Below are 115,343 nucleotides of genomic sequence, written 5' to 3'. Positions count from 1 at the left end.
GATTATCGCTGCCAATATGGATACCGTCGGTACCTTTGAGATGGCAACGGCCCTGGCACAGTTCGATATTCTCACCGCGGTCCACAAACACTACACCACCGAAGAGTGGAATGCGTTTGTCGCTTCTGCATCCGCGGATGTGGTGAAGCATGTGATGGTCTCCACCGGCACCTCAGACGCGGATTTCGAAAAAACCAAACAGATCCTGAACGCTAACCCGGCGCTCAACTTCGTTTGTATTGATGTGGCGAACGGTTACTCCGAGCACTTCGTCCAGTTTGTCAGCAAAGCGCGTGAAGCCTGGCCGACAAAGACTATCATTGCGGGCAACGTGGTGACCGGTGAGATGTGTGAAGAGCTGATCCTCTCCGGTGCAGATATTGTAAAGGTAGGCATTGGTCCGGGTTCCGTATGTACTACGCGCGTGAAAACCGGTGTCGGTTATCCGCAGCTGTCTGCCGTTATTGAATGTGCTGACGCCGCGCACGGCCTGGGCGGTCAGATCATCAGCGACGGTGGTTGCACCATGCCGGGTGATGTTGCGAAGGCCTTCGGCGGCGGCGCGGATTTCGTGATGCTCGGCGGTATGCTGGCAGGGCACGAAGAGAGTGGCGGTACCGTCGTTGAAGAAGATGGTGAGAAATTCATGCTGTTTTACGGTATGAGCTCTGAGTCTGCGATGACCCGTCATGTCGGTGGCGTGGCAAAATACCGCGCGGCAGAAGGCAAAACCGTGAAGCTGCCACTGCGTGGTCCGGTAGAAAATACGGCGCGCGATATCCTCGGTGGCCTGCGCTCTGCCTGCACCTACGTGGGAGCATCCCGCCTGAAAGAGCTGACGAAACGCACAACGTTTATTCGCGTTCAGGAACAGGAAAACCGCGTTTTCAATAGCCTGTAATACCGCTGGCTGGCGCATGTCCGTGCGCCAGCACTGTTATATACTATCCCGCACTCATGGCATCCCCCAGATGGAATATCGGCAGATACATTGCCACCACCAGCGTGCCGATAATCAACCCTGTCACAATCAACAGCAGTGGCTCCAGAAGCGCAGCCAGATTGTCTGCTTGTTGAAATGTCTGTTCCGTATGATGACGAGCAAGATTCGCCAGCATCACATCAAGCGCACCCGCGGCTTCACCGGTTCGAATCAGCTGTATGCATAGCGGTGTAAAGACAGACGCCTGCTGAAAGGCTGACCACACGGGCATTCCATGCTCGACATGTTCGCGTATCTCCCGAAGTTTGCCTTGCCAGTATCCGCTTTCAACCGTCACTTCCACACTTTCCAGCCCCTGCAAAAAAGCGATCCCGGCTTGCTGGGTTAATGACAGTACGGTAAATATCTGCCCTAATTTTTGCCCACGCACCAGTACGCCCATCACGGGCAGATGCAGCAACATGTGCTGCCAGCGCGGGTGTCGTCGTAGCTTACAGGCGACAACAACCAAAATAAGAAGCAGGGCAAAAAGCGTGACAATGTGCCCCTGAATAGCGGCAGCTAACCCCATGACAGCCTGCGTGAGCCAGGGCAGGGGAGTATTAAACGTTTTATAGATCGCGGCGAACTCGGGCAGCACCAGAGTCACCATCGCCAGCACCACCAGCGCTGCAAGGGTCAGAATGATCGTGGGGTAGCGCAGCGCCTTTTTGACTTTTGTACCAAGCTGCTGCTGGACCTTTTGTTGCTGTGCGAGCTGGCGACAGCACTCCTCCAGCTTCCCCGTCAGCTCGCCTGTCTTTACCATTGAGACATAAAGCGGGCTAAACACCTCCGGCCATTTATTCATTGACGCTGAGAAGGCACAGCCTTGACTGAGATCGTCAGCAAGGCTGTGAAGCAGAGCCTGCCAATGCTTTAACGGATGCTGTTCCGCCAGCATTTGCAGGCTGTGAGACAACGTCAGGCCAGCCTGCAGCAGCGTCGCGAGCTGGCGAAAGATATCGTAGCAGTGATGACGCTGCCATCGAGGACGCTGCAACGACCGATTAAGCGCCAGCGGATGCAGATGGCGTTGTTCTAAGGTATTGCACGCGGCTTCACGACTGACAGCCCAAAGCGTGCCCGTGCGTATTTCACCCTCCGCAGTAAGCGCGCGCCAGCGCCAGAGTTGATTAACAGCCATCGGGCATTCCCATGACGCGAACTACCTCTTCGATCGTGGTGAGCCCTTCTTCAACGGCCATACAGCCATGCTCAAACAGCGATGTCATTCCAGCCTGACGGGCGCTGTCTTCTATCACCTCTATGGTTGCCCCGCTGGCAATCGCCTGCCGAAGCGTGCTGTCGATGGACAGCACTTCAAAAATCGCCACGCGGCCATAAAAGCCGTGATAACAGCGATCGCAGCCTGTCGGTTGCCAGCGCGGAAGCGGCCTGGGCCAAAGGGCGCGAGGTAATTCTTCACGGCCGCTGGCTTCATGGCGACAGTGGGGACACAGGCGGCGAACCAGCCGCTGGGCAATCACCAGCGAAAGCGCTGAGGAGATCATCCACCGGGCGACGCCCATTTGTTGAAGACGAATAAGCGTCTCCGCTGTTGAATTGGTATGTAGCGTAGACAGCACCAGATGCCCGGTCTGCGCGGCCTTGATGGCGATCTCTGCGGTGTCGCCGTCCCGGATTTCGCCCACCATGATGATGTCGGGATCCTGACGAAGCAGCGCCCGCAGCACACTCTGGAAGGTTAATCCCGCTCGCGGATTAATCTGCGTCTGGTTCAACCCGGCAAGCGGGATCTCAATGGGATCTTCCACGCTGCAGATGTTGACGTCCGGGGTGTTACGCGCCTGCAACGCGCTGTAAAGCGTGACGGTTTTCCCGCTGCCGGTGGGGCCCGTCACCAGGATCAAGCCTTGCGGGCGATGAAGGGCCTCGTTAAAGCAGGCCAGCTGTTCGGCATTCATTCCCAGCCTGGCGGGTTCCAGCGCCTGTTGAACCTGATGCAGCAGGCGCAGCACAATTTTCTCACCACCGCTACAGGGGAGCGTAGAGATGCGAAAGGAGACCGGCTCGTTGGCTACCTCAACCGTAAACTGACCATCCTGAGGCAAACGGCGCTCCGCAATATCCAGATTGCCTAACACCTTTAAGCGCGCGATGAGCATGGTCGCCAGCGCCGCGGAGAGCGGCGGCTGCGGGCAAAGCACGCCGTCGATGCGTAAACGAATCTGGCAGGCGTGCTCCATCGGCTCAATATGAATGTCGGATGCGCGTTGGTTTATCGCCTGCTGCAGCGTGTGGTTGAGAATATCTACCGCGGAGTGCGCTGCTGAGACGACGGGGAGATGAGATTGTGATGCCATCTGCCGGTGCTTCTCCATGCGTTCAACGCTCCAGCATTCGATATCAATCCGTTTTTGCGTCGCGAAACGCAATGCTTCCATCAGTTCATTGCCGGGATTTCCCGCTACGGCAATGCTGATCGTCTCGGTATCGCTGGTCAGTAGCACGGCGTGATGACGCAGGCAGAGTGCGACGAGTTGCTCGGTATTCATCATCCGCTCCCGTTAGTGAGTGTCGAAGCGGAAAACGTCTTCGCAGGCCTGCTTGAGTGCGCTGTCAGAGTCGATCTTGCAGGCACGCGTCCAGCCCGTCATGCCATTGCCCTCGCTCCAGAGCGGCGTCATGAGAACCTCCAGCCCGTTCAGGCTCTCCTGCCCCGTTAACGACACGACGCCTTTTGCCACGCTCATCGCTGAAACATAACGTGTCGTCGTCGGAGAGGGGATGCCGTTCGTCCCCGCATCACAGCGCTCCACGCCGCCGTGGTCGAGTGCGCAAAGCTCGATAGCAGTGCGATAAGGGACAAACGTTTGCAGCATATCGGTGAGTGCGGCTTTACGCAGGTAGTTCTGGTATGCGGGTATGCCGATGGCGTTCAGGATGGCAATAATGCCAATCACCACCATTAGCTCAATGAGCGTGAATCCTTTTTGTCTGTTCATGTCTGCTCCTTAGGTTAAGTGCCGCTACTCTGGCAGGGGGAGAGAGCAGAAACGAGGGGCAAAAAAGGAAATGTGAAGGGGCTTTCAGGGATTTAACGTAGCGTTTCAGGGGAGGGCAAAAGATTTGCGATGAAGGCTGTGATTCCCCCTTCGCGTGAAGGGGGAGAATGGGATTACTTAAAGCGCATGGAGAGATCGAGAGCCCGCACATGCTTGGTGAGGGCACCTACTGAGATAAAATCAACGCCGGTTTCCGCGAATTCACGAATGGTATCGAACGTCACGTTGCCGGATACCTCCAGCTGCGCCTGTCCGTTCGTCAGTTTTACCGCCTCACGCATCTGCTCGGTTTCAAAGTTATCCAGCATGATGATGTCTGCCCCGGCCTTAATCGCCTGCTCAAGCTCTTCCAGATTTTCCACTTCCACTTCAACCGGCACGTCCGGGTGCAGCCAGAAGGCTTTTTCCACCGCCTGGCGCACGGAGCCAGAGGCAATAATGTGGTTCTCTTTAATCAGGAAGGCATCGGACAGCCCCAGACGATGGTTTGCGCCGCCGCCGCACAGCACCGCGTATTTCAGTGCGGTACGCAGGCCCGGCAGGGTTTTGCGGGTGTCCAGCAGCTGCGTGCGGGTACCGGCCAGCAGGTCAACGTAGCGACGTACTTCGCTTGCTACCCCGGACAGGGTCTGGACGAAGTTTAGCGCGGTGCGTTCACCGGTCAGCAAGACGCGGGACGGGCCGTCCAGTTCGAAAAGTGGCTGATTCGCCGTGACCGCATCACCGTCTTCAACGTGCCATGTCACCTGCACCTCGTCGCCTGCCAGCTGGGTAAAGACCTCTTCAACCCAACGCTTGCCGCAAAAAACGCCGTCTTCACGCGTGATGATGACCGCGTGGGAGCGTGTCTCTTTTGGCAACAACTGTGCGGTAATATCGTTGTCGGCGCTGACGTCACCGCCCAGGTCTTCTTTCAGCGCATGGGCAACGCTTGCCGGGATATCCATGTTAATACGTTCCAGAAGCGCTTCACGTCGGTGGTCGGGGTTGTAGCGGCGAGGCGGCATGATAAAACTCCAAATTGGTAACGAATCATAATATTGAAACATGCTACTCTGAACCGAGTCATTGCACCATACAGAAGGAGTTCCAGCATGTTGTTAGAAGACGGATGGCTGGTCGATGCGCGGCACGTGCCCTCGCCGCACCACGATTGCCGCCCGGAGGATGAAAAGCCCACACTGCTGGTGGTTCATAATATTAGTCTCCCGCCGGGTGAATTTGGCGGCCCGTGGATCGATGCGTTATTCACGGGAACGATTGATCCCGATGCTCATCCCTTTTTTGCTGAAATTGCGCATCTGCGCGTGTCGGCTCACTGTCTGATTCGTCGCGATGGTGAAGTGGTTCAGTATGTTCCCTTTGATAAGCGTGCCTGGCATGCCGGGGTGTCGATGTATCACGGGCGCGAACGGTGCAACGATTTTTCTATCGGGATTGAACTGGAAGGCACGGATACCACGCCCTACACCGATTCACAGTATCAACAGCTAGCGGCCGTGACCCGAACGCTTATCGGGCTCTATCCAGCAATCGCTGAAAATATTACCGGACACAGTGATATCGCCCCGGTGAGAAAAACCGATCCCGGTCCGGCCTTTGAGTGGTCCCGGTTTCGCGCCATGCTCGCCGCGTCGTCAGAATAAGGAGATACCATGACGTTATTTACCATGCTGCTGGTAATGATTGCCGAACGCCTGTTCAAGCTCGGCGAGCACTGGCATCTGGATCACCGGCTGGAGGTGCTTTTCCGCCGGATCAAACATTTTTCCATGCTGCGTACGCTGTTGATGATGGCGGGCGTCATGCTTATTACCTTCCTGCTCCTGCGCTCGCTGTACGGGCTGTTTTTCAACGTGCCGCTGCTGGTGGTGTGGATCCTGCTCGGCGTGCTGTGCATTGGTGCGGGCAAAGTGCGTATGCACTATCACGCTTATCTTAAAGCCGCCTCCCGTGACGATGCCCATGCGCGCGGAGCCATGGCGAGCGAGCTGACGATGATCCACGGCGTGCCGCCGGACTGCGACGAGCGCGAGTTTCTGCGCGAGCTGCAGAACGCGCTGCTGTGGATTAACTTTCGCTACTATCTGGCACCGCTGTTCTGGTTCGTGGTGGGCGGCCCGTGGGGGCCGGTCTTGCTGATGGGGTATGCGTTCCTGCGCGCCTGGCAGACCTGGCTGGCCCGTTACCTGACGCCGCATGAACGCTTGCTGTCAGGCATTGATGCCATCCTGCACGTGCTCGACTGGCTCCCGGTTCGTCTGGTGGGCGTGGTGTACGCGTTAATCGGTCACGGCGAAAAAGCGCTGCCCGCGTGGTTCGCCTCGCTTGCCGATCGCCATACGTCGCAGTACCAGGTGTTAACGCGTCTGGCGCAGTTCTCCCTGGCGCGCGAGCCGCATACCGACAAGATTGAAACACCGAAAGCCGCCGTCTCCATGGCGAAGAAAACGTCGTTCGTGGTGGTGGTGATCGTGGCGCTGCTGACTATCTACGGCACGCTGGTGTAGGCCAGCGCGCCGCAAAGACTACAGCGTATCCGCAGGCGGGATGCCGAAATCAGGCATCCCGTTTTTATTCCAGCGGACAAGCTTCAGGCGGGTATGGCGGTTCGGATCGTACAGCGGGTCGCCCTCAATTTCGGTGTAGTTACGCGCGTGATACACCAGCACATCTTCCCCTTCGGGCGTTTGCGTAAAGCTGTTGTGTCCCGGGCCGTACTGGCGGTTTTCGTAGCTAGTAACGAATACGGGATGCGGGGATTTGTGCCAGTTTGCCGGGTTTTGCGGATCGGCATTCAGGTCTATCCACAGCAGCCCCATGCAGTAGTTCTCGTCGGTGGCGCTGGCGGAATAGCTGATAAACAGCTTATCGCCGTGAACCAACACCGCCGGGCCTTCGTTAACCCAAAATCCGCGACACTCCCAGTTATACTCCGGCTTGCTGAGCATCACCGGCTCGCCTTTTAGCGTCCACGGGTTCGCCATTTCGCACAGATAAAGATTGGAGTTCCCGGTGATATCCGGTGCCTTTTGCGCCCACAGATACCAGCGTTTCCCCTGATGCACAAAGGTGGTGGCGTCCAGGGCGAAGGTGTCGAACTGTGTTTTTATCTGCCCTTTTTCCGTCCACGTACCGGTGAGCGGATCGTCGTCGGCACACTCCAGCGCAAACATCCGGTGCTGGAACATCCCGAGCGCGTCGAGCGCCTGCGTGTGCGTCGCGGCAAAATAGATGTACCACTTTCCGTCGATATGATGCAGTTCCGGCGCCCAGATCAGCTGGCTCATGGGGCCAGCGTCGGGTTTACGCCAGACCACCACTTCATCGGCATGACGTAAGCCTTCCAGCGACGCTGCGCGGCGGATCGCCAGCCTGTCGTACTGCGGCACGGAGGCGATAAAATAGTACTGCCCCTCATGGCGTAAAATGTACGGGTCGGCGCGTTGTTCGATAAACGGGTTTGGCCATTGATGCATTTGGCTCTCCTTATTTTGTCTCTGCGGCTTTCAGTTCCTGATAGTCGCTCAGTTCACGGTAATTGGTGCGACGTTTTTCCAGGTCTTCCTGAATGCGTTTCATCGTTTCACGGTCTACCTTCAGCAGGCGCACTACGCCCGCGGTGATTAAGTATCCGATGCCGGGAATGACGGTAAACAGCAGGACGATCCCGTTGATGGCGTCCGCGCTCTGCGCTTTTGCGCCCGCGTCATAGCCGTACCAGGAGAGCAGGAAGCCGACCATCGCACCGGCAATCGCCAGCCCTAATTTCAGGAAGAAGATGTTGCCGGAGAAGCTGATGCCCGTGATGCGCTTCCCGGTCTTCCACTCGCCGTAGTCGTCCACGTCGGCCATCAGCGACCAGTGCAGCGGTGACGGGATCTGGTGGAGAATGTTCAGCAGGAAGTAGAGCACTACGATGGTGACGGTGGCTTTCGGGTCGAAGAAGTAGAAGGCGCAGGAGAAAATCGCCAGCACGATGTTGGTCCAGAAGAAGACCTTCAGCTTACACCAGCGGTCGGTCAGCACTTTAGCCAGCACGCTGCCGAGCATCATGCCGACCACGCCCAGGCTGATGAACAGCGTGGCGAAGTGGGTGCTCTGGCCCATCACCCAGGTGACGTAATACATGGTGGCCGCCATACGGATGAAGCCCGGGCAGACGTTGCAGAGCGTTAGCAGCAGAATGCGTACCCACTGGTCGTTCTTCCACACGTCTTTCAGATCGTTTTTCAGCTCGTCGTTGGTTTGCACCGCCGGGCGCACGCGCTCGCGCACGGTGGCGAAGCAGAACAGGAACATGCAGGTGCCAATCAGCGCCAGCACGGTCATCGCCATCTGGTAGCCTTTGGCCTTGTTGTCCCCGCCAAACCAGTCGGCCATCGGCAGCAGCGTTAATGAGAGCAGCAGCGTGGCGATGCCGACCAGCACGAAGCGATACGACTGGCAGGCCACGCGTTCTTTTGGATCGTTGGTGATCACCCCTCCTAACGAGCAGTAAGGGATGTTGATTGCCGTATAGGTCAAAGAGAGCAGGAAGTAGGTGACAAACGCATAGATAACTTTGCTGTTATAGCTCCACTCCGGCGTGGTGAACATCAGGATGCTGAACAGCGCGTAGGGGAAGGCGATCCACAGTAGCCATGGACGAAATCGGCCATATTTACTGCGGGTACGGTCGGCAATCGCGCCCATGATCGGGTCCGTTACGGCGTCAATCACGCGGACGGACAGCAGCAGCACGCCGACCAGCGCAGGCGCCAGGCCAAAAATATCCGTATAAAAATAGTTAACAAACAGCATGATGGCGCCGAAGATGATGTTGCATCCCGCGTCGCCCATCCCATAGCCGATCTTTTCTTTTACTGACAGTTTATTGTTATCCATCGACAGCTCTCCGGTTTACGGTATGGAGAGAATTATTCGCTGGCTCATGAATATATGCGTTGCAGGATAAAGGCGGTGATATGGATGAAACGGCTGAAGGCCTGAATTTGTGAGGAAGGTAACAACACGCTGTACCCGCAAAAAACGGGTACAGCGCTGAGAGGCTTAGTGCGCTTTCACGGCTTTCTGGTTCTTCTGTTTCACCATGTAGCCCACGCCGAGGATCGCAATCCAGACCGGGATCAGGTAAACGGAAATCGCCATGCCCGGGGTGATCAGCATGATCACCAGCACGGCCGCCATGAACAGCAGGCAGATCCAGTTACCCAGCGGATAGAACAGGGCAGGGAAGCGCGTGGTGACGCCCTGCTGCTGTTTCGCGCGGCGGAACTTGATGTGCGCCAGGCTGATCATCGCCCAGTTAATCACCAGAGCAGAGACCACCAGCGCCATCAGCAGGCCGAAGGCTGATTCCGGCGCCAGGTAGTTAATGAGCACGCACAGGGCGGTCACGATGGCAGAAACAATGATGGTATTCACCGGCACGCCGCGCTTATCAACGTTGAGCAGCGCTTTCGGGGCGTTGCCCTGCTGAGCCAGACCGAACAGCATGCGGCTGTTGCAGTATACGCAGCTGTTATAAACGGACAGCGCAGCGGTCAGAACAACCACGTTGAGTGCGTTTGCTACAAAGGTATCGCCCAACTCGTGGAAGATCAGCACAAACGGGCTGGTGTCAGCGGTTACGCGGGTCCACGGCAGCAGGGAAAGCAGCACGGCCAGTGAGCCCACATAGAAGATCAGGATGCGGTAGATAACCTGGTTGGTGGCTTTTGGAATGCTCTGCTCCGGGTTGTCGGCTTCCGCGGCGGTGATGCCCACCAGCTCGAGGCCGCCGAAGGAGAACATAATGATAGCCATCATCATTACCAGGCCGGTCATGCCGTGAGGCAGGAAGCCGCCCTGTTCCCAGAGGTTGCGCACGGTCGCCTGCGGGCCGCCGTTGCCGCTGAACAGCAGCCAGCCGCCGAAGATGATCATCGCCACGACGGCAATCACCTTAATAATGGCAAACCAAAACTCCATTTCACCGAACACTTTTACGTTGGTCAGGTTAATGGCGTTAATCAGAACGAAAAAGGCCGCAGCAGAAGCCCAGGTTGGAATTTCAGGATACCAGAACTGAATGTACTTCCCGACGGCGGTGAGTTCGGCCATGGCAACCAGAACGTACAGCACCCAGTAGTTCCAGCCAGAGGCGAAACCGGCAAAGCTGCCCCAGTATTTATAGGCAAAGTGGCTGAAGGAGCCTGCGACCGGCTCTTCAACGACCATTTCACCGAGCTGGCGCATGATCAGAAAAGCAATGAAACCCGCAATCGCGTAACCCAAAATAATACCTGGACCGGCAGACTGGATAACGGACGCGCTGCCCAGAAACAGGCCGGTACCAATCGCACCGCCCAGTGCGATGAGCTGTATGTGGCGGTTCTTAAGCCCGCGCTTTAGCTGATCGCCGTGCTGTTGAGCTTCCATTTGAAACCTCGTGTGTGGTTGTTATGTTCACGCTGTGCGTGTGTAATTATGAAAATCCATATTCTGTATTTATTTCTTTACGGTTAACGAGACCGAAAAAAGCGGAGATGACTTCCGTAAGCGCAAGAATAGTGGTAAGCGCCTGTGAATGCACCTGCTTTATGAAGGGCTGATGACGACTTGAATAAAAAGAAAGCATTTGTAAATCGGCCCGCTTATTCGTCCTAACCCAACCTATAGAATAGAAATGCGCCAGAAGTGGGCGAATTTTCGTTATTTGCCTTGTTGAATCGCTTCAGATTGCAAAAACCCTCGTTTCACTAAGGTTAAAACTGCCTCTTTGGGAGTAATCAACTCATTTGTGCAAAGTTACATTTCTGAAACGTTATTTCTGTAAGGTTGTTAAAATGTGCAGGGTTTACTGATTTCAATCAAAACCAATATGGACAGAAGGTGAATACTTTGTTACTTTAGCGATACGAACTTGAAATTGGTAAGACCAATTGACTCCGGGCAAAAAGGCGTAAGACAGGGAATATGGCCTACAGCAAAATTCGCCAACCAAAACTATCTGATGTGATTGAGCAGCAGCTGGAGTTTTTAATCCTCGAAGGGACTCTGCGCCCGGGTGAGAAACTTCCGCCAGAACGCGAGCTGGCAAAACAGTTCGACGTTTCACGTCCCTCTCTGCGTGAGGCGATTCAACGTCTCGAAGCAAAGGGCTTGCTGCTTCGTCGCCAGGGCGGCGGAACCTTTGTGCAAAACAGCCTGTGGCAGAGCTTCAGCGATCCGCTGGTAGAACTTCTCTCTGACCACCCAGAATCCCAGTTTGACCTGCTTGAGACCCGTCACGCGCTTGAAGGTATCGCGGCCTATTACGCCGCCCTTCGCAGCACTGATGAAGATCGCGTGCGTATCCGCGAGCTGCATCAGGCCATTGAACGGGCACAGCAGTCCGGCGATTTAGACGCCGAGTCCAGCGCCGTCGTCCAGTATCAAATCGCCGTCACCGAAGCGGCCCACAACGTGGTGCTCCTCCATCTGCTACGCTGCATGGAGCCGATGCTGGCCCAGAACGTTCGTCAGAATTTTGAATTGTTGTACGCCCGTCGGGAGATGCTCCCACTGGTAAGCAACCATCGCACCCGAGTATTCGAGGCGATAATGGCCGGGGAACCGGAGCAGGCGCGTGAAGCGTCGCACCGCCATCTGGCTTTCATTGAGGAAATCTTGCTGGACCGCAGCCGTGAACAATCGCGTCGCGAACGTTCATTACGCCGCATACAGCAACGAAAGGATTAAGCGCCAGGTACTTTTAGAGCGCGGCAACTAAACGCAGAACCTGTCTTATTGTGTTCTTGTCCAAGAGCACAATGGGACAGGTTCCAGACAAATCAACGTATTAGATAGATAAGGAATACCCCCATGTCAGAACGTCTCCAAAATGACGTGGATCCGATCGAAACTCGCGACTGGCTACAGGCGATCGAATCGGTCATCCGTGAAGAAGGTGTTGAGCGCGCTCAGTATCTGATTGATCAGCTGCTTTCTGAAGCCCGCAAAGGCGGCGTGAAGGTTGCTTCAGGTGCAGGGGCTAGCAACTACGTAAACACGATTGCCGTCGAAGACGAACCGGAATACCCGGGCAATCTGGATCTGGAACGTCGTATCCGTTCTGCAATCCGCTGGAACGCCATCATGACCGTTCTGCGCGCATCCAAGAAAGACCTGGAGCTGGGTGGCCACATGGCGTCCTTCCAGTCTTCCGCGACCGTTTACGAAGTGTGCTTCAACCACTTCTTCCGTGCAGCGAACGAGAAAGACGGCGGCGACCTGGTGTACTTCCAGGGCCACATCTCTCCGGGCATCTATGCACGTGCATTCCTGGAAGGTCGTCTGACTGAAGAGCAGATGAACAACTTCCGTCAGGAAGTTCACGGTAAAGGTCTGTCTTCTTACCCGCACCCTAAACTGATGCCTGAATTCTGGCAGTTCCCGACCGTATCTATGGGTCTGGGCCCAATCGGTGCGATCTACCAGGCGAAATTCCTGAAGTATCTGGAACACCGTGGTCTGAAAGACACCTCTGAGCAGACCGTATACGCCTTCCTGGGCGACGGCGAAATGGATGAGCCAGAATCTAAAGGCGCGATCACCATCGCAACCCGTGAGAAGCTGGACAACCTGTGCTTCATCATCAACTGTAACCTGCAGCGTCTGGATGGTCCGGTAACCGGCAACGGCAAGATCATCAACGAACTGGAAGGCATCTTCGCAGGTGCTGGCTGGAACGTGATCAAAGTCATGTGGGGCGGTCGTTGGGATGAGCTGCTGCGTAAAGACACCAGCGGTAAACTGATCCAACTGATGAACGAAACCGTTGACGGTGACTACCAGACCTTCAAATCCAAAGACGGTGCCTACGTTCGTGAGCACTTCTTCGGCAAATATCCTGAGACCGCAGCCCTGGTTGCAGACTGGACTGATGAGCAGATCTGGGCCCTGAACCGCGGTGGTCACGATCCGAAGAAAGTCTACGCTGCACTGAAAAAAGCGCAGGAAACCAAAGGTAAAGCGACTGTAATCCTGGCCCATACCATCAAAGGTTACGGCATGGGTGATACCGCAGAAGGTAAAAACATCGCTCACCAGGTTAAGAAAATGAATATGGACGGCGTGCGTTATATCCGCGACCGTTTCAACGTTCCAGTGACCGATGAGCAGGTCGAAAACCTGTCTTACATCACCTTCCCGGAAGGGTCTGAAGAGCACAAGTACCTGCACGAACGTCGTCAGGCGCTGAAAGGCTACCTGCCAGCTCGTCAGCCTAACTTCACCGAGAAGCTGGAACTGCCGGCGCTGGAAGACTTCTCTCAGCTGCTGGAAGAGCAGAACAAAGAGATCTCTACCACTATCGCTTTCGTTCGTGCCCTGAACGTGATGCTGAAGAACAAGTCGATCAAAGATCGTCTGGTTCCAATCATCGCCGACGAAGCGCGTACTTTCGGTATGGAAGGTCTGTTCCGTCAGATCGGTATCTACAGCCCGAACGGCCAGCAGTACACCCCGCAGGACCGTGAGCAGGTTGCCTACTACAAAGAAGACGAGAAAGGTCAGATCCTGCAGGAAGGTATCAACGAGCTGGGCGCAGGCGCATCCTGGCTGGCTGCTGCGACTTCTTATAGCACCAACAACCTGCCGATGATCCCGTTCTACATTTACTACTCCATGTTCGGGTTCCAGCGTATCGGTGACCTGTGCTGGCAGGCAGGCGACCAGCAGGCTCGCGGCTTCCTGATCGGTGGTACTTCCGGTCGTACGACCCTGAACGGTGAAGGTCTGCAGCACGAAGATGGCCACAGCCACATTCAGTCTCTGACTATCCCTAACTGTATCTCTTACGACCCGTCTTACGCGTACGAAGTGGCAGTCATCATGCATGACGGTCTGCAGCGCATGTACGGTGAAGCGCAAGAGAACATTTACTACTACATCACCACCCTGAACGAAAACTACCACATGCCGGCAATGCCAGCAGGTGCCGAGGAAGGTATCCGTAAAGGTATCTACAAACTCGAAACCATTGAAGGTAGCAAAGGTAAAGTTCAGCTGCTGGGCTCCGGTTCTATCCTGCGTCACGTACGTGAAGCAGCGCAGATCCTGGCGAAAGACTACGGTGTCGGTTCCGATGTGTACTCTGTGACCTCCTTCACTGAGCTGGCGCGTGATGGCCAGGATTGTGAGCGCTGGAACATGCTGCACCCAATGGAAACCCCACGCGTTCCGTACATCGCTCAGGTGATGAACGATGCACCAGCGGTGGCGTCTACTGACTATATGAAACTGTTCGCTGAGCAGGTTCGTACTTACGTTCCAGCTGATGATTATCGCGTTCTGGGTACTGACGGCTTCGGTCGTTCTGACAGCCGCGAAAACCTGCGTCACCACTTCGAAGTTGATGCTTCTTACGTGGTTGTAGCAGCACTGGGCGAACTGGCTAAACGTGGCGAAATCGATAAGAAAGTGGTTGCAGACGCAATCACCAAATTCAACATCGATGCAGAAAAAGTTAACCCGCGTCTGGCGTAAGAGGTAAAAGAATAATGGCTATCGAAATCAATGTACCGGACATCGGGGCTGATGAAGTTGAAATCACCGAGATCCTGGTCAAAGTAGGCGACAAAGTTGAAGCTGAACAGTCGCTGATCACCGTAGAAGGCGACAAAGCCTCTATGGAAGTCCCGTCTCCTCAGGCTGGCATCGTTAAAGAGATCAAAGTCTCTGTTGGCGATAAAACCGAGACTGGCAAACTGATCATGATTTTCGATTCCGCCGACGGTGCAGCAGCAGCTGCACCTGCGCAGGAAGAGAAGAAAGAAGCCGCTCCGGCCGCCGCTGCTCCAGCCGCTGCCGCGAGCGCGAAAGAAGTGAACGTGCCTGACATCGGCGGTGACGAAGTTGAAGTCACTGAAATCCTGGTGAAAGTGGGCGACACCGTTGCAGCTGAGCAGTCACTGATCACCGTAGAAGGCGACAAAGCCTCTATGGAAGTGCCAGCTCCGTTCGCCGGTACCGTTAAAGAGATCAAGATCAACACCGGTGACAAAGTGTCTACCGGCTCCCTGATCATGGTCTTCGAAGTGGCGGGTGCTGCACCTGCTGCCGCGCCAGCACAGGCCGCTGCTCCGGCTCCGGCCGCTGCACCAGCAGCTGCTGGCGGCGCGAAAGACGTTAACGTACCGGACATCGGCGGTGACGAAGTTGAAGTCACCGAAGTGATGGTGAAAGTGGGCGACAAAGTTGCCGCTGAACAGTCACTGATCACCGTTGAAGGCGACAAGGCTTCTATGGAAGTCCCTGCGCCGTTCGCGGGTACCGTTAAAGAGATCAAAATCAGCACCGGCGACAAAGTGTCTACCGGCTCTCTGATCATGGTCTTCGAAGTGGAAGGCGCTGCGCCTGCCGCAGCTCCGGCTGCTGCGGCTGCTCCGGCACCGGCTGCTGCACCGGCTCAGGCGTCTAAACCTGCTGCGGCTCCTGCTGCAAAAGCAGAAAAATCTGAGTTCGCTGAAAACGACGCTTACGTCCACGCTACCCCGCTGATTCGTCGCCTGGCGCGCGAATTCGGTGTGAACCTGGCGAAAGTGAAAGGGACCGGCCGTAAGGGTCGTATCCTGCGCGAAGACGTTCAGACCTACGTGAAAGACGCGGTGAAACGCGCCGAAGCTGCACCAGCTGCAGCCGCTGGCGGCGGTATCCCGGGCATGCTGCCATGGCCGAAAGTGGACTTCAGCAAGTTCGGCGAAATCGAAGAAGTGGAGCTGGGCCGTATCCAGAAAATCTCTGGTGCTAACCTGAGCCGTAACTGGGTAATGATCCCGCACGTTACGCACTTTGATAAGACCGATATCACCGATCTGGAAGCGTTCCGTAAACAGCAGAACGCCGAAGCCGAGAAGCGCAAACTGGACGTGAAATTCACCCCAGTGGTCTTCATTATGAAAGCGGTTGCTGCGGCTCTGGAACAGATGCCACGCTTCAACAGCTCCCTGTCCGAAGACGGTCAGAAGCTGACGCTGAAGAAATACATCAACATCGGTGTTGCGGTTGATACGCCAAATGGTCTGGTTGTTCCGGTCTTCAAAGACGTGAACAAGAAGAGCATTACCGAGCTGTCCCGTGAACTGACCGTGATCTCCAAGAAAGCGCGTGATGGTAAGCTGACTGCCGGCGAAATGCAGGGCGGCTGCTTCACTATCTCCAGCATCGGCGGCCTGGGTACCACCCACTTCGCGCCGATTGTGAACGCGCCGGAAGTGGCTATCCTCGGTGTGTCCAAGTCCGCGATGGAGCCGGTGTGGAATGGCAAAGAGTTCGTACCGCGTCTGATGATGCCAATCTCTCTGTCCTTCGACCACCGCGTAATCGACGGTGCTGATGGTGCGCGTTTCATCACTATCATCAACAACATGCTGAGCGACATTCGCCGCCTGGTGATGTAATCGAAAAGCCGGCCAGTCGGCCGGCTTTTTTCTGATAATCTCATGGGGTTTGTGAGGTTATTGGCGAAAGCGACAATTCGTGAGCCGTTTGTTGTTTCAAAATTGTTAACAATTTTGTAAACTGCGGGCGGATAGAACGACCCGGTGGACGACGGGTATAAATTAAGAGGTCATGATGAGCACAGAAATCAAAACTCAGGTCGTAGTACTTGGGGCAGGCCCGGCAGGTTACTCCGCAGCATTTCGCGCAGCGGATTTAGGTCTGGAAACCGTCATCGTAGAGCGTTACAGCACCCTCGGCGGTGTTTGTCTGAACGTCGGCTGTATCCCTTCTAAAGCGCTGCTGCACGTAGCGAAAGTTATCGAAGAAGCCAAAGCGCTGGCTGAACACGGTATCGTCTTCGGTGAGCCGAAAACCGATATCGACAAAATTCGTACCTGGAAAGAGAAAGTTATCACTCAGCTGACCGGCGGTCTGGCGGGTATGGCCAAAGGCCGTAAAGTGAAAGTGGTAAACGGTCTGGGTAAATTCACCGGTGCGAACACCCTGGAAGTGGAAGGCGAAAACGGCAAAACCGTGATCAACTTCGACAACGCGATCATCGCGGCAGGCTCTCGCCCAATCGAACTGCCATTCATTCCGCATGAAGATCCACGCGTGTGGGATTCCACCGATGCGCTGGAGCTGAAAACCGTTCCTAAGCGTCTGCTGGTTATGGGCGGCGGTATCATCGGTCTGGAAATGGGTACCGTGTACCATGCGCTGGGTTCAGAGATCGACGTGGTTGAAATGTTCGACCAGGTTATCCCGGCTGCCGACAAAGACATCGTTAAGGTCTTCACCAAGCGCATCAGCAAGAAATTCAACCTGATGCTGGAAACCAAAGTGACTGCCGTTGAAGCGAAAGAAGACGGTATTTACGTTTCCATGGAAGGCAAAAAAGCCCCATCCGAACCACAGCGTTACGACGCCGTGCTGGTGGCTATCGGTCGTGTACCGAACGGTAAAAATCTCGACGCGGGCAAAGCCGGTGTGGAAGTGGACGACCGTGGCTTCATCCGCGTTGACAAACAGCTGCGTACCAACGTGCCGCACATCTTTGCTATCGGCGACATCGTCGGTCAGCCAATGCTGGCGCACAAAGGTGTTCACGAAGGTCACGTTGCCGCTGAAGTTATCGCCGGCATGAAGCACTACTTCGATCCGAAAGTGATCCCATCTATCGCGTACACCGAGCCAGAAGTGGCATGGGTAGGTCTGACCGAGAAAGAAGCGAAAGAGAAAGGCATCAGCTACGAAACCGCCACCTTCCCGTGGGCTGCTTCTGGCCGTGCTATCGCTTCCGACTGCGCAGACGGTATGACCAAACTGATCTTCGACAAAGAGACTCACCGCGTGATCGGTGGTGCGATTGTCGGTACCAACGGCGGCGAGCTGCTGGGTGAAATCGGTCTGGCTATCGAAATGGGCTGTGACGCGGAAGACATCGCGCTGACCATCCACGCTCACCCGACTCTGCACGAGTCTGTGGGCCTGGCGGCAGAAGTGTTCGAAGGTAGCATCACCGACCTGCCAAACGCGAAAGCGAAGAAGAAATAAGTTTCTCTGCGCTTGATAAACGCCTCTCCGGAGGCGTTTTTTTTGCCTGGCACTACCGGATTTAGTAGTCATCCTGTTGATATTTCCGCTAAAAATTTCCCTTCATCTGCCGATACTTTTTTCACCATTGTGTGGCTACTGGCCACGCGGTTTAGGGGTTCTGGACTCTTTTATTACACGAAAAAAGGAAAATACATGTCTTTGAAGAAAGTGGCGGTAATTGGCTTAGTGGCGGCAGCGCTGACGCTGACAGGGTGCGGTGCGGTAACGACGGCGGTGAAGAAACGCAACCTGGAAGTGAAAACCCAGATGAGTGAAACCGTCTGGCTTGAGCCATCCAACGAGAAAACGGTTTACATTCAGGTTAAAAACACCTCCGATAAAGACATGAGCAACCTGCAGACCCTGCTGGCGAACGACCTGATTGCCAAGGGCTATAAAGTGACCAGCTCCCCTGACGGCGCATATTACTGGGTGCAGGCAAACGTCCTGAAAGCCGACAAAATGGATCTGCGTGAAGCTCAGGGCTACCTGAAAACCGGGTACGAAGGTGCTGCTGTGGGCGCTGCACTGGGTGCAGGGATCACCGCTTATAACAGCAACTCTTCCGGCGCAGCGCTGGGAGTGGGTCTGGCGGCGGGCCTGATCGGCATGGCGGCAGACGCGATGGTGGAGGATGTAAACTACACCATGGTGACTGACCTGCAGATCTCTGAGCGCAGCAAAGCAAAAGTCACAACCGATAATATCGCTGCCCTGCGTCAGGGTACCTCTGGCGTGAAACTGCAGACCAGCACCGAGCAGGGCGATCGTGCGAAGTATCAGACCCGCGTGGTGTCTAACGCCAACAAGGTGAACCTGAAGTTCGAAGAAGCGAAACCGGTTCTGGAAGCGCAGCTGGCGAAATCCGTCGCGAATATTTTGTAGCAAAACAGCCGGGTGGCGACGTCGCCTTACCCGGCCTGTCTGTATTACGGGGCGACGGGCTGCCAGGTCTTATCCAGAGGATATGCGGTCAGGGCATTTGCTTTCTGTGCGGAATCACTGCCGAGATCGCTTTGGTACACTTTGTCGTCCTGATTGATCGTGAAGCTCATCACCCCCGTCTGACCGTAAGTGACTGGCCAGGCGATCATGGCGAAACCGTTATTATCCGGCAAAATGCGAAAACGATAGCCGTGATAGCCTGCTCCTGGCTCTTTCGGACTGAACGCCGGACCCAGCGGGCTTGGCGCTTCGCCTGGCGAGACGGGCCAGTACAGCCCGTCCTTTTTCCCCTCAGAACTGACAATTTTCTGCGCATACTTCTGGTTCAACGCAAAATAGCTCTGCTGAGCATCGACATAGGCATGCAGCGCCTCGATGGCACCCAGTTCGTTACGCCCAATCTCGCGCGTGAGGATCGCTTCGGCGCCTGCTTTAATGTCAAATTGCCAGCCGGTAGCGGTTTTTATCACCGGGATCGGCAACTGCCAGTCGCTCTCTCCGACAACCAGATGCGCCACATCGCCCTCAATGGCGGTATCATGACGAACTTTCCAGTCCCTCAGGAAACGATCGACGGCATCCGGGTCGACCCCTTCAGGCGGCAGGAAGTCGCGCCAGTTCTCCCCAAGCAGGTTGCTCATTGCACGTTCATCGTGCTTGCTGATGGCGCTCACCAGCGCGTCGGTTGCCTGGCCTGGCGTGCTGAACGATTGCTGTGCCATCGCGGTGGCCGAAAGCATGAATAACGCCATTCCACAGAGTAGTTTACTTTTCATGTCGGCTCCCTTAACGGTGACGGAATTCACGGTGTTCTGCGCGTCCGGCTGAAGCCTGACGGGGCTGCTGATGGCGGGCAGCGACTTGTCTGCTCTGCTCGCCCCGACGCTGCTGGGCTTGCCAGTTGCCGGACCGGCTGTCGTTGCCGCTCAGCGCATTAGCGCGATGCTGGCTGGTTCGCTGCTGAACATTTCTCTGCTGGGCCGCGCGCTGCTGTGAGGGTTGCGAAACCCGTTTTTCCTGTCGTTGCGTGGCCGCACGGTTGTTCTCAGTTCGCTTCGCGATTTGCGGTTTGGTGTCGTAGCCGCGGTAGTTATTGCGCTGTGAAATCTGCTTCAGCTGTTGGCTGGAAGCCTGACGCTGTGCATCTCGGGTTGTCGGGCGCGTTGCCTGAGGGAACTTTTTTCCTGTCGATTTTTCCATTTGACTTAATGCGGCCTGACGCTGGCTGTCCCGATTGACCGGTTTTTGCTGCGTCGCACTAAGCCCTGTCGCCGCTTTCGTGGCGTGGTAACGGGTATTGAGCTGGTTGGTCGGGTACGGCACGCCTTCACGATAGGCCGGGTTGTGCTGCCAGGTGCGGTTGGCATCCGTCAGACGCTGCCCGCTGATTTTATTGAAGTTATCAACGTTAATATTGATATTGTTATCGCCGTTGCGGTTATAGCCGCCATGATTATCCCAGTCATCATCGTGATGGTGGTGGTCCCAGTCATCGTCGTCATCCCAGTCGATGTTGCTGAAGATTGCATAGGTTGTCGCTACCCCCAGACTGAAGCCGAGACCCTTGACCAGACTGTCGGTAAATTGCTCTCCGGGTGAGGGCGGTAAATAGGTTGGCGGGTAGGCCGCGTTTGGCCAGGTACCGTAAACCGTATTGGGGTTATAGGTCGGAACGTAAACCACCTGCGGATCGGCGGATTCAATTTTGATCACCGTCGGGCTTGCGGTAGTGGTGTTTGTTGACTCGCTGGTGGTGGTTTTCGCAGGGGCAGGTTTCGTCACGGTCGTGACCGTTTGCTGTGGCGTTGATTGCAATGCACCGGTTTGTTGCGCCAGCAAGCGCAGGCGTTGAACGGAGTCCATCACGTCTTTCGGTTGGGCGAGGAAGGCATCGCCCAAATTTTGGACCCATGGCGGATTTTCACCCATCAGCGACATCAACTGAGGAAACGCCACCAGCGACTTCACGCTCGGATCCCAGGGCTGACCCGCAACGGCCTGAATGGCGGCATCGCCCTGCATTTTGGGATTATCTTTTGACCACTGTGCCGCCTGGATAACGTTGGACGGGTAGGTCGAGGCCATTAAAATTTGCGACAGCAGGGCATCCGGGTAGAGCGCAACTGGGGCAACCCACTGATCGATTTGCGCGGCCGTGTACGTGGGTGCGACGACAGGGGCGGGCTGGGCTGCGGCAGGTGCCGCCGGTTGTTGCGTGACAGGAGCAGGGACGACCGACTCCGTTGCCCGGCTTTTGACAAACATAACGCCTGAGGCGGCAAACAGCCCGGCACTGCAGAGAAGGACAAGCAGGTGTGGCTTAAAGGGCAACTTCATAAAATGACTCCAACGAGACAAGCGCTGTGCCGTGAGGCGTTACGGTTGGCGTGAGTATTGTTCACCCGTCTTTTACTGTTTTGACTTTTATTGGGAAGCGTCCGGTTCGTCCGGATAAAGAGTGTGAGTATTTATTACACAATTATATGCGATGCGGGAAATACAGCTGGTAATTCAGAAGGCCTCCCCTGAGAGCGGCCAGCAGCATCGTGCTGTTGCAACGGCAACATAAGTCGCTACCTGGCGGTTTTTTTGTACCCAAAATTCGTCTCGTCTCCCCGCTACACCATGCTTAACGATTCAGCAAATTTTTTAATGTTGCTTTTTTGTAAACGGATTAACACTGTGCAGAAATCCTGCTATGCTGCCCGACGCGGTATCGGGCATTTACCCTACAAACTGCTGTCTCACAGGAGCGTGAAGAGAACGCCCGCCGCATATGACAATGAGAGCGAGGAGAACCGTCGTGCTAGAAGAATACCGTAAGCACGTAGCAGAACGTGCCGCCGAGGGAATTGTACCCAAACCTTTAGATGCAACCCAAATGGCCGCGCTCGTCGAGCTGCTGAAGAACCCGCCTAAGGGCGAAGAAGAATTCCTGTTAGATCTGCTGATCAACCGCGTACCGCCTGGCGTAGATGAAGCTGCCTACGTAAAAGCCGGATTCCTTGCTGCTATCGCCAAAGGCGAAGCCACCTCCCCACTGGTTACTCCTGAAAAAGCCATTGAACTGCTCGGCACCATGCAGGGTGGTTACAACATTCATCCGCTGATTGACGCGCTGGATAACGACAAGCTGGCACCGATTGCCGCTAAAGCGCTCTCTTCCACGCTGCTGATGTTCGATAACTTCTATGACGTAGAAGAAAAAGCCAAAGCGGGCAACGTCTATGCGAAGCAGGTGATGCAGTCCTGGGCGGATGCCGAATGGTTCCTGAACCGTCCAGCGTTGGCTGAAAAAATTACCGTTACCGTCTTTAAAGTGACCGGTGAAACCAACACCGATGACCTCTCTCCGGCACCGGACGCGTGGTCTCGCCCGGATATCCCTCTGCACGCCCTGGCGATGCTGAAAAACGCCCGTGAAGGCATTGAGCCGGATCAGCCAGGCGTGGTTGGCCCGATCAAACAGATCGAAGCCCTGCAGAAGAAAGGTTTCCCGCTGGCTTACGTCGGTGATGTGGTGGGTACCGGTTCTTCCCGTAAATCCGCCACCAACTCCGTGCTGTGGTTCATGGGCGACGACATTCCGCACGTGCCGAACAAGCGCGGCGGCGGCCTGTGCCTCGGCGGTAAAATTGCGCCGATCTTCTTCAACACCATGGAAGATGCGGGCGCGCTGCCGATTGAAGTGGATGTGTCCAACCTGAACATGGGCGACGTGATTGACGTTTATCCGTTCAAGGGCGAAGTGCGCAACCATGAAACCAACGCGCTGCTGGCAAGCTTCGAGCTGAAAACCGACGTGCTGATCGACGAAGTGCGCGCCGGTGGCCGTATCCCGCTGATCATCGGTCGTGGCCTGACCACCAAAGCGCGTGAAGCGCTGGGTCTGCCGCACAGTGACGTGTTCCGTCAGGCGAAAGACGTGGCGGAAAGCAATCGCGGTTACTCTCTGGCACAGAAAATGGTGGGTCGCGCCTGCGGCGTCGCTGGTGTTCGTCCTGGCGCATACTGCGAGCCGAAGATGACCTCCGTAGGCTCTCAGGACACCACTGGCCCAATGACCCGTGACGAACTGAAAGACCTGGCGTGCCTGGGCTTCTCGTCTGACCTGGTAATGCAGTCCTTCTGCCACACGGCGGCCTATCCGAAGCCGGTTGACGTGACCACGCACCACACGCTGCCAGACTTCATCATGAACCGCGGCGGCGTTTCCCTGCGTCCGGGCGACGGCGTAATCCACTCCTGGCTGAACCGCATGCTGCTGCCGGATACCGTCGGTACCGGCGGTGACTCCCATACCCGTTTCCCAATCGGTATCTCCTTCCCGGCGGGCTCTGGTCTGGTGGCGTTTGCTGCTGCGACCGGCGTGATGCCTCTGGATATGCCGGAATCGGTGCTGGTGCGCTTCAAAGGTAAAATGCAGCCGGGTATCACCCTGCGCGATCTGGTTCACGCGATCCCGCTGTATGCCATCAAACAGGGTCTGCTGACCGTTGAGAAGAAAGGGAAGAAAAACATCTTCTCTGGCCGCATTCTGGAAATTGAAGGCCTGCCGGATCTGAAAGTGGAGCAGGCGTTCGAGCTGACCGATGCCTCCGCCGAGCGTTCTGCGGCGGGCTGTACCATCAAGCTGAACCAGGCGCCAATCGAAGAGTACCTGACCTCCAACATCGTGCTGCTGAAGTGGATGATTGCGGAAGGCTACGGCGACCGTCGTACGCTGGAACGTCGTATTCAGGGCATGGAAAAATGGCTGGCGGATCCGCAGCTGCTGGAAGCCGATGCTGACGCAGAGTACGCGGCGGTGATCGACATCGATCTGGCGGATATCAAAGAGCCGATCCTCTGTGCACCGAACGATCCGGACGATGCGCGTCCGCTCTCTGAAGTTCAGGGCGAGAAGATCGACGAAGTGTTCATCGGTTCCTGCATGACCAACATCGGTCACTTCCGCGCTGCCGGCAAGCTGCTGGATACCCATAAAGGCCAGCTTCCGACCCGTCTGTGGGTGGCACCGCCAACCCGTATGGATGCGGCGCAGCTGACCGAAGAGGGCTACTACAGCGTGTTTGGTAAGAGCGGTGCGCGTATTGAAATCCCTGGCTGTTCCCTCTGTATGGGTAACCAGGCGCGCGTGGCTGACGGTGCGACGGTGGTGTCCACCTCTACCCGTAACTTCCCGAACCGTTTAGGTACCGGTGCGAACGTCTACCTGGCCTCTGCGGAGCTGGCGGCGGTTGCGGCGCTGATTGGCAAACTGCCAACGCCGGAAGAGTACCAGACCTTTGTGGCTCAGGTGGATAAGACAGCGGTGGATACCTATCGCTATCTGAACTTCGATCAGCTCGCTCAGTACACCGAGAAGGCCGACGGGGTTATCTTCCAGACGGCGGTATAAAAACCAACCCCTCACCCCCAGCCCCTCTCCCCAAAGGGGCGAGGGGAGTCCAGTTCCCTCTCCCCTTTGGGGAGAGGGTTAGGGTGAGGGGCTTTTTTATTTTCATTCCTCCCACCTCTCACGCTTTTTTTCTTCCTCGCTGCTGCGATAATTACCCTAATGGCTTTGCAGAGGAAAACACTATGGATTACGAATTTCTGCGCGACATCACCGGAGTGGTGAAAGTGCGTATGTCGATGGGCCACGAAGCCGTAGGACACTGGTTTAACGAAGAGGTGAAGGAGAATCTCGCGCTTCTTGATGAAGTGGAACAGGCGGCAGATACGGTAAAAGGCAGCGAGCGCTCCTGGCAGCGCGCCGGGCATGAATATACCCTGTGGATGGATGGCGAAGAGGTGATGGTGCGCGCCAACCAGCTCGAGTTTTCCGGTGACGAGATGGAAGAGGGGATGAGCTACTACGACGAAGAGAGCCTGTCGATGTGCGGCGTAGAGGATTTCCTTCAGGTGGTAAATGCGTATCGCGACTTTATGAAACAGAAATAACAGACCGGAGCATCCCTGCTCCGGTTGACTTTTATACGGCCGGAATATTGCGGCCGTAGTAGATCTCGCGCATCTCTTTCCAGAGCAGGTCAGTAATCGACTTACGCTCCTCTTCGCTCAAATCTTCCGGTTTGGTATGGAACATATAGTGCTTAAGGTCGAACTCCTTAAGTAACATCTTGGTATGGAAGATGTTCTCCTGATACACGTTCACGTCCATCATGTCGTACAGCGATTTCATGTCTTCAGACATAAAGTTCTGAATAGAGTTGATCTCGTGGTCGATGAAGTGCTTCATGCCGTTGACATCACGGGTAAAACCACGCACGCGATAATCAATGGTGACGATATCCGATTCCAACTGGTGGATGAGATAGTTCAGCGCGTTGAGCGGGGAAATCACGCCGCAGGTTGACACTTCAATATCGGCGCGGAACGTACACAGCCCACCTTCCGGGTGACTCTCCGGGTAGGTGTGTACGCAGATGTGGCTCTTATCGAGGTGCGCGACGACCACTTCCGGCAGCGGGCCAGGATGCTCGGTTTTGTCGATAAGCTTCGGGTCTACCGGCTCTTCGCTCACCAGAATGGTGACGCTGGCGCCCTGAGGTTCATAATCCTGACGCGCGATGTTCAGGATGTTGGCGCCAATGATTGAGCAGGTTTCTGACAGGATCTCCGTCAGGCGGTTAGCGTTGTAGAGTTCATCGATATAGGCGATGTAGCCATCGCGCTCTTCCGCTGTTTTGGCGTAGCAGATATCGTAAATACAAAAACTCAGGCTTTTGGTCAGGTTGTTAAAGCCATGCAGTTTCAGCTTTTTCAATTAGCTCACCCCCTTTGAGGACAGTGCGTCTTGCAGATATTGTGGCAAGGCAAACGCCGCGGTATGGACGGCCGGGTTGTAATAGCGACATTTAAGACCCGCCTGGTGGAAGCGTGCCTGAATGATTTCGGTAGAGAGATGACGCAGCACCTCGTTGTCGGTCGCCCACGCAAAGGTCATGATCCCGCCGTAGTAGGTCGGGATCGCGGCCTGGTAGAAGCTGACGTCACTAAAGTAGGTGCTCAGCTTGCGGTGGCTGTCGAGGGCTTCATCCTGCTGAAGGAAGCAGACGCCGTTTTGCGCGACGAAGATCCCGCCGGGATTCAGGCAGCGCTTGCAGCCTTCGTAGAACGAGGAGGTAAACAGCGACGCGCCCGGACCGATAGGGTCGGTGCAGTCAGAGATAATCACATCAAACGTTTGCGTGGTCTGGTTAACAAAATTGACGCCGTCGTCGATAACCAGATTAAAGCGCGGATCGTCGTAGCTACCGGCATTATGGTTGGGCAGGTACTGACGGCAGAACGAAACCACACCCGCGTCGATTTCCACCATTGTGATGGTTTCGACGGACTGATGGCGGGACACTTCACGCAGCATCGCGCCGTCGCCGCCGCCGATAATCAGAACGTGCTTTGCGTGGCCGTGGGCCAGCAGCGGAACGTGGGTCATCATCTCATGATAAATAAACTCATCGCGCTCGGTGGTTTGCACCACGCCGTCCAGCGCCATAACGCGGCCAAAGGCGGCGTTCTCGAAGATGATCAGATCCTGATGATCGGTCTTCTCGCGATAAAGCACGTTATCAACGGCAAAGTACTGACCAAACTGATCGTGCAGCGTTTCTTGCCATACCGTTTTCTCGGTCATGGGCTGTCCTCTCCATCGTTTACATCCTGACATTCAGCAGATGGGGCGCAACACATCACCGCCGTGAAGCGGTTAGCGAGTCAACAAGGGGCGTCGGGAAGGTTACTTCACGTAGGCGAGCAGGCTGAGTGAATCACGAGCCAGCGCTTTGCATTTTTTAGCAGTGGGAATACCGATACCGCTCAAATCGCGGTAGCTGTCTTCACCGAGCGCCTTCATGTCGAAGCTGTCGTAGTTGCTGAGATCCCATTGGTTCTGCTGGGCAAAAAAGACCAGTGCGCGACGAATCTGCCCGTTGGGTAAATTCTGGTAACCACAATCGTTTTTCAGAAACACAAACACCGCCGTGAGATCGGCCATATCTTCTGCTTCGTTTTCACTCAGCGCGTAACTGTTTGCACACATCGCCATCAGGCCACTGAACAAAATTGTTCTGAAAAACGTCTTCATTGCTTCTACCACTGCATCACGGAAAATTAACGTTAGCATACTTGATGCCAGGCCGACGACCTTTATTATTGCCGCTTGACTTGACCTTCCGGTAAGGGGAGGGTTTATGCTCAAAAGATCGCCGGCTGGAAATAAGGAAATGAACATGCAACGTCGTGATTTTTTAAAATATTCCGCTGCGCTGGGGGCTGCCAGCGCATTACCTCTCTGGAGTCGCGCCGTTTTCGCGGCCGACAGACCCGCCTTACCCATTCCTGAATTACTGACTGCTGATGCCCGCAGTCGTATCCAGCTTGTGGTGCAATCGGGCGAAACGACCTTTGGTGCGAATAGCGCCACAACCTGGGGCTATAACGGAAATCTCCTCGGTCCGGCGCTCCAGTTACGCAAGGGAAAAACCGTCACCGTTGATATCCATAACGCGCTGTCGGAAGAGACCACGCTGCACTGGCACGGGCTGGAAGTACCGGGCGAAGTGGACGGTGGACCGCAGGGCGTTATCAAGGCTGGTGGCAAGCGCAGCGTGACCTTTACCCCTGACCAACGTGCGGCGACCTGCTGGTTCCACCCGCATCAGCACGGCAAAACGGGCCATCAGGTGGCGATGGGGCTGGCGGGGCTGGTGCTGATTGAAGACGACGAAAGCCGCCTGCTGCGCCTGCCGAAACAGTGGGGCATCGACGACGTTCCGGTGATTGTGCAGGACAAGAAATTCAACGCTGACGGGCAAATTGACTACCAGCTGGACGTGATGAGTGCCGCGGTGGGCTGGTTTGGCGACACGCTGCTGACCAACGGCGCGATCTACCCTCAGCACGCCGCGCCGAAAGGCTGGCTGCGTTTACGTCTGCTTAACGGCTGTAACGCCCGTTCGCTGAACTTCGCCGCCAGCGATAAGCGCCCGCTGTACGTCGTGGCAAGCGACGGTGGACTTCTGCCGGAGCCGGTAAAAGTGAACGAGCTGCCGATGCTGATGGGCGAGCGCTTCGAGGTGCTGGTGGATATCAGCGACGGTAAGGCGTTTGACCTCGTGACCCTGCCGGTCAGCCAGATGGGGATGGCGGTTGCGCCGTTTGATAAGCCGCATCCGGTGCTGCGGATTCAGCCTTTACTGGTGACCGCTTCCGGCACGCTGCCGGATACGTTAACTACCCTGCCAGCGCTCCCGTCGCTTGACGGGCTTACGCAGCGCAAACTACAGCTTTCCATGGATCCGATGCTCGACATGATGGGTATGCAGGCGCTGATGAAAAAGTACGGCAATCAGGCCATGGCGGGGATGCACCACGGGCAGATGATGGGCCATATGAATATGGACCACGGCAAAATGGGCGGCATGAATCACGGCGACCACGGCTTTGATTTCCATAACGCCAACCGCATCAACGGCAAAGCCTTCGACATGAATACGCCGATGTTTGCTGCGACAAAGGGTCAGTTTGAGCGCTGGGTGATTTCGGGCGAAGGGGACATGATGCTGCATCCGTTCCACATTCACGGTACGCAGTTCCGCATTCTCTCAGAAAACGGTAAAGCGCCGGACGCGCATCGCGCGGGCTGGAAAGATACGGTGAGAGTGGAAGGCGGCGTCAGCGAGGTGCTGGTGAAGTTTGACCACGATGCGCCGAAGGAGTTTGCCTATATGGCGCACTGTCATCTGCTTGAGCATGAAGATACGGGGATGATGCTTGGGTTCACTGTTTAAAACAGTGCGGCCTGATGCCCTCACCCTGACCCTCTCCCACAGGGAGAGGGAAAAGACACAAAAACGGCAACCGAAGTTGCCGTTTTGCATATTTCTGTAGGCCGGGTAAGGCGTAGCCGCCACCCGGCTTTTCAGTTACTTGCTTTCATCCGGCAGTGCATACGCGACAATATAGTCGCCCATCTTCGTGCCAAACGAACCGTGACCGCCCGCGGAGATGACAACGTACTGCTTGCCGTTCACTTCATAGGTCATCGGCGTGGCCTGTCCACCGGCAGGCAGACGGCCCTGCCACAGTTTTTCACCGTTGGTCATGTTGTACGCGCGCAGGTAGTTATCTGCGGTTGCCGCGATGAACAGTACGTTACCGGCGGTGGAGATTGGGCCACCCAGCATTGGCATACCCATATTGAACGGCACCGGAACCGGCATCGGGAACGGCATGCTGTCCTGTGGCGTACCAATACGTTTTTTCCACACGATCTGGTTGGTTTTCAGATCCAGACCGGAGATATAACCCCAGGCAGGTTGTTTACACGGCAGACCAAACGGAGACAAGAACGGGTTCAGCGTTACGCCAAACGGTACGCCGTACTGCGGCTGAATGCCGGCTTCGGTTCCGCTGCCTTTCGCGTCTTTCGGCTGCTCCATTGGGTTGCCCGGACCGCGCGGGATCAGACGGGAAACGAACGGCAGCGCCATTGGGTTGGCAATTGCCACCTGACGGTTCGGGTCGACGGAGATCCCGCCCCACTCGAACATCCCCAGGTTACCCGGGAAGACCAGCGTGCCCTGCTCAGACGGAGGCGTGAAGATGCCTTCGTAGCGCAGCTGGTGGAACATCACGCGGCACACCAGCTGGTCAAACATGGTGGCACCCCACATGTCTGCACCGCTGAGGTCTTTCTTCGGACGGAAGCTCAGGTCAGAGAACGGCTGGGTTTTGCTGACGTAATCGCCTTTCGCCGCGCCCTGCGGAACCGGTTTTTCCGGTGCCGGCACAACCAGCTTGCCGTTGCTGCGATCCAGCACGAAGATGTTGCCGGTCTTGGCCGGAGCGTAAATCACCGGAACGGTTTTGCCGTTAACGGTAATGTCTGCCAGCGTCGGCTGGGACGGCATGTCCATATCCCACAGATCGTGGTGTACGGTCTGATAGCTCCAGGCCAGCTTGCCGGTTGTCGCGTTCAGCGCCACGATAGCGCTGGCGTAACGTTCCTGCTCCGGCGTGCGGTTACCGCCCCAGATATCCGGCGTGGTTACGCCCATCGGCAGGTAGACCAGGTCCAGCTTCGCGTCATACGCCGCTGGTGCCCAGGAGTTTGGCGAGTTAAAGGTAAAGGTGTGCTCGTCCGACGGGATCGCATTCGGATCTTTCGCGCCCGGGTCGAAGGCCCACAGCAGTTTACCGGTGTTTACGTCAAAACCGCGGATGACGCCGGAGGTTTCACGCGTAGAGAAGTTATCCGTTACCGAACCGGCAATCACGATGGTTTTATCGGTGATGATTGGCGGTGAAGTTGGCTCATACAGACCCGGGCTGGTGTCCGGCATGTTGGTCTGCAGGTTCAGGATGCCTTTGTTGGCGAAGGTTTCGCACAGCTTGCCCGTTTCAGCGTTAATCGCGAACAGACGGCCATCGTTTACCGGCAGCATAATGCGGCGAGGGCAGTCGGCAATGACTTCCGGGCTGGCATTATCGGCACGCGCTTCGTGGTATGAGACGCCGCGGCAGGTCACGTGCTGGAACGACGGGTTGGAGTTCAGCTGTGGATCGAAGTGCCATTTCTCTTTACCGGTTGCCGCGTCGAGCGCGAACAGACGCTGGTGCGCCGTACACAGGTAGAGCATGTTGCCGACTTTAATTGGCGTCACTTCGTTGGTCAGCTCGCCCGGATCGTTCGGCATCTTCAGGTCGCCGGTACGGAATACCCAGGCTTCTTTCAGGTTCTTAACGTTGTCCGCGTTGATCTGCTTCAGCGGAGAGTAGCGCTGACCTTCCTGGTTACGACCATACGCAGGCCAGTCGCCGTCCGCCACCTCCGAGATGGCCGCCGCAGGGGTGGATTCCGCGTTCAGCGTACCGTTGATCTCCTGTGGGTCATTAAAACCGGCCCAGGTCAGAATGCCGCCGGTAATCAGCAGGGCAACAACCAGGCCCGCCACGGCACCGCTGGAAGGCACAATCAGGCGACGCCACACGAACGGCAGGATCAGCCAGATACCGAAGAAGACCAGGATGTCGCTGCGCGGCGTCAGTGCCCAGAAGTCGAACCCGACTTCCCAGACGCCCCAGATCATGGTGGCAAGGAGGAGTGCGGCATACAGCCACAGTGCGGATTGTTTTCTACGCAACAGCAGGATGGTTACGGCAACCATAACCAGACCCGCAATCGGGTAGTACCAGGAGCCGCCTAAAGCGACCAGCCAGACGCCACCGATTAACAGATACAGCGCGCAGAAGGCTGCGAACGCGGCTGTTAGTGTCACCAGTAGACGCGGCTGTTTAGAGTGTGTTTCAGCCATAGAAAGTGTACTCGTCAGTTTTTGTTAATAATTTGCTAGCAACTAATTATAGGTATTAACAAGTGTGATCGGAATCACAATATTTGCTTTTTATAACTCATACGCCAGGGTTAATCATTTGCTGGTATAATGGCGGGCTTGCGTATCGATGCCGGAAATAGATTCACCTGCATTGAGAGATTTTCATTAAAATCATATGGTTAGTAATATGAAACATACTGTTGAAGTGATGATCCCGGAAGCCGAGATCAAAGCGCGTATCGCCGAACTGGGTCGTCAAATCACCGAACATTACAAGGACAGCGGCAGCGAAATGGTGCTGGTCGGTCTTTTACGTGGCTCTTTCATGTTCATGGCAGACCTGTGCCGTGAAGTGCAGGTGTCCCATGAGGTCGATTTTATGACCGCCTCCAGCTACGGCAGCGGCATGTCCACAACCCGTGATGTGAAAATCCTGAAAGATCTGGATGAAGATATTCGTGGCAAAGATGTCTTGATCGTTGAAGACATTATCGACTCTGGCAACACGCTCTCCAAAGTGCGCGAGATCCTGAGCCTGCGTCAGCCTAAATCGCTGGCAATTTGTACGCTGCTGGATAAGCCAGATCGTCGTGAAGTGCAGGTGCCGGTGGAGTTCGTTGGCTTCTCGATTCCAGACGAATTCGTCGTCGGTTACGGCATTGACTACGCGCAGCGTTATCGCCATCTGCCGTATGTCGGAAAAGTCGTGATTCTGGACGAGTAGTTGCGCTTTGTTGCCCGGTGACGCGCAGCGATCCGGGCCTACTAATGGGCACATGTAGGCCGGGTAAGGCGCAGCCGCCACCCGGCTTTTTAACGTGCACTTATTTATGGTTCACATGCTTAAGCTTGAGGTTGGCAATGCCCGAACGGTAACGCTGCTCCAGCGTTTCGCGGTTGGTGGCGGTCACTTCCAGATTGCGCAGCAGGCCATCGTGAATGCCGTACGCCCAGCCGTGGATGGAAACCTTCTGCCCACGTTTCCACGCGGACTGCATAATCGTTGAGTGGCCCAGGTTATAGACCTGCTCCATCACGTTCAGCTCGCAAAGGGTATCAAGTCGACGCTCCTGCGGCATTTCACCCAACAGTGAGCTATGTTTGAACCAGATATCGCGGATGTGCAGCAGCCAGTTATCGATTAACCCCAGCTCTGTATTTTCAACCGCCGCCTGAACGCCACCGCAGCCGTAGTGGCCGCAAATAATGATGTGCTCAACTTCCAGCACGTCAACGGCATACTGAACGACAGAAAGGCAGTTGAGATCGGTGTGAATAACAAGGTTGGCTACGTTACGGTGAACAAAAAGCTCGCCAGGTTCGAGACCGGTCAGGCGTTCTGCCGGGACGCGGCTGTCGGAACATCCAATCCATAGAAAGCGTGGGTTTTGCGCTTGCGCCAGCTTCCCGAAAAATCCGGGGTCTTCTTCAACCAGCATCTTTGACCATAGTGCATTGTTGCTGATGAGTGTATCTATGTTATTCATGGACGTTAACGGCCTGTAACCTGGTAATTGCGTTGCGCTACTATAGGGTAACCCGACTTTTAATGAAACCACACAAGGTGTGTAAGAACTGAAGGTAAGTTTAATTCATGGCAATTGCACTGGAGCTTGAGCAGCTTAAAAAAACCTATCCGGGCGGCGTTCAGGCGCTGCGCGGGATAGATCTCAAAGTAGAGGCGGGGGATTTCTATGCGCTTCTTGGACCGAACGGGGCGGGGAAATCTACCACTATCGGCATTATCAGTTCGCTGGTGAACAAAACCTCAGGTCGCGTGAGCGTCTTTGGCTACGATCTGCAGAAAGATGTGGTCAACGCCAAGCGCCAGCTGGGGCTTGTGCCGCAGGAGTTCAACTTCAACCCGTTCGAGACGGTACAGCAGATCGTTGTTAACCAGGCGGGTTATTACGGCGTCGAGCGTAAAGAGGCCCTGGAGCGGAGCGAAAAGTACCTCAAGCAGCTCGACCTGTGGGAAAAGCGTAACGAACGCGCCCGGATGTTATCCGGCGGGATGAAGCGCCGCCTGATGATTGCCCGCGCGCTGATGCACGAGCCAAAGCTGCTGATCCTCGATGAACCGACCGCGGGCGTCGATATTGAGCTGCGCCGTTCCATGTGGGGCTTCCTGAAAGATCTCAACGATAAGGGCACCACCATTATTCTGACCACCCACTATCTTGAAGAGGCTGAAATGCTGTGCCGCAATATCGGCATTATTCAGCATGGCGAGCTGGTGGAAAACACGTCGATGAAGAACCTGCTCTCCAAGCTGAAATCCGAAACCTTTATTCTCGATCTGGCGGCGAAAAGCGCGCTGCCGAAGCTCGAAGGGTATAGCTACCGTCTGGTGGATACCTCGACGCTGGAAGTGGAAGTGCTGCGCGAGCAGGGCATCAACAGCGTCTTCTCACAGCTGAGCGCGCAGGGCATTCAGGTATTGAGCATGCGTAACAAAGCGAACCGACTGGAAGAGCTGTTTGTCTCTCTGGTGCATGATAAGCAAGGAGACAAGGCATGACGCATCTTTACTGGGTCGCGCTGAAAAGCATCTGGGCGAAAGAGATTAACCGCTTTATGCGCATCTGGGTGCAAACCCTGGTGCCGCCGGTGATCACCATGACGCTCTACTTCATCATCTTCGGTAACCTGATCGGTTCCCGGATTGGTGAGATGCACGGTTTTACCTATATGCAGTTTATCGTGCCGGGGCTGATCATGATGGCGGTGATCACCAACGCCTATGCCAACGTGGCGTCGTCGTTCTTCAGCGCCAAGTTCCAGCGCAACATCGAAGAGCTGCTGGTGGCGCCAGTGCCAACTCACGTCATCATTGCCGGTTACGTGGGCGGCGGCGTGGCGCGCGGCCTCTGCGTCGGCATTCTGGTGACGGCGATTTCGCTGTTCTTCGTGCCGTTCCAGGTGCACTCATGGCTGTTTGTCGCGCTGACGTTATTGCTCACAGCGATCCTGTTCTCGCTGGCGGGCCTGCTGAACGCGGTGTTTGCCAAAACGTTCGACGACATCAGCCTGATCCCGACCTTCGTGCTGACGCCGCTGACCTATCTGGGTGGGGTGTTCTACTCCCTGTCGCTGCTGCCGCCTTTCTGGCAGGCGCTGTCGCACCTGAACCCGATTGTCTACATGATCAGCGGCTTCCGCTTTGGCTTCCTCGGCATCACTGACGTGCCGCTGTTTACCACGGTGGCGGTGCTGGTGGTGTTTATCATCGCCTTCTACCTGCTGTGCTGGTATCTCATCCAGCGCGGGCGCGGTCTGCGCAGCTAATCTTTTGCCCGGCGACGTCCTGTTGCCGGGCACTTTTTTGACAGTTATCACCGTAAACTAACCTTCACTCGGCTAAACTACTCGCCTGCTAAGGAGAGACGTTATGCTTGGATGGGTGATCGCCTGCCACGATGAACACGCGCAGGATATGCTGGATAAGCTTGAAGCTAAATTTGGCCCGCTGGCACAGTGCCGGGCGGTTAACTACTGGCGAGGGCTCAGCACGAACATGCTCAGCCGGATGATGTGCGATGCCCTGCATGAAACGGACGCCGGTGATGGCGTGATCTTTCTGACCGATAAATCCGGCGCGGCGCCCTATCGTTCCGCCGCGCTGTTAAGCCACAAGCACGAAAACTGCGAAGTTATTTCCGGCATCAACTATGCGCTGCTGGAAGCGATGTATCCGCTGCGTGAGAGCCTGAGCAGCGCCGAATTTCGCAATACCCTCGTTAATATGCACGTTCCCGGCGTCAGCAGCCTGTGGCACCAGCAGCAGAAGAACCCGCCTTTCGTCCTGCTTCACGATCTGTATAAGCATTAAACGTTGGTATTGATGTCGCTTTTGCTACAATGGCGACTGATTTCCCGTATCGATTTATATCCCATGTTAATGCGCGTTTTTTTCCTGCTGTTGCTGCTGGTCTCCGGTGGCGCATCTGCCAGTCTGATTAGCCAGCAAGGGCTTCCCGCCCGCTATATGCAAACCACCGAAGATGCGGCTATCTGGGCGCAGGTGGGAAGTAACGTGATCAACGTGGGGAACGTCAGGGCCGGACAAATTCTTGCCGTTGTGCCGACCTCTGCAGACTATTACGAATTTCGTTTTGGTTTTGGTACGGGGTTTATCGATAAAGGGCATCTCGAAGAGGTGCAGGGCAAACAGCGGGTTGAGGACAGCCTTGGCGATTTGAACAAGCCGCTCAGCAATCAGAACCTGATCACATGGAAAGACACGCCGGTGTATAACGCCCCTAATAGCGGGAGCGCGCCCTTCGGTACCATGAGTCCCAACCTCCGGTATCCCATCCTCAGCAAGCTGAAAGACCGTCTTAACCAGACCTGGTTCCAGATCCGAATCGGCAACCGTCTGGCGTGGGTCAGTAGTCTGGATGCGCAGGAAGATAACGGCCTCCCGGTCCTGACTTACCATCATATCCTGCGTGATGAAGAGAACACCCGTTTTCGTCATACATCCACGACGACCAGCGTACGCGCGTTCAATAACCAGATGGCCTGGCTACGCGATCAAGGCTATGCCACGCTGACGATGTACCAGCTGGAAGGGTACGTGCGTAACAAGATGAACCTGCCCGCGAAGGCGGTGGTGATCACCTTTGATGATGGCCTGAAATCGGTCAGCCGCTATGCGTACCCCATTCTGAAAGAATACGGCTTTAACGCCACGGCGTTTATCATATCGTCACGTATTAAAGGCCATGCGCAGAAGTGGGATCCAAAATCGCTGCAGTTTATGAGCGTGCAGGAGATTAAAGGCATTCAGGATGTATTCGACATTCAGTCTCACACCCATTTCCTGCACCGCGTTGATGGGTACAAGCATCCGATTCTATTAAGCCGTAGCTATCACGTAACGTTATTCGATTTTGAACGTTCCCGGCGCGCACTGGCGCAGTTCAATCCGCGCGTGTTGTATCTTTCGTATCCGTTTGGTGGTTACGACAATAAAGCGATAAAGGCCGCGAATGACGCCGGTTTTCATCTGGCGGTGACAACGGTGAAAGGTAAGGTGAAGCCGGGGGATAATCCGTTCTTGCTGAAGCGGCTATATATTCTAAGAACGGATTCGCTGGAGACGATGTCGCGGCTGATCAGCAATCAGCCGCAGGGGTAGGTTACTCGTAGGTTATCTGGAAGGTAACAGAGGTACCGAAAGTCCCGACGGTCACAGGTTCGTTGCCGATTTTAACCAGTTGAGCCCAAAGGGTTCTGTCTACATAATTCACCGGGTCCACCCCAATCACTTCGCCCACAGCAAGGACTCGCGCATAGCTATCAGCTGGAACAGGATAGTTATCACCCTGATTATCGAGAATCCTGACGCCGACGCCTCCTGCCGCGGTTACTCCACTATTACCTTCAACGTTGTTAGTAAAATACTTTTTATCTGAGGTGGTATGAGTGGATGATAATGTATATTCAACCTTCACTGTATTTATACATGTCCCCGTAATCTGAAACCCGACTTTAGTGGTATTACCGTTTTCGACTTCTGCAGGATACCAGTCCCCCAGATTCACCGTTGTCGGGGCGCGTAATGCGCACGTTGGGCGGTTTAAGGGAATACTGAATGACATCTGGGACATATTCACCAGCGGACGTGGATGGTCATCTTTTGTTGTCCCATTAGGGTTACCAATAATAATTTGACCGATAGGGCCACTGCTCGCGGTCAGGAAATTCTCATCTGTGGGTACACCTGTGAACCCATTTGTCTGCCAAATTTCCATACGAACGTGCCAGTTTTTCTCATCAAGAAGCCCATAGTCATACCCGATGATACCTGTCCTATAAAATTCGTTCGCGTTTGGGGGGAACCATGCCGTTACGCCATTACCATCCGGGAAAAACGCCAGCGTGTAGTAAATCCCTGGGATGTTTGTACGAAAAGCGGCTTTGCCATCAATGCTCGCCTCCTCCATTGCATTATCGGTTAACTGATAAACATCTCCGCCGTCATCGCCGCCTGCGCAGTGCGATCTTAACGTCGGTGTTGTCTCCATAATGATTGTGGAGCTGATCTGCGTTGGGGCGGTTACCATGCCCACGGGCAGAGGGGTAATCACCGGTTGTGTACCCGGGGACATAATTAACACATCGTCATGCCCGTAAAACTTACATTCGTACGCATGCGTTGCGCCAGAAATCCCGAGCGCCACAAACGCTAATAGAGTCAGTAGCTTCTTCATCATAAATCCCTTTATTCGTAGCTCACATTCACCAGCACGCTGCTCATCACCGCGCCGCTGGTGACGGTTCCCACATTCTGATAGCGTGCGTAAAATCCATAATCCTTTATATAGCTCTCACTGCTTCCAGTAACGTCGTAAATAACGTTAGACGTACCGTCACTTTTCAATACGTTCGTTTTGTATTTTTCAGAGAAAATAACGATACCCACATTTGCAGCTGCGCCGGCTGTCGCATCGTTTTTAAACACCTGGTTTTGGTTACTCCAGAAACCATTCTGCGGTGAAAAACTAAATTTCAGTTGGTTAATATCTGCACCCTCTCCACCGCTCGCGTAGCAGTTATCTACGTGAATAGTAAAGGGTGTGCCTGCTTCATCATCGGTCGGCGTGAAACGGTCGCTCTTATCGCTGTTATAAAACCACTCTCGAGCAACGGTGGGCAAATAGATTTCCCCGCCGTTTTCGACGCTGAGCTGGCATGTATTGTTAACAATATTTGCCGTCAGGTTGACATCCATACCTGAACCTGCCTGGCTTACGCCAGGCAGAGTGCTACCAGCCAGACCGATAAGCAACATCAGACCGGGCTGGTGTAAAGTAAACGGTGATTGTTGCATAGTGGTCCCTGGAATTATTGATAGGCGATGGTGAAGGTGACCGGTGCACTAACGGCACCTGTGCCAACATCAGCAATGGTTTGACCCTGGCCTACTACGATGCGGGAATTCATTGGAAATTCACCGATGCCATTAGAAATGGTGACTTCCTGTGCTGCTGGAGGGGTGTTGCAGCTCATGAGTAGCCCAGTATCGACAACGCCTGACCAGATTTCAAAGCCTGTTGCTAAGCCACCTGAGTAGGAGTCACCGTTCTTACCTGTGCCACTGCACTCCCCACCAGCGCCTTTTGCGGCTGCTACTGTTGCCTTCGTTACACCAGAACAGTTGGTGAAGGCAATCTTGAGCGGCTTAACGCGGGTTTTGTTCACCAGATCGGATTTATATACTTCGCCAAAAGCAATTTCAGTGGCTGCAGTACCGGCATCATTAAGCACTTTTGCAGTACATGTGCCTGATACAACTTTGGTTTTAATCGTCATTTCGACGCTGCTGGTACCTGTAATTGCTGCACTTGCCATTCCAGAGAACAGAAGGGTAGAAACGGACAGGGCGATAAAAGTGGATTTAAATTTCATAATGTTGCTCCGTTTTCCTGCACCAATTACTCGTAGCTAAATTCAAATGTCGCCACAGCCTGAAAATCGCCAATGGTCATTTTGTTTGTTTGGGTTTCACGTAGTGTGGCAACTAAAGGTACTTCCTTGTTCTGGATTTCTGTTGCAGTCCAGACCAGGCGCTCTGTATCAACGGTAGAGTTAATAGTGAATGGAGCCAGCGGTGTATCTGCTCTGGCAATTTCGACCGCAGAATAATCTGCACCACCGTTTGCTTTAGTGATCTGGTTGACTAGCCCCGTGGTCAAATAACCCGATGGTGACCCTTTTACCGTGGTTTTCAGCGAGGTCAGGGATGCCGGACATTCAACGATCACGATTTTGAAATTGGCATTCGCAGTACCGGCCTTCACATCGTCAATACGCACCTGGCTATTGCTACCAATAGTCAGCGTTTGTTGCGTATCGGAGCCCGTACCGCCAACCAGTTTCATATCGCAAGTGGTTTCGCGAATATTGGCGGTGAAGTTCACATCCAGATTGGTGCCGTTGGCAAGCGCTGAACCTGATAACGCAAGCATCGTCATAGCAACGACCGACAGCTTAAGATTTTTTTTCATACTCACTCTCATCTATTTTCCTGAATAATTACATTTGGCACTGTTGGTTATTAAGTACCGTTGTAAGTCCTACTTTTTGAGCATTTTGTAAAACCTGATAACGGACGTCACATTTACTGTCCTTATCATTTCCCCAGACCACATGCAGTACGCCTTGATCCTCTACGCCACGGACATAAGCTTGACCCGCCTGACCGACGGTGCCGACAGATTCATTTTTCTCATTTAATACATCTGCACCCAGAGGAATAAACCCTTTATCGGTTCGCTGGAGCTCTAATATCAGTGAACGACCTTCGTTCGTTTCAAAATTAACCAGCACCACAGAACCGCTACGAGGAACAGTAATTTCACTGGTGTTTGTTATTTCAACGTCGTTTTCCAGGGTACTGATATCCAGATAAACACGGTTTTCACGATAAGCCGACATATAAGGTAAAATGCCGTAACCAGAATCACCAATTTCACTACTGCCGAAGCCAATACCTGCTCCTTTCGCACCGCTGGCTTTTACCAGCGCCAGTGCATCGCTGTCACCAATACTTCCCGGTGCGAATGCAATGCCCCCGGAATGCAATACCATGCCCCCGCTATAGGATGCGGAATATTGCTTGCTGTTGTCATCGCCGAATGAAGCCGATAATCCAAGAGGACCGTATGCGCTATTTAATGAACCATAGCCACTTATTTGATTCAGATTACCGTAATTACCGCTGTTAGAGGCGGCGCTGACGGAATAGCTGATCTTATTATCTTGCGTGTTGCCACCCGCAGAAGTGTTAACGCTCGTGCCACCTTTAAGATCGGAACGCAACCCCATATTAATGTTAGAGAAACCACCTGAACGCGAACCGTCATGTGAAAACACGTTTAGTGGAATACTCAGACTCAAATAAACGCTGTCATCTTTTTTCCCATACTGGTCATAGGTTCGTTGTAATGACAGACTGTAACTGCCATAGGTGAAGCTATTGTTATATCCAATGTTATAGTTGGACGTTGACCCGGTGGCATTCCAGTAATCCTGCCATGTACCGCTGACGTACAGAGAACCAAAGCTATTTTCACCCGAATTCAGGGGCTGATTAAGACTGATTTGCACCTGATTTTTGGTTCGCTGATAGTCGGCGTATAGCGCGTCGTTTGAGGCATAGCTGCGGTTAGAATATTTCTGTCGCGTGATACTGTCCTGGAGCTGTGCCGCATCGTTAAGACTGAGGTAATCCTCTGTTGAGAAACGATAGGCCGCCACGTTGAAGGACGTATCTGTCGCCTCAATCATTTTGCTGAAGGTCAGGCGATAACTTTGACCGCTAAGCGTATTAAGGCCTTCAATATTCGCATGGGACTGGGTGGCATCAAGTGCGAACGCACCAATTGAGGTGTTCATCGCGAGGCCCAGAATACCCGCATAAAAATCCATGTCGCTGTATTGCGCGCCAATATAACCCGTGAAGGTATTATTCAGGCCATAGTAAAGCGTGCCATAACCGACTTTTGGTGCGTCAATCAGGGAATCGTCGTTTAATTCACCAAGACCCACGTCCCAGCGCGTCGCGCCCGGGCGAAGCATTTGGGTAACGGATGAAAAAGGCACGGTAAAGGAGCGTTTGCTGCCATCTGCTTCTTCGATGGTGACCAGTAAATCATTGCCATAGCCCGTTGTGCTTAGGTCATTAATTTCAAATGCCCCTGGTGGCACCGAGGTTTCATAGATCTTATTGCCGCTCTGCGTGACGCTGACTTTCGCGTTACTGTTTGCTGTCCCGCGGATCACCGGCGCATAGCCAGTAGAGCCCATCGGCAGCATGCGGTCATCGCTGTACATTCGGGTACCGCGTAGGCTTATTGAGTCAAACGCGTCACCGCGAGTATAGGAGTCACCTACGACGAATTGCGCACTGAGTGGCGTAATATCCCGCTGTAAATAGATATCCTGGCTGGAATACTTGGTACCGTTATCTTTGTTCCAGTTAAGATTACCGCGAGAACGTAACCGCCACGGGCCCATATTGAGCCCGTAACGTAAACCCATATAGGCACTTTCTGATGTACTGCCATTGCTCTCGCTATGCCATGCGTTCATATCATAAGAGAGCAGGGCGGCAGGAATACCGTTTTCCCAAAGAGACGGATCGACATAACCTGCCGGGCGTTTCAGGACATAGACCTGCGGGAAATTAAGATCCAGCGCCTGTTTACCGCTGTCATAACTTACCGTTGCGCCGGGAAAGGCCTTTTTAATATCTATGCATGACGCATCATCTTCCTGTACTTTATCCAGCGTCTTGGTATCTATACCTGATTGTGCCAACAGCAGTTTCGTCAGGCATGGCGCCGCGCGCGGTGTTCCGTTATCTTTAAACGTTACATCCACGGTAGATTTTAATTTACCGTTAAGGTTAATCTTTGTGCGATAAGTACCCGGTAGTACCGGGTTGCCATGTGCAAAACGGTTAATATCAATATTTGAGCTGCCATTTAAAAGAAACTGATCGTTAAATTCAATCGCTTCTTCATCATCAGGCTGCGTATCTGCTGATGCGATATTTTCTGCGCAAGCATAAAAGGGTAATGCTGCGCTTATAGCAAGGCATAAAAGAGAACGTTTAAATAACATGGCAGACCCGCTTGATCAGTGCAGAGAGCGACAGCTCTGCAGAGCTAATGCTATCAATTATTATATGAATTAGAACTTTCTATTTATTTAATTCCGGTTTCATAATGGTCTGTTCCACCATAGTCATTAATAGCATCATACTCTACGCTGCCATTTTCCACGGAAGCTAAACCTTTTATCGTCATCACCGCATCGCTGAAAGGTGCCACTGCCTGATGAATGACCTCATACGTTTTTGGCCCGGTTTTAAAGGTCACCGTTGAAACAGAGATGTTATATGGTGAGCTATTGTGTGCAACGAGTTTAATTGCATTTCCATCTTTCTTCTGCGTCCAGGTTAAACCTTTAGCAGCATCACCTGGAGTGCCTTTTAATCCGTCTGGACGGAAGAAGAATTTAATACGCGTTCTGAATGCCAGCTGAAGCTGGTTAAGGTTTTCTTTATCCACATTTTTGGATTTTGGCGGAATTTCCAGAACGTTGAACCAGAACAGGGATTCACGATCCTGAGGTAACGGTGTACCCGTGTAGGTAATTCGCACGGACTGCCCTTTTTTCGGATCAATACGTGATACTGGCGGGGTAATGATAAATGGGAGCTTAAGCTCTTGCGGGTTTACACCATCGCGACCATCGTCAAGCCAGGTCTGAACCAGAAGGGGTTTAGTGCCATGGTTATCGAGATTTACCACGACATCTTTGGAAGACTGCGTGTATACAATACGCGTGCCGGATATAACGATATCCGCCTTGACATTTGATGCGCACAAAAAAGCGGTTGCGAGTAATGTGGCCTTCAGACCTTTACCGAATACTAAACGAGACATTTTCCACTTCCTTTTGGAATTACAGAAACAATCCCTCATTAACAATGAGGGATTGTTGAATTATTTATAATTTACGAATTTCTTATTCGTAAATCATAGTGAAGGCTACCTGTGCCTGCACGGTACCCGCAGATACTGGGTTAGACGCGGCATCCCAACCCTGACCCTGGGTGTAAGCTACACGGTAATACAGGTTACCTGCGCCAGTAGTAGTATCGATTGTTGCTTTCTGGGTATTGTTAGTCTGGTCAATCTTAATTTGATCGGTAGCGGAGTTACCGTCGTTTGACAGAACCAGGTTGACGTTCTTAGCCGCACCCTCAGCGTTGCTTGGTGGAACCAGCAGACCGCCTTCGGTAGAAGAAGAGCCAGCCCATGAAGCGAACTGTGCAGACGCTTTCTTCGCAGTAGCAGTATCACAACCCGTCAGTGACAGGGTGAATTTCTTTTCACCCAGGGTGCTGGTGGTACCCAGTGCGTTAGCGAAATCGCGCACAAATACGGTGTCCAGGTTCACGTCAAAATCGTTACCGTTCTGATCTATCTTCTGGTCAAGAGAAACCTGGCAAGTGTTGTTAGAAACCATACCGTGGAAGGTAATGGTACCCGTATCATTAGCTGCCATTGCGGAACCCGCGCTCAGAACCATTGCTACAGCTGCTGCCATGCCATATTTTTTGAAAGACATTTGATTATCCATATCTATAAATTTTTGATATCAACAGGGCAAATTATATTTATCTATAATATACCTTGTCATTTGAAATAATATTATTTCGGCGCGGAGTTTAAATGCTTGCTGGAGGGAAATAAATAGGGCTGGCTTTATGAAATTTATAAGATATTTGTAGATATGCTAATAACATTAGATGTGTGAATGTTATTCGTGTATGTATATCATTATGAATATAATTATGGCGGAAATATTTTAACAGGACAGAGGAGGATTCACTCACCGAAAAAACATTTCGATGAGTGAGTTAGTTTTAAGCCACCTGAACCGGAATCGCCTTTGCGGTACGCTTCATTTCATTGTCGCCTTCGAAGTAGGCCACTTTTGGCTGCCAGCGACGCGCTTCTTCGTCAGACATCATGACAAAGCTCGCGATGATCACAATGTCACCCACGTCCGCGCAGTGTGCTGCGGCGCCGTTCACGGAGATGATCTTAGACCCGCGCTCGGCGGCAATCGCGTAGGTGGAGAAGCGTTTGCCGTTGTTCACGTTCCAGATATCAATGGCTTCGTTTTCAAGAATACCCGCCGCGTCGAGAAAATCCTGATCGATCGCGCAGGAGCCTTCATAGTGCAGGTCGGCCTGAGTGACTTTCACACGGTGAAGCTTACCTTGCAGCATTTTGCGAATCATTACGTTTACCTTTCATCTGCCGGGTAGAAAACTACGCCAGCTCAACCACTTTGTTGTCGATTAGGCGGGCCTGACCAAGCCATGCCGCCACCAGAATAACCGCACGTTTGCTGGTTTCTGTAAGCTCCAGAAGCGTGTCGGCATCGCGGATTTGAATATCATCAGCGCGGAAACCTTTGTCGTTCAGCGCCTGTTCGGCGAGGGCGACGATCTCTTCGGCGGTCAGCTCTTTGGCCAGAACCTGTTCCGCCATCGTATTCATCACCTTGCTTAAGCCCGGGGCGATTTTACGTTGGTCAGCGGTCAGATAGCCGTTACGGGAGCTGAGCGCCAGGCCGTCTTTGGCACGTACAATCGGCACGCCGACGATCTCGATGTCATAGCCCATATCGGCGACCATCTTGCGGATCAGCGCCAGCTGCTGGAAATCTTTCTCACCGAAGCAGGCGACGTCAGGCTGTACCAGGTTGAACAGCTTGCTGACGATGGTGGATACGCCACGGAAGTGTCCCGGGCGGCTGGCGCCTTCGAGCATGGTTGAGATGCCCGGTACGTCAACGTAGGTTGCCTCTTCCGTACCCTGAGGGTACACGTCCGCCGGTGCAGGAGAGAAGACGATGTCCGCATGGCGTTTTTTCAGCTTTTCGCAATCTTCCTGCAGGGTGCGCGGATAGCGCGCCAGGTCATCGGCGCGGTCAAACTGCATGGGGTTAACGAAGATACTGACCACCACGATATCCGCACGGGCTTTCGCTTCGTCGACCAGCTTCATATGGCCGTCATGCAGGTTGCCCATGGTCGGGACGAGTGCAATACGTTTACCTTCCTGACGCGCGCGACGGATATGCTGGCGAAGCAGCGGCAGGGTTTCAATGATAAGCACAACGAGACTCCTTAATGGAAACTGTGTTCTTCACCCGGGTAAACACCGGATTCAACGTCGGCAATATACTGCCTGACCGCGGCGCGCATGTCGCCCGCTTCAGTGAGGAAATTTTTGGCAAACTTCGGGATATGTCCACCGGTAATGCCGAAGGCGTCGTGCATCACCAGAATTTGACCATCGGTCACGTTTCCTGCACCAATCCCGATAACCGGAATCGACAGCGCGTCAGTGATGCGTTTCGCCAGTTCAACTGGCACACACTCTAACACCAGCAGCTGCGCGCCTGCGGCTTCCAGCGCCAGGGCATCATCAAACAGCGTCTGGGCTGCGTCACCGCGGCCCTGCACCTTATACCCGCCAAAGATGTTGACGGACTGCGGCGTCAGGCCCAAATGGCCGCACACCGGCACGGCGCGCTCGGTGAGCATTTTCACCGTCTCAACCAGCCAGGCGCCGCCTTCGATTTTGACCATATTGGCGCCGGCGCGCATTACTGTCGCCGCATTTTCGAAGGCCTGCTCCGGGGTGGCATACGCCATAAACGGCAGATCGGAAAGCAGCAGGCAGGCCGGTGCGCCGCGGCGTACCGCGCGGGTATGGTAAGCAATATCCTCGACCGTGACCGGCAGGGTGGAATCATGTCCTTGTACCGTCATCCCTAACGAATCTCCGACCAGCATGACGTTGATCCCCTCTTCGGCAAAGAGTTTGGCGAAGCTGTAGTCATACGCGGTGATGGTGGCGAAGCGTTTTTTTTCCTGTTTGCATTTCTGCAGTAAGGAGATGGTGGTTGGTTTCATACTGTTTCCTGATAGCCCAAAAGCGAATCTTTGCGCATTCTAACAGTAACATTCGAGGGAACAATGATTTTAGATAGTCGATTAGCCACAATTATTTTATGGCTAAAGAACGGGGTAACTGGCTTACCAGCGAGCGGGTTTTTCCGCGTGGAGTTTGTCCAGAATGTCCCTGAGCGGAATGCCGTCCGGGAAGGAGAGATCGGGGGCAACTTCAAACAGCGGCCAGAGCATAAAACCGCGGTTTTTCATGTCGTAATGCGGAACAGTGAGGCGTTCGGTATTGATTATCTCGTTGCCAAACATCATCAGGTCGAGGTCGAGCGTGCGCGGCCCCCAGCGTTCGGCTTTGCGTACGCGACCCTGTTGTAGCTCAATACGCTGGGTATTATCCAGCAGCGTTTCGGCATCCAGAGCCGTGTCGAGCACGACGGCGGCGTTCAGGTAATCAGGCTGATCCTGCGGGCCCAGCGGGGGCGTGCGATAAAAAGAGGAGACCGCAACAATCCGGCTTTGCGGGATCTCCCCGAGCGCCTGAACGGCAGCGTTAACCTGCTCCAGCGGAGAGGCCAGATTGCTGCCGATGGCGATATAGGCGAGGGTCACGCTGAACCTTCTCTACGCGGCGCGCGTTTGCGCGGGCGGCGGTGGCGACGACGCGGTTCTGGCTCTTCATCCAGATTGGTCAGCATTCCTTTTTGCTCGGGGGGGGCTGAGACCTGGAATTCGCCCCACCACTGCGCCAGACGCTGCAGCTCCTGGTTCTTTTCAATTTCAGCACGCAGTGCCAGCAGATCGAACGCGGCGCGGAATTTAGGATGCTCCATCAGCTTCCAGGCGCGTTTGCCCTGGCGACGGGACATGCGCAGCTGAAGCTGCCAGATGTCGCGCACCAGCGTGGTAATACGTTTTGGGATCGCGAGCGTGCGACAGGCTTCATCCAGCACGTCGTTTGCCGCCAGCGCAAAGGCATCGTAATAGGCCAGACCGCTTTCCTGCGCGATTCTCTGTGCTGCTTCCAGCAGGGGATACCAGAACATTGCGGCAAACAGGAATGCCGGGTTCACACGCATGTCATTCTGGATGCGCGTGTCGGTATTCTTCAGCACCTGCGCAATGATGCGTTCCATCGGGCTGTCGCCGTTTTCGGTGAAATAGCGCGTAATGGTCGGGAAGAGGGGCTGGAACAGGCTGTATTCGCGCAGCAGATTGTAGGTTTCATACCCGTAACCCGCCTGCAGCAGCTTCAGCGCCTCTTCAAACAGGCGCGCTGGCGGCACGTCGTTAATCAACGTTGCCAGACGCGGAATTGGCTCACCGGTCTCAGGGCTGATGCGCATATTTAATTTAGCCGCGAAACGCACGGCGCGCAGCATACGCACAGGGTCTTCGCGGTAACGGGTTTCCGGTGTACCGATCAGGCGAATCAGACCTTCTTTCAGGTCCTGCATACCGCCAACGTAATCCCGTATGGTGAAATCCGCCACGCTGTAGTAAAGGCTGTTGATGGTGAAATCGCGGCGCTGGGCATCTTCTTCGATAGAGCCGAAGATATTGTCGCGCAGCAGCATACCGTTCTGGCCGCGCTGGGACGTCGTGCGATCCGATACGCCCGCTTCGTGGTGGCCGCGGAAGGTCGCGACTTCGATGATTTCCGGACCAAACATGACGTGCGCAAGGCGGAAACGGCGGCCAACGAGACGGCAGTTGCGGAATAATTTGCGCACCTGCTCAGGCGTGGCGCTGGTCGTCACGTCGAAATCTTTGGGTTTTTTGCCCAGCAGTAAATCACGCACCCCACCGCCAACGAGATAGGCCTCGTAGCCTGCTTTATTCAGACGATAGAGCACCTTGAGGGCATTTTCACTGATATCTTTGCGGGAAATAGTGTGCTGCTCACGCGGAATAACCGACATGCGGTTTTGCGCAATAGCGTCGTTAGCCATGCTCTCTTCGCGGCTTAGCACTTTACGGCAAAAATTAGCGACTCGGGTAAAAATAGTACACCTCGTAGTGTGTTTTGTTATGAAAAAAGCGGCTAATCATAGCTCAGCGCAACGCATTTGAGAATGCTGGATTTTTGGCACGGCCTCGAGCGTCCAGTGGGCGACGGCCAGATCCAGCAGTTCGTCTATACGCAGATCTTGCCATTCGTTGGTTACATTTTGGTTGAGAAACCGCAGCGCGTCGATCAAAACAGGGCGCGGATCGCCGTCTGGCAGGGCGGGCGCGTGGTTCTGCTTGGAGAGCTTAACGCCCCGTTCATTAACCGCCAGCGGCAGGTGGATATACTCCGGCGCTGTCCAGCCAAGCTGATGATAAAGCGATATTTGCCGCACCGTCGGTTCAACCAGGTCCGCCCCGCGCACAATTTCCGTCACGCCCTGGAAATGATCGTCCACCACCACCGCCAGGTTATAGGCGAACAGGCCGTCGCGGCGATGGATGATGAAATCTTCACAGGCAAGACGTTTGTTGGCAGAGATTTCGCCAGAGAGTAAATCGGTAAAGTGCGTCACCGGGGAACGCTGCCGTATACGCACGGCGGCATTTTCAGGACCGTTGTTCAGCGTGCGGCAGTGGCCGTCATAGACGCCACCTACGCTCTGGATACGCGCGCGGGTGCAGGTGCAGTAATAGGACAGCCCTTGTTCATAAAGCCACGCCAGACGTTCCCGATAGGCATCATGGCGCTGTGACTGCCACAGTACATCGTCGTCCCAGTGAAGACCGTAATGTTCCAGCTGACGCAGAATCTTTTCTGCTGCACCGGGAACTTCACGCGGAGGATCAATATCTTCAATGCGAACGAGCCATTTGCCCTGGCGGGCACGAGCCTGCAGGTAGCTGCCGAGCGCGGCAATTAATGAGCCGAAGTGTAATTCACCGGAAGGAGATGGCGCGAAGCGCCCAATATAGTGTGATTCAGACATATCAACGGTAACAAGGCGGGAGAGACTCCCGCCTTTGCAGTAGTTAGAGGGTTGGCATTAGCCAGCCATCTGTTTTTCGCGGATTTCGGCCAGCGTTTTACAGTCGATACACAGATCGGCGGTTGGACGCGCTTCCAGGCGACGAATGCCGATTTCAACACCGCAGGATTCGCAGTAGCCAAAATCTTCGTCTTCGACTTTTTTCAGCGTTTTCTCGATCTTTTTGATCAGTTTGCGTTCGCGGTCACGGTTACGCAGTTCGAGGCTGAACTCTTCTTCCTGAGCGGCACGGTCTACCGGATCCGGGAAGTTTGCAGCTTCATCCTGCATATGTGTAACGGTGCGATCGACTTCATCCCTGAGTTGATTACGCCATGCTTCAAGAATACGCTTGAAGTGCGACAGCTGGGCTTCGTTCATATACTCTTCGCCCGGTTTCTCTTGATACGGCTCCACCCCAGCGATGGCGAGAATACTCAGGGACGATGTTTTACGGTTTTGCCCTTCTTGCATGTTGCTTCTCCTTAACACGCACTATCGATCCCCGTGTTGGGGGAAAAATCAGGTCGCTATAAATAGCAGATGCTTTTCCGTATGGCAATTATCTAAACGTAACACTTGACAAGCCTGTGAGGAAAAGCGTATTTGCGCACGCGGCCAGAACACATAATAGTCAATCGTCTATTCCCTTATAAGACAATGGGAAGAGAGGATCTCAGAGTCATATTATCGGCAGAAAGTTCCGCTTTATAAGCGAAAACCTCCACCCCCTGCTTTTGTGCCTCATTCAACAATTGCGCGTATTTAGGATCGATATGGCGGGCGGGAGAGAATCGTTCAATGGCTGAATGCAAAACCGCAAACAGCAACACGGCGCGCTTGCCCGCCGCCGCTACACTCATTAGCTCTCGCAGATGCTTCTGGCCACGTAGCGTTACCGCATCCGGAAAGTAGCCATTTTCCTGTTCCGCTAACGTCACTGATTTTACTTCAATATAGCACTCAGGCCTGTCTTCCGCCTGCAACATGAAGTCAATTCTGCTGCCTTCATCGCCATACTTCACTTCGCTTTTATGCGTGCCATATCCCACCAGTTCGGGAAGGGTACCAAAGGTCAGGGCTTCCTTAACTAATTGATTCGCGCGCAGGGTGTTAACGCAAATAAATGCCCCGTTTTGCGTTTCGGTCATTTCCCAGGTGTGCGCATATTTGCGTTTAGTATTTTCTGAAGTGGAATACCAGACTCTGTCCCCCGGCGTCGCGCAACCGGTCATCGCACCGGTGTTGGGGCAGTGCAGAGTGAGCTGTTCACCTTCGGGGGTGATCACGTCGGCGAGAAAGCGTTTGTAGCGCTGGATCAGCGTGGCGTGCTGTAGAGCAGGACTAAACTTCATCAGATTTCCTTGGTGCGTCACCCAACGACCAGCGCTGTAGCGGCATGTAGCGGGTGCGTCCTTGTGCAAAGACAGATTCATAAAGCGCAAATTCGGTCACCGGAAAGGCCCAGTGAAAGCCCGGTGGCGGAATGGCAACAGCCTGACCGGCATCGCGCAGCAGCGTGATATGTGGATGAAACGGCTGCGGGCTTTGGTAACAGCCGCTGCGTGCCGCCTGGGCGCGCAGCATATTTGCCAGCTGTAACAACCCGCGCGGCGGCTGGCGCGTGCCCAGCCAGACCACGCGTGAGCGTAGCCACTGACCGGCATCGTCAAGGTGCAGCGTAAACCCCGGCTGGGAAATGCGTCCGGCCATCGCGGCTAACGCGCGCTGTTTATCCGCGCTTACCTCACCCAGAAAGGCCAGCGTCAGGTGCATATTCGCCGCCGCAACAGGACGACCCGCCTCCGGAGGGAAATGTTCCGCGCGCCAGCGGACGATTTGCCGCTGAAGCGTGGCGGGAAGTTCAATGGCAAAAAACAGTCGTTTCGACTCTGACATACGGAGGACTCGGTAATGATATGCGCCGATGCTACAATGTACGCCGACTAATGTTAACCCTCTGGAGCTGTTAGTGTCCTCATTGCCGGTCGCCGCCATCCTTCCTGAGCTTCTCGCTGCCCTAAACGATGCCCCGCAGGTCTTGCTGAATGCCCCAACGGGGGCGGGTAAATCCACCTGGCTGCCGCTGCAAATCCTCAACGAGGGGAATATTCGCGGGAAAATAATCCTGCTGGAGCCGCGCAGGCTGGCGGCGCGTAACGTGGCGCAGCGCCTGGCCGAACTGCTTAATGAAAAACCGGGCGAGACGGTAGGTTACCGGATGCGTGCAGAAACCTGCGTCGGCACCGCAACGCGCCTTGAAGTGGTGACCGAGGGCATCCTCACCCGTATGCTGCAAAACGATCCTGAGCTGACGGGGATCGGGCTGGTGATCCTGGATGAATTCCACGAGCGCAGCCTGCAGGCGGATTTAGCGCTGGCGCTGCTGCTGGACGTGCAGCAGGGGCTGCGCGACGATCTTCGGCTGCTGATTATGTCCGCAACGCTGGATAACGAACGGCTGCAGCAGGCATTGCCCGACGCCCCTGTCATCAGCTCTGAAGGACGTGCATTTCCGGTTGAACGCCGCTATCAGGCGCTTCCCGCCCATCAGCGTTTTGATGAGGCCGTCGCTATTGCGACGGCAGAGCTGCTGCGCCAGGAACCCGGTTCGCTATTGCTGTTTTTGCCCGGCGTCGGTGAAATCCAGCGCGTGCAGGAGCAGCTGTCCTCCCGCGTAGGCGGCGATGTGCTGCTTTGCCCGCTCTACGGCGCGTTGTCGCTACAGGATCAGCGTAAAGCCATTCTTCCGGCCCCGGCGGGGCAGCGCAAGGTGGTGCTGGCAACCAACATTGCTGAAACCAGTTTGACCATCGAAGGCATTCGTCTGGTGGTGGATAGCGCGCAGGAGAGGGTGGCAAGCTTTGACCCGCGCACCGGGCTGACTAAACTGCTTACGCAGCGCATCAGCCAGGCATCGATGGTGCAGCGTGCGGGCCGTGCGGGGCGTCTTGAGTCGGGCATCTGCCTGCATTTGACGAGCGCAGAGCAGGCGGAACGCGCGGCGCAGCAAAGCACGCCGGAAATTTTACAAAGTGATTTGTCTGGCCTGGTCCTTGATCTGCTGCTGTGGGGCTGCCCGAACCCTGAACAGCTCACCTGGCTTAATCCTCCGCCTGTCGTGAACCTCACCGCTGCGCGCAACCTGCTGACGCAGCTTGGCGCGCTCGAAGGCGAGCGCCTGACGGCGCGCGGCCAGAAAATGGCGACACTGGGCAACGAGCCGCGTCTGGCCGCGATGCTGGTGTCAGCGCAGGGCTACGACGAAATTTCTACGGCGGCAAAACTGGCGGCTATTCTTGAGGAGCCGCCTCGCGGTGGCAGCAGCGATTTGGGGCAGGCGTTTTCGCGCAATCAGGGGAACTGGCAGCAGCGGGCGCAGCAGCTGTGCAAACGCCTGAACAGCCGCGGCGGTTTGCCTGACAGCGCGAGTATTGGCTTCCTGCTGGCACAGGCCTTCCCGGACCGGATCGCCCGCCGTCGCGGGCTGGACGGACGTTATCAGCTGGCGAACGGCATGGGGGCGATGCTGGACAGCGATGACGCCCTGACGCGCCATGAATGGCTGATTGCACCGCTATTACTGCAGGGCAGCCATTCCCCGGACGCGCGTATTTTACAGGCAATTGCCGTTGATATTGACGCCCTGACGCGCGGCTGCCCGCAATTGCTCCAGCAATCCGATATCGTTGAGTGGGATGATAACCAGGGCACGCTTAAGGCGTTTCGTCGTAGCCAGATCGGTAAGCTGACGTTAGGTACAAAGCCGCTGGCGAAGCCGTCGGAAGAAGAACTCCATCAGGCCATGCTGAACGGCATTCGCGAAAAAGGGCTGAGCGTATTGAACTGGACGCCAGAGGCCGAGCAGTACCGTATTCGGCTGCACTGTGCCGCACGCTGGCTGCCGGAGTATGGCTGGCCGACGGTTGATGATGAGGCGCTGCTGGCTTCCCTGGAAGATTGGCTGCTGCCGCAAATGAGCGGCGTACATTCGCTCAGGGCGCTGAAAGCGCTCGATGTTAAGGCCGCGTTACAGAATTTACTGGACTGGTCATTACGTCAACGTCTGGATAGTGAACTGCCAGGGCATTACACTGTGCCGACCGGAAGCCGGATTGCCATCCGTTATCATGAGGATAATCCGCCGGCGCTGGCGGTTCGGATGCAGGAGATGTTTGGTGAGGCCACCACGCCGTCCATTGCGGAAGGGCGTGTGCCGTTAGTGCTTGAGCTGCTGTCGCCTGCGCATCGTCCATTACAAATCACCCGAGATTTGGGGGCGTTCTGGGCGGGAAGCTACCGTGAAGTGCAAAAAGAGATGAAGGGGCGATACCCCAAACATGTCTGGCCGGACGATCCGGCGAATACGGCGCCGACGAGGCGGACGAAGAAGTATTCGTGAGTAAGGTGAAAGAGGGGAGTGCGGCCTGGACTGTGCGGCCTGATACCCTCACCCCGGCCCTCTCCCACAGGGAGAGGGAGAAAACCTATTTTGAGAGATTTCTTCTTTCATAGACCTGTGAAAGATAAGAAAATCTGGCCTTTGCGCCTGAATGTTGCGGAGAAAAAGCATGGCGGGGAATGACCGCGAGCCAATAGGACGTAAGGGGAAGCCAACGCGTCCGGCGAAAGAAAAGGTGAGCCGTCGTCGCCTCAGAGATGAGGAGTATGACGATGACTACGAAGACGATTATGAGGATGATGAGCCAATGCCGCGTAAAGGGAAAGGCAAAGGGCGGAAGCCTCGTGGTAAGCGCGGCTGGTTCTGGCTGCTGCTGAAGCTGTTTATTGTTTTTGTGGTGCTGATCGCGATCTACGGCGTGTATCTGGATCAGAAGATCCGCAGCCGTATTGACGGGAAAGTCTGGCAGTTACCTGCGGCAGTCTATGGCCGTATGGTGAACCTTGAGCCGGATATGTCCATCAGCAAGAACGAGATGGTCAAACTGCTGCAGGCGACACAGTATCGTCAGGTCACGAAAATGACCCGCCCGGGCGAGTTTACGGTGCAGGCGAAGAGCATTGAGATGATCCGTCGTCCGTTCGACTTCCCGGACAGCAAAGAAGGGCAGGTGCGCGCGCGTCTGACCTTCGACGGCGATCGCCTGGAAACGATCGAGAACATGGATAACGACCGCCAGTTCGGTTTCTTCCGTCTCGATCCGCGTCTGATCACCATGCTGTCGTCGGCCAACGGCGAGCAGCGTCTGTTCGTGGCGCGTAACGGCTTCCCGGACCTGCTGGTGGACACCCTGCTGGCAACCGAAGACCGTCACTTCTACGAGCACGACGGTATTAGCCTTTACTCGATTGGTCGTGCGGTGCTGGCGAACCTGACCGCCGGACGTACCGTGCAGGGGGCAAGTACCCTGACACAGCAACTGGTGAAGAACCTGTTCCTCTCCAGCGAACGCTCCTACTGGCGTAAAGCCAACGAAGCGTATATGGCGGTGCTGATGGATGCCCGTTACAGCAAGGATCGTATCCTTGAGCTGTACATGAACGAGGTGTACCTCGGGCAGAGCGGTGATAACGAAATCCGCGGCTTCCCGCTGGCGAGCCTGTACTACTTTGGCCGTCCGGTGGAAGAGCTGAGCCTTGACCAGCAGGCGCTGCTGGTGGGCATGGTGAAAGGGGCGTCCATCTATAACCCGTGGCGTAACCCGAAACTGGCGCTGGAGCGTCGTAACCTGGTGCTGCGTCTGCTGCAACAACAGCAGGTGATCGACCAGGAGCTGTACGACATGCTGAGCGCGCGTCCGCTGGGCGTTCAGCCGCGCGGCGGCGTGATCTCCCCGCAACCTGCGTTTATGCAGATGGTGCGTCAGGAGCTGCAGTCTAAGCTCGGTGATAAGGTGAAAGATCTCTCCGGCGTGAAGATCTTTACCACCTTCGACTCCGTGGCGCAGGACGCGGCAGAAAAAGCGGCCGTTGAGGGCATTCCAGCGCTGAAGAAACAGCGCAAGCTGAGCGATCTGGAAACCGCGATGGTGGTGGTTGACCGTAACACCGGTGAAGTGCGCGCCATGGTGGGCGGCGCTGAGCCGCAGTTTGCGGGTTATAACCGTGCAATGCAGGCGCGTCGTTCAATTGGTTCTCTGGCAAAACCGGCGACCTACCTCACCGCGCTGAGCCAGCCGAACCAGTACCGTCTGAATACCTGGATCGCCGATGCACCGATCTCCCTGCGCCAGCCTAACGGTCAGGTGTGGTCTCCGCAGAACGACGATAAGCAGTTCAGCGGTCAGGTAATGTTGGTGGATGCGTTAACGCGTTCCATGAACGTACCAACCGTTAACCTCGGGATGGCGCTGGGCCTGCCTGCTATCACCGATACCTGGCAGAAGCTGGGCGTGCCGAAAGATCAGCTCCACCCTGTCCCGGCGATGATTCTGGGGGCGCTTAACCTGACGCCAATCGAAGTGGCGCAGGCGTTCCAGACCATCGCCAGCGGCGGGAACCGTGCACAGCTTTCTGCGCTGCGCTCGGTGATTGCCGAAGACGGTTCCGTGCTCTATCAAAGCTTCCCGCAGGCGGAGCGGGCTGTTCCGGCGCAGGCGGCGTATATGACGCTGTGGACCATGCAGCAGGTTGTGCAGCGCGGTACCGGACGTCAGCTGGGGGCGAAATACCCGGGTCTGCATCTGGCGGGTAAAACAGGTACCACCAACAACAACGTCGATACCTGGTTTGCCGGTATTGATGGCCGTGAAGTGGTGATCACCTGGGTAGGCCGCGATAACAACCAGCCGACCAAACTGTACGGTGCGAGCGGGGCGATGTCGATTTACCAGCGTTATCTGGCAAATCAGTCTCCGGTGCCGCTGAACCTTGTTGCACCGGAAGATATCGTTGATATGGGCGTTGATGGATCCGGTAACTTTATCTGCGGTGGCGGTATGCGCACGCTGCCGGTCTGGACAACCAATCCAGACTCGCTGTGCCAGCAGAGCCAGCCAGAACAGCCGACGGGCAACCCGTTTGATCAATCTTCTCAACCGCAGCAGCCGCAGCAGCAACAGCCGCAGCAGCAGAATGAGAAGAAGGACAGCGACGGTGTCGCAGGCTGGATTAAGGATATGTTTGGCGGAAACTAATTAGTTTCCTGAATAAAAAGGCCGCTTATCATAAAGCGGCCTTTTTTTTGTTTAATAATTCCTAATGTTTTAATTTTAGTGAATTTCTCATTAAGAATTATTAATGAAATAAGTTTTTTATACTTATCAGTGAATTGTGATTTATGTGAGTATTTTTACTCCCGAGCACTCTGGACTTGATAAAGAAAAGTCTGATTTAATTGGTCTTGTGAATTTCTCTGTGCCTACAGAACTTTCTTATTAATAGAGGTTCCTGGCGTAAGTGATAACCCATTTTGTTGAACATTCTGGCGGGAAATATTTTTGCCAGGAATGGATGCCGACCTGGTCAAATATAAGGATATTGTTATGAATAAGTCTGTTATTTCTTCTTTACTGGCCGGAAGCATTATGGCGGCGTTGTCTCTTCCCGTCTTTGCCGCAGGTGATTCAGGCACGTTAAATTTCGCCGGGAAAATTGTGGCGGATACCTGCGAAATCGATGTTGACGGTACGGGGACCAATACCTCCACCGTCACCTTCGCAGATACCTATCCTTCAGATTTCGGCACTGATGGTCAGGTAGGGACGTCTAAGGCTTTCAAGATTGAAGTGAAAAAATGCGACCCTCTTGTCGCCAAACTGAACCTCAAGTTCAGCGGCTCGACGACGGATGCAGCGTCCAAGCGCCTGCAGAACGATCTCTCTGGCGCGGGAAATGCCACCAATGTCGGGATCACTGTCAGCAACGACAACGGCGCTAAAGGCGATGTGGTCTTTGACGGTTCAGTACCGGACGTGGGTACTGACGTCGCGAACGATGCAACGGGCGCAACGGCATCTGTCTTTAACTACACCGCGAAGGTTATTCAGGTTGGGGATACCAAACCCACAGCCGGTCACTATTCCTCATCGGCCACATTCGAGGTTGTATATCGCTAAACAATGACGGGCAGTCTGAAAGGCTGCCTTCTGGAACGTAGTATGAACGCTTTATTTAAATTGTTATGTGGATGTTTAATCGTTTCGTGCTGTTCAGTACGGGCAAGTGTGGTGCTCGGTGGGACGAGAATTATTTATCCATCGAATAAATCCGAAGTGCAAATAGCGCTTAAAAATAAAGACCCTCATACTCGCTATTTGGTTCAGAGCTGGGTGAGTTATCCCAATGATGCCAAAGCGCCTTTCATCATTACGCCGCCTGTTTATAAATTACAGGAAAATCGCCAGACACTTTTACATATTATTTTTACCGGCGATAAGAATAGCCTGCCCGCCGATCGTGAGTCCCTGTTTCTGGCGAATGTGAAATCGGTTTCTGCCTTATCGCCCGAGCTGAAGGACAAGAATACGCTGCAGTTTGCGATGAAAACTCGTCTGAAGCTTTTCTGGCGTCCCGCACAGTTGAAAGAAAATGATGCTTTGCAGGCCTATGAAAAAATCACGTTCCGACGTCAGGGGGACAGGCTCATTGCTAAAAACCCAACGCCGTTTTACGTCTCATTTGGCGAGCTGGCCGTTGGCGGGAAAAGCGTTCCGGTGATGGAGACCAAAGCCACGCCTGGCGCGATTTCAATGATGGTTGCGCCTTTCGGCGAGCAGACGTTCACGCTGCCTAATGCTGCCAATGGCCCGGTGACCTGGACGGCAATCAGTGACTTTGGCGCACAAACATCTCAGCGCAAGCAGGCTCTTTAAACACATCATGTGGGTACGTTATGTCGTCATCTCCACTCTACAAACAGGTTCTGAATGGGATCGCGCTAGCGTTGCTAACCCTCATCCAGCCTGCAAGTGCTGATGACGAGTTCAATCTGCGCATCCTCGAGATGGACACCCCGCTGGAAAACACCTCCACGCTGAAAACCTTCATTAACGATAATGGGTTACTGCCAGGGCAATACCTGACGACCATTATGTGGGATCGCGACGTTATCGATAAGCGCACGGTAAGCTGGGTGCTCTCGGAGGATAAACAGCGTCTGTTACCGGAGCTGACCAAAGCCGATCTGCGTGAGCTAGGCGTGAAAGTCGACGCGATCCCGGATATGCGAGATCTGGACGATGCGGCGAAAATCGACGACATCTCCCATTTTATCGCGGACGCCCGATACGACTACGACCAGGATAATCAAACCCTGAAGCTGGTTATTCCCCAGATCTACCGCGATCGGGCCGTGGCTGGTGCAATCAATCCAAAATTCTGGGATGACGGTGCCCCCGCAGCCTGGACGAGCTATCAATTTAGCGGCTCTCAGCAGCGCTTCGGCGCTGGCAAAACATCCTCTACGTGGCTTGGCCTGGACTCGGGGATTAACCTTGGCGCGTGGCGGTTTCGCAATAACAGTACCTGGAGTAACAGCGCGGGTTGGGAGAGCATCGCCAGCACTGCGCAACGTGACATTAAAACGCTGCAAAGCCAGCTTGAAATTGGCCAGACGTACACCAGCGGCGAGCTTTTCGACAGCGTCCAGATGACTGGCGTAAAGCTGGAAACGGACATCTCCATGTTACCCACCAGCCAGCAGGGCTTTGCTCCCGTTGTGCGCGGCATTGCGAACAGCGATGCGAAGGTCACCGTCAAGCAAAACGGTTATACGATTTACCAGAGTAACGTCTCGCCCGGCCCTTTTGAGATCCGCGATTTAAGCCAGGTGACCTCCGGTGCGGATCTGGAAGTGACGGTGGAAGAGGCCGACGGCAGCGAACACAGCTTCATCCAGGCCAGCGCATCGGTGCCGGTGCTGCAGCGAGAAGGTGCGTTTAAGTATTCGCTGGCGGCAGGACGCTATCGCGGTAATGACGGTGAGGAAGAGCCAACCTTTATGCAAGGTACGGCTATTTATGGCCTGCCTTATGGTGTGACGGCGTATACCGGCGCGCTGGGGGCGTCGCTGTATCACGCGTTGCTGGCGGGGCTGGGGGCCGATCTTGGACGCTTCGGTTCGGCATCAATGGATGTCACCGCTGCCAGGACCGCGTTTGATGACGGACGCGACGACGCTGGCGGGTTGTCATGGCGAGCGCAGTATTCAAAAGATATTCCGGATACCGACACCACCGTCACGCTTGCCAGCTACCGCTATTCCACCTCGGGGTTTTATACCTTCCAGGAAGCTATCGATCAGCGAGACAACGAGATCGACGACGGTATTTATACCTATCGGCGCACCAACAATCGTCGAAGCCGTATGCAGGTCAATCTTTCTCAGCGCATTTCCGACTGGGGTTCGGCTTATCTCAACGGTTATCAGCAGGATTACTGGAATATGGGAGGCCTGGAGCGAAGCGTCAGCGCGGGGTTCAGCTCCAGCTGGCGCGGTATCACCTGGTCGTTGAGTTACAGCCTGACACGCACGCCGGATGCCGATACCGACAGGCAAATGGCGTTGATGGTCAACATTCCTTTCTCTCACTGGATAGCGGATTCCTGGGCAACCTACAGCGTCAATACTGCCAGCGGTGGCGATGTATCGCACCAGGTGGGGCTTGGCGGTACGGCGCTTGAGAACAACAATCTGAGCTATAACCTGCAGCAGACCTATGCCAGTCACGGTACCGGCTATGGCGGCAGCCTCTCCGTGCGTTACCGTGGGGCGGCCGGCGAAGCCGGGATGGGGTACAGCTATGGAGGGGATAACCGACAGGTGAACTACAGCGCCCAGGGCTCAATCGTTGCCCACGAGCATGGCGTGACGCTGGGGCAACCCGTACGCGATGCCTTCGCTATTGTACACATTAAAGAGGGCGAAAACGTCAAGGTGCAAAACGGGCGTGGCATTTATACCGATGCTTTTGGCAATGCAATTGTTCCCTCCCTGACGGCCTATCGGCACAACGTCATCACCGTTAATACGCAGGATCGGGAAGATATCGATATCGACGCGGCAACGCTGGATCTCGTGCCGACCAAAGGTGCGGCAGTGTCCGCTACGTTCGATGCGCGCGTGGGGCGTCGCGCCCTGGTGACGCTGCTCTATGCGGGCAAGCCCGTTCCGTTTGGTGCGGTGGTGGCGCTGGAGAATACGACCGCTATCGTCGGAGACGACGGTGAGGTCTACCTGACGGGATTGAACGGCAAAACGACGATTACCGTGCAGTGGGGGGAAGACCGCGATCGGCAGTGTCAGGGAACGCTGGATATACCTGCACAGAGCCAGGCCGGGATCGTGAAAGCTACGGTCAATTGCCATTAACAGAGGTATTTCATGAGCCAACGCTATTTCATTAAGACGTGTCTTTCGCCCATGCTTTTGTTGCTGGCAGGCACGTTTTTCCATTCAGCCCTCGCGGATTGTACCTTTAACGGCATCTCTGACGTGGATGCCGTGGCGACGTTCCAACTCCCTCCGGTGATTATTATTGCCCCCGACACGCCGGTCGGCACCGTGATTTACGATGCCAGCGCTGAGAGTAAAGAGGTGTTAGTTGACTGCAGCGGAGATTCGCAAATTCGGCGTGGCTATCTGGCGCTGTCGGATGATGATGCGCGCGAAGATGTTTTACCTGGGGTATATCAAACTAACGTGCCGGGCATTGGCATCCGTTCAGCTTCCTCAAGCGAGCAGTTTCCTGACTATTTAGAAGAGAATCTTACACGTCCTATGCACTATGTAGGATCAACACATGGTTATTCGCAGAGTAAATCGACGTTTCGCGCAGTCGCGCAATTGGTTGTCACAGGCGATATCCGGGAAGGCGTTCTGGACACCTCGCGGTTAACGTCACTGGATATCCTGGGTAATGCGGTGATCGGTGAAATGCGGTTTTCCCCCACCAGCGTGCGCATCACGACGAACACCTGTAACCTGGTTGACCGTAACATTTATGTGCCGCTGAAAACGGTAAACACGCAGGATTTAAGCGGGCAGTACTCTGACATTCTGACCGACGACAGCTTCAAGATTGAAATAACCGACTGTGCCGCAGGAACGAAGGTGGATTATCAGTTTAGCAGCGCCGGATCGACGGGGGTGACGAACGGCAATATTTTAAGCATTGCTTCCGGAGATTCTGCCGCTGAGGGCGTTGGCATTCAAATCCTCGACAAGAATAATTCGGTGCTGCAGTTTGACCAAAATTACACGGCAATAACCAGCACCCAGGACAAGGTCCCTGTCGAGATCCCGCTCAAAGCACGCTACATCAAAACGGGAGAGGTTAAAGCCGGGAAAGTCGATTCCGTCGCCACGTTCGAGGTCTTTTATCGCTAATTCTTCCAGCCCGCATTAGCGGGCATTCGCGATCATTTCGCTAACTTCATTAACCCTCGCTTTTCATCTGGTTAATTCTTAAACCCTTAAATCTTGTAGGGGCGCTTACTGCTTGCTATGCAGCCAGCGTTTCGCATATTATTCTGCGGTCATAATAATAATTCTCGTTTACGTTATCATTCACTTTTCCATCAGAGATAAACATGGCGCTTTCCAATACTGCTCAGCCAATTAACACGTCGCTGCGTAAAATCGCGGTTGTCGTAGCCACAGCGGTTGCCGGCATGTCTACTTACGCGCATGCGGCCGAAACCCCGAAAAAAGAAGAAACCATCACTGTCACTTCCGCACCTGCTGCACAGGAAAGTGCCTGGGGGCCTGCGGCGACGATTGCTGCAAGGCAATCCGCGACCGGGACTAAAACGGACACCCCGATTCAAAAGGTGCCACAGTCCATTTCGGTAGTGACGGCAGAAGAGATGGCTCTGCATCAGCCTCGCTCGGTGAAAGAAGCCTTGAGTTATACACCAGGTGTAGCGGTAGGCACCCGTGGCGCTTCTAATACCTATGACTATCTGGTCATTCGTGGTTTTGCGGCCGATGGTCAGAGCCAGAATAACTACCTCGACGGTATGAAGATGCAGGGAAACTTCTATAACGACGCGGTAATTGACCCTTATATGCTGGAGCGCGCTGAAATCATGCGTGGACCGGTTTCCGTTCTGTACGGAAAAAGCAGCCCTGGTGGTTTGCTGAACATGGTGAGTAAGCGCCCAACAACCGAACCGCTGAAAGAGATCCAGTTCAAAGTGGGCACGGATAGTCTGTTCCAGACCGGCTTTGACTTTAGTGATGCAATTGATGACGACGGTGTTTACTCTTACCGTTTAACGGGCGTCGCGCGTTCTAACAATGCCCAGCAGGAGCGTGCTGAAGAGCAACGTTACGCCATCGCACCATCTTTCTCATGGCGTCCGGATGATAAGACTACCTTTACTTTCCTCTCTTACTTCCAGAACGAGCCAGAAACGGGCTACTACGGCTGGTTACCAAAAGAGGGAACGGTTGATCCCCTGCCAAACGGCGATCGTCTGCCGACGAACTTCAACGAAGGCGCGAAGAACAACACCTATTCCCGCAACCAGAAAATGGTGGGATACAGCTTCGACCACGAGTTCAACGATACCTTTACCGTGCGTCAGAACCTGCGTTTTGCTGAGAACAAAACCTCGCAAAACAGCGTTTACGGCTATGGTGTATGTACCGATCCGGCAAACAGTGGCAACAAACAGTGTGCAGCTTTAGCTCCTGCAGACAAAGGGCATTTTCTGGCGCGTAAATACGTTGTCGATAATGAAAAGCTGCAGAACTTCACCGTTGATACCCAGTTGCAGAGCAAATTCGCTACCGGTGAAGTGGACCACGTTCTGCTGACCGGCGTTGATTTTATGCGCATGCGTAATGACATCGACTCCTGGTTTGGCTATGACGACTCTGTACCGTTGCTGGATCTCTACAATCCGGTGAACAGCGATTTTGATTTTGGCTCAAAAAATCCGGCTAACTCCGGCCCTTATCAGATCCTCAACCGCCAGAAGCAAACGGGTCTGTATGTTCAGGATCAGGCGCAGTGGGATAAGGTGCTGGTGACCATGGGAGGCCGTTATGACTGGGCCGATCAGGAATCCTACAACCGCGTGGCAAATACCACTTCTACACGTAATGATACACAGTTCACATGGCGTGGCGGTGTTAACTACCTGTTTGATAACGGTGTTACCCCGTACTTTAGCTACAGTGAATCTTTCGAACCTGCTTCACAGACAGATGCTCAGGGTAAACTGTTCTCTCCGTCTAAAGGCAAACAGTACGAAGCGGGCGTGAAATACGTTCCGAATGACCGTCCGATCGTGGTTACCGGTGCAGTGTATCAACTGACCAAAACTAACAATCTGATGGCCGATCCTGCGGGTTCATTCTTCTCCGTTGAAGGCGGCGAGATCCGTGCCCGTGGCGTCGAAGTGGAAGCAAAAGCGGCACTGTCTGCAAGTGTGAACGTTGTCGGTTCTTATACCTACACCGATGCAGAATACACCACCGACACCAACTACAAAGGCAACACGCCAGCGCAGGTACCTAAACATATGGCATCCCTGTGGGGCGATTACACTCTGTATGATGGCGCACTGTCTGGCTTGACGCTGGGTACCGGCGTTCGTTACACCGGCTCCAGCAAAGGCGACCCGGCGAACACCTTCACGGTGGGCAGCTACACCGTAGTTGATGCGCTGGTCAGATACGATCTGGCGCGTGTGGGCATGGCGGGTTCTAATGTGGCGCTTCACGTGAACAACCTGTTCGATCGTGAATACGTTGCCAGCTGCTTTAACACCTACGGTTGTTTCTGGGGTGCTGAACGCCAGGTTGTTGCCACCGCGACCTTCCGCTTCTAATCTCTCTTCGGGCACGGTTCGCCGTGCCCTTTTTATTTAAGTTGGCTGATATGCAGGATAATCAAACGCAATCCGACACCACCTTTTCGCTCAGCAATCTCTCCTTTCGCGTACCCGGGCGCACCCTGCTGCATCCGCTCTCACTGACCTTTCCTGCTGGTAAAGTCACTGGCCTGATTGGTCACAATGGCTCGGGTAAGTCCACGTTGCTTAAGATGCTTGGACGCCATCAGCCGCCGTCGGAAGGCGATATTCTGCTGGACGGTCAGCCGCTGGAGAGCTGGAACAGCAAGGCCTTTGCCCGCAAGGTGGCGTATCTGCCGCAGCAGTTACCGCAGGCAGAAGGGATGACGGTGCGTGAGCTGGTGGCGATTGGTCGTTATCCGTGGCACGGGGCGCTTGGTCGCTTCGGCGTGGCCGACAGAGAGAAAGTGGAAGAGGCGATTGCGCTGGTAGGATTAAAGCCGCTGGCGCACCGTCTGGTGGATAGCCTGTCCGGAGGTGAGCGTCAGCGCGCATGGATTGCGATGCTGGTAGCGCAGGACAGCCGTTGCCTGCTGCTCGACGAACCGACCTCTGCACTGGATATTGCCCACCAGGTCGACGTTCTGGCGCTGGTGCATCGTTTAAGCCAGCAGCGTGGGCTGACGGTGATTGCGGTACTGCATGATATCAACATGGCAGCGCGCTACTGCGATTACCTTGTGGCCTTACGCGGCGGAGAGATGATCGCTCAGGGAACGCCGTCTGAACTGATGCATAGCGAAACGCTGGAAACCATTTACGGTATTCCGATGGGGATTTTGCCTCACCCAGCCGGGGCTGCACCGGTGAGCTTCGTCTACTGATGCTGGATTCAATCTCAATGAGCCGTCGTCGCCTGCTGATGGCGATGGCGCTGTCACCGCTGCTGTTAAAAATGAATACCGCCCGTGCCGCCGCGATAGATCCACATCGGATTGTGGCGCTGGAATGGCTGCCGGTCGAGCTGATGATGGCACTCGGCGTCACGCCGTATGGTGTGGCGGACATTCCTAACTATAACCTCTGGGTGAACGAGCCGAAGCTGCCGGACTCGGTGATCGACATCGGCCTGCGAACGGAGCCAAACCTCGAACTGCTTACCCAGATGAAACCGTCGTTTCTGTTCTGGTCAGCGGGCTACGGTCCATCAGAAGAGACCATGGCGCGCATTGCGCCAGGACGCGGGTTCTCTTTCAGCGACGGTAAAAAGCCGCTGGCTATGGCAAAAAATTCCATTAACGAGATGGCGCATTTCCTCAATCGCGAGGCGGAGGCCAAAAAACACCTCGACGAATTTGATGCCCTGATTGACTCCCTGAAGCCGCGCTTTGCTCACCGGGGCGACCGTCCTCTACTGATGGTGACGCTGCTGGATGCCCGGCATATGCTGGTCTTCGGTAATAACTGCCTGTTCCAGGAAGTGCTCGACAGCTTCGGTATTCGCAACGCCTGGGAAGGGGAGATGACCTTCTGGGGGAGCACCGCCGTCGGCATTGATCGCCTTGCGGCATTTCGCGATGTTGACGTGCTGTGCTTCGATCACGGCAACGAGCGCGAAATGCAAACCCTGATGGCGACCCCGCTCTGGCAGGCGATGCCGTTCGTACGCGAGAAACGTTTCCTGCGCGCGCCAGCGGTGTGGTTCTACGGCGCGACGCTGTCGGCGATGCATTTTGCCCGCGTGCTGGACAACGCGATGGGAGGCAATGCATGAGTACGCGTATTGCCCGTTTCCCGGCGCTTCTTATGGCGCTGCTTTTCCTCGTCGCGATGGCGTTGACCTGGTTCAACCTCTCGACCGCGTTACCGCGCGAACAGTGGGGCGCTGCCTTTGCCGCGCCGGATATCGACAATATTCAGCAAATGCTGTTCCACTACAGCCTGCTGCCGCGTCTGGCGATTTCGCTGCTGGTCGGGGCCGGATTGGGTCTGGTGGGGGTCTTGTTCCAGCAGGTTTTACGTAACCCGCTGGCAGAACCGACCACGCTGGGGGTTGCCACCGGCGCACAGCTTGGGATCACCATTACCACGCTGTGGGCGTTACCGGGAGCATTAACCTCGCAGTTTGCAGCCCTCGCGGGGGCATGCGTGGTGGGCGCGCTGGTCTTTGGCGTGGCGTGGGGTAAGCGTCTTTCACCGGTCACGCTGATCCTCGCGGGTCTGGTGGTCAGCCTCTACTGCGGGGCAATCAACCAGCTGCTGGTGCTGTTCCATCACGACCAGCTGCAAAGCATGTTCATGTGGAGTACCGGGACGCTCACCCAGACCGACTGGAGCATCGTGCAGCGCCTGTGGCCACAGTTGATTGGCGGCGTGGTGCTGACGCTGCTGCTGCTACGTCCGCTGACCCTAATGGGGCTGGACGACGGCGTGGCGCGCAACCTGGGTCTTGCCCTGTCGCTGGCGCGTCTGGGCGCGCTGACGCTGGCGATTGTGCTAAGTGCTTTGCTGGTAAACGCGGTCGGCATCATCGGGTTTATCGGCCTGTTTGCGCCGCTGCTGGCGAAAATGCTCGGGGCGCGTCGTTTGCTGATGCGTCTGATGCTGGCGCCGCTGATTGGGGCGCTGATCCTCTGGCTTTCCGATCAAATCATTCTCTGGCTGGCGCGGGTCTGGATGGAAGTTTCTACCGGGTCGGTGACCGCACTCGTCGGTGCGCCGCTGCTGCTGTGGCTGCTGCCGCGCCTGCGCAGCATGAGCGCGCCCGCCATGGATGCGGGTGATAAGGTCCATGCTGAGCGGCAGTCGGTCCTGTGGTTTAGCCTGGCGGGACTGGCGGTGCTGATCGTTGCCTCGTTCGCGGCGCTCTCCTTCGGACGTGATGCCTCGGGCTGGCACTGGGCAACGGGTGATTTACTCAATGAACTGCTGCAGTGGCGCTGGCCGCGTATCTTCGCTGCGCTGATCGCAGGCGTGATGCTCGCGGTTGCGGGGTGCATTATCCAACGTCTCACCGGCAACCCGATGGCAAGCCCGGAAGTCTTGGGTATCAGTTCTGGCGCGGCGTTTGGCGTGGTCCTGATGCTGTTCTTCGTGCCGGGCAATGCGTTTGGCTGGCTACTGCCGGCCGGCAGTATCGGTGCGGCGGTCACGCTGATGATTATCCTGATTGCTGCCGGCCGCGGCGGGTTTTCGCCTCACCGCATGCTGCTGGCCGGGATGGCGCTCAGCACCGCCTTCACGATGCTGCTGATGATGCTGCAGGCCAGCGGCGATCCGCGCATGGCGAAGATCCTGACCTGGATTTCTGGCTCAACGTACAACGCCACCGGAAGCCAGGTAGTCTGGTCCGGGATGGTGATGCTCGTGCTGCTGGCGGTGGTGCCGCTGTGCCGTCGCTGGATGACAATCCTGCCGCTTGGCGGTGAAACCGCGCGCGCGGTGGGGATGGCGCTGACGCCAGCGCGCGTGGCGCTGCTGCTGCTGGCTGCGTGCCTGACGGCGACGGCAACCATGACGATTGGACCGCTGAGTTTTGTGGGGTTAATGGCGCCACATATTGCCAGAATGATGGGCTTCCGCCGGACGATGCCGCATATCGTCATGTCGGCCCTGACGGGCGGGGTAATGCTGGTGTTCGCGGACTGGTGCGGAAGAATGGTGCTGTTCCCGTATCAGATCCCTGCGGGTCTGCTGTCGACCTTTATCGGTGCGCCGTACTTTATTTATCTGTTGAGAAAGCAGAGCCGGTAGTCAGGTGCGGCCTGATGCCCTCACCCCAGCCCTCTCCCACAGGGAGAGGGAGAACATCGTAGGCCGGGTAAGCGTTAGCGCCACCCGGCAATGACCTTACAGCTTCGCAAACACCTTACGCGCCGCGTCGATGGTGTTATTGATATCTTCTTCGCTGTGCGCCACGGACATAAAGCCCGCTTCGAACGCTGACGGTGCCAGGTACACACCTTCTTCCAGCATCAGGTGGAAGAAGCGCTTGAAGCGCTCAACGTCGCACTTCACCACGTCGTGATAGCAGGTCACGGTTTTCGCCTCGGTGAAGAAGATCCCGAACATGCCGCCCACGTGGTTGACCACCAGAGGAATACCGGCCTCTTCTGCCGCTTCCAGCAGACCGCTTGCCAGCTGCGTGGTCAGGTCGGTCAGGGTTTCGTGAATGCCAGGCTGAGCCACTTCGGTCAGGCAGGCGAAACCGGCTGCCATCGCGATGGGGTTGCCCGAGAGCGTTCCCGCCTGGTAAACCGGACCGGTTGGTGCCAGCGCTTCCATCACGTCCTTACGACCACCAAATGCCCCGACCGGCATGCCGCCGCCGATGATTTTGCCGAGGCAGGTCAGGTCTGGCTCAACGCCGTAGTAAGACTGAGCACCCGCCAGCGCCACGCGGAAGCCGGTCATCACTTCATCGATGATCAGCAGCGCGCCGAACTCGTCGCACAGGGCGCGCAGGCCCGGCAGGAAGTCTGGCTGCGGTGGGATGCAGTTCATGTTGCCCGCAACCGGCTCAACGATGATGCAGGCGATCTCCTGCGGATACTGTTCGAACGCCGCGCGAACGGTGTCCAGATCGTTGTAGGTGCAGGTCAGGGTATGCTTCGCGAAATCTGCCGGTACGCCAGGCGAGTTTGGCTGGCCGAGCGTCAGCGCGCCAGAGCCCGCCTTCACCAGCAGACAGTCGGCGTGGCCGTGGTAGCAGCCTTCAAACTTGATGATTTTATCGCGACCGGTAAAACCACGCGCCAGACGAATGGCGCTCATGGTGGCTTCGGTGCCGGAGTTCACCATACGTACCATATCCATGGTCGGCACCAGCTCGGTGACCAGCTCCGCCATTTTGACTTCCATTTCGGTTGGCGCACCGAAGCTCAGGCCGCGCTGGGCCGCTTCAATCACCGCGTTACGAATGGCCGGGTGGTTGTGCCCCAGCACCATCGGGCCCCAGGAGCCGACATAATCGATATAGGCTTTGCCATCGACATCATACAGATACGCGCCGTCAGCACGTTCGATAAACAGCGGCGTACCGCCCACGCCGGTAAAGGCGCGCACGGGTGAGTTCACGCCACCCGGAATAAGCTCGCGGGCTGCACTGTAGAGGTTTTCAGACTTGCTCATGGCGTCGTTCCTGGTTCGTATAAAATGATTAAGCACACTATTCTAAGTGATTCGGGGATGGTTATGAAATTTTTACCCTGGCAATGCTTTAAGATTTGTTAAGTAATTTTCAGGAGACGGTGGGGCGGTCTCTGGTAAAATCCTGACGGCGATTTGTATGACGAAAAGAACAGGCAATGAAATCAGACTCACCCTCATTTGAAGAACAACAGTTTGCGCGCGCGCGACACCGTATCAGCATCCGACGACTGCTCAACCGCGACAAGACGCCGCTGGCGATTCTGCTGGGCGCTGCCGTGGTGGGAACGCTGGCGGGGCTGGTGGGCGTCGCGTTCGAAAAGGCCGTCAATGGCGTGCTTAACTGGCGTATTGGCACCGTTGCGGGTTATGCCGATCGCGAATGGCTGGTCTGGATCCTGGCGTTTGGTTTATCTGCACTGCTCGCCATGGTGGGCTATTTTCTGGTGCGGAAATTTGCCCCGGAAGCGGGCGGTTCAGGGATCCCGGAAATAGAAGGGGCACTCGAAGAGCTGCGTCCGGTCCGTTGGTGGCGCGTGCTTCCCGTGAAGTTTATCGGTGGGTTAGGCACGCTGGGTGCGGGAATGGTGCTCGGGCGCGAAGGGCCGACCGTACAACTGGGCGGTAATGTTGGCCGTATGGTCAGCGATCTGTTCAGGATGCGCAGTGCTGAAGCCCGCCATACGCTGCTGGCAACCGGTGCCGCCGCAGGGCTTTCCGCCGCGTTTAATGCCCCGCTGGCGGGGATCCTGTTTATTATCGAAGAGATGCGCGCTCAGTTTCGCTATAACCTGATCTCGATAAAAGCGGTATTTACCGGGGTAATCATGTCGAGCATCGTCTTTCGCCTTTTCAATGGCGAAGGGGCGGTCATCGAGGTCGGGAAGCTGACCAATGCGCCGGTCAATACGTTGTGGCTGTATCTGATCCTCGGCATGATTTTTGGCATTGTTGGCCCGCTGTTTAACAGCCTTATTTTACGTGCTCAGGACATGTTCCAGCGGATCCACGGTGGTAACACGACCAAATGGGTGCTGGTGGGGGGGCTGCTCGGCGGCATGTGTGGGGTTCTGGGCTTTATCGAACCCAACGCGGCAGGTGGCGGTTTTGGGCTTATCCCCATCGCGGCGGCGGGAAATTTCAGCATTGGTCTTTTGCTGTTCATGTTCATCTCGCGGGTGATCACTACCGTGCTCTGCTTCTCTTCCGGCGCGCCTGGCGGCATTTTTGCCCCGATGCTGGCGCTGGGCACGCTGCTGGGAACCGCTTTTGGCATGGCGGCGGCTGTGGGTTTCCCGGCCTATCATCTTGAAGCCGGGACGTTTGCCGTCGCCGGAATGGGGGCGCTGCTCGCCGCGTCCCTGCGCGCGCCCTTGACCGGGATCGTGCTGGTGCTGGAGATGACGGACAATTATCAGCTCATTTTGCCAATGATCATTACCTGTCTCGGCGCGACACTATTAGCCCAATTCCTGGGTGGAAAACCGCTATACTCCACTATTCTTGCACGGACCCTGGCGAAACAGGAGGCTGAACGGGCCTCAGCGCAGAATACTTGAATGAATTACCAGGGTATTAGATAATGAAAAAAAGAATTGGGTGATTTTTACCCAATAGCAGTATGCAGTATTCATGGGAGCATAAGATGAGTGATGACGTAGTAGCTGTACCGCTCGAATTTACCGAAGCAGCAGCCAAAAAAGTGAAAGTCCTGATTGCCGATGAAGATAATCCGGAACTGAAACTCCGTGTTTATATTACCGGCGGTGGCTGCAGCGGCTTCCAGTATGGTTTTACCTTTGACGACCAGGTGAACGAAGGCGATATGACCATCGAGAAGCAGGGCGTCGCGCTGGTGGTTGACCCGATGAGCCTGCAATACCTGGTCGGTGGTTCGGTTGATTACACCGAAGGTCTGGAAGGTTCGCGCTTTGTGGTGACCAACCCGAACGCAACAAGCACCTGTGGGTGTGGTTCTTCGTTCAGCATTTAAGAGGGTGCGGGCTGATGCCCTCACCCCCGCCCTCTCCCACGGGAGAGGGAGAAAAGACTAAAAACGGTAACCTTGCGGTTACCGTTTTGCGTTTACCTGTCATCCAGCGCAAACGTCGGCAGCTTCAGGTGCCAGCGTATCGCCGCTAAGCGTATCACCAGCGTCACGACCATCCCCAGCATCGCGGCATTTTCCAGCGGGACCGCAAAGGTGTAATACGCGGTGGCGTGAACAATTCCCCCTACAATACAGGCCGTCGCGTAAATTTCAGTACGCAGGATCATGGGCACTTCACGCGCCAGAATGTCGCGAATGATCCCGCCGCCCACGCCGGTTAATACACCCATGCAGATCGCCACCATCGGACCGGTACCCGCATTAAACGCCTTATTGACGCCAATGCCGACAAACACGGCGAGGCCGACGGCATCCAGCACCGGTAATACCCATTTGGGTAATCTTCGTGGCTGACGAACCAGTACAATGGTCAACATGCAGGTGACCATCGCCACCACCAGATCGGTAGGATCTTTTACCCAAAATACCGGGCCATTCGCCAGCGCCATATCGCGGATTGTTCCGCCGCCCACGGCGGTCACAACGCCCAACACCAGCACGCCAAACGGGTCCATGCGCAGTTTTCCGGCGAGTAAAACGCCGGAGATAGCAAAAACGGCTGTGCCAAGAATATCCAGCCAATACACGAGCATCGTTAAATCCTCGAAAAGTATTTATCTCTGTTAGTGACTCTCTGCCAGCGCGGCACAGAGTTGTTTTGCGGCGAGGATAATACGCGGGCTGGCGCGTTCAAACCAGTCACCGTTGATCGGGATCACCGGAATTTTAAGCTGGCTTTGCCAGAATTGTTCAACTTTAGGAATATCGCTCGCATTTCCGACCACGACGATGGCCTGCGGCTGGCGCGCAAGCACCTGTTCACGGCTGACCTGAGGCCACGGTACCCGGCTGGCTGCAAAGATATTTTCGCCGCCGCAGATTTCCAGCACCTGATTCTGAATCGAACCTTTCCCGGTGGTGAACAACGGCTGGCTACCAAACTGCAGGAAGATGCGTTTTTTAACAGAGGTATCGTATCGGGATTTCAGCGCAGCATAGTCGCTGAGCATCTGTTTCGCAGCGTCCTCGGCTTTTTTGGGCGTGGGGCTAAAAGGGGCAAGATCGCGAAGCGTCTGGGCGATTTGCTCGATACTGACTGCGTCCACCCACATGACCTTAATACCCAGTGAGGTGAGTTGGTTGACCTGCCGCTCGGCATTGCCGCCACGCCAGGCCAGCACGAGGTCAGGCTTAAGGGCCACAATACGCTCGAGATTCATTCCTTGCCAGGTCGCGACCTGTTCTATGCTGGCGGCCTGGGGGGGATAATCTGAAAAGCTACTCACGCCCACAGGGGTGATCCCGGCAGCAAAGGCCAGTTCGGTATTCGCGGGGGAAAGGGTAATCACACGCGGCATGGCGAAAAGCCATGCCGGTGCGAGAAGAAGCAGGGCGGCCAGCGCCCTGACGGTATGTTTAGCCACGAGCCAGTTTCTGCACCAGACGCTCCACCATCACGGTGGACTGTTTTGCCGCGACAACAAGGAACTCGTCAAAGCTAATGTGCGACTGCTGGTCCGCCACGTCAGAGATCGCGCGAACGACCACGAACGGTACGCTAAAGTTATGGCAAACGTGCGCAATTGCGGTTGCTTCCATCTCAACGGCAACCGCCTGCGGGAAGTTATGACGGATTTTCGCCAGGCCCACGGAGCCATTAATGAACGCATCGCCGCTGACAATCAGGCCGCGTACCGCATTAAGGTTCAGCTCTGCGATGCAGCTTTCTGCCGCGGCAATCAGGCTGTCGTCGGCTTTAAACCCGGCCGGGCAGCCCGGAAGCTGACCATATTCATAGCCGAAGGCGGTCACGTCGGCATCGTGGTAGCGCGCTTCGTCGGAAACGACGATATCACCCACCTTCAGCGTCGGTGCCAGACCGCCCGCAGAGCCGGTATTAACGATCACGTCCGGCTTGCAGCGTTCCAGCAGCAGGGTCGCACCCAGCGCAGCCGCCACTTTACCGATGCCTGATTTCAGCAGAGCCACGTCAACACCGTTCAGCTGGCCGGTGTAGATCTCACAACCACCCAGAGAGAGGGTCTGACGGTTCTCAATTTTGTCACGCAGGAGCGTAACTTCTTCTTCCATTGCACCAATAATGCCGATTTTCATAGATTTACTCGCGATGTGCCTTGTTAAGATGCATAGTCTATCATGCGGTTAAGGGGAAACGCATTCTCACGCGGGGGAGCACATGGCACCAATCGATTTTCGCACCAAAATTAACTGGCACCGACGTTTCCGTTCGCCGCAGGGCGAAAAGAGCGAACATGAGATCCTGCGAATCTTCGAGAGCGATCGCGGGAGGATCATTAACTCGCCCGCTATCCGGCGTTTGCAGCAAAAGACCCAGGTGTTCCCGCTGGAGCGTAACGCCGCGGTGCGCACGCGCTTAACCCACTCCATGGAAGTTCAGCAGGTTGGGCGCTACATTGCCAAAGAGATTTTGAGCCGCCTGAAAGAGCAGCGGCTGCTGGAAACTTATGGTCTGGATGAACTGACCGGGCCGTTTGAAAGCATCGTTGAGATGGCCTGCCTGATGCATGACATCGGCAACCCGCCCTTCGGGCATTTCGGCGAGGCGGCAATCAACGACTGGTTTAAGCAGCGGCTTTTCCCTTTGGATGCGAAAAGCCAGCCGCTGAGCGACGATCGCTGCGTAGTGAGGGATTTACGCCTGCGTGAGGGGGAAGAGGGCCTTAACGATCTGCGTCGCAAGGTCCGTCAGGATCTCTGCCATTTCGAAGGTAACGCGCAGGGGATCCGCCTGGTGCACTCCCTGATGCGCATGAACCTGACGTGGGCGCAGGTGGGCTGCATACTCAAATACACGCGTCCGGCCTGGTGGATGGGAGAAACCCCTGCCACGCATAGCTACCTGATGAAAAAGCCGGGCTACTATCTTTCCGAAGAGGCCTATATTGAGCGGCTGCGTAAAGAACTTTCATTAACGCCAAAGGGGCGTTTTCCATTGACGTGGATTATGGAAGCCGCCGATGACATTTCCTATTGCGTGGCCGATCTGGAAGACGCCGTTGAGAAAAGAATATTCAGCGTCGAGGAGCTTTATCAGCATCTTTATGATGCCTGGGGTAAACATGAAAAAGGCTCTCTGTTTTCTCAGGTCGTCGAAAATGCCTGGGAAAAATCGCGCTCGAATTCCCTCAGCCGCAGTACCGAAGATCAGTTCTTTATGTATTTGCGGGTCAATACATTAAATAAGCTGGTGCCTTACGCGGCGTCGCGCTTTATTGATAATTTGCCGCTGATTTTCAGCGGGGAATTTAATCACGCGCTGCTGGAAGATGACAGCAGTTACAGTCAACTCCTTGAGCTTTATAAACATGTGGCGATGCGCCATGTGTTCAGCCATCCGGACGTGGAGCAATTAGAGCTGCAGGGATACCGGGTGATCGGCGGGTTACTGGAAATTTATTCCCCGTTGCTTCACTTATCGGTCGATGAATTCAGCGAGCTGGTAGAACACGAGCGCGTGCGGCGAATACCTATCGAATCCCGGCTTTATCAGAAACTTTCTACCCGTCATCGTCTGGCGTATGTCGAAGCAATTGGTAAGCTGGAGCGCCACTCCCCTGAATGGCCGGTAATGGAATATTATTATCGCTGTCGTCTTATCCAGGACTATATCAGCGGCATGACAGATTTGTATGCCTGGGATGAATACCGCAAGCTCATGGCCGTGGAATAAGCGCGGAGTTTTGTAAAGACGACCAATAAATTTTTACTTTTTCCATAAACTTAATCCCGGAACTAAGCGGTATAAAACGAATCTGAGTTACACAGCAATTTTGCGTTATCTGGTAAATCGAGATTGAGAAACATGAAAAAAACCACATTAGCAATGAGTGCACTGGCTCTGAGTTTAGGTTTAGCGCTGTCTCCTCTGACTGCTACTGCAGCCGAGACCGCGTCGTCGGCAGCAACCGCGCAGCAGATGCCAAGCCTGGCACCGATGCTCGAAAAAGTGATGCCATCGGTGGTGAGTATTAACGTTGAGGGCAGCACGACCGTCAATACGCCGCGTATGCCGCGTAACTTCCAGCAGTTCTTCGGCGACAACTCGCCGTTCTGCCAGGACGGTTCGCCATTCCAGAGTTCCCCGTTCTGTCAGGGCGGTGGGGCAGGAGATGACAGCCAGGGCGGCGGCCAGCAGCAGAAATTCATGGCGCTTGGTTCGGGTGTCATCATTGACGCCGCAAAAGGCTACGTGGTAACCAACAACCACGTTGTGGATAACGCCAGCACCATCAAAGTTCAGCTGAGCGACGGTCGTAAGTTCGATGCCAAAGTCGTGGGTAAAGATCCGCGCTCCGACATCGCGCTGATCCAGATTCAGGATCCGAAAAACCTGACGGCGATTAAGCTTGCCGATTCCGACGCGCTGCGCGTGGGTGACTATACCGTGGCAATCGGTAACCCGTTCGGTCTGGGCGAAACCGTGACTTCGGGGATCGTCTCTGCGCTAGGTCGTAGCGGCCTGAACGCAGAAAACTACGAAAACTTTATCCAGACGGATGCGGCGATCAACCGCGGTAACTCCGGCGGTGCGCTGGTGAATCTGAACGGTGAACTGATCGGTATCAACACCGCAATTCTGGCTCCGGACGGCGGCAACATCGGTATCGGCTTTGCTATCCCGAGCAACATGGTGAAAAACCTGACCGCGCAGATGGTCCAGTATGGCCAGGTGAAACGCGGCGAGCTGGGTATCCTCGGCACCGAGCTGAACTCTGAGCTGGCGAAAGCGATGAAGGTTGACGCCCAGCGCGGGGCATTCGTCAGCCAGGTGATGCCGAATTCCTCCGCGGCGAAAGCGGGCATTAAAGCGGGGGATGTGATCACCTCCCTGAACGGTAAGCCGATCAGCAGCTTTGCCGCCCTGCGTGCCGAAGTGGGCTCAATGCCGATTGGCAGCAAAGTCACCCTCGGCCTGCTGCGCGACGGTAAGCCGGTTAACGTGAGCCTGGAGCTGCAGCAGAGCAGCCAGAATCAGGTAGATTCCAGCACAATCTTCAGCGGGATTGAAGGTGCCGAGATGAGCAATAAAGGCGCAGACAAAGGCGTAGTGGTGAACAACGTGAAAGCGAATTCACCGGCAGCCCGTATCGGCCTGAAGAAAGGTGATGTGATCATGGGCGCTAACCAGCAGCCGGTGAAAAACATCGCTGAACTGCGCAAAATTCTCGACAGCAAGCCTTCCGTGCTGGCGCTGAATATTCAGCGTGGTGATACCTCTCTCTATCTGCTGATGCAGTAATCCGCTTAAGCCCCTGTTCGCAGGGGCTTTCTCGTTTCTGTGATTCTTGCCACAACTCCATACTTCTCCCTCTCTCTTTGTGCATTCGCACAATGCAGCCGTCGCTGAACTTCCCTATGCTTGAGCTCTGCTCACAGGAGGGTTACATGGCTGGCTGGCATCTTGATACCAAAATGGCGCAGGATATCGTGGCGCGCACTATGCGCATCATTGATACCAATATCAACGTAATGGATGCCCGCGGGCGCATTATCGGCAGCGGCGATCGCGAGCGTATTGGGGAATTGCACGAAGGTGCATTGCTGGTGCTCTCCCAGGGCCGCGTGGTCGATATCGACGATGCGGTAGCAAAACATCTGCACGGCGTTCGTCAGGGCATCAATTTACCGCTGCGCCTTGAAGGGGAAATTGTCGGCGTTATAGGTCTGACCGGCGAGCCGGAGTCGCTGCGTAAATACGGCGAGCTGGTCTGTATGACGGCGGAGATGATGCTGGAGCAGTCGCGCCTGATGCACCTGCTTGCCCAGGACAGCCGCCTGCGCGAAGAGCTGGTCATGAACCTTATACAGGCGGATGAGCATACGCCTGCACTCAGCGAATGGGCGCAGCGGCTGGGAATCGATCTGAACCAGCCGCGCGTGGTGGCGGTGATTGAGGTCGATAGCGGCCAGCTTGGCGTGGACAGCGCCATGGCAGAGCTGCAGCAGCTGCAAAACGCGCTGGCGACGCCGGAACGCAATAACCTGGTGGCGATTGTGTCTCTGACTGAAATGGTGGTGCTTAAACCCGCGCTCAATCAGTTTGGCCGCTGGGATGCAGAAGACCATCGCCGCCGTGTGGATCAGCTGATTGCACGCATGCAGGAGAACGGCCAGCTGCGCTTTCGCGTTGCGCTTGGCAACTACTTTACCGGGCCGGGCAGCATCGCCCGCTCCTGGCGTACCGCACGCACCACCATGATGGTGGGTAAACAGCGTATGCCGGAAAGCCGCAGTTATTTCTATCAGGATTTGATGCTGCCTGTGCTGCTCGACAGCCTGCGCGGCGGCTGGCAGGCCAATGAGCTGGCGCGGCCACTAGTGCGTCTGAAAGCCATGGATAACAACGGCCTGCTGCGCCGCACATTGCAGGCCTGGTTCCGTCACAACGTGCAGCCGCTGGCGACCTCGAAGGCGCTGTTTATTCACCGCAACACCCTGGAGTATCGGTTAAACCGGATTTCGGAGCTGACGGGGCTGGATCTGGGGAATTTCGACGACAGGCTGCTGCTGTATGTGGCGCTGCAGCTGGACGAACAGAGATGATGCTTTTGCCGGGTGGCGGCTTCGCCTTACCCGGCCTACATGATGGTTTTCGCCCTCTCCCTGTGGGAGAGGGCCGGGGTGAGGGCATCAGGCCGCACCCAACTTATTTGTTGCGAGTTAACTTCTCAAGATCCGCTTCAATCTCGCTGATCTTATTCGTCACAACGCTTTCAAGGTGACGCAGATCGTCAAGGATCTTACGCTTGAGATCGACTTCGGTGCGGTCGCGCTGGCAGATCTGATCGAGTTCATCGATCACATAGCGCAGGTTAGGGCTGATTTCCTGTACTTCTTTGTAACCCTGCCCTACGCCGTCAGCCACAACGGTCTTACGCTGGCGCGGATATTTAAACTTCACGCTTTTGGCGAAAAACTCGCCTTTATCCTTGTGAAAATAGATTTTCAAAATATCGTTATTGGCTTCCTGACGGAGGCTGTAACGATCAATTTCATCAGGATTGGTAATGCCCAGACTTTTCAGATTATCGTACATAGCGGTACCCTTGATCTCAACATAACCTTTGAATAATTAACGAAAAAATCTACTTTCGCCACCCTCAGATATAAAAAAAGCGGGGTTGCCCCCGCTTTTTGTTATACCCGATTAATCGATGGTGCGCAGCAACTCATTGATGCCGACTTTACCGCGGGTTTTCGCATCCACTTTCTTCACGATAACCGCGCAGTACAGGCTGTATTTGCCATCTTTAGACGGCAGGTTGCCTGAAACCACCACGGAGCCCGCCGGAACGCGACCGTAATGCACTTCACCGGTTTCACGATCGTAAATACGGGTGCTCTGACCGATGTAAACGCCCATGGAGATCACGGAGCCTTCTTCAACGATCACGCCTTCAACCACTTCAGAACGCGCGCCGATGAAGCAGTTGTCTTCGATGATGGTTGGGTTAGCCTGCAGTGGCTCCAGTACGCCACCGATGCCGACGCCGCCGGACAGGTGAACGTTTTTGCCGATCTGCGCGCAGGAACCGACGGTCGCCCAGGTGTCAACCATGGTGCCTTCGTCAACGTAGGCGCCGATGTTTACGTAGGATGGCATCAGCACGGTGTTGCGTGCGATGAACGCACCCTGACGCACTGCCGCAGGTGGTACCACGCGGAAGCCTTCTTTCTGGAAGCGCGCTTCGTCGTAGTCAGCGAATTTCATTGGCACTTTATCGAAGTAGCGGCTTTCTGCTCCGTCGATAACCTGGTTATCGTTGATACGGAAAGAGAGCAGCACGGCTTTCTTCAGCCATTGATGAGTGACCCACTGACCGTCGATTTTTTCTGCCACGCGTAATGCGCCGGAATCCAGCAGGGAAATAACCTGGTTTACCGCTTCACGGGTCACGGTATCCACATTTGCCGGAGTGATCTCGGCGCGACGCTCAAAAGCGGACTCAATAACGTTCTGTAACTGCTGCATTGTTTACTCTTTCCATTTCACTAAAAAACACGTCACCCTTTATCGTTTGGATTGAGGGCTGCTGTCAACCGTTGTTGCACTTCAAGCTGCAGGTCATTATTAAGGGCACGCCGGTCCGCTGTGGCGATTATAAATAAATCTTCTACTCGCTCGCCAATGGTTGTAATTCGGGCGCCGTGAAGCGAAATTCCCAGATCGGCAAAAACCTGGCCGACGCGGGCAAGTAGCCCCGGCTGGTCGAGCGCGATCAGCTCCAGGAACGATTTGCGGTCGGTGTGGGTCGGCAGGAAATTGACCTCGGTATCGACGGTAAAATGACGCAATTTTGCAGGCTGGCGACGCGGCTGCGGCGCTTGCCAACTGCGCTGGGTAATGGCCTGCTCCAGACCAAAACGAATCCCTTCATGCCTGTCCGACGACAGCGGGCTGCCGTCCGGCTCCAGCACAATAAAGGTGTCCATTGCCATGCCGTCGCGGGTAGTGAAAATCTGCGCGTCGTGAACGCTCAGGTTACGCCTGTCGAGTTCGGCGCAGACGGCGGCAAACAGGTATGGTCGGTCCGGGCTCCAGATGAAGATCTCCGTGCCCCCGCGCGTGGCCTGTGGGCTCAGCAGGATCATCGGCTTCGACAAATCGTGCTTCAGCAGATGCCGCGCGTGCCAGGCAAGCTGGTTTGGGCTGTGGCGCACAAAGTAGTTAGCGCGACAACGCGCCCAGATCTGATGCAGCGCCTCTTCATCAATATTATCCATCCGCAACAGCGCCAGCGCCTGCAGCTGATGGTGGCGCACGCGCTCGCGCATGTCCGGGGTGTTTTGCATCCCGCGACGCAGCTGTTTTTCGGTAGCGAAGTACAGCTCGCGCAGCAGGCTCTGCTTCCAGCTGTTCCACAGGGTTTCGTTGGTGGCGCAGATATCCGCCACCGTCAGGCAGACCAGATAGCGCAGGCGGTTTTCCGTTTGCACCTCTTCGGCGAACTGCTTGATCACTTCAGGATCCTGAATGTCGCGACGCTGCGCGGTAACCGACATCAGCAGGTGATGACGGACCAGCCAGGCCACCAGCTGCGTTTCGCGTGAGTTCAGGCCGTGTAGCTCGGCAAATTTCAGCACGTCCTGCGCCCCCAGCACCGAGTGGTCGCCGCCGCGACCTTTGGCGATATCGTGGAACAGGGCGGCGATCAGGATCAGTTCGGGATGAGAAAGACGTGGCCACAGCTCGACGCACAGCGGATGGCGGGAGCGCGTCTCTTCTTTCGCAAAGCTTTCCAGCTTGAGCATCACGCGGATCGTGTGTTCATCCACCGTGTAGGCGTGGAACAGATCGAACTGCATCTGACCCACGATGTGCGACCACTGGGGCATATAGGCCCACAGCACGCTGTGGCGGTGCATCGGCAGCAGACCGCGGCTCACGGCACCCGGGTGGCGCAGCATGCTCAGGAACAGGGCGCGCGCTTCCGGGATATAGCACAAAGGCTCCGTCAAATGGCGGCGCGCATGGCGCAGATGGCGCAGGGTGGTGGAGTAGATCCCGGTGATGGTGCTGTTGCGAACCATGGTATAGAACATCCGCAGAATCGCTTCCGGCTCGCGGATAAACAGCGTTTCGTCGCGCAGATCGATAAGCGTGCCGCGCAGCTGGAATTCGTCATCAATCGGGCGCGGTTTTTCGTCCGCCGTCAGGGCCAGAATGGCCTCGTCGAACAGCTGCAGCAGCATCTGGTTCAGCTCGGTCACCCGGCGGGTGACGCGGAAGAAATCCTTCATCATGTGCTCAACCGGCTCGTTACCTTCTCCCTGGTAATTCAGGCGCTGCGCCACGCTGAGCTGGCGATCAAACAGCAGGCGGTTGTCGTAGCGGGTGACTTCCAGATGCAGGGCAAACCGGATGCGCCACAGCAGGTGCAGGCACTCGTTCAGCTCGTTACGCTCTGCCTCGGTTAAAAAGCCGAAGCCGACCATCTCGTCCAGCGAGGTGGCACCAAAATGGCGGCGGGCGACCCACTGCAGGGTGTGGATGTCGCGCAGGCCGCCGGGGCTGCTTTTAATATCGGGTTCAAGATTATAGCTGGTGCCGTGGTAGCGCTGGTGGCGCTGGTTTTGCTCCTCGACCTTCGCCGCGAAGAACTTTTCCGACGGCCAGAAGCCGTCGCTGAAGATGTGCTTTTGCAGCTCCAGGAACAGCGCGACGTCGCCGATCAGCAGACGGGTTTCAATCAGGTTGGTGGCGACGGTCAGGTCCGATAGCCCTTCCAGCAGACACTCTTCCAGGGTGCGCACGCTGTGGCCCACTTCCAGCTTCACGTCCCAGAGCAGGGTCAGCAGTTCGCCGATTTTTTGCGCCTGTTCGTCCGGCAGCTTTTTGCGGCTTAAGATTAGCAGGTCGATATCGGAAAGCGGATGCAGCTCACCGCGGCCATAGCCCCCAACGGCAACCAGCGCCACGTCGCTAATCTGCCCGAAGCCGTAATCGATCCACAGGCGTTGCAGCAGCTGGTCGATAAACTCGGTGCGCGCTTCGATGAGCTGCTCGGCCGAAATGCCCGCGTCAAACGCGCTTCCCAGCCAGCGCTGGAAGACGTCCATATGCGCTTTGATATCGGCACACTTCAGCTCGTGCGGCGGCCAGACGCCAGGGTTGTCGGGCTGGTCGGGGAGGGTGGGAAGAGCTGTGTTAGCATACTGTTCGGGTAAAAGATTACTCATCGTGCGCCACCCATAAGAAAAAGCTATCGCCATTAAAAAAGCCGGCATTCGCCGGCTCTTTTATCACTCAATGTTCGTCAGTATCGCCGGGATGGTGTCATCCTTGCGCAACGTCATAATTTCGCAGCCGTTGTCTGTTACCACAATAGTATGCTCGTACTGCGCAGACAAGCTTCTGTCTTTGGTTTTCACCGTCCAGCCGTCTTTCATGGTGCGGATGCGGTAATCGCCAGAGTTCACCATTGGCTCAATGGTGAAGGTCATGCCTTTCTGCAGCACCACGCCGCCGTCATCTGCATCATAGTGCAGGACCTGCGGTTCTTCATGGAAAACGCGACCAATGCCGTGACCGCAGTACTCGCGCACCACGGAGAAACCTTCTGCTTCCACGAACTTCTGGATAGCCGCACCGATAGTGCGCAGACGGATGCCTGGTTTCACCATCTTCAGTGCCAGGTAGAGGCTCTCTTGCGTCACTTTACACAGGCGCTCGCCGAGGATGGTCGGTTTGCCCACGATGAACATCTTAGAGGTATCGCCGTGGTACTCGTCTTTAATGACGGTCACGTCGATGTTAACGATGTCGCCATCTTTCAGCAGTTTTGCGTCGTCCGGAATACCGTGACAAACCACTTCATTTATAGAGATGCACACGGACTTTGGAAAGCCGTGGTAGCCGAGGCAGGCGGAAACCGCGTGCTGCTCGTTGACGATGTAGTCATTACAGATGCGATCCAGCTCGCCGGTGCTGACGCCCGGCTTCACGAACGGCTCGATCATTTCCAGCACTTCCGCGGCCAGACGACCGGCGACGCGCATCTTTTCAATTTCTTCAGGAGTCTTAATAGAGATAGCCATGTAATCTGTCCATCGGTGTCGTTTTTGTCGACAATACTAGTTCAAGTGTCGTCAATGGTAACAGTCTGGCGCACCCACTGCCAAATTGAGAATCATTAACAGCACACACCGTCAACAATTATTGGTTTCTGGCCGTGTTTTGTGGTATAAAGCGCGCCGGACTTCCGATCCATTTCAGATACACAGGCTGGACGGAAGCGACAAATCTCACTTTGTGTAACAACACACACGTATCGGCACATATTCCGGGGTGCCCTTTGGGGTCGGTAATATGGGATACGTGGAGGCATAACCCCAACTTTTACTATAGAGGTTTTAAACATGGCAACTGTTTCCATGCGCGACATGCTCAAGGCTGGTGTTCACTTTGGTCACCAGACCCGTTACTGGAACCCGAAAATGAAGCCTTTCATCTTCGGCGCACGTAACAAAGTTCACATCATCAACCTTGAGAAAACTGTACCAATGTTCAACGAAGCCCTGGCTGAGCTGAACAAGATCTCTTCCCGTAAAGGTAAGATTCTGTTCGTTGGTACTAAGCGCGCTGCAAGCGAAGCTGTGAAAGATGCTGCTAACAGCTGCGACCAGTTCTTCGTGAACCATCGCTGGTTGGGCGGCATGCTGACCAACTGGAAAACTGTTCGTCAGTCCATCAAACGCCTGAAAGATCTGGAAACCCAGTCTCAGGACGGTACTTTCGACAAGCTGACTAAGAAAGAAGCGCTGATGCGCACTCGTGAACTGGACAAGCTGGAAAACAGCCTGGGCGGTATCAAAGATATGGGCGGCCTGCCAGACGCGCTGTTCGTAATCGATGCAGACCACGAGCACATCGCAATCAAAGAAGCTAACAACCTGGGTATCCCGGTATTCGCTATCGTTGATACCAACTCCGATCCGGACGGTGTTGACTTCGTTATCCCGGGTAACGACGACGCAATCCGTGCTGTTAGCCTGTACCTGAGCGCTGTAGCTGCTACCGTTCGTGAAGGCCGTTCCCAGGATCTGGCTTCTCAGGCGGAAGAAAGCTTCGTAGAAGCTGAATAATAAGGTTTTACCCCTTATTAGTACCGTGTATGAATAGGGGCCCATTACCGGCCCCTTTTTTCAATTTACACTGTTTGGCCTCCGGCCGGGCAGTTCACATCTCCCGAGGATTTAAGAATGGCTGAAATTACCGCATCCCTGGTAAAAGAGCTGCGCGAGCGTACTGGCGCAGGCATGATGGATTGCAAAAAAGCGCTGACTGAAGCGAACGGCGACATCGAGCTGGCAATCGAAAACATGCGTAAATCCGGTGCGATCAAAGCAGCTAAGAAAGCAGGCAACGTTGCTGCTGACGGCGTGATCATCACTAAAATCGACGGCACCTACGGTATCATTCTGGAAGTTAACTGCCAGACTGACTTCGTTGCTAAAGATGGCGGTTTCCAGGCATTTGCGAACAAAGTACTGGACGCAGCTGTAGCGGGCAAAATCACTGACGTTGAAGTTCTGAAAGCACAGTTCGAAGAAGAGCGTGTTGCGCTGGTTGCTAAAATCGGTGAGAACATCAACATCCGTCGCGTATCTTCCCTGGAAGGCGAAGTACTGGGTTCTTACCAGCACGGCGCACGTATCGGTGTTCTGGTTGCGGCTAAAGGCGCAGACGAAGAGCTGGTTAAACAGCTGGCAATGCACATCGCTGCAAGCAAGCCAGAATTCGTTAAGCCAGAAGACGTGTCTGCTGAAGTGGTAGAGAAAGAGTACCAGGTTCAGCTGGACATCGCGATGCAGTCTGGTAAGCCGAAAGAAATCGCAGAGAAAATGGTTGAAGGCCGCATGAAGAAATTCACCGGCGAAGTTTCTCTGACTGGCCAGCCTTTCGTTATGGATCCAAGCAAGTCTGTTGCTCAGCTGCTGAAAGAGCACAACGCTGACGTAACTGGCTTCATCCGCTTCGAAGTGGGCGAAGGCATCGAGAAAGTTGAGACTGACTTCGCAGCAGAAGTTGCTGCAATGTCCAAGCAGTCTTAATGATTGAAAAGGAGCCGCCTGAGGGCGGCTTCTTTTTGTCACCCGTCATACAAAATCAGACAGGTTACTGTATCCCTGCGCTGGTTTGCGGCATAACATGTCGCCAGAATTAACCCCATCTTAATCGTTGACAGTCTCAGGAAAGAAACATGGCTACCAATGCAAAACCCGTGTACAAACGCATTCTGCTTAAGCTGAGTGGCGAAGCGCTGCAGGGAACGGAAGGCTTCGGTATTGACGCAAGCATCCTTGACCGCATGGCACAGGAAATCAAAGAACTGGTCGAACTGGGTATTCAGGTTGGCGTAGTTATTGGCGGTGGCAACCTTTTCCGTGGTGCTGGTCTGGCGAAAGCGGGGATGAACCGCGTTGTGGGCGACCACATGGGTATGCTGGCAACCGTGATGAATGGCCTGGCGATGCGTGATGCGCTCCATCGCGCCTATGTGAACGCCCGCCTGATGTCCGCTATTCCCCTGAACGGCGTGTGCGATAACTACAGCTGGGCAGAAGCCATCAGCCTGCTGCGCAACAACCGCGTGGTGATCCTCTCTGCCGGTACGGGTAACCCCTTCTTTACCACCGATTCCGCTGCCTGCCTGCGCGGTATCGAAATCGAAGCCGATGTGGTGCTGAAAGCAACCAAAGTGGATGGCGTGTTTACTGCCGATCCGGCAAAAGATCCGTCTGCGACCATGTACGATCAGCTAAGCTACAGCGAAGTGCTGGATAAAGAGCTGAAAGTAATGGATCTTGCCGCCTTCACGCTGGCTCGTGACCACAAACTGCCGATCCGTGTCTTCAACATGAACAAGCCGGGCGCACTGCGCCGCGTTGTAATGGGCGAAAAAGAAGGCACTTTGATCACGGAATAATTTCCGTCGGCGATAAATACAGGTAAGATTCCGCTTTACTTTGTAGTGGTATCTTACCCTGACGCGCCTTTGGCGTTGTCATGAATTAAACGCGACTATACTTAGCACACCTGTAGCGCTGTGCTGGCGGTTAGTCTGCCTGAGACAAGTTTTCAAGGATCCGTAACGTGATTAACGACATCAGAAAAGATGCTGAAGTACGCATGGATAAATGCGTAGAAGCGTTCAAAAACCAAATCAGCAAAATCCGTACTGGCCGTGCTTCTCCAAGCCTGCTGGATGGCATCATCGTAGAATACTACGGTACGCCAACTCCACTGCGTCAGCTGGCGAGCGTTACCGTAGAAGATACCCGTACGCTGAAAATCAACGTATTCGATCGCTCCATGAGCCCGGCCGTTGAGAAAGCGATCATGGCGTCTGACCTGGGGCTGAACCCAAGCTCTGCGGGTGCTGACATCCGCGTCCCGCTGCCTCCGCTGACGGAAGAGCGTCGTAAAGACCTGATCAAAGTCGTGCGTGGCGAAGCAGAGCAGGGCCGCGTTTCCGTACGTAACGTGCGCCGCGATGCGAACGACAAAGTGAAAGCGCTGCTGAAAGAAAAAGAGATCAGCGAAGATGACGACCGCCGTTCACAGGACGACGTGCAGAAGATGACCGACGCAGCGATCAAGAAAATTGACGCGGCGCTGGCAGAAAAAGAAGCGGAACTGATGCAGTTCTGATTTCTTCTGTAAACTGATAAACGCCGTTCAGAAAGACCTCATGTCTTGCTGGCGGCGTTTTGCTTTTATCTGTTCTCACTTTTCGGGCATCTCATGAAGCATCTGACTCTCCTTGGCTCAACCGGCTCTATCGGTTGCAGCACTCTCGACGTGGTTCGCCACAATCCTGACAGCTATACCGTGACCGCCCTCGTGGCCGGAAAGAACGTGCAGCGCATGGTCGAACAGTGCCTGGAGTTTACGCCCCGCTTTGCGGTGATGGATGATGAAGAGAGCGCACGTCAGGTTAAGACGTTGCTGCAGGAGCAGGGCAGCCGCACCGAGGTGTTGAGCGGGCAGCAGGCAGCCTGTGATATGGCGGCGTTGGATGAGGTCGATCAGGTGATGGCCGCGATCGTTGGGGCGGCTGGGCTTCTGCCGACGCTTGCCGCTATTGATGCCGGTAAAGATGTCCTTCTGGCGAATAAAGAGTCGCTGGTGACCTGCGGACGCCTGTTTATGGAGGCGGTCAAGCAGCGCGGCGCGCGTCTTTTACCGGTTGATAGCGAACACAACGCCATTTTTCAGAGTTTGCCGCAACCTTTTCAACAGAACCTGGGGTACGCTGACCTGGAGCAGAATGGCGTCGTGTCGATTCTGCTCACCGGGTCTGGTGGCCCGTTCCGTGAAACGCCACTGTCTGAGCTGAGCGCAATGACGCCGGATCAGGCGTGCCGTCATCCGAACTGGTCGATGGGTCGTAAGATCTCCGTTGATTCAGCCACCATGATGAATAAAGGTCTGGAATACATTGAAGCGCGCTGGCTGTTTAATGCGTCAGCGAAACAGATGGAAGTGCTGATCCACCCGCAATCGGTGATTCACTCTATGGTGCGCTATCAGGATGGCAGCGTGCTTGCTCAGTTGGGCGAACCGGATATGCGTACGCCTATTGCTCATGCGATGGCGTGGCCAAATCGCGTGACATCTGGGGCAAAACCGCTCGATTTCTGCAAGCTGAGTTCACTGACCTTTAGCGAGCCTGATTACGACCGTTACGCGTGTCTGAAGCTTGCGATGACGGCCTTTGACCAGGGGCAGGCGGCGACGACGGCACTGAATGCAGCGAATGAAGTGACCGTTGAGGCGTTTCTGAATCAGCAGATCCGCTTTACCGATATCGCAGCAATGAATCTTTCAGTGCTTGAATTGATGGATTTGCGCGAACCACAAAGCGTGGAAGAGGTGCTGGCGGTTGATGCAGAGGCTCGCATTGTTGCGCGTAAACAGGTGACACGTCTCGCAGGCTGGTGATAAAGCAGCCACTAGTCGTCGTGCTATTTGTTAGCGTTGTGCTTCAGTGATATAGTCTGCGCCACCTGATCGCAGGTATTTGACTTTATGTGGTCAGGTAAGCCGTGGTTTGACACGGCTTTTTTATGTATAGGCTTCAGTATTCCTGTGTACCGTTAAATCCTTTTCAGGGACTAAAAACGCGTTATGTTGTCTGCGAATCAACCAATGAGCGAAAACGTGCCAGCGCATGGCTGTCGCCATGTAGCAATCATCATGGATGGCAACGGCCGCTGGGCGAAAAGACAAGGGAAGATACGAGCCTTTGGGCATAAAGCGGGGGCGAAATCCGTTCGCCGTGCCGTTTCTTTTGCCGCCAATAACGGCATTGATGCGTTAACGCTCTATGCTTTTAGCAGTGAGAACTGGAATCGACCACCGCAGGAAGTGACTGCGTTGATGGAACTGTTTGTGTGGGCGCTCGACAGCGAAGTAAAAAGCCTGCACCGCCACAACGTCCGCCTGCGTATTATTGGCGAAACCAGTCGTTTTAACTCACGTTTGCAGGAACGGATTCGCAAAGCAGAAGCGCTGACGGAAAACAATACCGGCCTGACGCTCAATATCGCGGCGAATTACGGCGGACGCTGGGATATTATTCAGGGCGTTCGGCATCTGGCCGAACAGGTTCAGGAAGGGCTGTTGAGACCCGACCAAATTGATGAAGAGGCGCTCAGTCGGCAAATCTGCATGAATGAACTGGCGCCTGTGGATTTGGTAATAAGGACAGGGGGGGAACACCGCATAAGTAACTTTTTGCTTTGGCAAATCGCCTACGCCGAACTTTACTTTACCGATGTTCTTTGGCCCGATTTTGATGAACAAGACTTTGAAGGTGCGCTGCATGCCTTTGCCAATCGAGAGCGTCGTTTCGGCGGCACCGAGCCTGGTGGCGACAAAGCCTGATGGGGGTAGCTTTTGCTGAAGTATCGCCTGATTTCCGCTTTTGTATTAATACCCATTGTCATTGCGGCGCTGTTTTTACTGCCCCCAGTGGGATTCGCGATTGTCACGCTGGTGGTGTGCATGCTTGCCGCCTGGGAATGGGGACAGTTTAGCGGCTTTACCTCGCGCACACAGCGGGTATGGCTGGCGGTGCTTTGTGGCTTTATTCTGGCCCTTATGCTGTTCACGTTGCCTGAATATCATCACGATATTCACCAACCGCTGGTTGCCGGCTCCTTATGGATATCGCTGGCATGGTGGGTTGCTGCGCTTGTGTTGGTGCTTTTTTATCCAGGATCTGCGGCGCTGTGGCGAAATTCTAAAGTGTTGCGCCTTATTTTTGGTCTGCTCACAATTGTTCCATTTTTCTGGGGTATGGTCGCGCTGCGCGCCTGGCACTATGACGAAAACCACTATAGCGGTGCCCTCTGGCTGCTTTATGTGATGATTCTCGTCTGGGGGGCTGACTCTGGAGCCTATATGTTTGGTAAACTGTTCGGCAAACATAAACTGGCGCCGAAGGTTTCCCCGGGTAAAACCTGGCAAGGATTCATTGGTGGCCTGTTTACGGCGGCGATCATCTCCTGGGGTTATGGCCTCTGGGCGAATCTGGAGGTTGCACCGTCAACATTGCTGGTGTGCTCAATTTTCGCTGCGCTGGCCTCGGTGTTGGGTGATCTCACCGAAAGTATGTTCAAGCGTGAAGCAGGGATTAAAGACAGCGGTCACTTGATTCCAGGCCATGGCGGGATACTGGATCGTATTGACAGCCTGACGGCGGCTGTTCCAGTGTTTGCTTGCTTGCTTTTACTGGTATTCGGGACGATTTAACGGAAGGTTTTATGCTGAGCATTCTCTGGAATCTGGCGGCTTTCATTGTTGCACTGGGTGTGCTGATTACCGTGCATGAATTTGGCCATTTCTGGGTTGCTCGACGCTGTGGCGTGCGGGTGGAGAGATTCTCCATCGGGTTTGGTAAATCGCTCTGGAAGCGTACCGATCGCCATGGCACCGAGTTTGTCATCGCCCTTATTCCGCTAGGCGGCTACGTCAAAATGCTCGACGAGCGCGTCGAGCCTGTTGCGCCAGAACTGAGGCACAGCGCGTTTAACAACAAAACCGTTGGGCAACGTGCTGCCATCATTGCTGCCGGTCCGGTAGCCAATTTCATCTTTGCTATCTTCGCTTACTGGCTGGTGTTTATCATCGGTGTTCCTGGCGTGCGTCCGGTTGTCGGTGAAATTGCCCCTGGCTCTATTGCAGCGAGTGGGCAAATTACACCTGGGATGGAACTTAAAGCGATTGATGGCATCGAAACCCCTGATTGGGATGCCGTGCGATTGCAGCTGGTTGCGAAAATTGGTGATGAGAAGACGACTGTTAGCGTGTCGCCTTTTGGATCTGACCAGCGGCAGGAAAAAGTGCTGGATTTACGCCACTGGAGTTTCGAACCCGACAAAGAAGATCCCGTTTCCGCTCTGGGGATTCGGCCGCGCAGCGCGCAAATCGAACCGGTATTAGCCGAAGTACAGGCTAACTCCGCAGCGAGTAAAGCGGGTTTGCAAGCGGGCGACAGGATCGTTAAAGTCGATGGTCAACCATTAACACAATGGATGACCTTTGTTACTCTGGTACGCGATAATCCGGGTACATCGCTCGCGCTGGAAGTGGAAAGACAGGGGAGCCCGCTCTCACTGACGCTGATTCCGGATACCAAATCGAGCAGCGGAAAGGCAGAAGGGTTTGCAGGCGTTGTGCCGAAAGTGATCCCACTGCCAGATGAGTACAAGACAATACGCCAGTATGGGCCGTTCAGCGCCATCCTTGAAGCCACGGATAAAACATGGCAACTGATGAAGCTAACGGTAAACATGTTGGGGAAATTGATAACCGGTGATGTGAAACTGAACAACCTCAGTGGGCCTATTTCGATTGCTCAGGGGGCTGGGATGTCAGCGGAGTTCGGGGTGATTTACTATCTCATGTTTCTCGCGCTCATTAGCGTGAACCTCGGGATAATCAACCTGTTCCCGCTTCCCGTATTAGACGGGGGCCATCTGCTGTTTTTAGCGATCGAAAAGCTAAAAGGCGGACCGGTATCCGAGCGAGTTCAAGACTTTAGTTATCGCATTGGCTCGATTTTGCTGGTGCTGTTAATGGGGCTTGCACTTTTCAATGATTTCTCTCGGTTGTAAGAGAGTTAGTTAGGAAGAACGCATAATAACGATGGCGATGAAAAAGTTGCTCATAGCGTCGCTGCTGTTTAGCAGCGCCACCGTATACGGTGCTGACGGGTTCGTAGTGAAAGATATTCATTTCGAAGGCCTTCAGCGTGTCGCCGTTGGTGCGGCCCTCCTCAGTATGCCTGTGCGCCCCGGCGATACGGTTAATGATGATGATATCAGTAACACCATCCGCGCTCTGTTTGCCACTGGCAACTTTGAGGACGTCCGCGTCCTGCGCGATGGTGATACGCTGCTGGTTCAGGTAAAAGAACGTCCAACGATCGCCAGTATCACTTTCTCCGGCAACAAGTCGGTGAAAGATGACATGCTCAAGCAAAACCTTGAAGCATCCGGTGTTCGTGTGGGGGAGTCCCTGGACCGCACAACCCTTGCAGACATTGAAAAAGGTCTGGAAGACTTCTATTACAGCGTCGGTAAATACAGCGCCAGCGTAAAAGCGGTAGTGACGCCGCTGCCGCGTAACCGTGTTGACCTGAAACTGGTCTTCCAGGAAGGTGTTTCTGCGAAGATCCAGCAGATCAACATCGTGGGTAACCACGCGTTCAGCACCGACGAACTGATCTCAACGTTCCAGCTGCGTGACGAAGTGCCGTGGTGGAACGTGGTGGGCGATCGTAAATACCAGAAACAGAAACTGGCAGGCGACCTTGAAACCCTGCGCAGCTATTATCTGGATCGCGGTTATGCCCGTTTCAACATTGATTCAACTCAGGTCAGTCTGACTCCGGACAAGAAAGGGATCTACATTACGGTTAACATCACAGAAGGCGATCAGTACAAGCTTTCTGGCGTTGAAGTCAGTGGAAACCTGGCGGGGCATTCTGCTGAGATTGAGTCGCTGACCAAAATTCAGCCAGGCGATCTGTATAGCGGTTCTAAAGTGACCAAAATGGAAGACAGCATTAAAAAGCTGCTCGGCCGTTATGGTTATGCCTATCCGCGCGTACAAACTCAGCCGGAAATCAACGACACGGAGAAAACCGTTAAGCTGCACGTGAACGTTGATGCGGGTAACCGTTTCTACGTGCGTAAGATCCGCTTCGAAGGTAACGACACTTCTAAAGATTCCGTTCTGCGCCGCGAAATGCGCCAGATGGAAGGGGCGTGGTTGGGTAGCGACCTGGTTGATCAGGGTAAAGAGCGTCTGAATCGTCTGGGTTACTTCGAGACGGTTGATACTGATACCCAGCGCGTACCGGGCAGTCCGGATCAGGTTGATGTCGTCTATAAAGTGAAAGAGCGTAACACCGGTAGCTTCAACTTCGGTGTGGGCTACGGTACTGAAAGCGGTGTGAGCTTCCAGGTCGGTGTTCAGCAGGATAACTGGCTGGGTACGGGATACTCTGTTGGTATCAACGGTACCAAAAACGACTACCAGACCTACTCTGAGTTTTCTGTCACAAACCCATACTTCACCGTTGACGGTGTGAGCCTGGGTGGTCGTATCTTCTATAACGACTTTAAAGCAGACGACGCAGATCTGTCCTCCTATACCAACAAGAGTTACGGTGTAGACGGTACGCTCGGCTTCCCGGTGAACGAATACAACACCCTGCGTGCGGGCTTAGGTTATGTGCATAACGACCTGTCCAACATGCAGCCGCAGGTGGCGATGTGGCGTTATCTGGATTCCATTGGCCAGTCGGCAAGTACGTCCAGCGATGACAACGGTTTCGCGGCGGATGACTTCACCTTCAACTACGGCTGGACCTATAACCGCCTTGACCGTGGCTACTTCCCGACGGAAGGTTCTCGCGTCAACCTGAACGGTAAAGTGACCATTCCTGGCTCTGATAACGAGTTCTACAAGTTGACCCTGGATACGGCGTCTTACTTCCCAATTGATGATGACCACAAGTGGGTTGTCCTGGGTCGTACTCGTTGGGGTTACGGTGACGGGATTGGCAGTAAAGAGTTGCCGTTCTATGAGAACTTCTATGCGGGCGGCTCCAGCACCGTTCGTGGCTTCCAGTCCAACAACATTGGTCCGAAAGCAGTCTACTACGGCGGTAATGACGAAGATAACTGCGCAAGCCGTGATCCAAAACAAGTGTGTAGCTCTGATGATGCGGTCGGCGGTAACGCTATGGCCGTGGCGAGCCTTGAGTTCATCACGCCTACGCCGTTTATCAGCGACAAGTACGCGAACTCTGTCCGTACCTCCTTCTTTATGGATGCGGGTACGGTGTGGGATACCAACTGGGAAAATACCGCCCAGATGCGTGAGGCAGGTGTTCCAGACTACAGCGATCCGGGCAACATTCGCATGTCCGCAGGTATCGCATTACAATGGATGTCACCGCTGGGGCCGTTGGTCTTCTCTTACGCCCAGCCGTTTAAGAAATACGATGGAGACAAAGCGGAGCAATTCCAGTTTAACATTGGTAAAACCTGGTAATAATTCGCTGCAAAGGAATGCGTTGGCAGTGTAGCGCTGACAACTGGCGATCGGTAACACGATCGCCTTGCCACGCAAAGAACGGTACCTTCTGGTGCCAATGGGATGGTAAGGAGTTAATTGTGAAAAAGTGGTTATTAGCTGCAGGTCTCGGTTTAGCGATGGCAACTTCTGCTCAGGCAGCGGACAAAATCGCAATCGTCAACATGGGTAATTTGTTCCAGCAAGTTGCACAGAAAACGGGCGTTTCTGCAACGCTGGAGAACGAATTCAAAGGCCGTGCTAGCGAACTGCAACGTATGGAAGGTGACCTCCAGACTAAAATGCAGCGTCTGCAGCGCGATGGTTCTACCATGAAAGCAAGCGATCGCAGCAAGCTGGAAAAAGACGTAATGGCTCAGCGCCAGACCTTCTCCCAGAAAGCGCAGGCTTTCGAGCAGGATCGTCAGCGTCGTTCTAACGAAGAGCGCGGTAAACTGGTGACTCGCATTCAGTCTGCAGTTAAAGCTGTTGCTGCCGATCAGAGCATCGATCTGGTTGTTGATGCGAATGCCGTTGCTTTCAACAGCAGCGATGTTAAAGACATCACCGCTGATGTTCTGAAACAGGTTAAATAAGTAATGCCTTCAATTCGACTGGCTGATTTAGCTCAGCAGTTGGATGCAGAATTACACGGTGATGGCGATATCGTCATCACCGCTGTTGCGTCCATGCAATCTGCTAAAGCTGGCAACATCACTTTCATGGTAAGTCCTAAGTACCGTGAACACCTGGCTCAATGCCAGGCGTCTGCCGTTGTTCTGACGCAGGACGATCTTCCGTTTGCCACAGGCGCTGCTCTGGTAGTGAAAAATCCCTACCTGACGTATGCACGCATGGCCCAAATTCTTGATACCACGCCGCAGCCGGCGCAGAACATTGCGGCTAGCGCCTCAATCGATCCGACGGCCCAGCTGGGTAACAACGTTGCAGTTGGCGCGAATGCCGTGATTGAGTCCGGCGTTGTGCTGGGTGATAACGTGGTGATTGGCCCGGGCTGCTTTGTTGGTAAAAATACGAAGATTGGTGCAGGGTCCCGCTTGTGGGCCAATGTATCTGTCTACCACGAGGTTGAGATTGGCGAAAATTGCCTCATTCAATCCAGCACGGTGATTGGTTCTGACGGTTTCGGTTACGCCAACGATCGGGGTAACTGGGTTAAGATCCCACAGTTGGGTCGCGTGATTATCGGCGATCGTGTTGAGATCGGTGCCTGTACCACTATTGACCGCGGTGCGCTTGACGACACCATTATTGGCAATGGTGTTATCATTGATAACCAGTGCCAGATTGCACATAACGTTGTGATTGGCGACAATACCGCAGTTGCGGGCGGCGTGATCATGGCAGGCAGCCTCAAAATTGGCCGTTACTGCATGATTGGCGGTGCCAGCGTGATCAACGGCCATATGGAAATATGCGACAAAGTGACGGTGACAGGTATGGGCATGGTTATGCGTCCTATCACTGAGCCTGGCGTCTATTCCTCAGGCATTCCGCTGCAACCGAACAAGGTCTGGCGTAAAACAGCTGCTCTGGTGATGAATATTGATGATATGAGCAAGCGTCTCAAAGCGATTGAGCGCAAAATCGATCAACAAGACTAAGCGTTCATCCGTTTAACGCTAATTTTCCCGGCCTGTCGGCTTTTTTATAAACCGGCAGGCCGTGTTATTATTGCTACTTAGTACATTTGACAGGAAGAGTATTTTGACTACTGACACTCATACTCTGCATATTGAAGAGATTTTAGAACTTCTGCCGCACCGCTACCCGTTTTTGCTGGTAGACCGTGTGCTGGATTTTGAAGAAGGTCGTTTTCTGCGCGCAGTGAAAAATGTCTCCGTTAACGAGCCTTTCTTCCAGGGACACTTCCCTGGTAAGCCGATCTTCCCGGGTGTGTTGATCCTGGAAGCAATGGCACAGGCAACCGGTATTCTGGCGTTTAAAAGTGTAGGTAAACTGGAGCCGGGTGAACTCTATTACTTCGCAGGTATCGATGAGGCGCGCTTTAAGCGCCCAGTCGTGCCTGGTGATCAGATGATCATGGAAGTCACTTTTGAAAAAACGCGTCGCGGCCTGACTCGCTTCAAAGGCGTAGCTCTGGTTGACGGCAAAGTTGTTTGCGAAGCGACGATGATGTGTGCTCGTAGCCGGGAGTCCTGATACGTGATTGATAAATCTGCCTTTATTCATCCTACTGCCATTGTGGAAACCGGTGCCATCATTGGTGCTAACGTCCACGTTGGCCCGTTTTGTATTGTTGGACCCCATGTCGAAATTGGTGAGGGTACAGTACTGAAATCTCACGTTGTCGTGAATGGTCACACGACCATTGGCTGCAATAACGAGATTTATCAGTTCGCTTCCATCGGTGAAGTTAACCAGGATCTGAAATATGCTGGTGAAGCCACCCGTCTGGAAATTGGCGATCGTAACCGTATTCGTGAAAGCGTCACCATTCATCGTGGAACAGTACAGGGCGGTGGGTTGACGAAGGTAGGCAGCGACAACCTGTTTATGGTTAATGCGCATATTGCGCACGACTGTACCGTAGGTGACCGCTGTATCCTCGCCAACAACGCAACGCTGGCGGGACACGTATCGGTAGATGATTTCGCAATTATCGGCGGCATGACCGCAGTTCATCAGTTCTGCATCATTGGTGCACACGTGATGGTCGGCGGCTGCTCAGGTGTAGCGCAAGACGTTCCACCTTACGTTATTGCGCAGGGTAACCATGCCACGCCATTTGGCGTGAACATCGAAGGCCTCAAGCGCCGTGGCTTTAGTCGTGAAGCGATTACAGCCATCCGCAACGCGTACAAACTGCTGTACCGTAGCGGGAAAACGCTGGAAGAGGCGAAGCCGGAAATTGCCGAACTGGCGAACAAACACCCTGAAGTGAACGCGTTCATGGAGTTCTTTGACCGTTCTACCAGGGGTCTGATTCGTTAATGGTCGACAGTCGCCCACTTACGATAGCCCTGGTCGCCGGAGAAACCTCCGGCGATATTCTTGGTGCAGGTCTCATCCGTGCGCTCAAGGCGCGTGTACCCAATGCTCGTTTTGTTGGCGTTGCTGGCCCGCTGATGCAGGCCGAAGGCTGTGAAGCCTGGTATGAGATGGAAGAGCTGGCCGTGATGGGCATCGTTGAGGTGCTGGGACGGCTCCGCCGTTTGCTGCACATTCGTGCCGATCTCACCCGCCGTTTTACCGAACTCAAACCCGATGTGTTTGTCGGTATCGATGCGCCTGATTTCAACATTACCCTCGAAGGGAATCTGAAAAAGCAGGGCATAAAAACCATTCATTACGTCAGTCCGTCCGTTTGGGCGTGGCGACAGAAACGCGTTTTCAAAATAGGACGGTCCACCCACCTGGTGCTGGCTTTTCTGCCTTTCGAAAAAGCGTTTTACGACAGATTTAATGTTCCGTGCCGTTTTATCGGTCATACCATGGCGGATGCTATGCCGCTGGATCCGGATAAAAACGCGGCGCGCGACGTGCTGGGCATCCCTCATGATGTGCACTGTCTGGCGCTGCTGCCCGGCAGCCGCAGTGCTGAAGTTGAAATGCTGAGCGCCGATTTCCTCAAAACAGCGCAAATTCTTCGCCAGACCTATCCCGACCTTGAAGTGGTCGTGCCGCTGGTGAACGCCAAACGCCGCGAGCAGTTTGAGCGCATCAAAGCGGAAGTCGCCCCGGATCTTCACGTCCGTCTGCTGGATGGGAAAGGGCGGGAAGCGATGTATGCGAGCGATGCCGCGCTGCTGGCCTCCGGCACGGCGGCGCTGGAGTGTATGCTGGCGAAATGCCCGATGGTGGTCGGTTACCGCATGAAGCCGTTCACCTTCTGGCTGGCAAAACGTCTGGTGAAAACGGATTATGTCTCCCTGCCAAACCTGCTTGCCGGTCGCGAGCTGGTGAAAGAGCTGTTGCAGGATGAGTGCCAGCCGCAGGCGCTCGCGGATGCACTGTTGCCGCTGCTGGCAAACGGTAAGACCAGCCATCAGATGCACGATACCTTCCGCGAACTGCATCAACTGATCCGCTGTAATGCTGATGAGCAAGCGGCTGATGCGGTGCTGGAGCTAGCAAAATGATGGAATTTGTTTATCCTCACACCCACCTTGTGGCGGGCGTGGACGAAGTGGGTCGTGGTCCGTTAGTGGGGGCAGTGGTGACCGCTGCGGTGATCCTCGATCCGGCTCGGCCGATCGTCGGGCTGAACGACTCAAAAAAATTGTCTGAAAAGCGCCGGCTGGCACTGTTTGGTGAGATTCAGGAGAAGGCGCTGGCCTGGAGCCTGGGACGCGCTGAACCGCATGAAATAGACGAGCTGAATATTCTGCATGCCACCATGCTGGCGATGCAGCGTGCGGTCGCGGGTTTGAAAATTTGCCCGGAATATGTCCTGATTGACGGCAACCGCTGTCCGGCATTGCCCATGCCATCGATGGCGGTCGTCAAAGGCGATAGCCGGGTCGCAGAAATTAGCGCAGCTTCTATTATTGCCAAAGTGACGCGCGATGCCGAAATGGCCGCGCTGGACCTCACTTACCCTCAGTATGGTTTCGCCCAGCATAAGGGGTATCCCACACCTTTCCATCTGGAAAGGCTGGCTGAACATGGCGCAACCGAACACCATCGGCGCAGTTTTGGCCCGGTGAAACGCGCCCTGGGGCGGGTGTCCTGAATCAATACGCAAGCAATTAAGTAACGCGGAATCTGAAGATGGCTGAACCACGTTTCGTACACCTGCGGGTGCATAGCGACTACTCCATGATCGATGGGCTGGCAAAAACCGGACCGCTGGTAAAAAAGGCGGCCGCGCTTGGCATGCCCGCGCTGGCGATCACCGATTTTACCAACCTGTGCGGCCTGGTGAAGTTCTACGGAACCGCGCATGGCGCCGGGTTAAAGCCAATTGTTGGCGCGGATTTTCATGTCCAGAGCGAGCTGCTCGGCGATGAAATGACGCAGATCTCCGTGTTGGCGATGAACAACACCGGTTATCAGAACCTTACCCTGCTTATTTCTAAAGCCTATCAGCGTGGATATGGTGCGCTGGGGCCGTGGATCGACCGCGACTGGCTGGCAGAGCTTAACGAAGGCCTGCTGCTGATTTCCGGCGGCCGCATGGGCGATGTCGGCAAGTGTCTGCTGCGTGGCAATAGCGCGCTGGTGGATCAGTGCGTCTCGTTCTACGAAGAGTATTTCCCGGATCGCTACTATCTCGAGCTGATCCGCACCGGGCGTGCGGACGAAGAGAGCTATCTGCATGCCGCCGTGGCGCTTGCTGAAGAGCGCGGTTTGCCTGTGGTCGCCACTAACGATGTCCGTTTCCTTGAAGCGGGCGATTTTGACGCACATGAAATTCGTGTGGCGATCCACGACGGCTTCACCCTCGACGATCCTAAACGCCCGCGTAACTACTCCTCTCAGCAGTACATGCGCAACGAAGAGGAGATGTGTGAGCTCTTCTCGGACATCCCGGAAGCGCTGGAAAACAGTGTTGAAATAGCAAAACGCTGTAACGTCACCGTGCGTCTCGGCGAATACTTCCTGCCGCAGTTCCCGACAGGGGATATGACCACGGAAGATTTCCTGGTCGTAAAATCGAAGGAAGGTCTGGAAGAGCGTCTGGAATTCCTGTTCCCGGATGAGGCCGTTCGCAAAGAGAAGCGGCCACCGTACGATGAGCGTCTCGATATTGAACTCCAGGTGATCAACCAGATGGGCTTCCCCGGCTACTTCCTGATCGTTATGGAGTTTATCCAGTGGTCGAAGGATAACGGCGTGCCGGTCGGGCCGGGGCGTGGCTCCGGTGCAGGATCGCTTGTGGCCTATGCGCTGAAAATTACCGACCTCGATCCGCTGGAGTTTGACCTGCTGTTCGAACGTTTCCTCAACCCGGAACGTGTCTCGATGCCCGACTTCGACGTCGACTTCTGCATGGAGAAACGTGACCAGGTGATTGAGCACGTGGCCGATATGTACGGCCGTGATGCGGTATCGCAGATCATTACCTTCGGTACGATGGCGGCGAAAGCGGTTATCCGTGACGTGGGCCGCGTGCTGGGCCACCCGTACGGGTTTGTCGATCGCATCTCTAAACTGGTGCCGCCCGATCCGGGCATGACGCTGGCAAAAGCCTTTGAGGCCGAACCGCAGCTGCCGGAAATCTACGAAGCGGACGAAGAAGTCAAAGCGCTGATCGACATGGCGCGCAAGCTGGAAGGCGTCACGCGTAACGCCGGTAAGCATGCGGGGGGCGTGGTTATCGCCCCGACCAAAATTACCGACTTTGCGCCGCTCTACTGCGACGAAGCGGGTCAGCACCCGGTTACCCAGTTCGATAAGAACGACGTAGAATACGCCGGGCTGGTGAAGTTCGACTTCCTTGGTCTGCGTACGTTGACCATCATTAACTGGGCGCTGGAGATGATCAACGCCCGCCGCGAGAAGAACGGCGAGCCGCCGTTGGATATCGCGGCCATCCCGCTGGATGACAAGAAAAGTTTCGACATGCTGCAGCGCTCGGAGACCACCGCCGTCTTCCAGCTTGAATCGCGTGGCATGAAAGACTTGATTAAGCGCCTGCAGCCCGACTGCTTCGAAGATATGATCGCACTGGTGGCCCTGTTCCGTCCGGGCCCGCTGCAGTCAGGGATGGTAGATAACTTTATCGACCGTAAGCACGGGCGCGAAGAGATTTCCTACCCGGACGTTCAGTGGCAGCACGAAAGCCTGAAGCCGGTGCTGGAGCCCACCTACGGCATCATCCTGTACCAGGAACAGGTTATGCAGATCGCCCAGGTGCTTTCCGGCTATACCCTCGGCGGCGCGGACATGCTGCGTCGTGCGATGGGTAAGAAAAAGCCGGAAGAGATGGCCAAGCAGCGAGGCACTTTCGAAGAAGGCGCGAAAAAAAATGGTGTTGATGGCGAACTGGCGATGAAAATTTTCGACCTGGTGGAGAAATTCGCCGGGTACGGATTTAACAAATCCCACTCCGCCGCCTATGCTTTGGTGTCGTACCAAACGCTGTGGCTCAAAGCGCACTATCCCGCTGAATTTATGGCGGCGGTAATGACGGCCGATATGGACAACACCGAGAAGGTGGTGGGCCTGGTAGACGAGTGCTGGCGCATGGGGCTTAAGATCCTGCCGCCGGATATCAACTCGGGGCTCTACCATTTCCACGTCAACGACGACGGGGAGATCGTTTACGGGATCGGCGCGATCAAGGGCGTAGGCGAGGGGCCGATCGAGGCGATCATCGAAGCGCGCAACAACGGCGGCTATTTCCGCGAGCTGTTCGATCTATGCGCCCGCACCGATACCAAGAAACTGAACCGCCGCGTGCTGGAAAAACTGATCATGTCCGGCGCGTTTGACCGGCTGGGGCCGCACCGCGCCGCGCTGATGAACTCGCTGGGTGATGCGCTAAAAGCGGCGGATCAGCACGCGAAAGCGGAAGCCATTGGCCAGGCGGATATGTTCGGCGTGCTGGCGGAAGAGCCGGAGCAGATTGAGCAGTCGTATTCCAACTGCCAGCCGTGGCCAGAACAGGTCGTACTGGATGGGGAGCGTGAAACGTTAGGCTTGTACCTGACGGGGCACCCGATCAACCAGTACATCAAAGAAATTGAGCGCTATGTCGGCGGCCACAGGCTAAAAGACATGCATCCGACAGATCGTGGTAAAATCACCACGGCTGCGGGGCTCGTGATTGCTGCAAGGGTTATGGTCACCAAGCGCGGCAATCGTATCGGCATCTGTACGCTGGATGACCGTTCCGGGCGTCTGGAGGTGATGTTGTTCACCGACGCGCTGGATAAATACCAGCAATTGCTGGAAAAAGACCGCATACTTATCGTCAGCGGACAGGTCAGCTTTGATGACTTCAGTGGGGGGCTTAAAATGACCGCCCGCGAAGTGATGGACATTGACGAAGCCCGGGAAAAATATGCTCGCGGGCTTGCTATCTCGCTGACGGACAGGCAAATTGATGACCAGCTTTTAAACCGACTCCGTCAGTCTCTGGAACCCCACCGCTCGGGGACAATTCCAGTACATCTCTACTATCAGAGGGCGGATGCACGCGCGCGGTTGCGCTTTGGTGCAACGTGGCGTGTCTCTCCGAGCGATCGTTTACTGAACGATCTCCGTGGCCTCATTGGTTCGGAGCAGGTGGAACTGGAGTTTGACTAATACAGGAATACTATGAGTCTGAATTTCCTTGATTTCGAACAGCCGATTGCAGAGCTGGAAGCGAAAATCGATTCTCTGACAGCGGTAAGCCGTCAGGATGAAAAACTGGATATTAACATCGACGAAGAAGTGCATCGTCTGCGCGAGAAAAGCGTAGAGCTGACGCGCAAAATCTTTGCCGATCTCGGCGCATGGCAGGTGGCCCAGCTGGCTCGCCATCCACAGCGTCCGTACACCCTGGATTATGTCCGCCTGGCGTTTGACGAATTTGACGAACTGGCAGGCGATCGCGCATACGCAGACGATAAAGCTATCGTTGGCGGTATCGCGCGTCTGGACGGACGCCCGGTGATGATCATTGGTCATCAGAAAGGCCGTGAAACCAAAGAAAAAATCCGTCGTAACTTTGGTATGCCAGCCCCAGAAGGCTACCGCAAAGCCCTGCGTCTGATGGAGATGGCTGAGCGTTTCAACATGCCAATCATCACCTTCATCGATACCCCGGGTGCATACCCAGGCGTGGGCGCGGAAGAGCGCGGTCAGTCTGAAGCCATCGCGCGCAACCTGCGCGAGATGTCTCGTCTGAAGGTGCCGGTCATCTGTACCGTTATCGGCGAGGGTGGTTCCGGCGGTGCGCTGGCGATTGGCGTGGGCGATAAAGTGAATATGCTGCAGTACAGCACCTATTCCGTTATCTCCCCGGAAGGCTGCGCGTCCATTCTGTGGAAAAGCGCCGACAAAGCGCCGCTGGCTGCAGAAGCAATGGGCATCATTGCGCCACGCCTGAAAGAGCTTAAGCTGATCGATTCCATCATCCCGGAACCGCTGGGTGGTGCGCATCGTAAGCCGGAAGTGATGGCAGCTTCTCTGAAAGCGCAGCTGCTGGCCGATCTGGCGGATCTGGACGTGCTGAGCAAAGACGATCTGCTCAACCGCCGTTACCAGCGTCTGATGACCTACGGCTACGCGTAAGCTTCACAATTATCTGAAAAGCCGCACACTGTTGCGGCTTTTTTTATACCTGCGGTTTAGCCGGGCTATGCTTAGCTAATGTTTTTAAGGAGGAAGCCCATGAATATCATTGCCATTATGGGGCCACACGGCGTCTTTTATAAAGATGAGCCGATTAAGGAGCTGGAGCAAGCCCTGCAGTCGCGCGGGTATCAGCTAATCTGGCCGCACAACAGCGCCGACCTGCTGAAGTTCATCGAGCATAACCCGCGTATCTGCGGCGTGATCTTCGACTGGGACGAATATGATCTCGAACTGTGCAGCGACATCAACAAGCTGAACGAATACCTCCCGCTGTACGCGTTTATTAATACCCACTCCACCATGGACGTCAGCGCCAATGATATGCGTATGGCGCTGTGGTTCTTTGAATATTCCCTCGGCGTGGCGGACGATATTGCGACCCGAATTCAGCAATACACGAATGAATATCTCGATAACATTACGCCACCGTTTACCCGGGCGCTCTTCACCTACGTGAAGGAGGGGAAATATACCTTCTGTACGCCGGGCCATATGGCGGGGACGGCCTACCAAAAAAGCCCGGTGGGCTGCCTGTTCTATGATTTCTTTGGTGGCAACGCGCTGAAAGCGGACGTGTCGATTTCAGTCACCGAATTAGGCTCTCTGCTGGATCACACCGGCCCGCATCTGGAAGCCGAAGAGTATATCGCCCGCACCTTTGGGGCCGAGCAGAGCTATATGGTGACCAACGGCACCTCGACCTCGAACAAAATCGTCGGGATGTACGCCGCGCCGGCGGGCAGCACCCTGCTGATTGACCGTAACTGCCATAAGTCGCTGGCTCACCTGCTGATGATGAGCGACGTCGTACCGCTCTGGCTGTCACCCACGCGTAACGCGCTCGGTATACTTGGCGGCATTCCGCGCCGGGAGTTCACGCATGAAGCCATTGAAAGCAAGGTCGCGGCAATTCCTGGCGCGAGCTGGCCCGTGCATGCGGTGATCACCAACTCGACCTATGACGGCCTGCTGTACAACACCAACTGGATCAAAAAGACGCTGGACGTGCCGTCAATCCACTTCGATTCCGCGTGGGTACCGTACACCAACTTCCACCCGATATACGCGGGTAAAAGCGGCATGAGCGGCGAGCGCGTGCCGGGTAAAGTATTCTTCGAAACGCAGTCGACGCACAAAATGCTGGCGGCGTTTTCGCAGGCTTCGTTAATTCATATCAAAGGCGAGTACGACGAAGATACGTTTAACGAAGCCTTTATGATGCACACCACCACCTCGCCGAGCTATCCGCTGGTGGCCTCCATTGAAACGGCCGCGGCGATGCTGCGCGGCAATCCGGGAAAACGTCTCATCAACCGTTCGGTGGAGCGCGCGCTGCATTTCCGCAAAGAGGTTCAGCGGCTGAAAGAGGAAGCCGACGGCTGGTTCTTTGATATCTGGCAGCCGGAAGAGATTGATGAGGCGGAGTGCTGGCCCGTCTCGCCCGGCGAAGAGTGGCATGGCTTCCGGGATGCCGATAGCGACCATATGTTCCTCGACCCGGTAAAAGTAACGATCCTGACGCCGGGCATGGACGAGCAGGGCATTATGGGTGATGAAGGGATCCCCGCCGCGCTGGTGGCGAAGTTCCTGGACGAGCGCGGCGTGGTGGTGGAGAAAACCGGGCCGTATAACCTGCTGTTCCTGTTCAGCATCGGGATCGACAAAACCCGCGCGATGGGGCTGTTGCGCGGCCTGATGGAGTTTAAGCGCGCCTACGATCTCAACCTGCGGGTGAAGAACATGCTGCCGGATCTCTACGCGGAGGATCCTGACTTCTATCGCAATATGCGTATTCAGGATCTGGCCCAGGGGATCCACAAACTGATCCGCCAGCACGACCTGCCGCGCCTGATGCTGCAGGCGTTTGATGTCCTGCCGGAGATGAAACTCACGCCACACAAAGCGTGGCAGCGGCAGGTGAAAGGCGAGGTGGAAACCATCGAGCTGGAAAATTTGGTCGGGCGGGTGTCGGCCAACATGATCCTGCCTTATCCGCCGGGTGTTCCGCTTTTAATGCCTGGAGAGATGATCGCCGAAGAGAGCCGGGCAGTGCTCGATTTCCTGTTGATGCTCTGCTCTGTCGGACGCCATTATCCGGGCTTTGAGACCGATATCCACGGTGCGAAGCGCGACGAGCAGGGCGTGTACTGGGTGCGAGTCCTAAAATAAAGGTGACCGCTTGCAAGGTGCGGGTTTTCGGTTGTAACGTTCAGGCATCATAAAAAGGAGAAGCTATGCTGGGTTTAAAAGCGGTTCATCATATTGCGATCATTGCGACCGATTACGCGAAAAGTAAGTCCTTCTACTGCGACATCCTGGGCTTTACGCTCATGAGCGAGGCCTACCGCGAAGAGCGCGACTCCTGGAAGGGCGATCTGGCGTTAAACGGGCAGTATGTGATTGAGCTGTTCTCATTTCCTTTTCCGCCTGCTCGTCCGTCCCGCCCGGAAGCCTGCGGCCTGCGCCATCTGGCCTTTAGCGTTGACGATCTTAATAGCGCGGTCAAGCATCTGGAATCTCACGGCGTGATGTGCGAAGCGATACGCGTCGATCCGTTCACCGACAAGCGTTTTACCTTTTTCAGCGACCCGGATGGCCTGCCGCTGGAGCTTTACCAGCAGTAATCGTCGTCATGTGTGATAATGCCCGCTTAGTCCGGGCATTTTTTATGTGTAATTTCCTATGACCTTACCCGCTATCGCACACGCCGTTTCACCGTACCGCCAGCTGCTGGTGGGGTTTAGCGGTGGGCTGGATTCTACCGTTTTGCTCCATCGCCTTAAGCTCTGGCGTGACCAGGTGCCTGACGTCCAGCTCCGGGCGATGCATATCCATCACGGGTTAAGTCCTCATGCTGATGCATGGGTGGCGCACTGTGAAGCCCTCTGTGAGGCGTGGAGCATTCCGTTGAGGGTCGAACGCGTGATTCTCCACGAGGAAGGGCTGGGCATTGAGGCGCAGGCGCGCAAGGCCCGCTATGCCGCTTTTGCTCGCGCCTTACGTCCCGGTGAAGCACTCGTTACGGCGCAGCATCTTGACGATCAGTGCGAAACTTTTTTACTTGCGCTTAAGCGGGGCAGTGGCCCGGCGGGGTTATCCGCCATGCCTGAGCGCGCGCGTTTTGCCGGAACGGAATTAATCCGCCCGCTGCTGGGTGAAACACGTGCTTCTCTTGAATCCTGGGCACATGAATATCAGCTGAGCTGGATTGAGGACGAAAGCAATCAGGACGACAGCTACGATCGTAACTTCCTGCGTCTGCGCGTCTTACCGTTACTGACCGAACGCTGGGAGCACTTTGCTGCAGCGACGGCCAGGAGCGCCACGCTCTGTGCCGAGCAGGAGAGCCTGCTGGATGAGTTGCTGAGTGAAGAGTTGGCCGGGCTGATTTCCTCTGAGGGTGCGCTGGCAATTGCGCCGCTGGAAGCGATGAGTGCGGTACGCCGTGCTGCCGTTTTACGCCGCTGGTTGGCCTCTCATCATGCCGTCATGCCGTCGCGAGCAATGCTCGGCAGAATATGGGATGAAGTGGCGCAGGCGCGAGAAGATGCCACTCCGAGCGTTTACCTGAACGGCTTCGAGGTCAGGCGCTATCAGGGCAAACTGTGGTGGGTTAAATCCCGTTCTTCTCTTTCTGATGTTGTTCTCGACTGGCCCTGCGTGGTGGAAGCACTGACATTACCCGCTGGCGCGGGTAGCGTATCCCTGACGAATGCCGGTCACGTGCGTCTGCCAGAAGCGGATGAGCCCGTTACGGTGCGTTTTAAAGCCGGTGGTTTGCTGCATATCGTCGGGCGTAATGGTGGACGAAAATTGAAGAAAATCTGGCAGGAGAACAATGTGCCGCCCTGGCTGCGCGATACCACGCCGCTGCTGTTTTATGGTGAGACGCTTATTGCCGCTGCGGGCGTGTTTATCACTGAAGAAGGGTGGGCAGAAAAGGGCGTTTCGTTTGAGTGGAATGCGTAACGGGCAGCCTGGCTGCCCGTGAGTGTCATCAGGATTCGCTTACCACAACGGTACCGATTTCCGGGTGGCTGAAGCTGGCAATTTTGTCCAGACGAAGCTCGCGCGTCGCGCCGGCATCTTCCACTATCAGATATTCCACATTCTTACGTGAAACCAAATCGCTGGCTTTCGCCTTCAACACTTCGCCATCTTTTAGCTCCAGCGTCAGTATTAAATGATGCTGGCAGGCGAGTTCGAGGTTGTCATAGTCATCACAATTGATGGGTTGATAAGTATCATTCATCGACATAATCGCTCACCAGTAAATTCGCCGCAGCATACGCTGCTTTTTCCCTGACCGACTCTGAAAGGCTCTCATCAGAGGCCACTTCATTAAGCACCTTCAATACACAGCCCAACGCGTCCGGGACATACCCCAGATCGCCGCTGGCGATTTCCGCATACCGTTTGCGAATTAACTCACAATAATTATTCACATCCCCTCCCGCCAGCGCACTGACTTACTGTGAGATATCATTAAGCCTACGAAGATAAACTCGGTTTAGCAAGGTGACTATACCATACTCATTTAAGCAATATCAGCGCCTTGATAGCGCACTATTCATCACCTCGTAACAGCGTTTTGCTCCGGTTTTCGCTACAATGTCCGCCTGAATCGAAAGGAGTTCTCTGATGGCGCTGAAAGCGACAATTTATAAAGCTGTGGTCAATGTGGCGGATCTTGACCGCAACCAGTTCCTTGATGCGTCATTGACGCTGGCGCGTCACCCCTCTGAAACCCAGGAACGCATGATGCTGCGCCTGCTGGCGTGGATAAAATACGCCGACGAGCGTTTGCAATTTACGCGTGGTCTGAGTGCGGAAGATGAACCCGAAGCCTGGCTGCGCAACGATCATCTCGGTATCGATTTGTGGATTGAGCTTGGCCTGCCGGATGAGCGCAGGATTAAAAAGGCGTGCACCCAGTCCGCGGAGGTGGCGTTATTCGCGTATAATCAACGCGCTGCGGAGATCTGGTGGCAGCAAAACAAGAGCAAGTGCGGACAGTTTAAAAATCTCACCGTCTGGTATCTGGACGATGAGCAGCTGGCGCAGCTGAGCGAGTTTGCTGGCCGAACGATGGTCCTGCAGGCGACGATTCAGGACGGTGCGATCTGGCTTTCTGATTCTCAGAATAATCTGGAAATCCATTTAACGGCATGGCAATCGGCGCCATGATTGTTTTGTCCCGAAACGTCAGCATTCCGGATAACGAGCTGGAGATCGCTGCCATCCGGGCGCAGGGCGCGGGCGGTCAGCACGTTAATAAGGCCTCAACGGCTATCCATTTGCGCTTTGACATTCGGGCCTCCAGCCTGCCAGAGTATTATAAAGAAAGTCTGCTTGCCGCCAGCCATCATCTGATCACCAGCGATGGCGTCATTGTGATTAAAGCGCAGGAGTACCGCAGCCAGGAGTTAAACCGGGAAGCGGCGATTGCGAGGCTGGTGGCAATGATTAAAGAATTAACGACAGTGCAGAAAAGCCGCCGGGCAACGCGGCCCACACGTGCATCGAAAGAGCGCCGGCTGTCGTCAAAGGCGCAGAAATCCACAGTGAAAGCACTACGCGGTAAAGTTCGTCGCCCTACAGAGTGACGAAAGGGAACACACTTTTCATAAGGAATTCATTGTGAAAAAAGCATTATGGTCAGCGCTTGCAGTGAGTACGCTGTTTGCGCTTTTTGGGTGTAATAACCGTTCGGAAACGCAGGTATTACAGCCTACGCAAACCGAAGAATTAAAGCCGATGCAGCAGAGCTGGCGTGGCGTATTGCCTTGTGCGGACTGCGAGGGCATTGAAACGTCCCTGTTCCTGCAAAAAGACGGTACCTGGGTAATGAACCAGCGCTATCAGGGTGCGAAAGAGCCTTCTTCGTTTGCGACTTACGGAACCTGGGCACGTACGGCGGAGAAGCTGGTCCTGACGGATACGACCGGTGAGAAAACCTGGTTCCGCCCTAAAGGTGAAAGCATGGAGATGCTTGACCGTGAAGGCAATCCTATTGAGTCTCAGTTCAACTACACGCTGGCGCCGGTAAAAGCGGCCCTGCCTGCCACACCGATGGCAATGCGGGGGATGTACTTCTATATGGCGGATGCGGCGATCTTTACCGACTGCGCAACCGGCAAGAAGGTCAGCGTGGCAAACAATGCGCAGCTGGAGCGTGATTACGCCGTGGCGCGCGGCAACGACAGCAAGCCGGTATTGCTAACGGTGGACGGTCACTTTACGCTGGAGCCAAACCCGGACAGCGGAGAGATGGTGAAAATGCTGGTGGCGGATAAAGACGCGAAGTTTATTGCGGGCAAAGACTGTAACAGCAAATAAGCTGACGTAGCGCCATTAAAAAACCCCGCCGGAGCGGGGTTTTTTGTTTCTTAACCTTTAATGGCTTTCACCAGGTAATCAAGAATGTCGCCAGTCTTGATCATCTGCTTCTCGCCGCTGCGACGGTATTTGTATTCAATCTCGTCGCTGTCGAGGTTACGGTCGCCGATGACAACGGTGTGCGGAATACCGATCAGTTCCATATCAGCAAACATCACGCCAGGACGCTCTTTACGGTCATCCATCAGCACGTCGATGCCCTTGGCGCGCAGCTCAGCGTAAAGTTTTTCCGCCAGTTCCTGCACGCGGTAAGACTTATGCATGTTCATTGGCAGAATCGCAACCTGGAACGGCGCGATGTTGTCCGGCCAAACGATGCCGCGCTCGTCGTAGTTTTGCTCGATAGCAGCAGCAACAACGCGCGTGACCCCGATACCGTAGCAGCCCATTGTCAGAACCTGGTTACGGCCATCTTCGCCCTGAACGGCAGCGTTCATCGCGCGGGAGTATTTATCGCCCAGCTGGAAGATATGACCCACTTCAATACCGCGTTTGATCATCAGCGTACCCTGGCCGTCCGGGCTTGGATCGCCTGCGACCACGTTACGGATGTCAGCCACTTCTGGCGTCGCTACGTCGCGATCCCAGTTGATGCCGAAGTAGTGCTTACCGTCGATGTTCGCACCGGCGGAGAAGTCGCTCATCGCGGCAACCGTGCGGTCAATAACAACCGGAACCGGCAGATTGACTGGACCCAGTGAACCTGGGCCCGCATTCACCACGGCGCGGATTTCCGCTTCCGTGGCGAAGGTCAGCGGGCTGGCAACCTGCGGCAGCTTCTCGGCTTTCACTTCGTTCAGCTCGTGATCGCCACGGACCAGCAGGGCAACCAGCGGGTATGCGCTACCTTCGGTGGATTTCACCAGCAGGGTCTTAACGGTTTTTTCGATCGGCAGGTTGAACTGCTCAACCAGCTCGGCGATGGTTTTCGCGTTTGGCGTATCAACCAGCGTCATCTCTTGCGTTGCAGCAGCACGTGGTTCTTTTGGTGCCAGCGCCTCTGCAAATTCGATGTTCGCCGCGTAGTCTGAAGAGTCAGAGAAGATCACATCGTCTTCACCGCTCTGCGCCAGTACCTGGAACTCATGGGATGCGCTACCGCCAATAGAACCGGTATCAGCCTGCACAGCACGGAAATCCAGTCCCATGCGGGAGAAGATTTTGCTGTATGCCGCGTACATGGCGTCGTACGTCTCTTGCAGGGATTCCTGAGAGGTATGGAAAGAGTAGGCATCCTTCATCAGGAATTCGCGAGAGCGCATGACGCCAAAGCGTGGACGTACTTCGTCACGGAATTTGGTCTGGATCTGGAAGAAGTTCAGCGGCAGCTGTTTGTATGAGCTCAGCTCATTACGGATCAGATCGGTAATGACCTCTTCATGCGTTGGGCCGAGGACAAATGGACGATCGCCGCGATCGGCAATACGCAGCAGTTCCGGACCGTACTGCTCCCAGCGACCGCTCTCCTGCCAGAGTTCAGAGGGCTGAACGACCGGCATTAACACCTCGATAGCACCGGCGTTGTTCATCTCTTCACGCACGATGTTTTCGACTTTTTTCAGGACGCGCACGCCGGTCGGCAGCCAGGTGTATAACCCGGAGGCCAGCTTGCGGATCATCCCGGCGCGCAGCATCAGCTGATGGCTGATCACTTCGGCGTCGGCAGGTGTCTCCTTTAACGTGGAGAGCAGATATTGGCTAGTACGCATGTTGTTACGGTTCCGTTTCGACGAGTAGGGCTGGCGGAAAGGCCAACCTGACACAAAAAAAGTGGTTTAGTTTACCAGTGTGGCAAAGATGCCAAAAGAGAGGAGGTTAAAATTACCTGGGTTCCAGGGCAAACACTTCAAAACCTGCCCCGGTAACGCGCCAGCGCACGTTAAAATCCAGCAGCCAGACGGCATAGGTTTTACCGGCTTCCTCTTCTTTACGGTAGGCGGGACGAGGGTCCTGCGCCAGCACTTCAACGATAAAGTCCCGAAGATGGGGATAACGCTTCTCGAGCTGATGTATCTGGACGGTGAGCTCAGGCGTAAAGTGTACCGGCATATCGGCCTGTGGGGCGTCCTGAGCATAACTTGCCCGGGCGTCCGGTAGCGCTTCAGCGAAAGGCAAATACGGCTTGATGTCGATAACCGGCGTGCCATCCACCAGGTCAAGGCTGCCTAACTCGAGTATCACCCGATCCTTCTGACAGTGTATACCTTTCAGTTCAACCAGCGACATGCCGATAGGGTTGGGGCGAAAGGTCGAACGGGTGGCGAAAACGCCCATTCTGGCATTTCCTCCCAAACGGGGAGGACGCACCGTTGGGCGCCAGCCACCTTCCATGGTCTGGTGAAACACAAAAACAACCCACAGGTGGCTGAAGGCGTCGAGCCCGCGTACCGCATCGGCCTGATTGTAAGGCGCGATCAAATGAAGCTCGCCGCCGCCCCGTGTGACCAGACCGGGCTGGCGCGGTACGGCGAATTTCTCTTTATAAGGAGAGTGGATAACGCCTATTTGCTCAAACTGAAATGCACTCATTTCGCCGTGATGTTCAGCGCAGAACCGATACAAACAGCCTGACGATAACATCCTGGCGTACCGCTGGTCACTTCACAGCTGTGCAGCAGCACCGCGTTGGCTTTCATTTTGGACGCGTTAATCTGCATACGCTTGCGGGCCGTTGGAATGTTTGGAGGAGAGTCCTGATTAGTTGCCTGGCAGGATTCACCGCTCACTTCACCCAGTTCACGGAATGGCTTGCCCACGAGATCGTCGGCTTTAGTGATAATGCGTACCGGTGCAGGGCGAGGCGCTTTCGGTTTTGCTGGCTCCGCTTTTGGCGGGGTTGCTGTGCTTTGAACAGGTTCAACAGGAGATCTGCTTAGCATAGAACAGCCGCTCAGCATGAGTGCTAAGAGACAGATCGGTAAAGCACGCATAATAGTTCCTCAATGGATAATCAAAACAACGGATATTGAATCAGTTGCCTGTATAAATGACAAGACGGGCATAAGCCCGTCCTGATGATATTACACTGAGAGGAGATTACCAGCCTTTAACAGCACCGCCGTTAAACACCTTGTTGGCTTCCTGGTAAACTTCGTCAGACTGATAAGCCTGAACAAATTTCTTCACGTTTTCCGCGTCTTTGTTGTCTTCGCGAGTCACGATCAGGTTGACGTATGGGGAGTCTTTATCTTCAACGAAGATACCGTCTTTGGCTGGCGTCAGGCCAATCTGGCTGGCGTAAGTGGTGTTGATCACCGCCAGCGCGATCTGTGCATCGTCCAGTGAACGCGGCAACTGTGGTGCTTCCAGCTCAACCAGTTTCAGATTTTTCGGATTCTCGATAACGTCCAGTGCAGTCGGCAGCAACCCCACGCCGTCTTTCAGTTTAATCAGGCCCACTTTCTGCAGCAGCAGCAGGGAGCGACCGAGGTTTGTTGGGTCGTTAGGGATCGCGACCTGGGAGCCTGGCTGCAGTTCATCAAGCGATTTGATTTTTTTCGAGTAACCAGCAATCGGGTAAACGAAGGTGTTACCGGCCGCAACCAGCTTGTAGCCGCGATCTTTGATCTGCTGATCCAGGTATGGTTTGTGCTGGAAGGCGTTGGCGTCGATATCGCCTTTGCTCAGCGCTTCGTTCGGCAGCACGTAATCGTTGAAGGTCACCAGTTCAACGTCCAGACCATATTTCTCTTTCGCCACTTTCTGAGCAACTTCAGCAACCTGCTGCTCAGCACCCACGATAACGCCCACTTTAATGTGGTTTGGATCTTTTTCGTCCTGACCGCAACCCACCAGTGCCAGAGAGCCGATCAGCGCGCCTACCGCTGCAAAGGTCTTTAATTTGAACGCCATGTTTTATCCTTAACTCGTCGAGTTTGTGTTGTGTGTAACGTTATTTGTGAGTAACAGCCCGGACGATGCGATCGCCAGAGAATTGGATTAAGTAAACCAGCACAACCAGCAATACCAGAACGGTATTCATTACGGTAGCGTTATAACCAATATAGCCATATTGATAGCCGATCTGGCCTAAACCGCCAGCACCCACTGCGCCACCCATCGCGGAATAACCGACCAGCGTAATGAGCGTAATGGTCGCTGCGTTCACCAGGCCAGGCAACGCTTCAGGCAGCAGCACTTTGCGTACGATCTGCATCGGTGTCGCGCCCATTGCGCGAGAGGCTTCGATAAGACCGGTTGGGATCTCCAGCAGGGCGTTTTCCACCATACGGGCGATAAACGGCGCTGCACCTACGGTTAGCGGAACGATGGCCGCCTGCAGACCGATAGACGTCCCGACGATCACGCGGGTAAACGGAATCATCCACACCAGCAGAATAATGAACGGGATTGAACGGAAGATATTCACCAGCGCAGAGAGGGTGCGATACAGCTTCGCGTTCTCAATGATTTGACCCGGACGCGTCACGTACAGCAGGACGCCGACCGGCAGACCAATCACAAAACCAAAGAAGCCCGATACAAAGGTCATTGCCAGCGTTTCCCAAACGCCGCGAACCAGCAGCCACATCATCGGCTCAGACATAACCCAGTACCTCTACTTTTACATGGTGTTCTTGCAGCCAGGCAATTGCCGCCTGGGTTTCTTCTTGTGTGCCGTGCATTTCCGTCAGCATGATGCCGAACTTCACGCCACCGGCGTAATCCATCTGCGCGCTAATGATGTTGTTGTTTACGTTAAAGCGACGGGCTGTTTCGGAAAGCAGCGGGGCGTCAACGGACTGACCGGTGAACTCCATACGCAGCATTGGGACACTGTCTGCTGCTGCTTCTGTTTTCAGGCGTTCCAGATAATCTTCCGGAATATCCAGATGCAGCGTGGACTGAATAAACTGCTGCGCCAGCGGGGTTTTCGGATGCGAGAACACTTCACTTACCGTGTCCTGCTCGATCAGTTCACCGTTACTGATGACCGCCACGCAGTCACAGATGCGTTTCACCACGTCCATCTCGTGCGTAATAAGGAGGATCGTCAGGCCCAGGCGACGATTAATATCTTTCAGCAGTTCCAGAATCGAACGCGTGGTCGCCGGGTCCAGTGCGCTGGTCGCTTCATCGCACAGCAGTACCTTAGGATTACTTGCCAGCGCGCGGGCAATGGCCACACGCTGTTTCTGCCCACCGGACAGGTTCGCCGGATAGCTATCATGTTTATCGCCCAGACCCACGAGGTCGAGCAGTTCGGTGACGCGACGCTTCACTTCTTCTTTAGGCGTGTTGTCCAGCTCCAGCGGCAATGCGACGTTACCGAAAACGGTGCGGGAAGCCAGCAGGTTGAAGTGCTGGAAGATCATGCCAATCTGACGACGCGCTTTGGTGAGTTCTTTTTCTGAGAGGGCGGTAAGCTCTTGCCCGCCAACTTCAACGCTGCCCTGGGTTGGACGCTCAAGCAGGTTAACACAACGGATCAGCGTACTTTTACCTGCACCCGATGCGCCAATGACGCCATAAATTTGACCAGCAGGAACATGCAGGCTGACATTGTGCAACGCCTGAATGGTTCGGTTCCCCTGCTGGAACACTTTGGTGATATTGGAAAGTTTAATCATTAGATTATTTTTATCGTATGTAAGTTAGCCGTGGCATTTTGTTCTGCCAGATACGGGGGATGACCGTAAACAAAACGGATGTTAAGGCATCCAGACGTCTAAATCAATCCAACTCTGTGCGATGAGCACTTTATTGCGCTGCGATTCATGAGATACTAGTCGAACATGCCTTTTTCAGGAGCAAACCGGTGGCAAAATCAGTACCCGCAATTTTTCTCGATCGTGATGGCACTATTAATGTGGATCATGGTTACGTCCATGAGATTGATGAGTTCGAGTTTATCGAGGGCGCAATAGATGCCATGCGCCAGCTGAAAGAGAGAGGTTATGCGCTGGTGGTTGTGACGAACCAGTCCGGTATTGCACGCGGTAAATTTACCGAAGCGCAGTTCGAGACGCTGACGGAATGGATGGACTGGTCGCTGGCCGACCGCGGTGTGGATCTCGACGGTATCTATTATTGTCCGCATCACCCGCAGGGAACGGTTGAAGAGTATCGCCAGACCTGTGATTGCCGTAAACCGCATCCGGGGATGTTCATCTCTGCGCAGGAATTCCTGCACATTGATATGGCAGCCTCTTATATGGTGGGCGATAAGCTGGAAGATATGCAGGCAGCTGCGGCTGCGGGTGTGGGGACCAAAATATTAGTTCGCACCGGTAAGCCAGTGACGCCAGAAGCAGAGAATGCGGCAGATTGGGTAATTAATAGTCTTGCAGACCTGCCTGAAGAGATTAAAAAGCACCAAAAATAGCCTTTTTGGTGAAAAGGTGAGCGGTCGAAATAAAAATGCATATTTCCGCTTGTCATTCCTCGGCGGCTCCCTATAATGCGCCTCCATCGACACGGAACATGTGAATCACTTCACAAACAACCGGGTCGGTTGAAGAGAAAAAATCCTGAAATAACGGGTTGACTCTGAAAGAGGAAAGCGTAATATACGCCACCTCGCAACGGTGAGCGAAAGCCGCGTTGCACTGCTCTTTAACAATTTATCAGACAATCTGTGTGGGCACTCAAAGTGACATGGATTCTTAATGTCTTCGGACAATAAATGAATACCAAGTCTCTGAGTGAACATACGTAATTCATTACGAAGTTTAATTCACGAGCATCAAACTTAAATTGAAGAGTTTGATCATGGCTC

General features: G+C 54.8%; 101 protein-coding genes (1 of these 101 running past the window's edge). 55 read left to right on the top strand and 46 right to left on the bottom strand.

The annotated features are described in order from the left end of the window. Positions 1-901, top strand: the 3' portion of a protein-coding gene (locus KK102_RS16175) for a GMP reductase (protein WP_126545101.1). Its footprint begins 143 nt before the window's first position; 901 of the gene's 1,044 nt are visible here — the last part of the coding sequence; the start codon falls outside the window, past its left edge; its stop codon occupies positions 899-901. 43 nt (positions 902-944) lie between these two features. Here KK102_RS16175 and hofC read toward each other — a convergent pair whose 3' ends face one another. From hofC to nadC, 4 genes are all read right to left on the bottom strand, one after another. After that, positions 945-2,129, bottom strand: coding sequence for a protein transport protein HofC (gene hofC, locus KK102_RS16170; RefSeq protein ID WP_216358013.1), 1,185 nt, complete (start codon positions 2,127-2,129; stop codon positions 945-947). Beyond that, complete coding sequence (gene gspE, locus KK102_RS16165) at positions 2,119-3,501, bottom strand: type II secretion system protein GspE (protein WP_216358012.1); 1,383 nt, start codon at positions 3,499-3,501, stop codon at positions 2,119-2,121. The genes hofC and gspE overlap by 11 nt, the downstream gene beginning before the upstream one ends. 12 nt (positions 3,502-3,513) lie before the next feature. After that, on the bottom strand, positions 3,514-3,951 hold the full coding sequence (ppdD, locus tag KK102_RS16160) for a prepilin peptidase-dependent pilin (RefSeq protein WP_216358011.1): 438 nt from the start codon (positions 3,949-3,951) through the stop codon (positions 3,514-3,516). Between the two features lie 173 nt (positions 3,952-4,124). Then, positions 4,125-5,018, bottom strand: coding sequence for a carboxylating nicotinate-nucleotide diphosphorylase (gene nadC, locus KK102_RS16155; RefSeq protein WP_126545098.1), 894 nt, complete (start codon positions 5,016-5,018; stop codon positions 4,125-4,127). An 87-nt stretch (positions 5,019-5,105) separates the two neighbouring features. Between nadC and ampD the strand changes: the two genes are divergently transcribed. After that, positions 5,106-5,657 carry a 1,6-anhydro-N-acetylmuramyl-L-alanine amidase AmpD gene (gene ampD, locus KK102_RS16150; protein ID WP_126545097.1) on the top strand — a complete coding sequence of 184 codons (552 nt, stop codon included), beginning with the start codon at positions 5,106-5,108 and terminating at the stop codon, positions 5,655-5,657. A gap of 9 nt (positions 5,658-5,666) precedes the next feature. After that, positions 5,667-6,521, top strand: a complete 855-nt coding sequence (gene ampE, locus KK102_RS16145) for a beta-lactamase regulator AmpE (protein WP_216358010.1) — start codon at positions 5,667-5,669, stop codon at positions 6,519-6,521. An 18-nt stretch (positions 6,522-6,539) separates the two neighbouring features. Here the strand turns inward: ampE and KK102_RS16140 are convergent, their stop codons facing one another. The 3 genes from KK102_RS16140 to aroP form a co-directional block, all read right to left on the bottom strand. Then, positions 6,540-7,490, bottom strand: coding sequence for a glycoside hydrolase family 43 protein (locus KK102_RS16140; protein WP_216358009.1), 951 nt, complete (start codon positions 7,488-7,490; stop codon positions 6,540-6,542). A gap of 10 nt (positions 7,491-7,500) precedes the next feature. Then, positions 7,501-8,898, bottom strand: a complete 1,398-nt coding sequence (locus KK102_RS16135; protein WP_216358008.1) for a glycoside-pentoside-hexuronide (GPH):cation symporter — start codon at positions 8,896-8,898, stop codon at positions 7,501-7,503. 165 nt (positions 8,899-9,063) lie between these two features. Beyond that, a complete protein-coding gene (aroP, locus tag KK102_RS16130; protein WP_126545093.1) occupies positions 9,064-10,434 on the bottom strand; it encodes an aromatic amino acid transporter AroP in 1,371 nt (456 codons plus the stop codon). A 537-nt stretch (positions 10,435-10,971) separates the two neighbouring features. Between aroP and pdhR the strand changes: the two genes are divergently transcribed. The 5 genes from pdhR to traT all read left to right on the top strand — a co-directional run bounded on the left by pdhR (position 10,972) and on the right by traT (position 18,963). Continuing rightward, a complete protein-coding gene (gene pdhR, locus KK102_RS16125) occupies positions 10,972-11,736 on the top strand; it encodes a pyruvate dehydrogenase complex transcriptional repressor PdhR (protein WP_006173806.1) in 765 nt (254 codons plus the stop codon). A gap of 123 nt (positions 11,737-11,859) precedes the next feature. Continuing rightward, positions 11,860-14,523 (top strand): pyruvate dehydrogenase (acetyl-transferring), homodimeric type, encoded by a 2,664-nt coding sequence (gene aceE / locus KK102_RS16120; protein WP_126545092.1) that lies wholly within the window; start codon positions 11,860-11,862, stop codon positions 14,521-14,523. A gap of 14 nt (positions 14,524-14,537) precedes the next feature. After that, positions 14,538-16,436 (top strand): pyruvate dehydrogenase complex dihydrolipoyllysine-residue acetyltransferase, encoded by a 1,899-nt coding sequence (aceF, locus tag KK102_RS16115; protein WP_216358007.1) that lies wholly within the window; start codon positions 14,538-14,540, stop codon positions 16,434-16,436. 175 nt (positions 16,437-16,611) lie between these two features. Continuing rightward, positions 16,612-18,036 carry a dihydrolipoyl dehydrogenase gene (gene lpdA / locus KK102_RS16110; protein ID WP_003856313.1) on the top strand — a complete coding sequence of 475 codons (1,425 nt, stop codon included), beginning with the start codon at positions 16,612-16,614 and terminating at the stop codon, positions 18,034-18,036. A gap of 195 nt (positions 18,037-18,231) precedes the next feature. After that, positions 18,232-18,963 (top strand): conjugal transfer complement resistance protein TraT, encoded by a 732-nt coding sequence (gene traT / locus KK102_RS16105; protein ID WP_089599168.1) that lies wholly within the window; start codon positions 18,232-18,234, stop codon positions 18,961-18,963. A 44-nt stretch (positions 18,964-19,007) separates the two neighbouring features. Here traT and KK102_RS16100 read toward each other — a convergent pair whose 3' ends face one another. Beyond that, entirely contained in the window at positions 19,008-19,799 is a 792-nt protein-coding gene (locus KK102_RS16100; protein ID WP_216358006.1) for a DUF2950 family protein, read from the bottom strand. Positions 19,800-19,809: 10 nt separating this feature from the next. Continuing rightward, positions 19,810-21,360 carry a DUF3300 domain-containing protein gene (locus KK102_RS16095; RefSeq protein ID WP_216358005.1) on the bottom strand — a complete coding sequence of 517 codons (1,551 nt, stop codon included), beginning with the start codon at positions 21,358-21,360 and terminating at the stop codon, positions 19,810-19,812. Between the two features lie 466 nt (positions 21,361-21,826). Between KK102_RS16095 and acnB the strand changes: the two genes are divergently transcribed. Continuing rightward, complete coding sequence (gene acnB / locus KK102_RS16090; protein ID WP_126545087.1) at positions 21,827-24,424, top strand: bifunctional aconitate hydratase 2/2-methylisocitrate dehydratase; 2,598 nt, start codon at positions 21,827-21,829, stop codon at positions 24,422-24,424. 182 nt (positions 24,425-24,606) lie between these two features. Further along, positions 24,607-24,969 (top strand): protein YacL, encoded by a 363-nt coding sequence (yacL, locus tag KK102_RS16085; protein ID WP_126545086.1) that lies wholly within the window; start codon positions 24,607-24,609, stop codon positions 24,967-24,969. A 31-nt stretch (positions 24,970-25,000) separates the two neighbouring features. On the opposite strand, the gene speD is transcribed toward yacL, so the two are convergent. The 3 genes from speD to KK102_RS16070 form a co-directional block, all read right to left on the bottom strand. After that, on the bottom strand, positions 25,001-25,795 hold the full coding sequence (speD, locus tag KK102_RS16080) for an adenosylmethionine decarboxylase (RefSeq protein ID WP_065102052.1): 795 nt from the start codon (positions 25,793-25,795) through the stop codon (positions 25,001-25,003). Next, positions 25,796-26,665, bottom strand: a complete 870-nt coding sequence (speE, locus tag KK102_RS16075; protein WP_126545085.1) for a polyamine aminopropyltransferase — start codon at positions 26,663-26,665, stop codon at positions 25,796-25,798. 102 nt (positions 26,666-26,767) lie between these two features. Then, entirely contained in the window at positions 26,768-27,115 is a 348-nt protein-coding gene (locus KK102_RS16070; RefSeq protein WP_010426912.1) for a YacC family pilotin-like protein, read from the bottom strand. A 145-nt stretch (positions 27,116-27,260) separates the two neighbouring features. Between KK102_RS16070 and cueO the strand changes: the two genes are divergently transcribed. After that, complete coding sequence (cueO, locus tag KK102_RS16065; RefSeq protein ID WP_216358004.1) at positions 27,261-28,820, top strand: multicopper oxidase CueO; 1,560 nt, start codon at positions 27,261-27,263, stop codon at positions 28,818-28,820. 135 nt (positions 28,821-28,955) lie between these two features. On the opposite strand, the gene KK102_RS16060 is transcribed toward cueO, so the two are convergent. Then, complete coding sequence (locus KK102_RS16060; RefSeq protein ID WP_216358003.1) at positions 28,956-31,346, bottom strand: glucose/quinate/shikimate family membrane-bound PQQ-dependent dehydrogenase; 2,391 nt, start codon at positions 31,344-31,346, stop codon at positions 28,956-28,958. 208 nt (positions 31,347-31,554) lie between these two features. Here KK102_RS16060 and hpt point away from each other — a divergent pair, with 208 nt between their 5' ends. Further along, a complete protein-coding gene (gene hpt, locus KK102_RS16055; protein WP_010426909.1) occupies positions 31,555-32,091 on the top strand; it encodes a hypoxanthine phosphoribosyltransferase in 537 nt (178 codons plus the stop codon). Positions 32,092-32,191: 100 nt separating this feature from the next. Here hpt and can read toward each other — a convergent pair whose 3' ends face one another. Further along, a complete protein-coding gene (gene can / locus KK102_RS16050; protein WP_010426907.1) occupies positions 32,192-32,854 on the bottom strand; it encodes a carbonate dehydratase in 663 nt (220 codons plus the stop codon). Positions 32,855-32,961: 107 nt separating this feature from the next. Between can and KK102_RS16045 the strand changes: the two genes are divergently transcribed. The 4 genes from KK102_RS16045 (at position 32,962) to KK102_RS16030 (ending at position 36,510) form a co-directional block, all read left to right on the top strand. Further along, positions 32,962-33,888: an ABC transporter ATP-binding protein gene (locus KK102_RS16045; protein ID WP_216358002.1), complete on the top strand. Its 927-nt coding sequence runs from the start codon at positions 32,962-32,964 to the stop codon at positions 33,886-33,888. Next, positions 33,885-34,655, top strand: coding sequence for an ABC transporter permease (locus KK102_RS16040; protein ID WP_216358001.1), 771 nt, complete (start codon positions 33,885-33,887; stop codon positions 34,653-34,655). The genes KK102_RS16045 and KK102_RS16040 overlap by 4 nt, the downstream gene beginning before the upstream one ends. A 103-nt stretch (positions 34,656-34,758) precedes the next feature. Beyond that, the gene (locus KK102_RS16035) at positions 34,759-35,199 is read left to right on the top strand and encodes a PTS sugar transporter subunit IIA (RefSeq protein ID WP_216358000.1); all 441 of its coding nucleotides are present in this window, start codon (positions 34,759-34,761) and stop codon (positions 35,197-35,199) included. Positions 35,200-35,262: 63 nt separating this feature from the next. After that, positions 35,263-36,510, top strand: coding sequence for a polysaccharide deacetylase family protein (locus KK102_RS16030; protein WP_216357999.1), 1,248 nt, complete (start codon positions 35,263-35,265; stop codon positions 36,508-36,510). A 1-nt stretch (position 36,511) separates the two neighbouring features. Here the strand turns inward: KK102_RS16030 and KK102_RS16025 are convergent, their stop codons facing one another. The 16 genes from KK102_RS16025 to thpR all read right to left on the bottom strand — a co-directional run bounded on the left by KK102_RS16025 (position 36,512) and on the right by thpR (position 50,750). Next, a complete protein-coding gene (locus KK102_RS16025; protein ID WP_216357998.1) occupies positions 36,512-37,585 on the bottom strand; it encodes a fimbrial protein StkG in 1,074 nt (357 codons plus the stop codon). Positions 37,586-37,596: 11 nt separating this feature from the next. Next, positions 37,597-38,205 (bottom strand): fimbrial-like protein, encoded by a 609-nt coding sequence (locus KK102_RS16020; RefSeq protein ID WP_216357997.1) that lies wholly within the window; start codon positions 38,203-38,205, stop codon positions 37,597-37,599. Between the two features lie 14 nt (positions 38,206-38,219). Continuing rightward, the gene (locus KK102_RS16015) at positions 38,220-38,783 is read right to left on the bottom strand and encodes a fimbrial protein (protein ID WP_126545079.1); all 564 of its coding nucleotides are present in this window, start codon (positions 38,781-38,783) and stop codon (positions 38,220-38,222) included. A gap of 26 nt (positions 38,784-38,809) precedes the next feature. Beyond that, positions 38,810-39,382, bottom strand: coding sequence for a fimbrial protein (locus KK102_RS16010; RefSeq protein WP_032654701.1), 573 nt, complete (start codon positions 39,380-39,382; stop codon positions 38,810-38,812). A gap of 28 nt (positions 39,383-39,410) precedes the next feature. Continuing rightward, the gene (locus tag KK102_RS16005) at positions 39,411-42,002 is read right to left on the bottom strand and encodes an outer membrane usher protein (RefSeq protein ID WP_216357996.1); all 2,592 of its coding nucleotides are present in this window, start codon (positions 42,000-42,002) and stop codon (positions 39,411-39,413) included. Between the two features lie 83 nt (positions 42,003-42,085). Beyond that, positions 42,086-42,829: a fimbrial chaperone gene (locus KK102_RS16000; RefSeq protein WP_216357995.1), complete on the bottom strand. Its 744-nt coding sequence runs from the start codon at positions 42,827-42,829 to the stop codon at positions 42,086-42,088. Positions 42,830-42,911: 82 nt separating this feature from the next. Further along, positions 42,912-43,517 carry a fimbrial protein gene (locus tag KK102_RS15995; protein WP_126545076.1) on the bottom strand — a complete coding sequence of 202 codons (606 nt, stop codon included), beginning with the start codon at positions 43,515-43,517 and terminating at the stop codon, positions 42,912-42,914. Positions 43,518-43,815: 298 nt separating this feature from the next. After that, on the bottom strand, positions 43,816-44,196 hold the full coding sequence (gene panD / locus KK102_RS15990; protein ID WP_003856284.1) for an aspartate 1-decarboxylase: 381 nt from the start codon (positions 44,194-44,196) through the stop codon (positions 43,816-43,818). Between the two features lie 31 nt (positions 44,197-44,227). Then, entirely contained in the window at positions 44,228-45,079 is an 852-nt protein-coding gene (panC, locus tag KK102_RS15985; protein ID WP_216357994.1) for a pantoate--beta-alanine ligase, read from the bottom strand. Positions 45,080-45,090: 11 nt separating this feature from the next. After that, on the bottom strand, positions 45,091-45,882 hold the full coding sequence (panB, locus tag KK102_RS15980) for a 3-methyl-2-oxobutanoate hydroxymethyltransferase (protein WP_126545074.1): 792 nt from the start codon (positions 45,880-45,882) through the stop codon (positions 45,091-45,093). Between the two features lie 123 nt (positions 45,883-46,005). Further along, positions 46,006-46,485 carry a 2-amino-4-hydroxy-6-hydroxymethyldihydropteridine diphosphokinase gene (gene folK, locus KK102_RS15975; RefSeq protein WP_126545073.1) on the bottom strand — a complete coding sequence of 160 codons (480 nt, stop codon included), beginning with the start codon at positions 46,483-46,485 and terminating at the stop codon, positions 46,006-46,008. After that, positions 46,482-47,879 carry a polynucleotide adenylyltransferase PcnB gene (pcnB, locus tag KK102_RS15970; RefSeq protein WP_216358152.1) on the bottom strand — a complete coding sequence of 466 codons (1,398 nt, stop codon included), beginning with the start codon at positions 47,877-47,879 and terminating at the stop codon, positions 46,482-46,484. Before pcnB ends, folK begins: the two co-directional genes overlap by 4 nt. Positions 47,880-47,921: 42 nt before the next feature. Continuing rightward, on the bottom strand, positions 47,922-48,812 hold the full coding sequence (gluQRS, locus tag KK102_RS15965) for a tRNA glutamyl-Q(34) synthetase GluQRS (RefSeq protein WP_216357993.1): 891 nt from the start codon (positions 48,810-48,812) through the stop codon (positions 47,922-47,924). Positions 48,813-48,869: 57 nt separating this feature from the next. Next, complete coding sequence (dksA, locus tag KK102_RS15960) at positions 48,870-49,325, bottom strand: RNA polymerase-binding protein DksA (RefSeq protein ID WP_001155232.1); 456 nt, start codon at positions 49,323-49,325, stop codon at positions 48,870-48,872. 176 nt (positions 49,326-49,501) lie between these two features. Further along, entirely contained in the window at positions 49,502-50,206 is a 705-nt protein-coding gene (gene sfsA, locus KK102_RS15955; protein ID WP_126545070.1) for a DNA/RNA nuclease SfsA, read from the bottom strand. Continuing rightward, positions 50,196-50,750 carry an RNA 2',3'-cyclic phosphodiesterase gene (gene thpR, locus KK102_RS15950; protein WP_126545069.1) on the bottom strand — a complete coding sequence of 185 codons (555 nt, stop codon included), beginning with the start codon at positions 50,748-50,750 and terminating at the stop codon, positions 50,196-50,198. Before thpR ends, sfsA begins: the two co-directional genes overlap by 11 nt. A gap of 73 nt (positions 50,751-50,823) precedes the next feature. Here thpR and hrpB point away from each other — a divergent pair, with 73 nt between their 5' ends. The 10 genes from hrpB (at position 50,824) to fhuB (ending at position 67,310) form a co-directional block, all read left to right on the top strand. Next, the gene (gene hrpB / locus KK102_RS15945) at positions 50,824-53,253 is read left to right on the top strand and encodes an ATP-dependent helicase HrpB (RefSeq protein WP_216357992.1); all 2,430 of its coding nucleotides are present in this window, start codon (positions 50,824-50,826) and stop codon (positions 53,251-53,253) included. A 169-nt stretch (positions 53,254-53,422) separates the two neighbouring features. Next, positions 53,423-55,948: a bifunctional glycosyl transferase/transpeptidase gene (mrcB, locus tag KK102_RS15940; protein WP_089599149.1), complete on the top strand. Its 2,526-nt coding sequence runs from the start codon at positions 53,423-53,425 to the stop codon at positions 55,946-55,948. 348 nt (positions 55,949-56,296) lie between these two features. Then, positions 56,297-56,869: a fimbrial protein gene (locus KK102_RS15935; protein ID WP_420841347.1), complete on the top strand. Its 573-nt coding sequence runs from the start codon at positions 56,297-56,299 to the stop codon at positions 56,867-56,869. A 42-nt stretch (positions 56,870-56,911) separates the two neighbouring features. Then, a complete protein-coding gene (locus tag KK102_RS15930; RefSeq protein ID WP_216357991.1) occupies positions 56,912-57,625 on the top strand; it encodes a fimbrial biogenesis chaperone in 714 nt (237 codons plus the stop codon). A gap of 20 nt (positions 57,626-57,645) precedes the next feature. Further along, entirely contained in the window at positions 57,646-60,123 is a 2,478-nt protein-coding gene (locus KK102_RS15925; protein ID WP_216357990.1) for a fimbria/pilus outer membrane usher protein, read from the top strand. Positions 60,124-60,135: 12 nt separating this feature from the next. Beyond that, positions 60,136-61,140, top strand: a complete 1,005-nt coding sequence (locus KK102_RS15920) for a fimbrial protein (RefSeq protein ID WP_235843713.1) — start codon at positions 60,136-60,138, stop codon at positions 61,138-61,140. 203 nt (positions 61,141-61,343) lie between these two features. Further along, positions 61,344-63,593, top strand: coding sequence for a ferrichrome porin FhuA (fhuA, locus tag KK102_RS15915; protein ID WP_216357989.1), 2,250 nt, complete (start codon positions 61,344-61,346; stop codon positions 63,591-63,593). A 50-nt stretch (positions 63,594-63,643) separates the two neighbouring features. Beyond that, entirely contained in the window at positions 63,644-64,441 is a 798-nt protein-coding gene (gene fhuC, locus KK102_RS15910; RefSeq protein WP_126545064.1) for a Fe3+-hydroxamate ABC transporter ATP-binding protein FhuC, read from the top strand. Then, positions 64,441-65,331, top strand: coding sequence for a Fe(3+)-hydroxamate ABC transporter substrate-binding protein FhuD (gene fhuD / locus KK102_RS15905; RefSeq protein WP_216357988.1), 891 nt, complete (start codon positions 64,441-64,443; stop codon positions 65,329-65,331). Before fhuC ends, fhuD begins: the two co-directional genes overlap by 1 nt. After that, positions 65,328-67,310, top strand: coding sequence for a Fe(3+)-hydroxamate ABC transporter permease FhuB (gene fhuB, locus KK102_RS15900; RefSeq protein WP_216357987.1), 1,983 nt, complete (start codon positions 65,328-65,330; stop codon positions 67,308-67,310). Before fhuD ends, fhuB begins: the two co-directional genes overlap by 4 nt. 96 nt (positions 67,311-67,406) lie before the next feature. Here the strand turns inward: fhuB and hemL are convergent, their stop codons facing one another. Continuing rightward, on the bottom strand, positions 67,407-68,687 hold the full coding sequence (hemL, locus tag KK102_RS15895; protein WP_216357986.1) for a glutamate-1-semialdehyde 2,1-aminomutase: 1,281 nt from the start codon (positions 68,685-68,687) through the stop codon (positions 67,407-67,409). 176 nt (positions 68,688-68,863) lie between these two features. On the opposite strand from hemL, the gene clcA reads away from it, so the two are divergent. Beyond that, positions 68,864-70,264: a H(+)/Cl(-) exchange transporter ClcA gene (gene clcA, locus KK102_RS15890; RefSeq protein WP_216357985.1), complete on the top strand. Its 1,401-nt coding sequence runs from the start codon at positions 68,864-68,866 to the stop codon at positions 70,262-70,264. Positions 70,265-70,350: 86 nt separating this feature from the next. Beyond that, complete coding sequence (gene erpA, locus KK102_RS15885; RefSeq protein WP_010426752.1) at positions 70,351-70,698, top strand: iron-sulfur cluster insertion protein ErpA; 348 nt, start codon at positions 70,351-70,353, stop codon at positions 70,696-70,698. Positions 70,699-70,790: 92 nt separating this feature from the next. Here erpA and KK102_RS15880 read toward each other — a convergent pair whose 3' ends face one another. The 3 genes from KK102_RS15880 to mtnN are packed head-to-tail and all read right to left on the bottom strand — an operon-like array spanning position 70,791 to position 72,930. Next, positions 70,791-71,408 carry a TRIC cation channel family protein gene (locus tag KK102_RS15880; RefSeq protein WP_126545060.1) on the bottom strand — a complete coding sequence of 206 codons (618 nt, stop codon included), beginning with the start codon at positions 71,406-71,408 and terminating at the stop codon, positions 70,791-70,793. A 30-nt stretch (positions 71,409-71,438) separates the two neighbouring features. Then, a complete protein-coding gene (btuF, locus tag KK102_RS15875) occupies positions 71,439-72,239 on the bottom strand; it encodes a vitamin B12 ABC transporter substrate-binding protein BtuF (RefSeq protein WP_126545059.1) in 801 nt (266 codons plus the stop codon). Further along, positions 72,232-72,930 (bottom strand): 5'-methylthioadenosine/S-adenosylhomocysteine nucleosidase, encoded by a 699-nt coding sequence (gene mtnN, locus KK102_RS15870; RefSeq protein WP_126545058.1) that lies wholly within the window; start codon positions 72,928-72,930, stop codon positions 72,232-72,234. The genes btuF and mtnN overlap by 8 nt, the downstream gene beginning before the upstream one ends. 82 nt (positions 72,931-73,012) lie before the next feature. On the opposite strand from mtnN, the gene dgt reads away from it, so the two are divergent. From dgt to KK102_RS15855, 3 genes are all read left to right on the top strand, one after another. Beyond that, positions 73,013-74,527, top strand: coding sequence for a dGTPase (dgt, locus tag KK102_RS15865; RefSeq protein ID WP_126545057.1), 1,515 nt, complete (start codon positions 73,013-73,015; stop codon positions 74,525-74,527). 132 nt (positions 74,528-74,659) lie between these two features. Next, a complete protein-coding gene (degP, locus tag KK102_RS15860; RefSeq protein WP_010426743.1) occupies positions 74,660-76,096 on the top strand; it encodes a serine endoprotease DegP in 1,437 nt (478 codons plus the stop codon). A 146-nt stretch (positions 76,097-76,242) separates the two neighbouring features. Next, positions 76,243-77,400 carry a CdaR family transcriptional regulator gene (locus KK102_RS15855; protein ID WP_010426741.1) on the top strand — a complete coding sequence of 386 codons (1,158 nt, stop codon included), beginning with the start codon at positions 76,243-76,245 and terminating at the stop codon, positions 77,398-77,400. A 103-nt stretch (positions 77,401-77,503) separates the two neighbouring features. Here KK102_RS15855 and KK102_RS15850 read toward each other — a convergent pair whose 3' ends face one another. From KK102_RS15850 to map, 4 genes are all read right to left on the bottom strand, one after another. After that, positions 77,504-77,893, bottom strand: a complete 390-nt coding sequence (locus tag KK102_RS15850) for a DUF3461 family protein (protein WP_008501916.1) — start codon at positions 77,891-77,893, stop codon at positions 77,504-77,506. A gap of 111 nt (positions 77,894-78,004) precedes the next feature. Then, positions 78,005-78,829, bottom strand: a complete 825-nt coding sequence (dapD, locus tag KK102_RS15845; RefSeq protein ID WP_008501915.1) for a 2,3,4,5-tetrahydropyridine-2,6-dicarboxylate N-succinyltransferase — start codon at positions 78,827-78,829, stop codon at positions 78,005-78,007. Positions 78,830-78,861: 32 nt separating this feature from the next. Then, positions 78,862-81,537, bottom strand: coding sequence for a bifunctional uridylyltransferase/uridylyl-removing protein GlnD (gene glnD / locus KK102_RS15840; protein WP_126545055.1), 2,676 nt, complete (start codon positions 81,535-81,537; stop codon positions 78,862-78,864). A 63-nt stretch (positions 81,538-81,600) separates the two neighbouring features. Continuing rightward, on the bottom strand, positions 81,601-82,395 hold the full coding sequence (gene map / locus KK102_RS15835; protein WP_010426734.1) for a type I methionyl aminopeptidase: 795 nt from the start codon (positions 82,393-82,395) through the stop codon (positions 81,601-81,603). A gap of 321 nt (positions 82,396-82,716) precedes the next feature. Between map and rpsB the strand changes: the two genes are divergently transcribed. The 20 genes from rpsB (at position 82,717) to tilS (ending at position 106,195) form a co-directional block, all read left to right on the top strand. After that, the gene (rpsB, locus tag KK102_RS15830; RefSeq protein ID WP_003856207.1) at positions 82,717-83,442 is read left to right on the top strand and encodes a 30S ribosomal protein S2; all 726 of its coding nucleotides are present in this window, start codon (positions 82,717-82,719) and stop codon (positions 83,440-83,442) included. A gap of 117 nt (positions 83,443-83,559) precedes the next feature. Continuing rightward, the gene (gene tsf, locus KK102_RS15825; RefSeq protein ID WP_028015579.1) at positions 83,560-84,411 is read left to right on the top strand and encodes a translation elongation factor Ts; all 852 of its coding nucleotides are present in this window, start codon (positions 83,560-83,562) and stop codon (positions 84,409-84,411) included. Between the two features lie 149 nt (positions 84,412-84,560). Beyond that, complete coding sequence (gene pyrH, locus KK102_RS15820; protein ID WP_006173609.1) at positions 84,561-85,286, top strand: UMP kinase; 726 nt, start codon at positions 84,561-84,563, stop codon at positions 85,284-85,286. A gap of 167 nt (positions 85,287-85,453) precedes the next feature. Further along, a complete protein-coding gene (gene frr, locus KK102_RS15815) occupies positions 85,454-86,011 on the top strand; it encodes a ribosome recycling factor (RefSeq protein ID WP_126545053.1) in 558 nt (185 codons plus the stop codon). A 93-nt stretch (positions 86,012-86,104) separates the two neighbouring features. Continuing rightward, complete coding sequence (gene ispC, locus KK102_RS15810; protein ID WP_216357984.1) at positions 86,105-87,304, top strand: 1-deoxy-D-xylulose-5-phosphate reductoisomerase; 1,200 nt, start codon at positions 86,105-86,107, stop codon at positions 87,302-87,304. A gap of 186 nt (positions 87,305-87,490) precedes the next feature. Further along, complete coding sequence (gene ispU / locus KK102_RS15805) at positions 87,491-88,249, top strand: (2E,6E)-farnesyl-diphosphate-specific ditrans,polycis-undecaprenyl-diphosphate synthase (protein ID WP_126545051.1); 759 nt, start codon at positions 87,491-87,493, stop codon at positions 88,247-88,249. Positions 88,250-88,261: 12 nt separating this feature from the next. Beyond that, positions 88,262-89,119 carry a phosphatidate cytidylyltransferase gene (gene cdsA, locus KK102_RS15800; protein ID WP_010426717.1) on the top strand — a complete coding sequence of 286 codons (858 nt, stop codon included), beginning with the start codon at positions 88,262-88,264 and terminating at the stop codon, positions 89,117-89,119. An 11-nt stretch (positions 89,120-89,130) separates the two neighbouring features. Then, the gene (rseP, locus tag KK102_RS15795) at positions 89,131-90,483 is read left to right on the top strand and encodes a sigma E protease regulator RseP (RefSeq protein WP_126545050.1); all 1,353 of its coding nucleotides are present in this window, start codon (positions 89,131-89,133) and stop codon (positions 90,481-90,483) included. Between the two features lie 31 nt (positions 90,484-90,514). After that, complete coding sequence (bamA, locus tag KK102_RS15790; protein WP_216357983.1) at positions 90,515-92,932, top strand: outer membrane protein assembly factor BamA; 2,418 nt, start codon at positions 90,515-90,517, stop codon at positions 92,930-92,932. A gap of 122 nt (positions 92,933-93,054) precedes the next feature. Then, positions 93,055-93,549, top strand: a complete 495-nt coding sequence (gene skp / locus KK102_RS15785; RefSeq protein WP_010426710.1) for a molecular chaperone Skp — start codon at positions 93,055-93,057, stop codon at positions 93,547-93,549. Positions 93,550-93,552: 3 nt separating this feature from the next. Beyond that, positions 93,553-94,578, top strand: coding sequence for a UDP-3-O-(3-hydroxymyristoyl)glucosamine N-acyltransferase (gene lpxD, locus KK102_RS15780; RefSeq protein WP_126545048.1), 1,026 nt, complete (start codon positions 93,553-93,555; stop codon positions 94,576-94,578). A gap of 103 nt (positions 94,579-94,681) precedes the next feature. After that, positions 94,682-95,137, top strand: coding sequence for a 3-hydroxyacyl-ACP dehydratase FabZ (fabZ, locus tag KK102_RS15775; RefSeq protein WP_010426706.1), 456 nt, complete (start codon positions 94,682-94,684; stop codon positions 95,135-95,137). Between the two features lie 3 nt (positions 95,138-95,140). Beyond that, positions 95,141-95,929: an acyl-ACP--UDP-N-acetylglucosamine O-acyltransferase gene (gene lpxA, locus KK102_RS15770; protein ID WP_010426704.1), complete on the top strand. Its 789-nt coding sequence runs from the start codon at positions 95,141-95,143 to the stop codon at positions 95,927-95,929. Continuing rightward, entirely contained in the window at positions 95,929-97,077 is a 1,149-nt protein-coding gene (lpxB, locus tag KK102_RS15765; RefSeq protein ID WP_216357982.1) for a lipid-A-disaccharide synthase, read from the top strand. Before lpxA ends, lpxB begins: the two co-directional genes overlap by 1 nt. Further along, positions 97,074-97,670, top strand: coding sequence for a ribonuclease HII (gene rnhB / locus KK102_RS15760; RefSeq protein ID WP_126545045.1), 597 nt, complete (start codon positions 97,074-97,076; stop codon positions 97,668-97,670). The genes lpxB and rnhB overlap by 4 nt, the downstream gene beginning before the upstream one ends. A 38-nt stretch (positions 97,671-97,708) precedes the next feature. Then, positions 97,709-101,191, top strand: coding sequence for a DNA polymerase III subunit alpha (gene dnaE, locus KK102_RS15755; RefSeq protein ID WP_216357981.1), 3,483 nt, complete (start codon positions 97,709-97,711; stop codon positions 101,189-101,191). 12 nt (positions 101,192-101,203) lie between these two features. Continuing rightward, the gene (gene accA, locus KK102_RS15750; RefSeq protein WP_023310466.1) at positions 101,204-102,163 is read left to right on the top strand and encodes an acetyl-CoA carboxylase carboxyl transferase subunit alpha; all 960 of its coding nucleotides are present in this window, start codon (positions 101,204-101,206) and stop codon (positions 102,161-102,163) included. A 99-nt stretch (positions 102,164-102,262) separates the two neighbouring features. Beyond that, positions 102,263-104,395, top strand: a complete 2,133-nt coding sequence (locus KK102_RS15745) for a lysine decarboxylase LdcC (protein WP_216357980.1) — start codon at positions 102,263-102,265, stop codon at positions 104,393-104,395. Positions 104,396-104,460: 65 nt separating this feature from the next. Then, positions 104,461-104,850 (top strand): VOC family protein, encoded by a 390-nt coding sequence (locus KK102_RS15740; RefSeq protein WP_126545042.1) that lies wholly within the window; start codon positions 104,461-104,463, stop codon positions 104,848-104,850. Between the two features lie 58 nt (positions 104,851-104,908). Next, positions 104,909-106,195, top strand: coding sequence for a tRNA lysidine(34) synthetase TilS (gene tilS / locus KK102_RS15735; RefSeq protein WP_216357979.1), 1,287 nt, complete (start codon positions 104,909-104,911; stop codon positions 106,193-106,195). Positions 106,196-106,223: 28 nt separating this feature from the next. On the opposite strand, the gene rof is transcribed toward tilS, so the two are convergent. Both rof and KK102_RS15725 read right to left on the bottom strand, forming a co-directional pair. Continuing rightward, positions 106,224-106,484, bottom strand: a complete 261-nt coding sequence (gene rof / locus KK102_RS15730; protein WP_010426685.1) for a Rho-binding antiterminator — start codon at positions 106,482-106,484, stop codon at positions 106,224-106,226. Beyond that, the gene (locus tag KK102_RS15725) at positions 106,471-106,671 is read right to left on the bottom strand and encodes a YaeP family protein (protein ID WP_008501889.1); all 201 of its coding nucleotides are present in this window, start codon (positions 106,669-106,671) and stop codon (positions 106,471-106,473) included. Before KK102_RS15725 ends, rof begins: the two co-directional genes overlap by 14 nt. A gap of 196 nt (positions 106,672-106,867) precedes the next feature. Here KK102_RS15725 and KK102_RS15720 point away from each other — a divergent pair, with 196 nt between their 5' ends. Genes KK102_RS15720 through nlpE form a run of 3 tightly spaced genes read left to right on the top strand, consistent with a single transcriptional unit; the run spans position 106,868 to position 108,565 of the window. After that, positions 106,868-107,413 (top strand): YaeQ family protein, encoded by a 546-nt coding sequence (locus KK102_RS15720; RefSeq protein ID WP_216357978.1) that lies wholly within the window; start codon positions 106,868-106,870, stop codon positions 107,411-107,413. Then, a complete protein-coding gene (gene arfB / locus KK102_RS15715; RefSeq protein ID WP_126545039.1) occupies positions 107,410-107,832 on the top strand; it encodes an alternative ribosome rescue aminoacyl-tRNA hydrolase ArfB in 423 nt (140 codons plus the stop codon). The genes KK102_RS15720 and arfB overlap by 4 nt, the downstream gene beginning before the upstream one ends. 34 nt (positions 107,833-107,866) lie before the next feature. Then, complete coding sequence (nlpE, locus tag KK102_RS15710) at positions 107,867-108,565, top strand: envelope stress response activation lipoprotein NlpE (protein WP_126545038.1); 699 nt, start codon at positions 107,867-107,869, stop codon at positions 108,563-108,565. A gap of 50 nt (positions 108,566-108,615) precedes the next feature. Here the strand turns inward: nlpE and proS are convergent, their stop codons facing one another. The 6 genes from proS to metN all read right to left on the bottom strand — a co-directional run bounded on the left by proS (position 108,616) and on the right by metN (position 114,195). After that, positions 108,616-110,334, bottom strand: coding sequence for a proline--tRNA ligase (gene proS, locus KK102_RS15705; protein WP_126545037.1), 1,719 nt, complete (start codon positions 110,332-110,334; stop codon positions 108,616-108,618). Between the two features lie 112 nt (positions 110,335-110,446). Further along, on the bottom strand, positions 110,447-111,154 hold the full coding sequence (tsaA, locus tag KK102_RS15700; protein ID WP_126545036.1) for a tRNA (N6-threonylcarbamoyladenosine(37)-N6)-methyltransferase TrmO: 708 nt from the start codon (positions 111,152-111,154) through the stop codon (positions 110,447-110,449). Further along, entirely contained in the window at positions 111,151-111,555 is a 405-nt protein-coding gene (gene rcsF, locus KK102_RS15695; protein ID WP_010426664.1) for an Rcs stress response system protein RcsF, read from the bottom strand. Before rcsF ends, tsaA begins: the two co-directional genes overlap by 4 nt. Before the next feature lie 106 nt (positions 111,556-111,661). Beyond that, complete coding sequence (gene metQ / locus KK102_RS15690; RefSeq protein ID WP_126545035.1) at positions 111,662-112,477, bottom strand: methionine ABC transporter substrate-binding lipoprotein MetQ; 816 nt, start codon at positions 112,475-112,477, stop codon at positions 111,662-111,664. A gap of 40 nt (positions 112,478-112,517) precedes the next feature. Next, positions 112,518-113,171, bottom strand: coding sequence for a methionine ABC transporter permease MetI (locus KK102_RS15685; RefSeq protein ID WP_003856130.1), 654 nt, complete (start codon positions 113,169-113,171; stop codon positions 112,518-112,520). After that, entirely contained in the window at positions 113,164-114,195 is a 1,032-nt protein-coding gene (metN, locus tag KK102_RS15680; RefSeq protein ID WP_216357977.1) for a methionine ABC transporter ATP-binding protein MetN, read from the bottom strand. Before metN ends, KK102_RS15685 begins: the two co-directional genes overlap by 8 nt. A gap of 188 nt (positions 114,196-114,383) precedes the next feature. Between metN and gmhB the strand changes: the two genes are divergently transcribed. Continuing rightward, on the top strand, positions 114,384-114,950 hold the full coding sequence (gene gmhB / locus KK102_RS15675; protein ID WP_042713778.1) for a D-glycero-beta-D-manno-heptose 1,7-bisphosphate 7-phosphatase: 567 nt from the start codon (positions 114,384-114,386) through the stop codon (positions 114,948-114,950). Positions 114,951-115,343 lie beyond the last annotated feature (393 nt).

Origin of the sequence: Enterobacter quasimori (assembly GCF_018597345.1) — a bacterium.
Lineage (GTDB): Bacteria > Pseudomonadota > Gammaproteobacteria > Enterobacterales > Enterobacteriaceae > Enterobacter > Enterobacter mori.
The sequence above is the reverse complement of the archived record's forward strand: the minus strand, read 5'-3'. Positions and strand labels throughout refer to the sequence as shown.

Bases quoted from the DNA above. Each gene is read 5' to 3' on its own strand.
- erpA (WP_010426752.1), top strand. From the start codon at position 70,351: ATGAGTGATGACGTAGTAGCTGTACCGCTCGAATTTACCGAAGCAGCA.
- lpxD (WP_126545048.1), top strand. From the start codon at position 93,553: ATGCCTTCAATTCGACTGGCTGATTTAGCTCAGCAGTTGGATGCAGAA.
- tilS (WP_216357979.1), top strand. From the start codon at position 104,909: ATGACCTTACCCGCTATCGCACACGCCGTTTCACCGTACCGCCAGCTG.
- pdhR (WP_006173806.1), top strand. From the start codon at position 10,972: ATGGCCTACAGCAAAATTCGCCAACCAAAACTATCTGATGTGATTGAG.
- metQ (WP_126545035.1), bottom strand. From the start codon at position 112,477: ATGGCGTTCAAATTAAAGACCTTTGCAGCGGTAGGCGCGCTGATCGGC.
- KK102_RS16015 (WP_126545079.1), bottom strand. From the start codon at position 38,783: ATGAAATTTAAATCCACTTTTATCGCCCTGTCCGTTTCTACCCTTCTG.
- ampE (WP_216358010.1), top strand. From the start codon at position 5,667: ATGACGTTATTTACCATGCTGCTGGTAATGATTGCCGAACGCCTGTTC.
- panD (WP_003856284.1), bottom strand. From the start codon at position 44,196: ATGATTCGCAAAATGCTGCAAGGTAAGCTTCACCGTGTGAAAGTCACT.
- accA (WP_023310466.1), top strand. From the start codon at position 101,204: ATGAGTCTGAATTTCCTTGATTTCGAACAGCCGATTGCAGAGCTGGAA.
- glnD (WP_126545055.1), bottom strand. From the start codon at position 81,537: ATGAGTAATCTTTTACCCGAACAGTATGCTAACACAGCTCTTCCCACC.
- KK102_RS15855 (WP_010426741.1), top strand. From the start codon at position 76,243: ATGGCTGGCTGGCATCTTGATACCAAAATGGCGCAGGATATCGTGGCG.
- KK102_RS16035 (WP_216358000.1), top strand. From the start codon at position 34,759: ATGCTTGGATGGGTGATCGCCTGCCACGATGAACACGCGCAGGATATG.
- speE (WP_126545085.1), bottom strand. From the start codon at position 26,665: ATGACCGAGAAAACGGTATGGCAAGAAACGCTGCACGATCAGTTTGGT.
- traT (WP_089599168.1), top strand. From the start codon at position 18,232: ATGTCTTTGAAGAAAGTGGCGGTAATTGGCTTAGTGGCGGCAGCGCTG.
- mrcB (WP_089599149.1), top strand. From the start codon at position 53,423: ATGGCGGGGAATGACCGCGAGCCAATAGGACGTAAGGGGAAGCCAACG.
- rseP (WP_126545050.1), top strand. From the start codon at position 89,131: ATGCTGAGCATTCTCTGGAATCTGGCGGCTTTCATTGTTGCACTGGGT.
- KK102_RS16060 (WP_216358003.1), bottom strand. From the start codon at position 31,346: ATGGCTGAAACACACTCTAAACAGCCGCGTCTACTGGTGACACTAACA.
- fhuD (WP_216357988.1), top strand. From the start codon at position 64,441: ATGCTGGATTCAATCTCAATGAGCCGTCGTCGCCTGCTGATGGCGATG.
- KK102_RS15720 (WP_216357978.1), top strand. From the start codon at position 106,868: ATGGCGCTGAAAGCGACAATTTATAAAGCTGTGGTCAATGTGGCGGAT.
- rof (WP_010426685.1), bottom strand. From the start codon at position 106,484: ATGTCGATGAATGATACTTATCAACCCATCAATTGTGATGACTATGAC.
- KK102_RS15930 (WP_216357991.1), top strand. From the start codon at position 56,912: ATGAACGCTTTATTTAAATTGTTATGTGGATGTTTAATCGTTTCGTGC.
- rnhB (WP_126545045.1), top strand. From the start codon at position 97,074: ATGATGGAATTTGTTTATCCTCACACCCACCTTGTGGCGGGCGTGGAC.
- arfB (WP_126545039.1), top strand. From the start codon at position 107,410: ATGATTGTTTTGTCCCGAAACGTCAGCATTCCGGATAACGAGCTGGAG.
- yacL (WP_126545086.1), top strand. From the start codon at position 24,607: ATGGATTACGAATTTCTGCGCGACATCACCGGAGTGGTGAAAGTGCGT.
- aceF (WP_216358007.1), top strand. From the start codon at position 14,538: ATGGCTATCGAAATCAATGTACCGGACATCGGGGCTGATGAAGTTGAA.
- bamA (WP_216357983.1), top strand. From the start codon at position 90,515: ATGGCGATGAAAAAGTTGCTCATAGCGTCGCTGCTGTTTAGCAGCGCC.
- thpR (WP_126545069.1), bottom strand. From the start codon at position 50,750: ATGTCAGAGTCGAAACGACTGTTTTTTGCCATTGAACTTCCCGCCACG.
- metN (WP_216357977.1), bottom strand. From the start codon at position 114,195: ATGATTAAACTTTCCAATATCACCAAAGTGTTCCAGCAGGGGAACCGA.
- KK102_RS15920 (WP_235843713.1), top strand. From the start codon at position 60,136: ATGAGCCAACGCTATTTCATTAAGACGTGTCTTTCGCCCATGCTTTTG.
- KK102_RS16030 (WP_216357999.1), top strand. From the start codon at position 35,263: ATGTTAATGCGCGTTTTTTTCCTGCTGTTGCTGCTGGTCTCCGGTGGC.
- KK102_RS15935 (WP_420841347.1), top strand. From the start codon at position 56,297: ATGAATAAGTCTGTTATTTCTTCTTTACTGGCCGGAAGCATTATGGCG.
- KK102_RS15745 (WP_216357980.1), top strand. From the start codon at position 102,263: ATGAATATCATTGCCATTATGGGGCCACACGGCGTCTTTTATAAAGAT.
- clcA (WP_216357985.1), top strand. From the start codon at position 68,864: ATGAAATCAGACTCACCCTCATTTGAAGAACAACAGTTTGCGCGCGCG.
- aceE (WP_126545092.1), top strand. From the start codon at position 11,860: ATGTCAGAACGTCTCCAAAATGACGTGGATCCGATCGAAACTCGCGAC.
- hpt (WP_010426909.1), top strand. From the start codon at position 31,555: ATGAAACATACTGTTGAAGTGATGATCCCGGAAGCCGAGATCAAAGCG.
- KK102_RS16100 (WP_216358006.1), bottom strand. From the start codon at position 19,799: ATGAAAAGTAAACTACTCTGTGGAATGGCGTTATTCATGCTTTCGGCC.
- nadC (WP_126545098.1), bottom strand. From the start codon at position 5,018: ATGCCGCCTCGCCGCTACAACCCCGACCACCGACGTGAAGCGCTTCTG.
- ppdD (WP_216358011.1), bottom strand. From the start codon at position 3,951: ATGAACAGACAAAAAGGATTCACGCTCATTGAGCTAATGGTGGTGATT.
- tsf (WP_028015579.1), top strand. From the start codon at position 83,560: ATGGCTGAAATTACCGCATCCCTGGTAAAAGAGCTGCGCGAGCGTACT.
- KK102_RS15685 (WP_003856130.1), bottom strand. From the start codon at position 113,171: ATGTCTGAGCCGATGATGTGGCTGCTGGTTCGCGGCGTTTGGGAAACG.
- KK102_RS15995 (WP_126545076.1), bottom strand. From the start codon at position 43,517: ATGTCTTTCAAAAAATATGGCATGGCAGCAGCTGTAGCAATGGTTCTG.
- gluQRS (WP_216357993.1), bottom strand. From the start codon at position 48,812: ATGTCTGAATCACACTATATTGGGCGCTTCGCGCCATCTCCTTCCGGT.
- KK102_RS15850 (WP_008501916.1), bottom strand. From the start codon at position 77,893: ATGTACGATAATCTGAAAAGTCTGGGCATTACCAATCCTGATGAAATT.
- fhuB (WP_216357987.1), top strand. From the start codon at position 65,328: ATGAGTACGCGTATTGCCCGTTTCCCGGCGCTTCTTATGGCGCTGCTT.
- aroP (WP_126545093.1), bottom strand. From the start codon at position 10,434: ATGGAAGCTCAACAGCACGGCGATCAGCTAAAGCGCGGGCTTAAGAAC.
- KK102_RS16095 (WP_216358005.1), bottom strand. From the start codon at position 21,360: ATGAAGTTGCCCTTTAAGCCACACCTGCTTGTCCTTCTCTGCAGTGCC.
- KK102_RS16020 (WP_216357997.1), bottom strand. From the start codon at position 38,205: ATGCAACAATCACCGTTTACTTTACACCAGCCCGGTCTGATGTTGCTT.
- proS (WP_126545037.1), bottom strand. From the start codon at position 110,334: ATGCGTACTAGCCAATATCTGCTCTCCACGTTAAAGGAGACACCTGCC.
- cueO (WP_216358004.1), top strand. From the start codon at position 27,261: ATGCAACGTCGTGATTTTTTAAAATATTCCGCTGCGCTGGGGGCTGCC.
- dapD (WP_008501915.1), bottom strand. From the start codon at position 78,829: ATGCAGCAGTTACAGAACGTTATTGAGTCCGCTTTTGAGCGTCGCGCC.
- ispC (WP_216357984.1), top strand. From the start codon at position 86,105: ATGAAGCATCTGACTCTCCTTGGCTCAACCGGCTCTATCGGTTGCAGC.
- ampD (WP_126545097.1), top strand. From the start codon at position 5,106: ATGTTGTTAGAAGACGGATGGCTGGTCGATGCGCGGCACGTGCCCTCG.
- dksA (WP_001155232.1), bottom strand. From the start codon at position 49,325: ATGCAAGAAGGGCAAAACCGTAAAACATCGTCCCTGAGTATTCTCGCC.
- fhuA (WP_216357989.1), top strand. From the start codon at position 61,344: ATGGCGCTTTCCAATACTGCTCAGCCAATTAACACGTCGCTGCGTAAA.
- pyrH (WP_006173609.1), top strand. From the start codon at position 84,561: ATGGCTACCAATGCAAAACCCGTGTACAAACGCATTCTGCTTAAGCTG.
- can (WP_010426907.1), bottom strand. From the start codon at position 32,854: ATGAATAACATAGATACACTCATCAGCAACAATGCACTATGGTCAAAG.
- gspE (WP_216358012.1), bottom strand. From the start codon at position 3,501: ATGAATACCGAGCAACTCGTCGCACTCTGCCTGCGTCATCACGCCGTG.
- dgt (WP_126545057.1), top strand. From the start codon at position 73,013: ATGGCACCAATCGATTTTCGCACCAAAATTAACTGGCACCGACGTTTC.
- hemL (WP_216357986.1), bottom strand. From the start codon at position 68,687: ATGAGCAAGTCTGAAAACCTCTACAGTGCAGCCCGCGAGCTTATTCCG.
- KK102_RS15740 (WP_126545042.1), top strand. From the start codon at position 104,461: ATGCTGGGTTTAAAAGCGGTTCATCATATTGCGATCATTGCGACCGAT.
- dnaE (WP_216357981.1), top strand. From the start codon at position 97,709: ATGGCTGAACCACGTTTCGTACACCTGCGGGTGCATAGCGACTACTCC.
- KK102_RS15925 (WP_216357990.1), top strand. From the start codon at position 57,646: ATGTCGTCATCTCCACTCTACAAACAGGTTCTGAATGGGATCGCGCTA.
- KK102_RS16000 (WP_216357995.1), bottom strand. From the start codon at position 42,829: ATGTCTCGTTTAGTATTCGGTAAAGGTCTGAAGGCCACATTACTCGCA.
- sfsA (WP_126545070.1), bottom strand. From the start codon at position 50,206: ATGAAGTTTAGTCCTGCTCTACAGCACGCCACGCTGATCCAGCGCTAC.
- KK102_RS16135 (WP_216358008.1), bottom strand. From the start codon at position 8,898: ATGGATAACAATAAACTGTCAGTAAAAGAAAAGATCGGCTATGGGATG.
- lpxB (WP_216357982.1), top strand. From the start codon at position 95,929: ATGGTCGACAGTCGCCCACTTACGATAGCCCTGGTCGCCGGAGAAACC.
- KK102_RS16140 (WP_216358009.1), bottom strand. From the start codon at position 7,490: ATGCATCAATGGCCAAACCCGTTTATCGAACAACGCGCCGACCCGTAC.
- KK102_RS16005 (WP_216357996.1), bottom strand. From the start codon at position 42,002: ATGTTATTTAAACGTTCTCTTTTATGCCTTGCTATAAGCGCAGCATTA.
- lpdA (WP_003856313.1), top strand. From the start codon at position 16,612: ATGAGCACAGAAATCAAAACTCAGGTCGTAGTACTTGGGGCAGGCCCG.
- hofC (WP_216358013.1), bottom strand. From the start codon at position 2,129: ATGGCTGTTAATCAACTCTGGCGCTGGCGCGCGCTTACTGCGGAGGGT.
- KK102_RS15880 (WP_126545060.1), bottom strand. From the start codon at position 71,408: ATGCTCGTGTATTGGCTGGATATTCTTGGCACAGCCGTTTTTGCTATC.
- rpsB (WP_003856207.1), top strand. From the start codon at position 82,717: ATGGCAACTGTTTCCATGCGCGACATGCTCAAGGCTGGTGTTCACTTT.
- map (WP_010426734.1), bottom strand. From the start codon at position 82,395: ATGGCTATCTCTATTAAGACTCCTGAAGAAATTGAAAAGATGCGCGTC.
- ispU (WP_126545051.1), top strand. From the start codon at position 87,491: ATGTTGTCTGCGAATCAACCAATGAGCGAAAACGTGCCAGCGCATGGC.
- KK102_RS16040 (WP_216358001.1), top strand. From the start codon at position 33,885: ATGACGCATCTTTACTGGGTCGCGCTGAAAAGCATCTGGGCGAAAGAG.
- KK102_RS16070 (WP_010426912.1), bottom strand. From the start codon at position 27,115: ATGAAGACGTTTTTCAGAACAATTTTGTTCAGTGGCCTGATGGCGATG.
- fhuC (WP_126545064.1), top strand. From the start codon at position 63,644: ATGCAGGATAATCAAACGCAATCCGACACCACCTTTTCGCTCAGCAAT.
- KK102_RS16010 (WP_032654701.1), bottom strand. From the start codon at position 39,382: ATGAAAAAAAATCTTAAGCTGTCGGTCGTTGCTATGACGATGCTTGCG.
- rcsF (WP_010426664.1), bottom strand. From the start codon at position 111,555: ATGCGTGCTTTACCGATCTGTCTCTTAGCACTCATGCTGAGCGGCTGT.
- tsaA (WP_126545036.1), bottom strand. From the start codon at position 111,154: ATGAGTGCATTTCAGTTTGAGCAAATAGGCGTTATCCACTCTCCTTAT.
- KK102_RS16025 (WP_216357998.1), bottom strand. From the start codon at position 37,585: ATGAAGAAGCTACTGACTCTATTAGCGTTTGTGGCGCTCGGGATTTCT.
- KK102_RS16045 (WP_216358002.1), top strand. From the start codon at position 32,962: ATGGCAATTGCACTGGAGCTTGAGCAGCTTAAAAAAACCTATCCGGGC.
- panB (WP_126545074.1), bottom strand. From the start codon at position 45,882: ATGAAACCAACCACCATCTCCTTACTGCAGAAATGCAAACAGGAAAAA.
- degP (WP_010426743.1), top strand. From the start codon at position 74,660: ATGAAAAAAACCACATTAGCAATGAGTGCACTGGCTCTGAGTTTAGGT.
- mtnN (WP_126545058.1), bottom strand. From the start codon at position 72,930: ATGAAAATCGGCATTATTGGTGCAATGGAAGAAGAAGTTACGCTCCTG.